The organism is Streptomyces sp. NPDC101776, from assembly GCF_044766845.1.
GTDB lineage: Bacteria > Actinomycetota > Actinomycetes > Streptomycetales > Streptomycetaceae > Streptomyces.
This window is the reverse complement of sequence record NZ_JBIWMV010000002.1, coordinates 225,477-339,845: the sequence shown is the minus strand read 5'-3', so window position 1 is coordinate 339,845 and position 114,369 is coordinate 225,477. Positions and strand designations below refer to the sequence as shown.

100 protein-coding genes, 2 tRNA genes and 2 pseudogenes (1 of these 104 cut by a window edge) are annotated in these 114,369 nt (G+C 70.0%); 36 read left to right on the top strand and 68 right to left on the bottom strand.

The features are described 5' to 3' along the window. The 19 genes from ACIRRY_RS07300 to ACIRRY_RS07210 form a co-directional block, all read right to left on the bottom strand. Nucleotides 1-418: the start of a hypothetical protein gene (locus ACIRRY_RS07300; protein ID WP_403968886.1), read on the bottom strand. The gene continues 671 nt to the left of window position 1, outside the view; 418 of the gene's 1,089 nt are visible here — the first part of the coding sequence; its start codon is at nt 416-418; the stop codon falls past the left edge of the window. Nucleotides 419-507: 89 nt separating this feature from the next. Continuing rightward, nucleotides 508-1,116, bottom strand: a complete 609-nt coding sequence (locus ACIRRY_RS07295; RefSeq protein WP_403968884.1) for a hypothetical protein — start codon at nt 1,114-1,116, stop codon at nt 508-510. A 94-nt stretch (nt 1,117-1,210) separates the two neighbouring features. Continuing rightward, nucleotides 1,211-2,497: a glutamate-5-semialdehyde dehydrogenase gene (locus tag ACIRRY_RS07290; RefSeq protein ID WP_403968882.1), complete on the bottom strand. Its 1,287-nt coding sequence runs from the start codon at nt 2,495-2,497 to the stop codon at nt 1,211-1,213. Between the two features lie 94 nt (nt 2,498-2,591). After that, entirely contained in the window at nt 2,592-3,050 is a 459-nt protein-coding gene (locus ACIRRY_RS07285; RefSeq protein WP_403970827.1) for a hypothetical protein, read from the bottom strand. A 236-nt stretch (nt 3,051-3,286) separates the two neighbouring features. Next, nucleotides 3,287-4,393, bottom strand: coding sequence for a glutamate 5-kinase (proB, locus tag ACIRRY_RS07280; RefSeq protein ID WP_403970825.1), 1,107 nt, complete (start codon nt 4,391-4,393; stop codon nt 3,287-3,289). Between the two features lie 188 nt (nt 4,394-4,581). After that, complete coding sequence (locus tag ACIRRY_RS07275) at nt 4,582-5,793, bottom strand: glycosyltransferase family 2 protein (RefSeq protein WP_403968880.1); 1,212 nt, start codon at nt 5,791-5,793, stop codon at nt 4,582-4,584. Nucleotides 5,794-5,947: 154 nt separating this feature from the next. Further along, nucleotides 5,948-8,050, bottom strand: coding sequence for a hypothetical protein (locus ACIRRY_RS07270; RefSeq protein WP_403968879.1), 2,103 nt, complete (start codon nt 8,048-8,050; stop codon nt 5,948-5,950). A 59-nt stretch (nt 8,051-8,109) separates the two neighbouring features. Next, nucleotides 8,110-9,603 carry an SDR family NAD(P)-dependent oxidoreductase gene (locus ACIRRY_RS07265; RefSeq protein WP_403968877.1) on the bottom strand — a complete coding sequence of 498 codons (1,494 nt, stop codon included), beginning with the start codon at nt 9,601-9,603 and terminating at the stop codon, nt 8,110-8,112. Between the two features lie 150 nt (nt 9,604-9,753). Then, nucleotides 9,754-10,083: a hypothetical protein gene (locus ACIRRY_RS07260; protein WP_403968875.1), complete on the bottom strand. Its 330-nt coding sequence runs from the start codon at nt 10,081-10,083 to the stop codon at nt 9,754-9,756. A gap of 3 nt (nt 10,084-10,086) precedes the next feature. Continuing rightward, on the bottom strand, nt 10,087-10,917 hold the full coding sequence (locus ACIRRY_RS07255) for a hypothetical protein (protein ID WP_403968873.1): 831 nt from the start codon (nt 10,915-10,917) through the stop codon (nt 10,087-10,089). A 97-nt stretch (nt 10,918-11,014) separates the two neighbouring features. Next, complete coding sequence (locus ACIRRY_RS07250) at nt 11,015-12,565, bottom strand: alkaline phosphatase D family protein (RefSeq protein WP_403968871.1); 1,551 nt, start codon at nt 12,563-12,565, stop codon at nt 11,015-11,017. Between the two features lie 194 nt (nt 12,566-12,759). Then, complete coding sequence (gene obgE, locus ACIRRY_RS07245; RefSeq protein WP_403968869.1) at nt 12,760-14,196, bottom strand: GTPase ObgE; 1,437 nt, start codon at nt 14,194-14,196, stop codon at nt 12,760-12,762. Between the two features lie 107 nt (nt 14,197-14,303). Continuing rightward, the gene (gene rpmA / locus ACIRRY_RS07240) at nt 14,304-14,558 is read right to left on the bottom strand and encodes a 50S ribosomal protein L27 (RefSeq protein WP_019063244.1); all 255 of its coding nucleotides are present in this window, start codon (nt 14,556-14,558) and stop codon (nt 14,304-14,306) included. 14 nt (nt 14,559-14,572) lie between these two features. Further along, nucleotides 14,573-14,893 (bottom strand): 50S ribosomal protein L21, encoded by a 321-nt coding sequence (rplU, locus tag ACIRRY_RS07235; protein WP_006374708.1) that lies wholly within the window; start codon nt 14,891-14,893, stop codon nt 14,573-14,575. Nucleotides 14,894-15,123: 230 nt separating this feature from the next. After that, nucleotides 15,124-19,206, bottom strand: a complete 4,083-nt coding sequence (locus tag ACIRRY_RS07230) for a ribonuclease E/G (protein WP_403968867.1) — start codon at nt 19,204-19,206, stop codon at nt 15,124-15,126. Nucleotides 19,207-19,468: 262 nt separating this feature from the next. Next, a complete protein-coding gene (locus tag ACIRRY_RS07225; protein WP_403968865.1) occupies nt 19,469-20,248 on the bottom strand; it encodes a TIGR03936 family radical SAM-associated protein in 780 nt (259 codons plus the stop codon). A 46-nt stretch (nt 20,249-20,294) separates the two neighbouring features. Further along, entirely contained in the window at nt 20,295-21,374 is a 1,080-nt protein-coding gene (locus tag ACIRRY_RS07220; protein WP_403968863.1) for a hypothetical protein, read from the bottom strand. Between the two features lie 15 nt (nt 21,375-21,389). After that, a complete protein-coding gene (locus ACIRRY_RS07215) occupies nt 21,390-21,923 on the bottom strand; it encodes a GNAT family N-acetyltransferase (protein WP_403968861.1) in 534 nt (177 codons plus the stop codon). 296 nt (nt 21,924-22,219) lie between these two features. Next, a complete protein-coding gene (locus tag ACIRRY_RS07210; protein WP_403968859.1) occupies nt 22,220-22,858 on the bottom strand; it encodes a TetR/AcrR family transcriptional regulator in 639 nt (212 codons plus the stop codon). Between the two features lie 160 nt (nt 22,859-23,018). Here ACIRRY_RS07210 and ACIRRY_RS07205 point away from each other — a divergent pair, with 160 nt between their 5' ends. Beyond that, the gene (locus ACIRRY_RS07205; RefSeq protein WP_403968857.1) at nt 23,019-23,564 is read left to right on the top strand and encodes a cysteine hydrolase family protein; all 546 of its coding nucleotides are present in this window, start codon (nt 23,019-23,021) and stop codon (nt 23,562-23,564) included. A 9-nt stretch (nt 23,565-23,573) separates the two neighbouring features. Here ACIRRY_RS07205 and ACIRRY_RS07200 read toward each other — a convergent pair whose 3' ends face one another. Further along, entirely contained in the window at nt 23,574-24,326 is a 753-nt protein-coding gene (locus ACIRRY_RS07200; protein WP_403968855.1) for an SDR family oxidoreductase, read from the bottom strand. A gap of 157 nt (nt 24,327-24,483) precedes the next feature. Between ACIRRY_RS07200 and ACIRRY_RS07195 the strand changes: the two genes are divergently transcribed. After that, a complete protein-coding gene (locus tag ACIRRY_RS07195) occupies nt 24,484-25,332 on the top strand; it encodes a helix-turn-helix domain-containing protein (protein ID WP_403968853.1) in 849 nt (282 codons plus the stop codon). Nucleotides 25,333-25,378: 46 nt separating this feature from the next. Here the strand turns inward: ACIRRY_RS07195 and ACIRRY_RS07190 are convergent, their stop codons facing one another. The 12 genes from ACIRRY_RS07190 to ACIRRY_RS07135 all read right to left on the bottom strand — a co-directional run bounded on the left by ACIRRY_RS07190 (nt 25,379) and on the right by ACIRRY_RS07135 (nt 42,365). Continuing rightward, a complete protein-coding gene (locus ACIRRY_RS07190) occupies nt 25,379-27,346 on the bottom strand; it encodes a TIGR03960 family B12-binding radical SAM protein (RefSeq protein ID WP_403968851.1) in 1,968 nt (655 codons plus the stop codon). 140 nt (nt 27,347-27,486) lie between these two features. Further along, a complete protein-coding gene (locus tag ACIRRY_RS07185) occupies nt 27,487-29,007 on the bottom strand; it encodes a CHAD domain-containing protein (RefSeq protein WP_403968849.1) in 1,521 nt (506 codons plus the stop codon). 105 nt (nt 29,008-29,112) lie between these two features. Then, complete coding sequence (gene rodA / locus ACIRRY_RS07180) at nt 29,113-30,309, bottom strand: rod shape-determining protein RodA (protein WP_403968847.1); 1,197 nt, start codon at nt 30,307-30,309, stop codon at nt 29,113-29,115. Continuing rightward, on the bottom strand, nt 30,306-32,570 hold the full coding sequence (gene mrdA, locus ACIRRY_RS07175) for a penicillin-binding protein 2 (RefSeq protein WP_403968845.1): 2,265 nt from the start codon (nt 32,568-32,570) through the stop codon (nt 30,306-30,308). The genes rodA and mrdA overlap by 4 nt, the downstream gene beginning before the upstream one ends. 89 nt (nt 32,571-32,659) lie before the next feature. Beyond that, complete coding sequence (mreD, locus tag ACIRRY_RS07170) at nt 32,660-33,328, bottom strand: rod shape-determining protein MreD (protein ID WP_403968843.1); 669 nt, start codon at nt 33,326-33,328, stop codon at nt 32,660-32,662. A gap of 19 nt (nt 33,329-33,347) precedes the next feature. After that, nucleotides 33,348-34,289 (bottom strand): rod shape-determining protein MreC, encoded by a 942-nt coding sequence (gene mreC / locus ACIRRY_RS07165; protein ID WP_403968841.1) that lies wholly within the window; start codon nt 34,287-34,289, stop codon nt 33,348-33,350. A 180-nt stretch (nt 34,290-34,469) separates the two neighbouring features. Beyond that, on the bottom strand, nt 34,470-35,489 hold the full coding sequence (locus ACIRRY_RS07160; protein ID WP_019065566.1) for a rod shape-determining protein: 1,020 nt from the start codon (nt 35,487-35,489) through the stop codon (nt 34,470-34,472). A gap of 272 nt (nt 35,490-35,761) precedes the next feature. Continuing rightward, complete coding sequence (locus tag ACIRRY_RS07155; RefSeq protein ID WP_403968839.1) at nt 35,762-37,018, bottom strand: RNA-guided endonuclease InsQ/TnpB family protein; 1,257 nt, start codon at nt 37,016-37,018, stop codon at nt 35,762-35,764. A gap of 149 nt (nt 37,019-37,167) precedes the next feature. Continuing rightward, the gene (gene ndk / locus ACIRRY_RS07150) at nt 37,168-37,581 is read right to left on the bottom strand and encodes a nucleoside-diphosphate kinase (protein ID WP_403968837.1); all 414 of its coding nucleotides are present in this window, start codon (nt 37,579-37,581) and stop codon (nt 37,168-37,170) included. Nucleotides 37,582-37,705: 124 nt separating this feature from the next. Then, nucleotides 37,706-38,080, bottom strand: coding sequence for a DUF4233 domain-containing protein (locus ACIRRY_RS07145; protein ID WP_403968835.1), 375 nt, complete (start codon nt 38,078-38,080; stop codon nt 37,706-37,708). Nucleotides 38,081-38,086: 6 nt separating this feature from the next. Continuing rightward, a complete protein-coding gene (locus tag ACIRRY_RS07140; RefSeq protein ID WP_403968833.1) occupies nt 38,087-39,574 on the bottom strand; it encodes a bifunctional folylpolyglutamate synthase/dihydrofolate synthase in 1,488 nt (495 codons plus the stop codon). 166 nt (nt 39,575-39,740) lie between these two features. Beyond that, nucleotides 39,741-42,365 (bottom strand): valine--tRNA ligase, encoded by a 2,625-nt coding sequence (locus ACIRRY_RS07135; RefSeq protein ID WP_403968831.1) that lies wholly within the window; start codon nt 42,363-42,365, stop codon nt 39,741-39,743. Nucleotides 42,366-42,501: 136 nt separating this feature from the next. Here ACIRRY_RS07135 and ACIRRY_RS07130 point away from each other — a divergent pair, with 136 nt between their 5' ends. Continuing rightward, nucleotides 42,502-43,512: a hypothetical protein gene (locus tag ACIRRY_RS07130; RefSeq protein WP_403968829.1), complete on the top strand. Its 1,011-nt coding sequence runs from the start codon at nt 42,502-42,504 to the stop codon at nt 43,510-43,512. Nucleotides 43,513-43,603: 91 nt separating this feature from the next. Here ACIRRY_RS07130 and clpX read toward each other — a convergent pair whose 3' ends face one another. The 5 genes from clpX to ACIRRY_RS07105 all read right to left on the bottom strand — a co-directional run bounded on the left by clpX (nt 43,604) and on the right by ACIRRY_RS07105 (nt 48,433). Further along, nucleotides 43,604-44,890 carry an ATP-dependent Clp protease ATP-binding subunit ClpX gene (clpX, locus tag ACIRRY_RS07125; protein WP_328683355.1) on the bottom strand — a complete coding sequence of 429 codons (1,287 nt, stop codon included), beginning with the start codon at nt 44,888-44,890 and terminating at the stop codon, nt 43,604-43,606. Between the two features lie 160 nt (nt 44,891-45,050). Beyond that, nucleotides 45,051-45,731 carry an ATP-dependent Clp protease proteolytic subunit gene (locus ACIRRY_RS07120; protein ID WP_329249762.1) on the bottom strand — a complete coding sequence of 227 codons (681 nt, stop codon included), beginning with the start codon at nt 45,729-45,731 and terminating at the stop codon, nt 45,051-45,053. Nucleotides 45,732-45,782: 51 nt separating this feature from the next. Continuing rightward, on the bottom strand, nt 45,783-46,385 hold the full coding sequence (locus ACIRRY_RS07115; protein WP_329265356.1) for an ATP-dependent Clp protease proteolytic subunit: 603 nt from the start codon (nt 46,383-46,385) through the stop codon (nt 45,783-45,785). A gap of 367 nt (nt 46,386-46,752) precedes the next feature. After that, nucleotides 46,753-48,126, bottom strand: a complete 1,374-nt coding sequence (gene tig, locus ACIRRY_RS07110) for a trigger factor (RefSeq protein WP_403968826.1) — start codon at nt 48,124-48,126, stop codon at nt 46,753-46,755. Nucleotides 48,127-48,356: 230 nt separating this feature from the next. Next, a tRNA-Pro gene (locus ACIRRY_RS07105) sits at nt 48,357-48,433 on the bottom strand. Between the two features lie 164 nt (nt 48,434-48,597). Here ACIRRY_RS07105 and ACIRRY_RS07100 point away from each other — a divergent pair. Continuing rightward, nucleotides 48,598-48,671: transfer RNA gene (locus tag ACIRRY_RS07100), tRNA-Gly, on the top strand. Nucleotides 48,672-48,770: 99 nt separating this feature from the next. On the opposite strand, the gene ACIRRY_RS07095 is transcribed toward ACIRRY_RS07100, so the two are convergent. After that, the gene (locus ACIRRY_RS07095; RefSeq protein ID WP_026151384.1) at nt 48,771-48,965 is read right to left on the bottom strand and encodes a hypothetical protein; all 195 of its coding nucleotides are present in this window, start codon (nt 48,963-48,965) and stop codon (nt 48,771-48,773) included. Nucleotides 48,966-49,270: 305 nt separating this feature from the next. On the opposite strand from ACIRRY_RS07095, the gene ACIRRY_RS07090 reads away from it, so the two are divergent. After that, entirely contained in the window at nt 49,271-50,401 is a 1,131-nt protein-coding gene (locus tag ACIRRY_RS07090) for an acyltransferase family protein (protein WP_403968824.1), read from the top strand. On the opposite strand, the gene ACIRRY_RS07085 is transcribed toward ACIRRY_RS07090, so the two are convergent. Beyond that, a complete protein-coding gene (locus ACIRRY_RS07085; protein WP_403968822.1) occupies nt 50,398-50,853 on the bottom strand; it encodes an HD domain-containing protein in 456 nt (151 codons plus the stop codon). The genes ACIRRY_RS07090 and ACIRRY_RS07085 overlap by 4 nt on opposite strands. Beyond that, nucleotides 50,850-52,037: a PP2C family protein-serine/threonine phosphatase gene (locus tag ACIRRY_RS07080; RefSeq protein WP_403968820.1), complete on the bottom strand. Its 1,188-nt coding sequence runs from the start codon at nt 52,035-52,037 to the stop codon at nt 50,850-50,852. The genes ACIRRY_RS07085 and ACIRRY_RS07080 overlap by 4 nt, the downstream gene beginning before the upstream one ends. Nucleotides 52,038-52,199: 162 nt before the next feature. Here ACIRRY_RS07080 and ACIRRY_RS07075 point away from each other — a divergent pair, with 162 nt between their 5' ends. Beyond that, nucleotides 52,200-53,462: a GNAT family N-acetyltransferase gene (locus tag ACIRRY_RS07075; protein ID WP_403968818.1), complete on the top strand. Its 1,263-nt coding sequence runs from the start codon at nt 52,200-52,202 to the stop codon at nt 53,460-53,462. 20 nt (nt 53,463-53,482) lie between these two features. Here the strand turns inward: ACIRRY_RS07075 and ACIRRY_RS07070 are convergent, their stop codons facing one another. Together ACIRRY_RS07070 and ACIRRY_RS07065 are read right to left on the bottom strand one after the other, a co-directional pair. Continuing rightward, a complete protein-coding gene (locus ACIRRY_RS07070; protein ID WP_403968816.1) occupies nt 53,483-54,298 on the bottom strand; it encodes an Fpg/Nei family DNA glycosylase in 816 nt (271 codons plus the stop codon). A 73-nt stretch (nt 54,299-54,371) separates the two neighbouring features. Then, nucleotides 54,372-54,857: a ribose-5-phosphate isomerase gene (locus tag ACIRRY_RS07065; RefSeq protein WP_403968815.1), complete on the bottom strand. Its 486-nt coding sequence runs from the start codon at nt 54,855-54,857 to the stop codon at nt 54,372-54,374. A gap of 193 nt (nt 54,858-55,050) precedes the next feature. Here ACIRRY_RS07065 and ACIRRY_RS07060 point away from each other — a divergent pair, with 193 nt between their 5' ends. Further along, entirely contained in the window at nt 55,051-56,529 is a 1,479-nt protein-coding gene (locus tag ACIRRY_RS07060) for an amino acid permease (protein WP_403968813.1), read from the top strand. A gap of 6 nt (nt 56,530-56,535) precedes the next feature. On the opposite strand, the gene ACIRRY_RS07055 is transcribed toward ACIRRY_RS07060, so the two are convergent. After that, the gene (locus ACIRRY_RS07055; RefSeq protein ID WP_403968811.1) at nt 56,536-58,887 is read right to left on the bottom strand and encodes a protein kinase; all 2,352 of its coding nucleotides are present in this window, start codon (nt 58,885-58,887) and stop codon (nt 56,536-56,538) included. Nucleotides 58,888-59,146: 259 nt separating this feature from the next. On the opposite strand from ACIRRY_RS07055, the gene ACIRRY_RS07050 reads away from it, so the two are divergent. Then, a complete protein-coding gene (locus ACIRRY_RS07050; RefSeq protein WP_403968810.1) occupies nt 59,147-59,884 on the top strand; it encodes an LPXTG cell wall anchor domain-containing protein in 738 nt (245 codons plus the stop codon). Nucleotides 59,885-59,947: 63 nt separating this feature from the next. On the opposite strand, the gene ACIRRY_RS07045 is transcribed toward ACIRRY_RS07050, so the two are convergent. Then, nucleotides 59,948-60,529 (bottom strand): biotin transporter BioY, encoded by a 582-nt coding sequence (locus ACIRRY_RS07045; protein ID WP_403968808.1) that lies wholly within the window; start codon nt 60,527-60,529, stop codon nt 59,948-59,950. Nucleotides 60,530-60,973: 444 nt separating this feature from the next. Between ACIRRY_RS07045 and ACIRRY_RS07040 the strand changes: the two genes are divergently transcribed. The 7 genes from ACIRRY_RS07040 (at nt 60,974) to ACIRRY_RS07010 (ending at nt 68,213) form a co-directional block, all read left to right on the top strand. Beyond that, entirely contained in the window at nt 60,974-62,215 is a 1,242-nt protein-coding gene (locus ACIRRY_RS07040) for an ROK family protein (RefSeq protein ID WP_403968806.1), read from the top strand. Between the two features lie 214 nt (nt 62,216-62,429). Next, complete coding sequence (locus ACIRRY_RS07035) at nt 62,430-63,500, top strand: ABC transporter substrate-binding protein (RefSeq protein ID WP_403968804.1); 1,071 nt, start codon at nt 62,430-62,432, stop codon at nt 63,498-63,500. A 5-nt stretch (nt 63,501-63,505) separates the two neighbouring features. Beyond that, the gene (locus tag ACIRRY_RS07030) at nt 63,506-64,372 is read left to right on the top strand and encodes an ABC transporter permease (protein WP_403968802.1); all 867 of its coding nucleotides are present in this window, start codon (nt 63,506-63,508) and stop codon (nt 64,370-64,372) included. Next, a complete protein-coding gene (locus ACIRRY_RS07025; RefSeq protein ID WP_403968801.1) occupies nt 64,348-65,064 on the top strand; it encodes an ABC transporter ATP-binding protein in 717 nt (238 codons plus the stop codon). Before ACIRRY_RS07030 ends, ACIRRY_RS07025 begins: the two co-directional genes overlap by 25 nt. A gap of 186 nt (nt 65,065-65,250) precedes the next feature. Beyond that, nucleotides 65,251-66,585, top strand: a complete 1,335-nt coding sequence (locus ACIRRY_RS07020) for an LLM class flavin-dependent oxidoreductase (protein ID WP_403968799.1) — start codon at nt 65,251-65,253, stop codon at nt 66,583-66,585. Between the two features lie 12 nt (nt 66,586-66,597). Then, nucleotides 66,598-67,500: a TauD/TfdA dioxygenase family protein gene (locus tag ACIRRY_RS07015; protein ID WP_403968797.1), complete on the top strand. Its 903-nt coding sequence runs from the start codon at nt 66,598-66,600 to the stop codon at nt 67,498-67,500. 77 nt (nt 67,501-67,577) lie between these two features. Continuing rightward, complete coding sequence (locus tag ACIRRY_RS07010) at nt 67,578-68,213, top strand: superoxide dismutase (protein ID WP_403968795.1); 636 nt, start codon at nt 67,578-67,580, stop codon at nt 68,211-68,213. A gap of 116 nt (nt 68,214-68,329) precedes the next feature. Here the strand turns inward: ACIRRY_RS07010 and ACIRRY_RS07005 are convergent, their stop codons facing one another. Both ACIRRY_RS07005 and ACIRRY_RS07000 read right to left on the bottom strand, forming a co-directional pair. Beyond that, complete coding sequence (locus ACIRRY_RS07005) at nt 68,330-68,947, bottom strand: histidine phosphatase family protein (RefSeq protein ID WP_403968793.1); 618 nt, start codon at nt 68,945-68,947, stop codon at nt 68,330-68,332. Beyond that, on the bottom strand, nt 68,944-70,383 hold the full coding sequence (locus ACIRRY_RS07000; RefSeq protein ID WP_403968791.1) for an FGGY-family carbohydrate kinase: 1,440 nt from the start codon (nt 70,381-70,383) through the stop codon (nt 68,944-68,946). Before ACIRRY_RS07000 ends, ACIRRY_RS07005 begins: the two co-directional genes overlap by 4 nt. Before the next feature lie 71 nt (nt 70,384-70,454). Between ACIRRY_RS07000 and ACIRRY_RS06995 the strand changes: the two genes are divergently transcribed. The 3 genes from ACIRRY_RS06995 (at nt 70,455) to ACIRRY_RS06985 (ending at nt 73,248) form a co-directional block, all read left to right on the top strand. Then, the gene (locus ACIRRY_RS06995) at nt 70,455-71,495 is read left to right on the top strand and encodes a 2-hydroxyacid dehydrogenase (RefSeq protein ID WP_403968789.1); all 1,041 of its coding nucleotides are present in this window, start codon (nt 70,455-70,457) and stop codon (nt 71,493-71,495) included. Nucleotides 71,496-71,523: 28 nt separating this feature from the next. Next, nucleotides 71,524-72,945 carry an FGGY family carbohydrate kinase gene (locus ACIRRY_RS06990; protein WP_403968787.1) on the top strand — a complete coding sequence of 474 codons (1,422 nt, stop codon included), beginning with the start codon at nt 71,524-71,526 and terminating at the stop codon, nt 72,943-72,945. 69 nt (nt 72,946-73,014) lie between these two features. Next, on the top strand, nt 73,015-73,248 hold the full coding sequence (locus ACIRRY_RS06985) for a hypothetical protein (protein ID WP_403968785.1): 234 nt from the start codon (nt 73,015-73,017) through the stop codon (nt 73,246-73,248). 12 nt (nt 73,249-73,260) lie between these two features. On the opposite strand, the gene ACIRRY_RS06980 is transcribed toward ACIRRY_RS06985, so the two are convergent. Beyond that, nucleotides 73,261-73,914: a DsbA family protein gene (locus tag ACIRRY_RS06980; RefSeq protein WP_403968783.1), complete on the bottom strand. Its 654-nt coding sequence runs from the start codon at nt 73,912-73,914 to the stop codon at nt 73,261-73,263. A 150-nt stretch (nt 73,915-74,064) separates the two neighbouring features. Between ACIRRY_RS06980 and pepN (ACIRRY_RS06975) the strand changes: the two genes are divergently transcribed. Next, nucleotides 74,065-76,674: an aminopeptidase N gene (pepN, locus tag ACIRRY_RS06975; protein ID WP_403968782.1), complete on the top strand. Its 2,610-nt coding sequence runs from the start codon at nt 74,065-74,067 to the stop codon at nt 76,672-76,674. A 227-nt stretch (nt 76,675-76,901) separates the two neighbouring features. After that, nucleotides 76,902-77,951: a hypothetical protein gene (locus ACIRRY_RS06970; protein ID WP_403968780.1), complete on the top strand. Its 1,050-nt coding sequence runs from the start codon at nt 76,902-76,904 to the stop codon at nt 77,949-77,951. A gap of 75 nt (nt 77,952-78,026) precedes the next feature. On the opposite strand, the gene ACIRRY_RS06965 is transcribed toward ACIRRY_RS06970, so the two are convergent. Together ACIRRY_RS06965 and ACIRRY_RS06960 are read right to left on the bottom strand one after the other, a co-directional pair. Next, entirely contained in the window at nt 78,027-79,241 is a 1,215-nt protein-coding gene (locus ACIRRY_RS06965) for a glycosyltransferase (RefSeq protein ID WP_403970823.1), read from the bottom strand. 154 nt (nt 79,242-79,395) lie between these two features. Beyond that, nucleotides 79,396-79,791: an ATP-binding protein gene (locus ACIRRY_RS06960; protein ID WP_403968779.1), complete on the bottom strand. Its 396-nt coding sequence runs from the start codon at nt 79,789-79,791 to the stop codon at nt 79,396-79,398. A 202-nt stretch (nt 79,792-79,993) separates the two neighbouring features. On the opposite strand from ACIRRY_RS06960, the gene ACIRRY_RS06955 reads away from it, so the two are divergent. The 3 genes from ACIRRY_RS06955 (at nt 79,994) to ACIRRY_RS06945 (ending at nt 81,617) form a co-directional block, all read left to right on the top strand. Next, nucleotides 79,994-80,875: a helix-turn-helix domain-containing protein gene (locus tag ACIRRY_RS06955; protein ID WP_403968777.1), complete on the top strand. Its 882-nt coding sequence runs from the start codon at nt 79,994-79,996 to the stop codon at nt 80,873-80,875. Between the two features lie 4 nt (nt 80,876-80,879). Further along, nucleotides 80,880-81,176 carry a DUF397 domain-containing protein gene (locus ACIRRY_RS06950; RefSeq protein WP_403968775.1) on the top strand — a complete coding sequence of 99 codons (297 nt, stop codon included), beginning with the start codon at nt 80,880-80,882 and terminating at the stop codon, nt 81,174-81,176. A 219-nt stretch (nt 81,177-81,395) separates the two neighbouring features. Then, nucleotides 81,396-81,617, top strand: coding sequence for a DUF397 domain-containing protein (locus tag ACIRRY_RS06945; RefSeq protein ID WP_403968773.1), 222 nt, complete (start codon nt 81,396-81,398; stop codon nt 81,615-81,617). Nucleotides 81,618-81,658: 41 nt separating this feature from the next. Here the strand turns inward: ACIRRY_RS06945 and ACIRRY_RS06940 are convergent. After that, nucleotides 81,659-81,973, bottom strand: a pseudogene (locus ACIRRY_RS06940) (helix-turn-helix domain-containing protein); the annotation flags it as partial. A gap of 84 nt (nt 81,974-82,057) precedes the next feature. Further along, the gene (locus ACIRRY_RS06935) at nt 82,058-82,195 is read right to left on the bottom strand and encodes a hypothetical protein (protein WP_403968771.1); all 138 of its coding nucleotides are present in this window, start codon (nt 82,193-82,195) and stop codon (nt 82,058-82,060) included. 156 nt (nt 82,196-82,351) lie between these two features. On the opposite strand from ACIRRY_RS06935, the gene ACIRRY_RS06930 reads away from it, so the two are divergent. Beyond that, nucleotides 82,352-82,843, top strand: a complete 492-nt coding sequence (locus ACIRRY_RS06930; RefSeq protein ID WP_403968769.1) for a hypothetical protein — start codon at nt 82,352-82,354, stop codon at nt 82,841-82,843. Here ACIRRY_RS06930 and ACIRRY_RS06925 read toward each other — a convergent pair. From ACIRRY_RS06925 to ACIRRY_RS06905, 5 genes are all read right to left on the bottom strand, one after another. Further along, on the bottom strand, nt 82,782-83,918 hold the full coding sequence (locus ACIRRY_RS06925; protein ID WP_403968767.1) for a serine hydrolase domain-containing protein: 1,137 nt from the start codon (nt 83,916-83,918) through the stop codon (nt 82,782-82,784). The genes ACIRRY_RS06930 and ACIRRY_RS06925 overlap by 62 nt on opposite strands. A 125-nt stretch (nt 83,919-84,043) precedes the next feature. Next, the gene (locus tag ACIRRY_RS06920; protein ID WP_403968765.1) at nt 84,044-85,819 is read right to left on the bottom strand and encodes a TIGR03767 family metallophosphoesterase; all 1,776 of its coding nucleotides are present in this window, start codon (nt 85,817-85,819) and stop codon (nt 84,044-84,046) included. A gap of 252 nt (nt 85,820-86,071) precedes the next feature. Continuing rightward, a complete protein-coding gene (locus ACIRRY_RS06915; protein ID WP_403968763.1) occupies nt 86,072-86,530 on the bottom strand; it encodes an NUDIX hydrolase in 459 nt (152 codons plus the stop codon). A 127-nt stretch (nt 86,531-86,657) separates the two neighbouring features. Continuing rightward, nucleotides 86,658-87,548 (bottom strand): pyridoxamine 5'-phosphate oxidase family protein, encoded by an 891-nt coding sequence (locus tag ACIRRY_RS06910; protein WP_403970821.1) that lies wholly within the window; start codon nt 87,546-87,548, stop codon nt 86,658-86,660. 11 nt (nt 87,549-87,559) lie between these two features. After that, complete coding sequence (locus tag ACIRRY_RS06905; RefSeq protein WP_403968761.1) at nt 87,560-88,006, bottom strand: VOC family protein; 447 nt, start codon at nt 88,004-88,006, stop codon at nt 87,560-87,562. Between the two features lie 108 nt (nt 88,007-88,114). Here ACIRRY_RS06905 and ACIRRY_RS06900 point away from each other — a divergent pair, with 108 nt between their 5' ends. Both ACIRRY_RS06900 and ACIRRY_RS06895 read left to right on the top strand, forming a co-directional pair. Further along, a complete protein-coding gene (locus ACIRRY_RS06900; protein WP_403968759.1) occupies nt 88,115-88,657 on the top strand; it encodes a CGNR zinc finger domain-containing protein in 543 nt (180 codons plus the stop codon). Nucleotides 88,658-88,788: 131 nt separating this feature from the next. Then, entirely contained in the window at nt 88,789-92,088 is a 3,300-nt protein-coding gene (locus ACIRRY_RS06895) for a S8 family serine peptidase (protein ID WP_403968757.1), read from the top strand. Nucleotides 92,089-92,156: 68 nt separating this feature from the next. On the opposite strand, the gene ACIRRY_RS06890 is transcribed toward ACIRRY_RS06895, so the two are convergent. Further along, nucleotides 92,157-92,882, bottom strand: a complete 726-nt coding sequence (locus ACIRRY_RS06890; protein ID WP_403968756.1) for a hypothetical protein — start codon at nt 92,880-92,882, stop codon at nt 92,157-92,159. Nucleotide 92,883: 1 nt separating this feature from the next. After that, nucleotides 92,884-93,405 (bottom strand): RNA polymerase sigma factor, encoded by a 522-nt coding sequence (locus ACIRRY_RS06885; RefSeq protein WP_403968754.1) that lies wholly within the window; start codon nt 93,403-93,405, stop codon nt 92,884-92,886. Between the two features lie 318 nt (nt 93,406-93,723). On the opposite strand from ACIRRY_RS06885, the gene ACIRRY_RS06880 reads away from it, so the two are divergent. Further along, on the top strand, nt 93,724-94,755 hold the full coding sequence (locus ACIRRY_RS06880; RefSeq protein WP_403968753.1) for an aspartate-semialdehyde dehydrogenase: 1,032 nt from the start codon (nt 93,724-93,726) through the stop codon (nt 94,753-94,755). 119 nt (nt 94,756-94,874) lie between these two features. Here the strand turns inward: ACIRRY_RS06880 and ACIRRY_RS06875 are convergent, their stop codons facing one another. Then, nucleotides 94,875-95,336, bottom strand: coding sequence for a DUF1203 domain-containing protein (locus ACIRRY_RS06875; RefSeq protein ID WP_403968751.1), 462 nt, complete (start codon nt 95,334-95,336; stop codon nt 94,875-94,877). 112 nt (nt 95,337-95,448) lie between these two features. Here ACIRRY_RS06875 and pepN (ACIRRY_RS06870) point away from each other — a divergent pair, with 112 nt between their 5' ends. After that, nucleotides 95,449-98,022 carry an aminopeptidase N gene (gene pepN, locus ACIRRY_RS06870; RefSeq protein WP_403968750.1) on the top strand — a complete coding sequence of 858 codons (2,574 nt, stop codon included), beginning with the start codon at nt 95,449-95,451 and terminating at the stop codon, nt 98,020-98,022. Between the two features lie 45 nt (nt 98,023-98,067). On the opposite strand, the gene ACIRRY_RS06865 is transcribed toward pepN (ACIRRY_RS06870), so the two are convergent. After that, nucleotides 98,068-98,994: an EamA family transporter gene (locus tag ACIRRY_RS06865; protein ID WP_403970819.1), complete on the bottom strand. Its 927-nt coding sequence runs from the start codon at nt 98,992-98,994 to the stop codon at nt 98,068-98,070. 43 nt (nt 98,995-99,037) lie between these two features. Between ACIRRY_RS06865 and ACIRRY_RS06860 the strand changes: the two genes are divergently transcribed. Continuing rightward, complete coding sequence (locus ACIRRY_RS06860; RefSeq protein ID WP_403968748.1) at nt 99,038-99,574, top strand: MarR family winged helix-turn-helix transcriptional regulator; 537 nt, start codon at nt 99,038-99,040, stop codon at nt 99,572-99,574. Nucleotides 99,575-99,624: 50 nt separating this feature from the next. Here ACIRRY_RS06860 and ACIRRY_RS06855 read toward each other — a convergent pair whose 3' ends face one another. The 3 genes from ACIRRY_RS06855 to ACIRRY_RS06845 all read right to left on the bottom strand — a co-directional run bounded on the left by ACIRRY_RS06855 (nt 99,625) and on the right by ACIRRY_RS06845 (nt 102,721). Further along, nucleotides 99,625-100,398, bottom strand: a complete 774-nt coding sequence (locus tag ACIRRY_RS06855) for an SDR family NAD(P)-dependent oxidoreductase (protein ID WP_403968746.1) — start codon at nt 100,396-100,398, stop codon at nt 99,625-99,627. Nucleotides 100,399-100,484: 86 nt separating this feature from the next. Further along, nucleotides 100,485-101,657 (bottom strand): sigma-70 family RNA polymerase sigma factor, encoded by a 1,173-nt coding sequence (locus tag ACIRRY_RS06850; protein WP_403970817.1) that lies wholly within the window; start codon nt 101,655-101,657, stop codon nt 100,485-100,487. Next, complete coding sequence (locus ACIRRY_RS06845; RefSeq protein WP_403968744.1) at nt 101,654-102,721, bottom strand: EamA family transporter; 1,068 nt, start codon at nt 102,719-102,721, stop codon at nt 101,654-101,656. Before ACIRRY_RS06845 ends, ACIRRY_RS06850 begins: the two co-directional genes overlap by 4 nt. Nucleotides 102,722-102,827: 106 nt before the next feature. On the opposite strand from ACIRRY_RS06845, the gene ACIRRY_RS06840 reads away from it, so the two are divergent. After that, nucleotides 102,828-103,337, top strand: a complete 510-nt coding sequence (locus ACIRRY_RS06840; RefSeq protein WP_403968742.1) for a MarR family winged helix-turn-helix transcriptional regulator — start codon at nt 102,828-102,830, stop codon at nt 103,335-103,337. A gap of 52 nt (nt 103,338-103,389) precedes the next feature. On the opposite strand, the gene ACIRRY_RS06835 is transcribed toward ACIRRY_RS06840, so the two are convergent. Then, complete coding sequence (locus tag ACIRRY_RS06835) at nt 103,390-104,823, bottom strand: FAD-dependent monooxygenase (protein WP_403968741.1); 1,434 nt, start codon at nt 104,821-104,823, stop codon at nt 103,390-103,392. Between the two features lie 99 nt (nt 104,824-104,922). Here ACIRRY_RS06835 and ACIRRY_RS06830 point away from each other — a divergent pair, with 99 nt between their 5' ends. Then, nucleotides 104,923-105,504, top strand: a complete 582-nt coding sequence (locus tag ACIRRY_RS06830) for a TetR family transcriptional regulator (RefSeq protein ID WP_403968739.1) — start codon at nt 104,923-104,925, stop codon at nt 105,502-105,504. Nucleotides 105,505-105,644: 140 nt separating this feature from the next. On the opposite strand, the gene ACIRRY_RS06825 is transcribed toward ACIRRY_RS06830, so the two are convergent. The 3 genes and pseudogenes from ACIRRY_RS06825 to ACIRRY_RS06815 all read right to left on the bottom strand — a co-directional run. Then, nucleotides 105,645-105,932 (bottom strand): hypothetical protein, encoded by a 288-nt coding sequence (locus ACIRRY_RS06825; RefSeq protein WP_403968737.1) that lies wholly within the window; start codon nt 105,930-105,932, stop codon nt 105,645-105,647. 100 nt (nt 105,933-106,032) lie between these two features. Then, on the bottom strand, nt 106,033-108,219 hold the full coding sequence (gene malQ, locus ACIRRY_RS06820; RefSeq protein WP_403968736.1) for a 4-alpha-glucanotransferase: 2,187 nt from the start codon (nt 108,217-108,219) through the stop codon (nt 106,033-106,035). A gap of 126 nt (nt 108,220-108,345) precedes the next feature. Further along, a pseudogene (locus ACIRRY_RS06815) lies at nt 108,346-108,594 on the bottom strand (hypothetical protein); the annotation flags it as partial. A gap of 182 nt (nt 108,595-108,776) precedes the next feature. Here ACIRRY_RS06815 and ACIRRY_RS06810 point away from each other — a divergent pair. The 3 genes from ACIRRY_RS06810 to ACIRRY_RS06800 are packed head-to-tail and all read left to right on the top strand — an operon-like array spanning nt 108,777 to nt 111,360. Next, entirely contained in the window at nt 108,777-109,310 is a 534-nt protein-coding gene (locus tag ACIRRY_RS06810; protein ID WP_403968734.1) for a PadR family transcriptional regulator, read from the top strand. After that, nucleotides 109,307-110,014 carry an ABC transporter ATP-binding protein gene (locus ACIRRY_RS06805; RefSeq protein WP_403968732.1) on the top strand — a complete coding sequence of 236 codons (708 nt, stop codon included), beginning with the start codon at nt 109,307-109,309 and terminating at the stop codon, nt 110,012-110,014. Before ACIRRY_RS06810 ends, ACIRRY_RS06805 begins: the two co-directional genes overlap by 4 nt. Further along, nucleotides 110,011-111,360, top strand: a complete 1,350-nt coding sequence (locus ACIRRY_RS06800; RefSeq protein ID WP_403968730.1) for an ABC transporter permease — start codon at nt 110,011-110,013, stop codon at nt 111,358-111,360. Before ACIRRY_RS06805 ends, ACIRRY_RS06800 begins: the two co-directional genes overlap by 4 nt. Nucleotides 111,361-111,474: 114 nt before the next feature. Here the strand turns inward: ACIRRY_RS06800 and ACIRRY_RS06795 are convergent, their stop codons facing one another. Further along, a complete protein-coding gene (locus ACIRRY_RS06795) occupies nt 111,475-112,011 on the bottom strand; it encodes an HNH endonuclease (protein WP_019063156.1) in 537 nt (178 codons plus the stop codon). A 324-nt stretch (nt 112,012-112,335) separates the two neighbouring features. Between ACIRRY_RS06795 and ACIRRY_RS06790 the strand changes: the two genes are divergently transcribed. Both ACIRRY_RS06790 and ACIRRY_RS06785 read left to right on the top strand, forming a co-directional pair. Then, nucleotides 112,336-113,427, top strand: a complete 1,092-nt coding sequence (locus ACIRRY_RS06790) for a mechanosensitive ion channel family protein (RefSeq protein WP_403968728.1) — start codon at nt 112,336-112,338, stop codon at nt 113,425-113,427. Between the two features lie 190 nt (nt 113,428-113,617). Further along, the gene (locus ACIRRY_RS06785) at nt 113,618-114,244 is read left to right on the top strand and encodes a Uma2 family endonuclease (RefSeq protein ID WP_403968727.1); all 627 of its coding nucleotides are present in this window, start codon (nt 113,618-113,620) and stop codon (nt 114,242-114,244) included. Nucleotides 114,245-114,369: the final 125 nt, after the last annotated feature.

Sequence of the window (114,369 nt, the reverse complement as noted above, 5' to 3'; positions counted from 1 at the left end):
CCTCGCCGCCGATGCCGAACTGCGCGGCGGGACTGTGCGCGTACAGGGACTCGGCGTCGGCCGCCCCCGGCACCTTGCCCTGCGGGGACAGCGGGATCACGGTCATCCGCAGCGGCTCGACGGGCTGCTGGGCCGTGGGGGTCGTGTACGGGTGCCGTACGCCCATGTAGATCGCGGTGCCGAAGGCGACGGCGATCAGCATGACCAGGATGAGCGCCTGGCGGGAGAGGCCGCGGCGCAGGGCCGGGCGGCGGCGGACGGCGGGGGCGTGGTCTGCCATGCGCTCCTGCGCGGAGAACTCCTGGAGCCGGGCAGCGCGGACGAACGACTCGTCGAAGACGACGGATCGGTACTCGTCCTCACCACCACCGGGAGCGCCCTCGGGCGTCCCCTGGGGTGGGTCTCCTGGACCGCCCATACTTTCAGAGTAGGTCTCTGGAGCCTCAGGTAAACGCCCTGGTACACGACAAGTTCTGACAGGTTCTCACCGAGCCCGTCACAGCCCGGTCAGGGCGTTCGCGGGACCGCGGACAGTGGTGGCTGGGAGTTGTCGGCGGAAGCGGAGGGTGCCGCCGCCGTGCCCTGCTCCACGCCGGTGGAGGCCGGGGGCGGGACGCGGTCCCTGCTGCCCGAGGACGCGCCGCGGTAGACCGCCGAGAAAGCCAGGGCGACCATGCCGATGCCCATCACGAGGGCGAGCAGCCAGGCGACGGGGCGGTGCCAGCGGACCTGTTTGCCGTAGGTCCCCGGGGCGCCGTAGCGGCCCTCGACGACATCGGGGTCGTCCAGGTCGTCGAGTTCCGGATCATGGCCGAATTCACGGCCGTAGGCGTCCTCGAAGGGGTCGTCGTCGCCTCGGGCCCGTCTGCCGTACTGGGCGCGGCGGGCTTCGGCCTCGGAGGCCTCGGCTCTTGCCTGCGCGGCGGCTAGGAGGCGCTCGACGGCGGTCGGCTCGTGTACTACGGCCGCCCGCACGAAGGCCTCGTCGAAGACCACGGATGCGAACTCTTCGTCCGACATTCCGCGGTCGTGGTCGTCGTCGGGCTCCCAGCCGTCAGGGAACGGCGTGCCCCCCACGTCCTCCGGCACCTCTCCAGAGTAGACCTGGGGGGTCAATTTGGGCAGGCGGTAGGGAAATTCATCCGCTGGGTGAGACGTCCGCCTCAGGACGTGGCCTTATGTCCGACGCATATGCCGGACGCCCACCGGATCAGCGGCGGATGTGGCCGTCGCCCGTGACGATGTACTTGGTGCTGGTCAGTTCCGGCAGGCCCATCGGGCCCCGGGCGTGCAGTTTCTGGGTGGAGATGCCGATCTCCGCGCCGAAGCCGAACTGGCTGCCGTCCGTGAAGCGCGTGGAGGCGTTGACGGCGACGGTGGTGGAGTCGACCAGCTGGGTGAAGCGGCGGGCGGCCTGCTGGGAGGAGGTGACGATCGCCTCGGTGTGGCCGGAGCTCCAGAGCCGGATGTGCTGGACGGCCTTGTCCAGCGAGTCGACGACGGCGGCGGCGATGTCGTAGGAGAGGTACTCGGTGTCCCAGTCCTCCAGCGTGGCCTCGACGACGGTGGCGTCGGAGTCCTTGGCGTAGGCGAGGACGCGCTCGTCGGCGTGGACGGTGACGCCGGCCTCGGCGAGGGCGTTCAGGGCGCGCGGCAGGAACTCGGGGGCGATGTCCTGGTGGACGAGCAGGGTCTCGGCCGCGTTGCAGACGCTGGGCCGCTGGGCCTTGGAGTTGATCAGGATGTCGATCGCCATGTCGAGGTCGGCGTCGGCGTCCACGTAGACGTGGCAGTTGCCGACGCCGGTCTCGATCACGGGGACCGTGGACTCGGAGACGACGGTCTGGATCAGGGAGGCGCCGCCGCGCGGGATCAGGACGTCGACCAGGCCCCGGGCACGCATCAGTTCGCGGACGCTCTCGCGGCTCTCGCCGGGCACCAACTGCACGGCGTCGGCGGGCAGTCCGGCGCCGCCGACGGCGTCGCGCAGCACGCGCACGAGGGCGGTGTTCGACTCGTAGGCGGAGGACGAGCCGCGCAGCAGGACCGCGTTGCCGGACTTGAGGCAGAGGGCGGCGGCGTCGACCGTCACGTTCGGGCGGGCCTCGTAGATGATGCCGACGACGCCGAGGGGGACACGGACCTGGCGCAGGTCGATGCCGTTCGGCAGGGTCGAGCCGCGGACGACCTCGCCGACCGGGTCGGGCAGCGCGACGACGTCCCGTACGTCCGAGGCGATGGCCCGCACGCGCTCGGGGGTGAGCGTCAGCCGGTCGATGACCGTCTCGCTGGTGCCGGCCTCGCGGGCCTTGGCGATGTCCTTGGCGTTGGCCTCGACGATCTCGCTCGTACGGACTTCCAGCGCGTCCGCGATGGCGAGCAGCGCGTCGTCCTTCTCGGCGCGCGGCAGCGGCGCGAGGTCGGCGGCGGCGGACTTGGCGCGGTACGCGGCCTGCGTGACCGGGGACAGGGAGTCGTACGGCGAGAGCGTGGTCATGAGGGAAGGGTAGTGCGCCGGGCGGAGGCGTCCACCGGCTGTACCAAACCGCGAGACAGGCCCAGAAGGGCCCGAAGCGGACTCACCACGGATCTCAGAAGGGGTGTACGCCGACCGGGGTCGCGGGCAGCGGGCCGTAGCCCTCGGAGATGCGCTGGTGGTAGGTCTCGCGGTCGATGACCTCCAGGCCGACGATCTCCCACGGCGGCAGCTTCGCGGTCTGACGGTGCTCGCCCCACAGGCGCAGGGCCACGGCGGCGGCGTCGTGCAGGTCGCGGGCCTCTTCCCAGTAGCGGATCTCCGCGTGGTCGTTGGCGTAGCGGCTGGTCAGCAGAAAGGGGTGGTCGTGCGCGAGCTGTTCCAGACCGCGCCGTACCTCCTTCAGCGGGGCCTCGCCGCCGGAGACGCTGAGGGTGACATGCCACAGCCGGGGGAGGTCCTTGGGTTCCCCGCCCTCGTACCGGGCGCCGGTCGCGACGCTGGTCAGCGTGCGCTCCTCGCCGGGCGCGCGGGAGGCGGCACCACCGCGGGACGCCGCCGCCCCAGAGCGCACTCGTCTCACGACGGCCTCCTTACGCAAGGGGCGAGCTGCTGGGCTCGCGCGGATGTGTCCCTGAGCAAAGTTGAGCAGGCCGAAGGCGTCCGCGTGGCGCTTTTACGGAAGGTCCACCTCTCGGCTGTTGTCCGGGGCGGGCGTTCCCACTCTTTTCGACCGGGGGCCCGGGATGTGTCCCCCGGGTGGGCACAGCACGGAAGGTCCGCCCTGGGGAGACGGACGTTTCGGTTGTTCTACGGGTGCAGGATCACCAGGTCGTCCCTGTGCACGACTTCCCTCTCGTACGACGGTCCCAGCTCCCGTGCCAGTTCCCGGGTGGAGCGGCCGATCAGCTGGGGGATCTCCTTGGCGTCGAAGTTGACGAGCCCCCGGGCGACCGCGTGCCCGGCGCCGTCCCGGAGTTCGACGGGGTCGCCCGCGCTGAACTCGCCCTCCACGGCGGCGATCCCGGCCGGGAGCAGCGACATCCGGCGCTGCACGACCGCGCGGACGGCGCCGTCGTCGAGGGTCAGCGAGCCCTGCGGGGTGGACGCGTGCTGGAGCCAGAGCAGCCGGTCCGCGGAGCGTTTCCCGGTGGCGTGGAAGTACGTGCCCGTGTCGCCGCCGGTCAGCGCGTCGGTCGCGTGGACCGTGCTGGTGAGCACGACGGGGATGCCCGCGGCGGCGGCGATACGGGCCGCCTCGACCTTGGTGACCATGCCGCCGGTGCCGACGCCGGCCTTGCCCGTGCTGCCGATCTCGACGTGCGCGAGGTCCTGCGGTCCCCGGACTTCCGCGATCCGCGAGCTGCCCGGCCTGCTGGGGTCGCCGTCGTAGACGCCGTCGATGTCGGAGAGCAGGACCAGCAGGTCGGCGTGGACGAGGTGGGCGACGAGGGCGGCGAGCCGGTCGTTGTCGCCGAAGCGGATCTCGTCCGTGGCGACGGTGTCGTTCTCGTTGACGATCGGCAGGGCACCCATGGCGAGGAGTTTGTCGAGGGTGCGGGACGCGTTGCGGTGGTGGGAGCGGCGGCTCATGTCGTCGGAGGTGAGCAGCACCTGGCCGACGCGGATGCCGTAGCGGGCGAAGGAGGCGGTGTAGCGGGCGACGAGGAGTCCCTGGCCGACGCTGGCGGCGGCCTGCTGGCGGGCGAGGTCCTTGGGGCGGCGGCGCAGTCCGAGGGGCGCGAGGCCGGCGGCGATGGCGCCGGAGGAGACGAGGACGACCTCTTTCTCGCCTCCGCTGCGGCTCTTGGCGAGGACGTCGACGAGGGCGTCCACGCGGTCGGCGTCCAGGCCGCCGGCCGCGGTGGTCAGGGAGGAGGAACCCACCTTGACGACGATCCTGCGGGCCTCGGTCACGGCCTGCCTTACCCCTGCCACGTGCGCGTTCCCCTCGGGTAGGTACGGCTGGCAATCTACGCGAGCCGGGTCGCCCTGTGCACGTTGGTCCAGGTTGCGGACAGGAGGGTCGAGTTCACAGTGCGGCCCGGTGGGGGCTGGTCGCGCAGTTCCCCGCGCCCCTCAAAGGCCTGCACTGGTCCGGTCTTTCAGGGGCGCGGGGAACTGCGCGACCAGCCACGACGAACCTGCACCCGACGCACTCTCCGCGCCACCCTTCGCAAGAACACCCCCGCTCCCCCCTCCCGATACCCCTTCACCCCACGCGCCTCACGAGGCTCGGCCAGATAGAGGGAGTCCGGCAAACCCGCGGAGCGGAAGTGCGGATACGCCAGGTAAACCCGCCGCCCCCGCCCCTCCACCACCGCGTCCGGCCGCTTCTTCGACTTCACGAACTCGACTACGTCCAGCAGGAGTTCGGGGCGTTCCTCGGCCACCAGATGCAGCCGCAGACGCTCGTCGACCTTGAGGCGCACGGCGACCTCGGGCGTCCAGTGCGCGGCCATCAACGGCTTGGCCAGCTCGAACTTGTGGCGTCTGACCTGCTCGCTGTCCCCCGCGTACTTGGGCCCGAACTGCGGGAGCATCGTGACCAGGAACGGCCGGAGCATCAGCTTGTCCCGCTCCACCCCCGGCGGGACCATCTCCGCGATGAGGTTCATCAACGCGCGCGCGGAGTCGAAGCGCAGGGTGTAACTCCCGCTCTTCGTCACGTGTTTGCCGTCGTCGCGGCCCACCAGGTAGTAGCAGGTGTGGTCGGCGATCACCGAGACCCCGTCGGCCCGCAGATACGCCTCCATCGTGAACAGCGCGTCCTCGCCGGTGAACAGCGACTCGTCGAACCGCATCCCGTTCCGCTCCAACAACGCCCGCCGGAACAGCTTCTGCGCGCTCAGCGTGAACTTGATGTTGGAGTGGAAGACGTCGGTGCGCTCCAGCGTCTCGACCCACGCGGCCTTGGGCGGGACCCGGTTGATGCCCTCGACCTTGCCGAGCACCACGTCCGTGCCGTTGCGGTCGGCCATCGCGACCATCCGCTCCAGCGCCTCGGGGGCGAGCCGGTCGTCCGCGTCGAGGAAGAAGACGTAGCGCCCGCTCGCCTTGCCGAGGCCGACGTTGCGCGGGGAGCTGGGGCCGCCGGAGTTCTCCTGGCGGATCACGGTGACGTGGGTCGCGGCGCGGGCCGCGAACGCCTCCAGGTACTCCCCCGTGCCGTCGGTCGAGCCGTCGTCGACGGCGATGACCTCGATGCGGGCCGCGTCCAGGGTCTGCGCCTCGACCGAGCGCAGGCACTCGACGAGGTACGGCATCGCCTCGTACGCGCCGATGACCACGGTCACATCAGGCTGCGTCACGGTCACGCGCCCCCCTTTGTCCATTGAATCGCCGTCTGCAAGACAGCCGACCGAGTGGATCGGTTGTCTTCCGTCAGCAGGGGATACGCAAAAGAGCCCGGTTTTCGAGGATCACTCCCCAAAACCGGGCTCTTCTTGACCAAGTACTGACGCGTGCAGGTCAGCCGACCGTGGGATCGGCCGACAGCTGGGCCTCCGGCGGACTCGCCGCGTCGCCGGTCGCCGTCGCCCGCTCCTGACCCACGTTGCGCGCCTCGGACTTCAGCGCGAGGTTCTCCACCGCGGTGTTGAACTGCTCGATGGACGTGGGCTCGTCCGGGCCGAGCAGGTACTCCTTGAGTTCCCTGCGGTCCTCGGCCATCGGGTCGGTGTCCGGGGCGCGGACCGCCGCCAGCAACTCACCCAGTTCCGAAGCCTTGTTGGACAGGATCACGGCGGCGCGCACCGCGGTGTTCTGCCGCTTGAACTCCTCGACGCCCAGCTTCGCGGAGTCCGTGACCGCGTACGGCTTGCCGCTCGCGATGAAGTCGGAGACCACGCTGGAGATGTCGGAGACCATCGCGTCGGACACGTTGAAGCAGTCGTACAGGCGCGGCTCGGAGCCCGAGATGACCCGGTGCTCGAAGGTGCCGACCGAGGTCCAGTACGCGTCGTTCCACTCGGCGCGCAGCCGGGCGATCTCCTCGTACTTGGCCAGGTCGACCACGCCGTCACGGGTGAGCTCGGCCTCGTCGCCCTTGTCGGCCGGGCCGCCGGAGAGTTCGGTGATCCGGGCCTCGATGCGGGCCAGGTCGGCCCTGGCCTTGGTCCGCGCGGCGGCGTCGGCCGTGAAGCGCGGGTCGGTCGCGCGCTCGGCGGCGGCCTTCTCGATCAGCGCGGTGACCTTGCGGTGCGCGGAGCCGGCCGCGGAGCTGACGGTGCCGGTGAAGGGGTGCGGCTTGTACAGGACGCGGACCGGGGGGTCGGCCTTGAGCAGCTTCTTCACGATGTTCTCGCCGGCGAGGAGCAGGGAGGTGTTGCCGGGGTCGTTGTCCCAGCCCTCCCAGGTCGGCGCGTAGAGAACGGTGGGGCAGCGTCCATCAGCGGCTCCGCCGCGGGGGCCCTCGGGCACGCCCTGCAAGCTCTGGATCGGGGCGAGTTGGGGGCGGCCGACCTCGACGATGTCGTCGTCGCGGACGCCGACGTCGGCGATGGCGTAGCGGTCGCGGCCCGCGCGGCCGGCGGTCCACACCTCGTCGTAGACCTTGCTGAACGGGTTGACGCTGGCCAGCTTGTCGCTGTCGCCGTGGCCGATGAAGACGTGCTTCATGGTGGGGACGCGCAGCAGGTGGATGTTCTTGCCGACGTTCGCCGCGTACAGCGCGACGCGCACGCTCGACAGGTCCATGTTCATCAGGTGCACACCGCCGGGCACGCAGATGACGGGTGCCTTGGTGGGGGCGAGGTTCTGCAGTATCACGCGCTCACGGAGCAGGACCAGCGGCCGGGTCTCCAGCTGTTCCATGGTCTCCAGCCACATGTTGACCTGGTAGGCCGAGTCCTTGGAGCCGGAGAAGCAGAGCACCGTCTGCGGCTTGTACTCGCGCAGCCAGTCGTCGACGGCCTTGAGGATGACCTCGGGCGTCGGCGGGATCTTCGTACCCCTTATGTACGGCAGGAGCGCGGCGACGTAGAGGGTGCCCAGGAACAGGGTGACGCCGATGCCGACGAAGGCGGCGCCGGCCGAGTCCAGTTGCGCGGAGATCAGCAGGCCGACGACGGCGAACAGGTCGAGGTGGAGCATCTTCTCGGCGGAGCGCTCCAGCAGGCCGAACCTCGGGGCGTCCGGGATGTGGATGCGCGAGCCCAGGTCGACGTTGCGGGTGGCGACCGGCATCCGGCGGCGGTTGCGGATCAGCGTGACGACCGCGCCGTGCGGGGCCTGGAGGCCGTAGAAGGCGATGAAGCAGGCGATCGCGCCGTAGAAGATCAGGTGGTCGGAGAGGTCCATGCGGGCCAGCAGCAGGATCAGCAGGAGCTGGCGGATCAGGAAGCGGATGGAGAGGCCCGCCCTGACCTTGCTGAGGCGGTTGACCAGGTAGCTGGCCTGGCGGTGCAGATAGTGGTCCGCGACGTAGGTCACGACGGCCGCGGCGGCGAAGGCGGGGACACTCGGGATGAGGGCGGCCAGCATGAGGGCCGGGAATCCCAGCATCATGAGGACGGCGGCGGCGAGCTCGGCCGCGCTGCCCACCCGGGCCACGCGAATAGCGGTGGAAATCACTGATAAACCTGCTCTTGGGGGTTTCGAGTAATTTACCGGGAACTCAGAGTCAGGCTTGATTAAACGCCGTCCTGGACGTCCAGGACCGAGGCGAGGGCGGCCTCGAAGCCGGAGGCCCTGGCCGCGCCGGCCGTCGGGTCCTGCTGGCGGACGTCGATGACATGGCCGGTCAGCTCGGACAGCAGTACGTCGAGCGAGGTGCGGGCCACGGCCTCGGAGGAGAGCAGCGTGCCCGTGGGCTCCTGGCCGAACGCCTTGGTGCGCATCGGGGTGGCGGTGCGCTCCGGGTTGATGCAGTTGACGCGGATGCCGTCGCCGGCCCACTCGTCGGCCAGGGCCTGCGTGAGGTTCACCATCGCGGCCTTGGTCGAGGAGTACAGGCTGTACTCGGCGCGGCCCCGGGTGTAGCTGCTGGAGGTGTAGAGCAGCAACTGGCCCTTGGTCTCGGCCAGGTACTTGTACGCGGAACGGGCGATCTGCACGGGCGCCAGGTAGTTGACCTTCAGCGCCTCCTCGATCGTCGCGTTGTCCGTCTCGGCCAGCTTGCCGATGCGCAGCACGCCCGCGGTGTTGATGACGTAGTCGATGCGCCCGGTCTCGGCGTACGCCTTGGACAGCGCGTCGTCGACCTCCTCGGGGTTCTCGACGTGCGTGCCGGTGGTCGAGCGGCCCAGCGCGTACACGGTCGCGCCGTAGCCCTCGGCGACCTCGGCGATGTCCTTGCCGATGCCGTACGAGCCGCCGAAGACGACCAGCGTCCTGCCGGTGAGCAGCTGACGGTAGGCGTCCTCGTCGACCTGCTCGGGCGCGGCCGTGGAGGCGAGCTGGAAGAGCTTGTCGGCGATGAAGACGTCGACGGGCTGGGTGACCTTCATGTTGTACTCGTCGCCCGCGACGACGTGGATCGGCACGTCCGGCAGGTACTTGAGCACGACCGAACAGTCGTCCGTGGCCTGGAAGTTGGGGTCCCCGGCGGCGACCTCGTAGGCGCGGCGGATCGTGGACAGCTTGAACGCCTGGGGCGTCTGGCCGCGGCGCAGCCGGGAGCGGTCGGGGATCTCGGTGATGAACTCGCCGTCGTCGCCGTGCGTGCGGGTCACGATGATGGTGTCGGCGGACGGGATGGCCACGTCCACGGCCTGGAAGCGCTCCAGGGCGATCACACAGTCGTCGATCACGCGCTGCGAGAGCAGGGGGCGCACGGCGTCGTGGAAGAGGACGTTGCGGTCCTCGCCCTCGGCCAGGCCCTCACCGAGGGCGGCGATGGCGCGCTCGGTCGTCTCGTTGCGCGTGGAGCCGCCCTCGATGATCCGGGTGACCTTCTGGAAGCCGGCCTTGGCGACGATCTTCTCGATGTCGGGGACGTAGCCCGGCGCCATCAGAACGATGATGTCGTCGATCGAGTCGGCGTTCTCGAAGGTGGTCAGGGTGTGCTCGATGACTGCCTTGCCGGCGATCTTCAGCAGCTGCTTGGGGATCGAGAGACCCACCCGCTGACCGGTACCGCCGGCCAGGATCACTGCGGTGGTGCGGGGCTTGGCTATGTGCGACACAGGTGACCTTGACCTACCTCGGGACAATGGGGGAACGCGCAAATGGTCCCACTCACGGTTACCGCAGTGCAAGGCGAGTGACCTCCGCCGCATAGGCGCGCGACATCTGTCATTCATCTTGTACTGCTGGTGACCGGGCGATGACACCACTCAGCGGCGGCGCAGCCTCTTCAGACAACGGTGACCGAGAACGCGCACGAGTTCCTTCGACGAGGTCTGGTGAACCGTCCGCGCCTTCGCCGGCGCACTGTGCCGGACAGGCGCCGAGGCGACCGCCGCGAGCGCCCCGTACAGCGCCTGCGCGGCCACCTCGGGGGCGATCCGCGGCGCCGCGGGCACCTTCTCGACCGCCTCCGGTACGGCCGACAGCAGCGCCGTGTCCCCTACGACCCGTACGCCCGTGGCGGCGATGGTGCCGGCCATCTCGGCACCGATCGCGCCGGCCGCCTCCAGTGCCCAGCGGGGAGTGGTGATCTTCACGTCCTACGGGGTCGGGCTGCACGCATTCTTCATATGCATGACCGCGCCGTTGCGCACGAGCTTGGAATACAGCTCGTCGGGGAGCCCATTCCCGCGGAATTCGACGTTGAGCTTCCGCAGCATTTCGGTCTCGGCGAGGGTGAGAGAACGGTTCGCCGCGTCCGGAACCGGTCGCAGGAGATTCGCGGGCAGCCCGAGCAGGGTCTCGAAGGTGCGCAGCAACCCGTCCCGGTCGCTGTCGTCGACCACGACGACGGTGACCCGCTCGGGACCCACGACCCGGGTCCAGCGCTCGACCAGCCGGTCGTGCCGGTGCCGCCGCCAGAAGCTGGGGTTGGGCTGCTCGTACGGCGCCTTGCGGAGCATGTGCTCCAGCCAGTTGTCGTAGCCCATGCGCAGACCGTTCTGCACGTACTGCTGCCACTGCGAGGGCATGATCCTCGCCAGCGGGCGCAGGGTGATCAGGATGTGCACGCGCTCGCCGCCGAGCTGCTCCACGATCCTGGCGAGCGTCTCGTCGTCCTGGGCGTCGGCGAAGAACTCGCTGCTGATCACCGAGGTGCGGTCGCCGGTGGCGCGCACGGCGTCGAGGAGGCGTGTCCAGTGCTTGTCGGTGGGCACGGTGTCGCCCATCATCGCGGGCCGGGCGCAGGCGGCGAGGGCCGCTTCCATCGGGTGTCTGCTGTGCGCGGGGAAGTCGACGCCGTGCGCGGGCATCGTGTCCTTCGCGGCGAACAGCGCGCCCTGGATGGCGGTGGTCCCGGTCTTGTGCGGGCCGATGTGCAGCAGCCGGGTCCCGACAGGCAGCGCTTCCTTAATACAATCCGTCTCCATGGTTAACGGACGGTAAGAGTTGTTCCTGAGTTTGCCCTGAGAGGAGCCTGGGACACAGATGAGTCCCAGGCTCCGGTTACACAGGCTTCACAGCCGCCTAGACGACACGGACGCCGGGATCGCCCGACTCCACCCGGAGTGCGGCGTACGTGCTCGGTGCGGCCGTCGGCTTCAGCACGGTGTCCACGACCCTCACCTTCGCGTCGATGCCGTCCTTGCGGATGTCGAACAGGTGGTAGCCGCGGTGCGCGTCGATCACCTTCCAGTGCGGGTTGTCCGCCATCAGCGGGTCCCACTGGGCGTGGAAGGCGGCCTGGTCCTGGTCGCCGTTGCTGGAGATGGACGTACCGACGAACTCGGCGCCGACGACGGCGGAGCCGGGATCGGCGAAGTCCTCCTTCAGGTCGCTGATCATCGTCAGGTGCCGGTCGCCGCTGAGCACCACGGGGTTGCGGACGCTCTTGAAGTCCTCCAGCAGGGCGTTGCGTTCGACCTGGTAGCCGTCCCAGGCGTCGTAGAACCACTGCTTGCCCGCGCCGAGCAGGGTGTCCGTCTCGGCCATCATGATCTGCGAGGCGATGACGTTCCAGCGGGCGGGCGAGTGGCGCAGCCCGTGCAGCAGCCACGCCTTCTGCTCGGCGCCCATCATGGTCATCGACGGGTCCTCGGCGCCGGCCTGCGTGGTCGTCTGGTCACTGCGGAACTGCCGGGTGTCCAGGACGTTCAGGCGCATCAGACGGCCGAACTCGAGCCGCCGGTACATCTGGATGTGCGGCCCGTTCGGTACGGCGCTCGCGCGCACCGGCATGTGCTCGTAGTACGCCTGGAAGGCCGCGGTCAGCCGCGCCACGAACGCGTCGTGCGACTGCTGGGCGGGGTCCTGCGGGATCTCCCCCGCCCAGTCGTTGTCGACCTCGTGGTCGTCGAAGGTCACCACCCAGGGGGCGTTGGCGTGCATCGCCGCGAGATCCGGGTCGCTGCGGTACTGCGCGTACCGGTTGCGGTACTGGACCAGGCTGTACGGCTCCCCCGTCCCCTCGTGCCGGCGCGGGCCCGCGTTCGACGGCGCCGACTCGTAGATGTAGTCGCCGACGAAGAGCACGAAGTCGGGGTCCTGGGCCAGCATGTCGGCGTACGGCGTGAAGTAGCCGTTCTGCCAGTTCTGACAGGAGGCGAGCGCGACGCGGAGCTGGCCGCCCGAGCTGTCCGCGTGCGGCGCGGTGCGGGTGCGGCCGGTGGCGGAGAGCTGCCCGCCGGTGCGGAAGCGGTACCAGTAGTCACGGCCCGGGCGCAGTCCCCGTACATCCACGTGAACGCTGTGCCCGTACTCGGGCCGGGCGGGCGCGGTTCCGCGGCGCACGTGCTTTCTGAAGCGGGCGTCCTCGGCGATCTCCCACTCCACCGGGACCACCTGGTCCGGCATCCCGCCGCCGTGCAGCGGGTCCGGGGCGAGCCGCGTCCACAGCACGATGCCGTCGGGCAGCGGGTCGCCGGAGGCGATGCCGAGGCTGAACACACCGTCGGGCAGCGGGATTTCGGCAGCCCGGGCGGAGGTCGGCAGCCACAACTGGGCGGAGGCGGCGGCCCCGAGCACCGCCGCGCCGGCCGCGAGAAAACGTCGTCGATCGGGTGATACGGCTCCGGTCATCGTGAACTCCCTTGCGACGGTGGCCTCTTGGGTCACTTGGAAGCCTCACAGTGCGCGGAGTCCCGCCCGTTGAACAGTACGTATCGCGTCCATGACAAATAGGCACACAGCAAGAGACCCGTTGCTTCGAGAGCAACGGGTCTCAGCCGGTCCGGGTTACGCCTGACGGGCCGTCAGAGTGCCACGCCGGTGGTTCAGAAGGGCTTGAAGTCCTCGAACTCCTGCGTCGCGTCGTCCCGCTCGGCCTGCTTGTCCCGGCGTCGCTGGGTCGCCGGCCGCGGCTCGTCGAGCCGGTGGTCCTCGCCACGCCTGCCCAGCATCTCCGCACCGGCCATGACGGTCGGCTCCCAGTCGAAGACGACCGCGTTGTCCTCGGGGCCGATCGCGACACCGTCGCCGGAGCGGGCGCCCGACTTCATCAACTCCGCCTCCACACCGAGGCGGTTGAGCCGGTCGGCGAGATAGCCGACGGCCTCGTCGTTGCTGAAGTCGGTCTGGCGGACCCAGCGTTCGGGCTTCTCGCCGCGCACGCGGAAGAGGCCGTCCTCCTCCTGTACGACGGTGAAGCCGCTGTCGTCGACCGCCTTCGGGCGGATGACGATCCGGGTCGCCTCCTCCTTCGGCTTCGCGGCACGCGACGCGGCGATCACCTCCGCGATCGCGAACGACAGTTCACGCAGTCCGGTGTGCGCGACCGCCGACACCTCGTACACGCTGTAGCCGCGCGCCTCCAGGTCCGGCCGCACCATCTCGGCCAGGTCCTTGCCGTCCGGTACGTCGATCTTGTTCAGGACGACCATGCGCGGCCGGTTGCCGAGACCGCCGTACTGCTTCAGCTCCTCCTCGATCATGTCGAGGTCGGAGATCGGGTCGCGCTCGGACTCCAGGGTCGCGGTGTCCAGGATGTGCACGAGGACGCTGCACCGCTCGACGTGGCGCAGGAACTCCAGGCCGAGGCCCTTGCCCTGGCTGGCGCCGGGGATGAGGCCGGGGACGTCGGCGATCGTGTAGACCGTCTCGCCGGCCGTGACCACGCCCAGGTTCGGGACCAGGGTCGTGAACGGGTAGTCGGCGATCTTCGGCTTGGCCGCGCTCAGCACGGAGATCAGCGAGGACTTGCCGGCGCTCGGGTAGCCCACGAGGGCCACGTCGGCGACCGTCTTCAGCTCCAGGCCGATGTCCTGGACGTCACCGGGAACGCCGAGCAGCGCGAAGCCGGGGGCCTTGCGGCGGGCCGAGGACAGCGCCGCGTTGCCGAGGCCGCCCCGGCCGCCCTGCGCGGCGACGTACGAGGTGCCGTGGCCGACGAGGTCGGCGAGCACGTTGCCCGCGCCGTCGAGCACGACCGTGCCGTCCGGGACCGGCAGGATCAGGTCCTGGCCGTCCTTGCCGGAGCGGTTGCCGCCCTCGCCGGGCTTGCCGTTGGTGGCCTTGCGGTGCGGGGAGTGGTGGTAGTCGAGCAACGTGGTCACGGACTGGTCGACGATGAGGATGACGTCACCGCCCCTTCCGCCGTTGCCGCCGTCCGGGCCGCCGAGCGGCTTGAACTTCTCACGGTGGACGGAGGCACAGCCGTGGCCTCCGTTACCCGCGGCGACATGCAGCTCGACGCGGTCCACGAAGGTGGTCATGGGATGTGCCTCCAGTTACTTACGGGGTGTCTTTCTTTCAACAACACGCGAAAGGCGGACCCGCTTCCCACCAGGGGAAGTGAGGTCCGCCTCGCGCAAGCTTCCGATCAGGCGACCGGAACGATGTTCACGACCTTGCGGCCACGGTGGGTACCGAACTCCACCGCACCGGCGTTCAGCGCGAACAGCGTGTCGTCGCCGCCACGGCCGACGCCCGAACCGGGGTGGAAGTGGGTGCCGCGCTGGCGGACCAGGATCTCACCAGCGTTGACGACCTGACCGCCGAAGCGCTTCACGCCGAGCCGCTGGGCATTGGAGTCGCGACCGTTCCGGGTGGACGATGCGCCCTTCTTGTGTGCCATCTCTCCTCAGTCCCTTACTTCGCAGCCGCGGGGATCTCAGTGACCTTGATCGCCGTGTACTGCTGGCGGTGGCCCTGACGACGGCGGTAACCGGTCTTGTTCTTGTACCGAAGGATGTCGATCTTGACGCCCTTGTGGTGGTCCACGATCTCGGCCTGGACCTTGATGCCGGCCAGCACCCACGGGTCGCTGGTCACAGCGTCGCCGTCGACAACGAGCAGGGTCGAGAGCTCGACCGTGTCGCCAACCTTGGCAGTGGAAATCTTGTCAACCTCAACGATGTCGCCGACAGCAACCTTGTGCTGGCGACCACCGCTGCGCACGATGGCGTACACGCGGATCTCACTCTCTAGCTCAGGGACGGCACCCCCGCAGTCCAGCCGCCCTGCGAGAGCAGGCGGCCTCTCCCGGTGGAACACACCCGGGAGGAAGAGGTTTACGGGGATGTGGCGTGTCACCAGTGGACACGCCGACATTCAAAGTTACCGGGCCGCAGCCGAACGGGTCAAACCGGGCCCGTGGGGAGTGCGACCGGTCACAGGGACCGGCCGCACCCGCCCGGGGTTCAGCCCTCGTCGGTGGAGGCGGTGACGGCGGACGGGCTCGTCTGCTCCGCCGCCGCGGTCTTCTTCGACGTGGTCTTGGCGGCCTTCTTGGCCGTCGTCTTCTTGGCGACCGTCTTCTTGGCCGCGGTCTTGGTGGCCGCCGCCTTCTTGGCGACCGCCTTCTTCGCCGGGGCCTTCTTGGCGGCCTTGCGAGCGGCCGTCCTCTTGGCCGGAGCGTCAGCCTCGACCTCGGCACCGGCATCGGCCTCAGCACCAGTCGCGACCTCGACGACCGGCGCCTCCTCCACCACGGCCGACGGTACGACCGTGACGGCCGCCTCCTCGGACGCGGTGGGCGCGGTGGCCTTGCGCACGGCACGACGCCTCGGGCGGGCCGGAGCCGCGCTCTCGGCGGGCGCCTCGGGCTGCTCGGCCTCGGCCGCCGGTGCGGGTGCCTCGACGACGACCGGCGCGGCGGCCTCGGTGACCGTCACGACGGCAGCCTCCTCGGACCCTGCCGGAGACCCGGCGGGCGCGGTCGCCTTACGGGTCGCACGACGGCGCGTACGCCCCTTGGGAGCGGCGTCGTCGACAACCGGCGCCTCGACCGCGGGAGCCTCGACCACGGGGGCCGGGGTCTCCTGAACCGCGGGCGCCTCGACGACCGGGTCCTCCACGGCGACCGGCGCGGCCTGCGCGACGGACACCGGCTCGGCCTCCTCGCGCACCTCGTGGACCTCACGCGGCTGCCGCGACTCACGGGACTCCGCCCTCGGCGCACCGGCCGGAGCCGACGCCCGCCGGCTCGTCCGGCGCCGCGAACGCCCGCCACGGGTGGCCGCGGCCTCCGCCTCGGCGGCACTGCTGTACAGATCCTCGTCGGGCCTGAACTCTGACTCCGCGAACGGCACCGGCATCGCGACCTCGGCGGCGACCTCCGCCTCGGTCTCGACCTCGTCGGACTCGTGGTCGTGCTCGTGCGTCTCGTGACCGTCGTGCGTGTCGTGGGCGTCCTGCCCGCCGTCACCGCCACGCCCGCGCCGCTTGCGCTTGCCGCCGCCACCGACCGAGGTCGGCTGCTCCATGTGCACGATGACACCGCGGCCGTTGCAGTGGACGCAGGTCTCGGAGAAGGACTCCAACAGGCCCTGTCCGACGCGCTTGCGGGTCATCTGGACCAGGCCCAGCGAGGTGACCTCGGCGACCTGGTGCTTCGTACGGTCGCGGCCCAGGCACTCCAGGAGCCGTCGCAGGACGAGGTCCCGGTTGGACTCCAGGACCATGTCGATGAAGTCGATGACGACGATGCCGCCCAGGTCGCGCAGCCGCAGCTGGCGCACGATCTCCTCGGCCGCCTCCAGGTTGTTCCTGGTCACGGTCTCTTCGAGGTTGCCGCCCTGACCGGTGAACTTGCCGGTGTTGACGTCGATCACGATCATCGCTTCGGTCTTGTCGATGACCAGCGAACCGCCGCTCGGCAGCCAGACCTTGCGGTCCAGCGCCTTCATCAGCTGCTCGTCGATGCGGTACGTCGCGAAGACGTCGACCTCGGAGGTCCACCGGGACAGCCGGTCGGCGAGGTCGGGGGCGACGTGCGAGACATAGCCGTGGATGGTGTCCCACGCCTCGTCACCGCTGACGATGACCTTGGTGAAGTCCTCGTTGAAGATGTCGCGCACGACGCGGACGGTCATGTCCGGCTCGCCGTACAGCAGGGTCGGCGCGTTCGAACCGCCGCTGCCCTTCGACTTCTTCTGGATGTCCTCCCACTGCGCCTGGAGCCGCTCGACGTCACGGCTCAGCTCGTCCTCACTCGCGCCCTCGGCGGCGGTGCGCACGATGACGCCCGCGTCCTCGGGGACGATCTTCTTGAGGATGGTCTTCAGCCGGGCGCGCTCGGTGTCGGGCAGCTTGCGGCTGATGCCGGTCATCGAGCCCTCGGGGACGTACACGAGGTAGCGCCCCGGGAGGGAGACCTGGCTGGTCAGACGGGCACCCTTGTGGCCGATCGGGTCCTTGGTGACCTGCACGAGGACCGACTGGCCGGACTTGAGGGCGGACTCGATGCGGCGCGGCCCGTTGGCCATGCCGAGCGCCTCGAAGTTGACCTCGCCGGCGTACAGGACGGCGTTGCGTCCCTTGCCGATGTCGATGAACGCGGCCTCCATGGAGGGCAGCACGTTCTGGACCTTGCCCAGGTAGACGTTGCCGACGTACGAGGTCGACTGCTCCTTGTTGACGTAGTGCTCGACGAGCACGCCGTCCTCCAGGACGCCGATCTGCGTGCGCTCACCGCTCTGCCGCACGACCATCACACGCTCGACGGCCTCGCGCCGGGCCAGGAACTCGGCCTCGGTGATGATCGGGACGCGCCGGCGCCCCTGCTCGCGGCCTTCGCGGCGACGCTGCTTCTTGGCTTCGAGGCGCGTCGAGCCCTTGATGGACTGCACCTCGTCGCTCGGGTGCTCGTCCTTCTTGGCGCGCGGCTCGCGGACCTTGACGACGGTGCGCTCGGGGTCGTCGGTCGACGAGGGCGACTCGCTCTCGCCGCCCGAGTCACCGGCACGACGGCGCCGACGACGCCGACGACGGCTGCTGCTCGACCCGGAACCGCCCTGGTCCTCGTCGGCGTCCTCAGCGTCCTCCTCGATCTGCTCGGCGGTGTCCTCCGCGTCCTGATCGGCCTGGGCGGCCTGCTCGGCGGCGTACTCGTCGCCGTCCTCGCCCTCGTCCTCACCGGTGGCGGACTCGCCACGGCGACGACGCCGGCCGCCACGGCGACGGCGGCGGCGCGAACCGGTCTCCTCGGCCTCGTCACCGTCGGCGGAGTCCTCGGCCTCTTCAGGCTCGTCCGACTCCTCCTCGACAACGGCCTCGACCACGACGGGAGCCTCGGGCTCCGCCTCGAAGGCGGCCCCCCGGCGCCGACGCCGACGACGCCCACCGGTCTCTTCCTCGACAGCCTCCACCACGACGGGCACGGGCTCCGCCACGACGACGATCTCGTCCTCGTCCTCGTCCTCGTCGTCAGCGGCCTCGGCGGCAGCGGCCGCGGCGGCGCGCTCCGGCGTCTGGAACATCGGCTCGGTGAAGACGGGCGCCTGGAACACGGCCACCGCGGGCCGCCTCGGCCGACGCGGTCCGTCCTCGTCCTCGGCGGCGTTCCCGCTCTTGGGCGCGGGCGCGGAGAAGCCTCCGGCAGCGGTCCGTACGGCCCGACGCCGACGGCGCGGCCCGGAGTCCTCCACGGGAGCCTCGGCGGGGGTACTGGTCTCCGCGGTGTCCGCGGGGGTCTCGTCGTTCACAGGGGCCTCCTCGCCCACGGGCGTCCCGGCAGGCGCGGACACACGGCGCGTGGCGCGACGACGGCTCCGACGCGGCCCGGCATCCTCTTCGGACCCGGCAGCCGCGGAACCTTCGGTCACTTCTTCGGTCACGGAGGTGGCTTCGACACTCTCGACGGCCTCGGGCACGTCACTGGCCTCGGGCGCACCGGCAGGCGTGGACACCCGCCGAGTGGCACGCCGACGCGTACGCCCGACAGGCGCGACCTCTTCGGCCACGGCCTCTTCTTCCACGTCTTCTACGACGGCGGGCGCCTCGGCGACGACAGCCACCTCGGGCACCTCAGCCACCTCGGCCTCGGGCGCGGTCACCCGGCGCGTGGCCCGACGGCGGGTACGCGGCGGAGCCGCGTCCTCGACGGGCTCGGCGGTCGGCGCGGCCTCCTCGACGGCGGCGGGCGCGGCGGCGGCAACGGCCGGCACCACGATCCCGGCCGCCTCGGGCACCTCATTCGCCTCGGGCGCACCGGCAGGCGCGGACACCCGGCGAGTGGCACGCCGACGCGTACGCCCAGCGGGCGCTGCCTCTTCGGCAACGGCACCTTCTACGACGGCGGGCGCCTCGACGGCCGCCACCTCGTCGTTCTTCTCGTCGCTCACGTCGGCCGGTATGGCCGGAGCGCTGTTCTCGACCGCGCCCTCGGCGGCGGTCGGCGGTCCCGCTGGGCGAGACGCGGCGCGGCGCCTGCGGCGCGGCGGCAACGTGTCGCTCGGGGTGTTCGGTTCGGAACCCTCGATGGGTTCGGTCGGTTCGAGCATGCGGGCGTTTCTCCCGTCAGGCTCCCGGGCGCCGCGCCTGGTCCGGCATGGATGCCGGTGACGTCCGCGGCTCGCGCGTTGCGCGGTGCCGCCGTCCGGGGCGCGGGCGCCGCACGGGAGCTCTCTGTGTCCTGTCTCGCCGGTTCCGTACGCCCATTTGCGGACGGCCTGGCGAAAGTCTTGTGGTCGGTGCGCTGCCCGACCCAGGTGGCTCCCGAGTCCGAGGGCGACGCTACGACGTCCGTCCTACGCGGAACCTTCCCTACGCCGGCACCTTCGCGGCGGCAGCTTCGGCGACCGTGGTGTTCCCGGTCACTACTGCCTCGCGGTCGGGCGCGAGCGGGTCGGTCACCGTGCCGGTCTCTTCATCGAACAGCCCCTGCGCCAGCCTGGTCACCGCTGCGGCGACCGGCGGCGCCAGGTCGGCCACGGCGCGAAGACCGGACAGGACGTCGTCGGGTCGAACGGCAGGCGTCACGTGCCGAACAACCAGCCGCAGTATCGCACAGGCCTGGTCGGTAGGCCTATCAGCCTGTGGACTGAGCGTCTCGGAAACAGCCTCAAGGCTCGCTACGGCCGAACGGGCGTCGAACGTGCGCATGCCGTTCTTGGCCATGCGCTGGACCTCGACGCTCTCGGCCGCGTTGAACGCGGCCACCGCGCGCTCGGCGTCCTCGGGAGCCACCCCGTCCAGCCGCAGCTCCCACACGGAAGCCGTCAGCCGGTCGGCGAGCCCGGAGGTCCGGGCCACGACCGCGTCGACGATGTCGAGCCCGACGGGCATCGACTCGTCGAGCAGCTCGCGCAGCTTGCCGGGGTCGCGCTCGGCGGTGAGCGCGATCTCCAGGTACTCCGCCTCGCTGCCCGTGCCGGTGGGTGCGGCATTGGCGTACGACACCTTCGGATGCGGCGTGAACCCCGCCGAGTACGCCATCGGCACCTCGGCGCGGCGCAGCGCACGCTCGAAGGCGCGCTGGAAGTCACGGTGGCTGGTGAACCGGAGGCGGCCGCGCTTGGTGTAGCGCAGTCGGATGCGCTGCACCGCGGGTGCGGGCGGCGGGCCTTCGGGCTGTCGCTTGCCCAGTGTCCTAGTCCTTCGTGAGAACGGTCGTACTTCTACCAAGAGTACGTGTGTCGTCGTCCATCGGTTCCCGCCGCTCCACCGGCTGCGGCTGTCGCGGCTCGCCGAAGACCATCCGCCGGAAGTCGGCACGCGCCTGCCGGGCGGACTCGCGCACGGCGCCCAGCACCTGCCGGGTGACCCGCCCCACACCGCGCGCGGCCTCGGCGGCGGGCCGCAGCACCAGATCCCGTACGACGTGTCCGACCGGGGTGAGGACGGTCCGGTACACCCAGGTCACCGGCTCCACGAAGATCCACCGGAAGAGGGTCCCCAGCACCCGCCCCACGGCGCGCGAGATGTGCCCCGCGATCCGCCAGGCATGCCCGAGGGCGTCCCACACCTCCCGCCCGACGACGGCGAGCACCCGCCCGACGGGCGTCAGGACCCAGCGCCACAAGCCGATCGCGGGCAGCACCAGCAGAATCCGCGCCACCCAGTACAGGACGACCCCGACCCCCGTACCGACGGCCTTCACGAGCCACAGCAATCCCCGCCCGCACCAGGAGACCGCGCGCCCGATCGGCGTGAGGATCCAGGCGTACAGCCACCCGGCGGGCACGACGAGCAGGTACCGCCCGAGCCAGGCCACTCCGGCGGCCACCCCGGCGACGACCCACGCGCACGCGTACCCGACGGGAGTGAGCACGCGCGCGTACACCCACGCCAGCCCGTCCCCGATCTGCCGGGCGACCCAGGCGAGGGCGTGCCCGAGCGGGGTGAACAGACGGCGGTACAGCCAGACCAGGGGCACCAGGACGAGCACGTTGACGAGCCATCCGAGCGCCTTGGCGAGCGGCACGACGACGTACCGCCACAGCGCCACCCACGGCCACACGAACACCGCGCGCGCCACCGGCCGCAGCACGGTCCGGTACAGGAACCGCCCACTGACCACCAGCGCGTCCCACACCAGCCGTACCGGCACGACGAGCACGAGCACGACGATCCGCACCGGGACGCGGATCGCGACGGCGAGACATCCCTCGGGCGGCTGCGGCGACGGCCGCGCGGCGGGCGGCTTCTCGAATTTCCTGGGGGCGTCCATACCGGGCAAGACGCCTCAGCCCCCCGTCCGGATCCAGTACCGCAGCTTCCCGTCCCGCTCGTCCTCGAACTCCCCGCCACCGGCCTCGATCACCTTGCGGGAACCGATGTTGGTCGAGTCACAGGTCACGAGGACCCGGTCCAGGTCGAGCGCCTGAGCGTACGGCAGGACGTCACGGAGCATCGCGGTCGCGTGGCCCCGGCGACGATGGGCCGGCCGGACGCCGTACCCGATGTGGCCGCCGTAGTCGAGGAGGTACGGGGTGAGCCGGTGCCGTATCTGGATCCGGCCGAGGTAGGTGTCGCCGTCGACGTACCAGTACCAGGTGTTCGGCACGAAGCCCTCGGGCCGGTGACCCGCCTCCGACTCCTCCTCGCGCACCGCCTCGACGTACCGCGCGAACCCGGCCGGCTGCCGCCAGGTGCCGCCGTGCTCCCGCAGTTCACGCGCGAGGGTGCCGCCGAAGAAGTCGTCCTCGACGATGTGCTCGTGCACCGCGTCCAGAAAGGAGACCCGGAACCGGGCGTCGGGCGTGATCAGTTCAGGCATCGGTCAAGGGTAGGGGTCGGCACGGCCGACACGGCCGACACGGGCATGGAGAAGCCGGGGCGAGGACACGAAGCCGCGGCGGGCGTAGGCGGGGATCACGTACACGCACTACAGATCACCCCACGTTCACCGCCGCCCAGTTGACGATCTGCCGTACGAACTACTCGCGAGCGGTGATGAGTTGGTGGTGACGGGTTGGTGGTGACGGGTTGGTGGTGACGAGTTGGTGTCCGCTCTCGAGAATCCAGCGCCACCGAAGCCCCGTGATGTCGTCCACCCGTGCATTGTGCGGCAGTTCAGCGCTCGTCGGCAGGGGGCGCCAGGAGCGCGTCGACGATCTCCCGCAGAGGCGCGGCCAGTTGGGCGGCGGTCGCGTCGCGCAGGGGGCGCAGACCCACGGCGGACCGTACGACCGCGACGCCGACGCCGAGCGCGACGAGGAGTTCCGCGCGCAGCAGCCGTTCGTCGTCCTCCCCCGCCGGGCCCTCGCCGGACGCTTCGAGGATCTGGCGGCTGTACTCGTCCAGCGCCTTTCGGCGCAGGGCGTCCACGCGTTCGTCGCCGGAACCGCGCAGCAGCATCAGTACGGGATGTTCGCCGAACTCCGGCCAGGCACCGGCGGACAGTTGGTGACTGAGCGCCTCGGCGAGACCGGCCCGGTCCGAGGGGAACTCCTCGTCCCGGCCCAGGAAGCGGGGAGTCGAGGCCAGGGCCGCCTTGAACAGCCCTTCCTTCGAGTCGAAGTACCGCTTGATGAGAGCCAAGTTGACCCCGACGTCGGCGGCGACGTCCCGCAAGGTCGTGCGGTCGTACCCGAGTCGGGTGAACCGGCTGCTGGCGGCTTCGAGCAGCGCCTGCCGGGTCGCCGCGGCATCACGCCGACGGGGCGCGTCGACTTCACCCGTCTCATCCGTCTCATCCGTCTCACTCGTCACCACCGGCGACCTCCCATAACCAAGCCCAGCCCAAGTTCAAGCTCAAGTCCAAGTAATCACTCGTTGACATGACTACAGGGCATGGTTACGTTAAGCAAGTAATCACCTGATGACTTAGCCCGCCCTTCTCCCTCCCCCTCCCCCGTACGAAAGGACAGCGGTGTCCCACCAGGCCCTCCTCGTCATGGACGTCCAGCGCGTGATCGTGGACCGTTACCCCGACCCGGCCTATCTGCCGCGCCTGCGCAAGGCGATCGACACGGCCCGTGCGAACGACGTCCGCGTGATCTACGTGACCGTCGGATTCCGCCCCGGCGCCCCGGAGATCAGCCCCCGCAACAAGCTGTTCGGCAGGCTCGCGGGTGTCACCCTGCCGGCCGCCGCAGCCCAGGCCAACGAGATCCACCCGGACGTGGCCCCCGGACCCGACGACATCCAGGTCACCAAGCGCCGCGTCAGCGCGTTCGCCGGCAGCGACCTCGACATGGTCCTGCGGGCGAACGGGATCGACCACCTGGTCCTGACGGGCATCGCCACCAGCGGCGTCGTCCTGTCCACCCTGCGCCAGGCCGCCGACCTGGACTTCACCCTCACCGTCCTGTCCGACGGCTGCCTCGACAACGACCCGGAGGTGCACCGCGTCCTCACCGACAAGGTGTTCCCGATGCAGGCCGAGGTGACGACGGTGGCGAACTGGACGCCCTGAACCGGGAGTTCAGCCCTGCGCCGTCGGCCTGATGACGATCTCATTGACGTCGACGTCCGCGGGCTGACCGACGGCGTAGACGATCGCCTCCCCGATCGCCGTCGCCGGGATCGCGATGTCCATCATGTTCTCGGAGACCGCGCGCATGCCCAAGTCGCTGATGCCGTCGGTCAGTTCACTCCGGGTGAAGCCGGGACTGACCACGGTGACGCGCAGGTCGCGGCTCTCCTGCCGCAGTCCCTCGGAGATGGCGCGGACCGCGAACTTGGTGGCGCAGTAGACGGCCGCGGTGGGATCGACACGGTGCCCGGCGACGGAGGCGACGTTCACGATGTGTCCCGCGCCCTGCTCGCGCATGACGGGCAGCACCGCGGCGATGCCGTGCAGCACCCCGCGGATGTTGACGTCGATCATGCGATTCCACTCGTCGACCGTCAGCGCCTCCAGCATCGCCAGCGGCATCACGCCCGCGTTGTTGACGAGCACGTCGACCCGTCCGTACGACTCCTGCGCGGCCCGGACGAACGCCCGCACGCTCTCCAGGCTGGTCACGTCCAGCTCGCGGTGGTCGGCGGTCCCCCCGTCGGCCTGAATGTCCTTGGCCACGGCGGCGATCCGGTCGGCGCGCCGGGCGCCGAGCAGCACCCGGTGCCCCGCCGCGGCCAGCAACCGGGCCGTGGCCTCGCCGATACCGCTGCTCGCGCCGGTGACCAGGACGACCTTGCCGGTACGGGAGGTGGAGTGGACGGTGGTGGCAGTCATGAGGAGCCTTCCGGGAACGCCGATCCGCGCGGCGGTGATCCACCGCACGGATCGAGCATCGACGGGATCGGCCCGATGAGGCAGGACGGGACTTCCTGGGTGCGCCACTCCTAGGAAGCGGGAAGGTCGGCAGGGGGGGGCGCCGTAGGCTTTTGGAATGGACGGCACGCACGGTACGGACGGCACGCACGGCTACCCGCTCGGTGATTTCCTGCGGGCGCGGCGTTCCCGGCTGACGCCCGCCGAGGTGGGTTTTCCCCGTTCCGGGGCGCGCCGGGTGGCCGGGCTGCGGCGGGAGGAGGTCGCCGTGCTGGCCGGGGTCAGCGCCGACTACTACGCGCGGCTGGAACAAGGCCGCGAACGCAGCCCCTCCGGCCAGGTGGTCGACGCCATCGCCCGCGCCCTGCGCCTCGACACGGACGCCCGCTGGCACGCGTACCGGCTGGCCGGCCTGGTCCCGAGGCCCGTCCCCGCCGAACCGTCCGACGAGGTGGACCCGGCGCTGCTCCAGTTGATGCACGCGTTCCCGACGGCGGCGGCGTACGTCATCAACCGGCGCCTGGAGGTCCTCGCGTCGAACCCACTGGCCGCCGCGCTCCTCGCTCCCCTGGGCGACCGTAAGCACATGGTCCGCACGCTCTTCCTGGACCCCGCCGCCAAGAACCTCTTCGCCGACTGGCACCACGTAGCCCGCTGCTCGGCCGGGGCACTGCGCCTGGCGACGGGCCACGACCGGGACGACCGCGAACTCGCCTCCCTGATCGCCGAACTCCTCGACAACAGCGAGGAGTTCGTCACCCTCTGGCAACACCACAGCGTCAGCCGCCCCGGCCGCCAGTCCAAGACCTTCAACCACCCGGCCGTGGGCCGCATCACGCTCACGTACCAGACCTTCGACGTCCAGAGCGCCCCCGGCCAGTGCCTCCTGGTCGGCACGGCGGAGCCGGACACGGAGGACGCGGCGTCACTGGCCCGACTGGGTTCCCTGCACACGACAAAGCCCTGAGCAGACCCAGGCCGGGGTCCGATGAGCACTGCTCAGGACGCCGATCTCAGTGCGCGTGCCCACTCCCCGCAGGCTGCTTGACTGTCAACGGCAGCAACTTCTTGCCCGTAGGCCCGATCTGGATGGACGTGTCCATCTGCGGACACACCCCGCAGTCGAAGCACGGCGTCCACCGGCAGTCCTCGACCTCTGTCTCGTCGAGGGCGTCCTGCCAGTCCTCCCAGAGCCAGTCCTTGTCGAGGCCCGAGTCGAGGTGGTCCCAGGGCAGGACCTCCTCGTACGTCTTCTCGCGGGTCGTGTACCAGTCGACGTCGACGCCGAACGCGGGCAGGGTCTTCTCCGCGCAGCGCATCCAGCGGTCGTAGGAGAAGTGCTCGCGCCAGCCGTCGAAGCGGCCGCCGTCCTCGTAGACCGCGCGGATGACCGCGCCGATACGGCGGTCGCCTCGGGAGAGCAGGCCCTCTACGATGCCCGGCTTGCCGTCGTGGTAGCGGAAGCCGATCGAGCGGCCGTACTTCTTGTCGGCGCGGATCTTGTCGCGGAGCTTCGTGAGGCGGGCGTCCGTCTCCGTCGCCGAGAGCTGCGGGGCCCACTGGAAGGGGGTGTGGGGCTTGGGGACGAAGCCGCCGATCGAGACCGTGCAGCGGATGTCGTTCTGGCCGGAGACCTTGCGGCCCTCGGCGATCACCTTCATGGCCATGTCGGCGATCTGGAGGACGTCCTCGTCGGTCTCCGTCGGCAGGCCGCACATGAAGTACAGCTTCACCTGGCGCCAGCCGTTGCCGTACGCCGTGGAGACCGTGCGGATGAGGTCTTCCTCCGACACCATCTTGTTGATGACCTTGCGGAGGCGTTCCGAGCCGCCCTCGGGGGCGAAGGTGAGGCCGGAGCGGCGGCCGTTGCGGGTCAGTTCGTTCGCCAGGTCCACGTTGAACGCGTCCACGCGGGTCGACGGGAGGGACAGGCCGACCTTGTCCTCCGTGTACCGGTCCGCCAGGCCCTTCGCGATCTCGCCGATCTCCGAGTGGTCCGCGGAGGACAGGGAGAGGAGGCCCACCTCCTCGAAGCCCGTCGCCTTCAGGCCCTTCTCGACCATCTCGCCGATGCCCGTGATCGACCGCTCCCGCACCGGGCGCGTGATCATGCCCGCCTGGCAGAAACGGCAGCCGCGTGTGCAGCCGCGGAAGATCTCGACCGACATGCGCTCATGGACCGTCTCGGCCAGCGGCACCAACGGCTGCTTCGGGTACGGCCATTCGTCGAGGTCCATCACCGTGTGCTTCGAGACACGCCACGGGACGCCCGACTTGTTGGGGACCACGCGCGCGATGCGGGCGTCCGGCAGGTACTCGACGTCGTAGAAGGCCGGGACGTAGACCGAACCCGTCTTGGCGAGGCGGAAGAGCACCTCCTCGCGACCGCCGGGGCGGCCCTCCGCCTTCCAGTTGCGGATGATCTTCGTCATGTCGAGGACGGCCTGTTCGCCGTCGCCGATGATCGCCGCGTCGATGAACTCCGCGATCGGCTCGGGGTTGAAGGCCGCGTGGCCGCCCGCCAGCACGATCGGGTCGTCCAGCGTCCGGTTCTTCGACTCCAGCGGGATGCCCGCCAGGTCCAGGGCCGTCAGCATGTTCGTGTAGCCGAGTTCGGTGGAGAAGGAGAGACCGAACACGTCGAAGGCGCCCACCGGGCGGTGGCTGTCGACCGTGAACTGCGGGACGCGGTGCTCCCGCATCAGCGCCTCCAGGTCCGGCCACACGCTGTACGTGCGCTCGGCGAGGACGCCCTCCTGCTCGTTCAGCACCTCGTAGAGGATCATGACGCCCTGGTTGGGCAGGCCGACCTCGTACGCGTCCGGGTACATCAGCGCCCAGCGGACATCGCACGACTCCCACGGCTTGACCGTGGAGTTGAGCTCACCGCCCACGTACTGGATCGGCTTCTGCACATGCGGGAGCAGGGCTTCGAGCTGCGGAAAAACGGACTCTGCGGCCGCAGCGACTTCGGCAGGCATCTCGCGAACCTTCGTGAGCGGGACTGAACGGACGGGTGACCATCCAGACTAACGCGATCCCGGACCTCACCCGTAACCCGTACGCCCCGGACCTCCGTGCCTGAGCCCCGGCCGTCACCCCCGGGACGGACCCCCCGCCGTCACCCCTGCACGGCCCCCTCGGCCACGATCTCCGCCCACGCCCCCGGCAATGCCCTCTCCACCCCGGCCGCCCGCTGCTCCTCCCGCCCGTACAGCACCCCGTACGTGAACGAGCTCTCCCCCGCCGCGTGCGCCACCGCGGACAGCTCCCGCAGGGTCACCCGGACCATCACGCTGTCCTGGTGCTCGCCGAGCAGGCTGGTCAGCGACTTCATGGACTTGGCCAGCGCGCGGGCCGGGCCGCCGAGCGCGGGCGTCGCCGCCTCCGCCGCGTACCGGGTCCGCTTGGCCTTCTTGCGCGCCTCGTGCAGCGCGAGGTCCCGGTCCGCGCCGGGCGGCGCCCCGATCGCCTCCTCGACGAGCGCGGACACCTTCCCGAAGTCCTTGCGTACGGCCTTGGCGATCACCTTCTCCGGCGTGCCGGCCGCGTCCTTCAGGAGGGGCGGCTCGGCGACCAGCGCGTCCAGGGTGTCGAGCAGCGCGAGATGGCGACCGGAATCCAGGACGCCGATCAGCCTGCTCCGCGATCCGCCGCGCCGGGCGCCCGCCCAGGTGTCGAGCCGGGTGCGGATCGGGCCGGAGACCAGGGTGCCGGGTAGTTCGGCGAGGACCGTCGTGAGGCGCTCGGTCAGCACCTCGCGGTCGCGGTCCACGCCCAACTCGCTTGCCAGCCACTTCAGTTCCTCGCCGATCGGGTCGGTGACCGTGCGGTCGAGCACCTTGCCGTACGACCGGAACGTGCTGCGCAAGCGGCGGGTGGCGACCCGCATACGGTGCACGGAGTCGTACGCGTCCTGCCGTACGGCCGGGTCGAGTTCGAGGATCGCGTCGCGCTGGGCACGGACATAGGCGAGGACGTGATCACCGGCGGACTGCGGCTCCTGCGGCGGCGACACGGGCGCCCTGCGCTTCTTCGACTTCTTCGGTGCCGTCTCCGCCAGCGCCCGCGCCAGCTTCGACGCGGACGACGACGGCCGTACGCCCGCCTTGCGCAGCCGTTTCTCCACCTTGTCGAGGAAGACCGGGTCGCCGCCGTCGGCGAGTTCGACCTCGATCTCGGTCCACTGGGCGGTGCCGCCGCCGTCGGTCAGGCGCTCCGCGCGCACGGCGTCCACGCTGACCTCGGCGAGCAGCGCGCCGTCCGCGTCCACGAGGTGCCGGATGTCGCGGTCGGAGCGCAGGCGGACGACGGGGAGCAGTTCGGCCTCGCGCACCCGGGCGCGGACCAGGCCGGCCAGGGTGTGCGGCACGGTGTCGGAGAGCGGTTCCCGGATCTCGTCGCGGACCCCGGGCGCGACCGGCACCTTCAGGTGCCAGCCCGCGTCGGAACCGCCGGTGCGGCGGCGCAGGGTGAGTGAGGCGGCGGCGAGGCGCTCGTCGGCCGTGTCGTAGTACACGGCGTCCAGGTGCGCGACGCCCTTGTCGATGACGGCCTCGACACCGGCGACGCCGGTCAGGTCGGGCAGACCGCTCTCGTCGGACTCGTACTTACGCTCGATCTCGCGCTGGGTGTCCGCCATGAACCGAATCTAGTTGCTGACGAGCCGGGATGGCAGGGGGCGTCCCAAATGAACCCGCGGGAAACCCGGGTGAATGCGCAGGTGGCGACCACGCGAACGTGGCGCCTATGCGGACATCGGCCGCTGCACGCGGATCGACTGCAACAGCCCCACCGCCACCCACACCGCGAACATCGATGTGCCGCCGTACGACACAAAGGGCAGTGGCAGACCGGTGACCGGCATGATGCCGAGGGTCATGCCGACGTTCTCGAAGGCCTGGAAGGCGAACCAGGCGACGATCCCGGCGGCGACGATCGTGCCGTAGAGCTCGGTCGAGTCGCGGGCGATGCGGCAGGCGCGCCACAGGACCACGCCCAGGAGGACGAGGATCAGGCCCGCGCCGACGAAGCCCAACTCCTCGCCCGCGACCGTGAAGACGAAGTCCGTCTGTTGTTCGGGGACGAACTGGCCGGTCGTCTGGGAGCCGTGGAACAGGCCCTCGCCGGTGAGGCCGCCGGAGCCGATCGCGATGCGGGCCTGGTTGGTGTTGTAGCCGACGCCGGCCGGGTCGAGGCTCGGGTTGGCGAAGGCGGCGAAGCGGGCGATCTGGTACTCGTCCAGGATGTGCAGCTGCCACACGGCGACCGCGCCCAGGGCGCCCGCGCCGAGCAGGCCGAAGATCCAGCGATTGGGAGCACCGGAGGCCAGCAGCACGCCGAGCACGATGATGACCATGACCATGACCGAGCCGAGGTCGGGCATCAGCATGACGATCATCATCGGGACGGAGGCCAGGCCCAGGGCCTGGAGGACCGTGCGGTGGTCGGGGTAGGGCTTGTCGCCCGCGTCGACCCGGGCGGCGAGCACCATCGCCATGCCCAGGATGATCGTGATCTTCACGAACTCCGAGGGCTGGAGCGAGAAGCCGCCGCCGAGCACGATCCAGGAGTGCGCGCCGTTGACCGTGGAGCCGAGCGGGGTGAGCACCAGCAGGATGCCGAGCACCGAGGCGCCGTACAGGAAGGGGACGATGACGCGCAGGGTGCGGTGGCCGACCCAGACGACGGCGATCATCAGGCCGATGCCGATGCCGGTGTTCATCAGGTGCCGGAGCAGGAAGTAGTACTGGTCGCCCTGGTTGATCTCGGTGCGGTTGCGGGTCGCCGAGAAGACCAGCAGCGAGCCGATCAGGGACAGGCCGATCGCGGAGAGCAGTATCGGCCAGTCCAGTCGGCGGGCCAGCGAGTCACGGGAGAAGACCCGGGTCCAGCCGGCCCGGTCGGGACCGTATCCGGAGACGGAGAAGCTGTTGCCGGTCATGTGAGCATCCTCCGGTTTCCCCTTCTGCGCGGGCGCCTTCGGGTGTTGCTGTTGGTGGTGGACGGTGAGGGCGCGACGGCCGGCTGCTGGGTGTCGTCCGCGGCCGTGACCCCGCCCTGGGTCGCCTGCTCCTGCTGCTTCTCCAGCTCCTTGGCCGGGTCTGCGGTGATCTTCGGGGAGGCGATCGTGCCGTCGGCGCGGACCTTCGGAAGGCTCGTCTGCGGCGTGGGCAGCATCGCCTTCTTCTTGTCGATGGAGCCGTCGGCCTGGACGCCGTACATCGCGTTGTAGATGTTGCGCACGGCCTCACCGGAGGCGCCCGAACCCGTACCGGCCTGGGCGATCGTCATGACGACCGTGTAGTCCTTGGTGTACGTCGCGAACCACGAGGTGGTCTGCTTGCCGTAGACCTCGGCGGTACCCGTCTTGGCGTGCAGCTCGATCTTGTCCTGCGGCCAGCCCTGGAACTTCCAGGCGGCGGTACCGCTGGTGACCACGCCCGCGAGGGCCTTGTCGATGCCCTTGTGCGTGGCCGCGCTGATCGGCAGCTTGGCCTTGACCTTCGGCTTGATCTCCGTGACGGTCTTGCCGTCGGCGCTGACGATCGCCTTGCCGATGGTCGGGACGTACTCGGTGCCGCCGTTGGCGAGGGCACCGTAGATCATGGCCTCCTGGATCGGCGTGACGAGGGTGTCGCCCTGGCCGATGGAGTAGTTGATCGAGTCGCCCTCGCGCATCTTGTTGCCTTCGAGGCAGTTCTCGTACGCGATCTGCTGGACGTACGTGCCGCCCTTCTTGCCGGTCTTGCACCAGTAGGCCTTGTTGGCCTGCCAGGTCTCCTGCTTCCACTTGCGGTCCGGGATGCGGCCGGTGACCTCGTTCGGGAGGTCGACGCCGGTGGTCTTGCCGAGACCGAACTGGTGGGCCGCCTTGTAGAAGTAGTCCTTGGGCTCACCCTTCTTCGGGTTGATGCCGCCGTCCTTCTTCCACTGGGCGTCCGCGAGGCCGTAGAAGACGGTGTCGCAGGAGACCTCGAGCGCGCGGCCCAGCGAGATGGGGCCGAAGTTCTCGCCCTCGAAGTTCTTGAAGACCTGGCCGCCCACCGAGTACGAACTCGTGCAGGGGTAGCCGCCGTCCCACTCGTAGCCGGCCTCGACCGCGGCGGCCGTGGAGACCACCTTGAACGTCGAACCGGGCGCCGACTGACCCTGTATGGCCCGGTTCAGCAGCGGGTAGTCGGAGTTCTTGCCGGTGAGCTGCTTGTAGTCCTTGGCGGAGATGCCGCCGACCCAGACGTTCGGGTCGTACGTCGGCGCGGACGCCATCGCGACGATCCGGCCGGTCTTGGCCTCCATCACGACGACGGCACCGGAGTCGGCCTTGTAGTTCTCGCCGGTGATCTTGTCGAACTGCTGGCGGGCCGTCTTCATCGCCTTGTCGAGCTGGTACTCGGCGACGCGCTGCACACGGGCGTCGATGCTCGTGACGAGGTTCGAACCGGGCTCCGGGGCATCGGACTTGGCCTTGCCGATCACGCGCCCGAGGTTGTCGACCTCGTAGCGGGTGACGCCGGCCTTGCCGCGCAACTCCTTGTCGTACTCGCGCTCAAGACCCGAGCGGCCGACCTGGTCGGAGCGCAGATACGGCGAGTCGGAGTCCTTGGCCTGGGTGATCTCGTCGTCGGTGACCGGGGAGAGATAGCCGAGGACCTGCGCCGCGTTGGCGTCGCCGGGGGCCGCGTAGCGCCGTACGGCCTCGGGCTCGGCGGTGATGCCGGGGAAGTCCTCGGCGCGCTCGCGGATCTGGAGGGCCTGCTTGGCGGTGGCCTCGTCGGTGATCGGGATGGGCTGGTAGGGGGAGCCGTTCCAGCAGGGCTGCGGGGTCTTCGCGTCGCACAGCCGGACCTTCAGGATGACGTCCTCGGGCTTCAGGCCCAGCACACCGGCCAGCTTGGTGAGGACGGCCTTGCCGTCGTCGGCCTGCTTCAGCAGGTCGGTGCGGGAGGCGGAGACCACCAGCCGGGTCTCGTTGTCGGCGAGGGGCACACCGCGCGCGTCCAGTATCGAACCGCGCACCGCGGGCTCGACGACCTGCTGCACATGGTTGCCGGACGCTTCCTTCTGGTACGCGGCGCCCTCACGGATCTGGAGGTACCAGAGGCGCCCGCCGAGGGTGCCGAGGAGGGAGAGGACCAGAATCTGGATGACGACGAGCCTGATCTGGACCCGTGGAGTCCGTCCGGTCTCCGGGATGTTGGTCATTGGTGCTGCCTCCCCCTCTCAGTGCGGGTACGTGCGTGTATGAGTCATATACGACGGACCTGTGTGCCGGTACGCCAACTCCCCTGCCCTCAAAGCCGCTTGACCCCCTTGATACGGCCGGCCCGGGCCACCCGCGCGCGAGCCGTCCTCATCCGCAGGCCGCCACGCTGGCCGCCGATCTTGAGGCCGGTGCCCGAGGAGAGCCAACCCGAGGAGATGTCGGCCGACTTGGCGGCGTTGGTCTCCGCGAGCGGGTCGTTCTCCGCGCGCCGGGCCAGCGCCATCACACCGGGGACGACGAACGGGGCGAGCAACAGGTCGTACAGCGCGGCCGTGAACAGCAGGCTGCCGAGGCCCACATGGCGGGCGGCGGTGTCGCCGACGAGGGCGCCGACACCGGCGTAGAGCACGGTGGCGCCGATCGCGGCGGCGACCACGACGGCCATCGGGCCGGTGGCCGACTTGAGCCGGCCGTTCTCCGGTTTCGCCAGGCCCGCGAGGTAGCCGATCACGCACAGGACGAGGGCGTACCGGCCGGCCGCGTGGTCGGCGGGCGGGGCCAGGTCGGCGAGGAGACCCGCGCCGAAGCCGATGAGGGAGCCCGCGACATGGCCGTAGACCATGGCCAGGCCGAGGACCGTGAGGAGGAGCAGGTCGGGGACGGCGCCCGGGAGATGGAGGCGGGCGAGGACGCTCACCTGGATCACGAGGGCGACGACGACCAGCGGGACGGAGAGCAGGATCCGGTTGACACGCATGGGGAAGGGCTCCTAGCTCCTACTGCTGTTGCTGGCCGTCGACCGGCGCGTTCGCGGACGGGGTGACCGTGACGGTCACCGTCGGGATCGGGGTCGGCCTGGGCTTCGCCGGCAGGACCGTGTCGCGCGGGTCCTTCTTCGGGGCCTCGACGACCACGCCGACGATGTCGAGTTTGGTGAAGTTGACGTACGGCGTGACGTACAGCGTGCGGGTCAGGCCGCCGCCGGAGGGGTCGACGCGGGAGACGACACCGACCGGGACACCGGGCACGAACGGCTTGTCGGCCTCCGAGCCGAAGGTGACCAGACGGTCGCCCTTTTGCACCTCCGCCTTGCCGTTGAGGAGTTCGACGCGCAGCGGGCCGTCGCCCTCACCGGAGGCGAAGCCGAGTTCGTCGCTGCCCTCCATGCGGGTGCCGACCGTGAAGTCGGGGTCGTTGGCGAGGAGGACGGTCGCGGAGTCGGGGCCGACGGTGGTGACACGGCCGACCAGTCCGTTGCCGTTCAGGACGGTCATGTCGCGCTTGATGCCGTCGCCCGCGCCGACGTCGATGGTGATCGTCCAGGAGAAGCTCTGGGCGGCTCCTATGGCGATGACCTGGGCGCCCTTGATGCCGTACTGGCCCTCACCGGCCACCTTCAGCAACTTGTCGAGCTGGGTCAGGCGGCTGCGGTTGCGGTCGTCGCTGCCGAGCTTCGCCTTGAGGGCCGCGTTCTCCTTCTCCAGGACGGCGAGCCGGTCGTGCCGCTCACCGGAGTCGCGGACCGCGGAGACCGCGTCACCGACCGGGTTGACGGCGGACGACACACCGTTCTCGATCGGGCCGAACACGGTGGCCGCGGCCCGGCGGGCACCGTCGACCGGCGAGTCCTGCCCTCCCCGGATGTCCACCGTGATCAACGCGAACGCTACGGCGATCAGCAGCACCAGGAGCAGCCGGCTCTCTCGTGTGTCCCTCACGTGCGGCGGCCGTGCCTTCCTCATAGAGATGTACGGAGGTTCAGATATGCAGGTGTTGTACGTGCGGATGAATGATGAATGCAGACGGAAACGAAGGCGTATGTCGGAGCCTATGCCTCCGTATCAACGATCCGCCGCACGAGAGGGGATCATCCCGTACGGCGGAATCGAAGCGTTACGTCATCTGCGCGGCTGGGCGTCCAGCACCTGCTGGAGCGCCTCGAATTCCTCGACGCACTTGCCCGAGCCGAGCGCCACGCTGTCGAGCGGGTCCTCGGCGATGTGGATCGGCATTCCGGTCTCCCGGCGCAGCCGCTCGTCGAGACCCTTCAGCAGGGCTCCACCGCCGGTCAGAACGATTCCGCGGTCCATGATGTCGCCGGACAGCTCCGGCGGGCACTTGTCGAGGGTCGTCTTCACCGCGTCGACGATCGCGTTGACGGGCTCTTCGATCGCCTTGCGGACTTCGCCGGCGGAGATGACGACGGTCTTGGGCAGGCCGGAGACCAGGTCCCGGCCGCGGATTTCGGTGTGCTGGTCGTCGTCGAGGTCGTACGCGGAACCAATCGTGATCTTGATCTGCTCAGCCGTCCGCTCACCCAGAAGGAGCGAGTACTCCTTCTTGATGTGCTGGATGATCGCGTTGTCCAACTCGTCGCCCGCGACGCGGATGGACTGGGCGGTGACGATGCCACCGAGCGAGATGACCGCGACCTCCGTGGTGCCGCCGCCGATGTCCACCACCATGTTGCCCGTGGCCTCGTGGACCGGCAGGCCGGAACCGATGGCCGCGGCCATGGGCTCCTCGATGATGTGCACCTGGCGCGCCCCGGCCTGGGACGACGCCTCGATGACGGCACGGCGCTCGACGCCCGTGATGCCCGAGGGCACACAGACGACGACACGGGGACGGGCCAGATAGCGCCGCTTGTGGATCTTCAGGATGAAGTAGCGGAGCATGCGCTCGGTGATCTCGAAGTCGGCGATGACACCGTCCTTCAGCGGACGTACGGCGACGATGTTGCCGGGTGTCCGCCCGATCATCTTCTTGGCTTCCGAGCCGACCGCGAGAATGCCACCGGTGTTGGTGTTGATCGCGACGACGGACGGCTCGTTGAGTACGATCCCGCGACCCCTGACGTACACCAGCGTGTTGGCGGTCCCGAGGTCGACAGCCATGTCACGGCCGATGAACGACATTGAGTTCCCCATCAGGATTCGTCTGGCCTTCCTGGGAGCTTTTGAGGGCTTTTCAGGTCGGCGAAGTGGGTGCAGTGACGTGAAGGCTTCCATCGTAGACGCGCCTGCACGAACACTGCGCGAGGGTCTTCGCCATTGTCAGCATGTGAGGCGTCGCCTCGCTTGTGGAGACGGCCCAACGGGGGCACTCGTTCCCCCGATCGGCACGCATATGCCAAGAGACGGCCGGAAAATCGCGGCCGTCCCTGGTCAGGGTCGGTCAGGCATGTGGGTTACTGGTGACTCCTCCACCCCGTGACCGGGGCGGCTTCTCGCTGTGCCGGGTTGGCGTTGCGACGGACCAGCCCGGCCCGTAGAACGTTGAGTGCTCCGACCTCGTCGGCGTGCGCGGTGTGGCCGCAGCTGACGCAGTGGAACTTTTCCTGTGTGGGCCGGTTCTCCTTCACGGTGTGCCCGCATTCGGGACACTCGCGGGAGGTGTTGCGGGGGTCCACAGCGATCACATCCCGTCCGGCGCTTTCAGCCTTGGCGTGCAGGATCGTCAGGAACACCCCCCATCCGGCATCAGCTATCGAACGATTGAGCCCGGTCTTGGCGGTGGCCCCGTTGGGCAGGAACGCACCCGGCTTGTCGGGGTCGGGGCTGGGTGCGGGGGTCCTGCTCATGTTGCGGATCCTGAGGTCTTCGTGCGCGATGAAGTCGTAAGCGCGGACCAGGCCGAGCGCGGTCTTGTGTGCATGATCCAGGCGTTGGCGTCGCACCCTGCCGTGAAGCTGGGCAACCTTCTCCACGGCCCGCTGGTGGTTGCGGGTACGGTCCTTGGCCCTGCGGTGCGGGAACCGGCTCAGCGCCTGCTGCGCCGCTTCGAGCTTCGCGGCGGCCTCGCGGGCGTAGCGCGGGTTGGCGGCGTGCTCACCGTCGGAGGTGGTGAGGAACGAGGTGATCCCGAGGTCGATGCCGACCACAGAGCCAGCCACAGGCAGCGGTTCGGGCTGCTCCTGCTCGGCGGTCAGCACGACGAACCACTTGCGGCCTTCACGCTTCACCGACACGGTCTTGACCTTGCCGACCACCGCGCGATGCTGGTTGATCTTGATGTGCCCCACGCTTTGCAGGCGAACGCGGGTGACGGGATCGTGCGGTGTGGAGTCCCACCGGCAGCCGTCCCCGTCCTTCGGGAAGTCCACCGTGTCGAACCGGTTCACCCCGCGAAAGCGCGGATATCCCGACGTGCCCCCGGCTTTCACCCGCCGGAAAAAGCCGGCGAACGCCTTGTCCAAACGGCGAAGCGTGGCCTGTTGCGAGGAGAACGACCAACGCCCTTGGCGCTCCGGGTCGAACGCCCGGATCTCCTTGAGCTGCGCAGATTGCTGCCCGTACTTCACGCTCGTCTTCGAGACATGCCGGTAGGCGTCACGGCGCTCCTGCAACGCCCCGTTGTAGAGGGAGCAGTGATCCCGCAGCATCTCGCCCAGAGCCTGCTCCTGGCGCACGGTGGGCCGCATGAGGAACTTGTACGCACGGATCATCCAACCCACCCCCTACGGTTTCCGTCATCAACCTACCGGCCGCCACTGACAACGAAGTGATCTCCAGCGCTCCGCACCTCCGGGCCGGGGGGTCGCATTCCCGCCCGGCCCGAAGGCCTGGATTCCCTGCGAAGATCGGGGATGGAGATTCAGGAACGCCCCGGGAAGAAGATCTTCACCTCGCGGTCGGCGGACTCCTCCGAGTCCGAGGCGTGGATCAGGTTCTCGCGCACGATGACACCGAAGTCGCCGCGGATCGAGCCCGGCGCGGCGGCGATCGGGTCGGTCGGACCGGCCAGCGCGCGGACGCCCTCGATGACCCGGTCGCCCTCGACGATCAGGGCGAGCACCGGCCCGGAGGCCATGAACTCCATCAGCGGCTCGTAGAAGGGCTTGCCCTTGTGCTCGCCGTAGTGCTGCTCCAGGGTGTCCTGGTCCAGGGTGCGCAGCTCCAGCGCGGTGATCTGCCAGCCGGCCTTGCGCTCGATGCGGCTGATGATCTCGCCGGTCAGGCCACGACGGACGGCGTCGGGCTTGAGCAGGACGAGGGTGCGCTGGGTCACGACAGGACTCCTTCTGATCATGATGGTGCGGGTCGGCTCATGGTCGTGTCACGGTCGTCTCACGACAAGGCCGAGGCTACAGGGCGTGTCCATGCGGCCATTACGCAACGTCAGGTGTATGGAGTCACGCCGCGCCGGGAGTGGTGGAGTCGGCCTGCGCGGCCTGTGCCGCTTGTGCCGCGAACCGCGCCTTCGCCTCGTCGATCTTCCGGCCGTAGTGCACCGACGCCCACCACAGGGCCGCGAAGATCGCCCCGAGGAAGAACATCGACGGGACGACGAAGCCGGACGCGATCAGCGCGATCTGGAGCGCCCAGCCGAGCGCGATGCCGCCCGGCCGGGTCACCACGGCGCACAGCGCGACGGACAGGAACATCGCGATCCCGCTGACCGTCCACACCGTGGCCGTGGTCAGATCGGGGTCCTTCATGGCGACCAGACCGGCGAAACCGATCACGAAGAACTCGCCGATGAGTGTCGAAGAACAGAGCGTACGCACGGAAAGTCAGCCCCTCCCCAGGAGCAGTCGGGCCTCACCCACGGTGATGACGGAACCGGTGACGAGCACACCGCCGCCCGCGAACTCGCCGTCCTCCTCGGCCAGCGTGATCGCGGCCTCCAGAGCGTCCGGCAGCCGCGGCTCGACCTGTACCCGCTCGTCGCCGAACACCTCGACGGCGATCGCGGCCAGGTCGTCCGCGTCCATCGCGCGGTGACTGGAGTTCTGCGTGACGACGACCTCGGCGAACATCGGCTCGAAGGCTTCGAGCAGCCCGCGCACGTTCTTGTCGCCGCTGGCCCCCACCACCCCGATCAGCCGGCTGAAGTCGAAGGCCTCGGCCACGGCTTCGGCGGTTGCACGGGCGCCCGCCGGGTTGTGCGCCGCGTCGAGCACCACCGTCGGCGACCGCCGCACCACCTCCAGCCGCCCCGGCGAGGTGACGGACGCGAAGGCCTTCCGCACGGTGTCGATCGCGAGCGGATCGGGCCGCTGCGCCCCCACCCCGAAGAACGCTTCTACGGCGGCCAGGGCGACGGCCGCGTTGTGCGCCTGGTACGGCCCGTGCAGCGGGAGATAGATCTCCTCGTACTCCCCGCCGAGCCCGCGCAGGTTGACGACCTGCCCGCCGACGGCGACCTGCCGGGACACGACCCCGAATTCGAGCCCCTCCCGGGCCACGGTCGCGTCCACCTCGACAGCCTTCTTCAGCAGCACCTGCGCCGCGTCCACCGGCTGCTGCGCCAGGATCACGGTCGCGTCCTGCTTGACGATGCCGGCCTTCTCGGTGGCGATCTCACCGGTCGTCCCGCCGAGGCGGTCGGTGTGGTCGAGATCGATGGGGGTGACCACGGCGACGTCCGCGTCGATGACGTTGGTGGCGTCCCAGGTCCCGCCCATCCCGACTTCCACGACGGCCACATCGACGGGCGCGTCCGCGAACGCGGCGTACGCCATGCCCGTCAGCACCTCGAAGAACGACAGCCTGAACTCCTGCTGCGCGTCCACCATTTCGATGTACGGCTTGATGTCGTTGTACGTCTCGATGAAGCGCTCGGCGGAGATCGGGGCGCCGTCGAGGCTGATGCGTTCGGTGATCGACTGGACGTGGGGCGAGGTGTAGCGGCCGGTGCGGAGTTCGAAGGCGCCGAGGAGGGCCTCGATCATGCGGGCCGTGGACGTCTTGCCGTTCGTCCCCGTGATGTGGATCGAGGGGTACGAGCGCTGGGGGTCGCCCAGGACGTCCATCAGCGCGGCGATACGGGTGACCGAGGGCTCCAGCTTGGTCTCGCCCCAGCGGGTGGCCAGCTCTGCCTCCACCTCGCGCAGGGCCTTGTCCAACGCGGGGTCCTCGGGGCGGCCGGGGACGTCTGCCTCGGGGGCGCCGGTGCCCTGGGTGCGGAGGGTGCGGCTGCCGGCCTCGATGACCGCGAGGTCGGGGTCGCGGTCGGTCTCGGCCTCGATGATCTCGTCGAACGGGTCGCTGTCAGTCACGTGGGTCAGTCTACGGAGGTCGGGGTCGCCTTTCGTCTGCGGGCCCGTGGGGGCCGGTCGCGCCCACGCGGCGGAGCCGCATATCGATACAGCCCCGCGCCCCTTCAGGTACGGCAAGGCGCCCGGTGCTCGCAAGCACCGGGCGCCTTCACCGCCCTGAAAACCCTTACGCCTGCGGCAAGCCGTCCAGCTGGGCCTTGATCCGCTCGATGTCCTCGTCCGCCTTGGACAGGCGGCCCCTGATCTTGTCGACCACGTTGTCCGGGGCCTTGGCCAGGAACGCCTCGTTGCCGAGCTTGGCCGTCGCCTGGGCCTTCTCCTTCTCGGCGGCGGCCAAGTCCTTCGCGAGGCGCTTCCGTTCCGCCGCCACGTCGATCGTGCCGGACAGGTCGAGGGCGACCGTGGCACCCCCGACCGGCAGGGTGGCCGTCGCCGCGAAGGCGTCGCCCTCCGGCTGGAGGCGGAGGAGCTGGCGGATGGCGGCCTCGTGGGGAGCGAGGGCCGTGCCGGTCAGGGTGAGGCGGGCCGGGACGCGCTGGCCGGGCTGGAGGCCCTGGTCGGCGCGGAAACGGCGGACCTCGGTGATGACCTGCTGGAGCGTCTCGATCTCCTTCTCGGCGGCGGTGTCCCGGAAGCCGCTGTCCTTCGGCCAGTCCGCGATGACGATCGACTCGCCGCCCGTCAGCGTCGTCCAGAGCGTCTCCGTGACGAACGGGACGATCGGGTGCAGCAACTTGAGGGTGACGTCGAGGACTTCGCCCAGGACGCGGCCGGAGACCTTCGCGGGCTCGCCGCCCGCCATGAACGTGGTCTTCGACAACTCGACGTACCAGTCGAAGACTTCGTCCCACGCGAAGTGGTACAGCGCGTCGGAGAGCTTGGCGAACTGGAAGTCGTCGTAGAGCGCGTCGACTTGGGAGACCGTCTTGTTGAGACGGGAGAGGATCCAACGGTCCGTGGCCGACAGCCGCTCGGCGGGCGGGAGTTCGCCCTCGATCGTCGCGCCGTTCATCAGCGCGAAGCGCGTCGCGTTCCAGATCTTGTTGGCGAAGTTCCGGGACGCCTGGACCCAGTCCTCGCCGATCGGCACGTCCGTACCGGGGTTGGCGCCGCGGGCCAGGGTGAAGCGGACGGCGTCGGAGCCGTACGCGTTCATCCAGTCCAGCGGATCGACCGCCGTGCCCGAGGACTTGGACATCTTCTTGCCGAACTGGTCGCGGACCAGACCCGTCAACGCGATGGTCTTGAAGGGGACTTCACCGTCCATCGCGTACAGGCCGAACATCATCATCCGGGCGACCCAGAAGAAGATGATGTCGTGGCCGGTGAGCAGGACGTCGGTCGGATAGAACTTCTTGAGATCCGGGGTCTGTTCGGGCCAGCCGAGGGTCGAGAAGGGCCACAGGCCGGAGGAGAACCAGGTGTCCAGGACGTCGGAGTCCTGGGTCCAGCCCTCACCGGTGGGCGGCTCGTCGTCGGGGCCGACGCAGACGACCTCGCCGTCCGGGCCGTACCAGACCGGAATGCGGTGTCCCCACCACAACTGCCGTGAGATGCACCAGTCGTGGAGGTTGTCGACCCAGTCGAAGTAGCGCTTCTCCATCTCCTGGGGGTGGATCTTGACGCGGCCGTCGCGGACCGCGTCGCCTGCCGCCTTCGCGAGCGGGGCGACCTTGACCCACCACTGCATGGAGAGGCGCGGCTCGATGGTCGTCTTGCAGCGGGAGCAGTGGCCGACGGAGTGGACGTAGGGCCGCTTCTCGGCGACGATCCGGCCGTCGGCGCGCAGCGCGGCGACGATCGCGGAACGGGCCTCGAAACGGTCCAGGCCCTCGAAGGGGCCGTGGACGGTGATGACACCGCGCTCGTCCATGACGGTGAGCGCTTCGAGGTCGTGGCGCTGGCCGATCGCGAAGTCGTTCGGGTCGTGCGCCGGGGTCACCTTGACCGCGCCCGTGCCGAACTCGGGGTCGACGTGGGTGTCCGCGACGACCGGGATGGTGCGGTCGGTGAGCGGCAGCTTGATGCGCCGGCCGACGAGGTGCTTGTACCGCTCGTCGTCGGGGTGGACGGCGACGGCGGTGTCGCCGAGCATCGTCTCGGCACGGGTCGTGGCGACGACGATGGTGTCGTCCCCCTCGCCGTACTTCATGGAGACGAGCTCGCCGTCGTCGTCCTGGTACTCGACCTCGATGTCCGAGATCGCGGTGAGACAGCGCGGGCACCAGTTGATGATGCGCTCGGCGCGGTAGATCAACTCGTCGTCGTAGAGCCGCTTGAAGATGGTCTGGACGGCCTGCGAGAGGCCCTCGTCCATGGTGAAGCGCTCGCGGGTCCAGTCGACGCCGTCGCCGAGGCGGCGCATCTGGCCGAGGATCTTGCCGCCGTACTCGTCCTTCCACTGCCAGACGCGCTCGACGAAGGCCTCGCGGCCCAGGTCGTGGCGGGACTTGCCCTCCTTGCCGAGCTCGCGCTCGACGACGTTCTGGGTGGCGATGCCCGCGTGGTCCATGCCCGGCAGCCACAGCGACTCGAAGCCCTGCATGCGCTTACGGCGGGTCAGGGCGTCCATCAGCGTGTGCTGGAAGGCATGCCCGAGGTGCAGGCTGCCCGTGACGTTCGGCGGCGGGATGACGATCGTGTACGGCGGCTTCTCGCTCTTCGCGTCCGCTTCGAAGTACCCCCGCTCGACCCAGCGCTCGTACAGCGGCCCCTCTACCTCGGCCGGCGCGTACTGGGTCGGCAGTTCGGAGTCGGGCGCTGGTGGCTGCTGCTGAGCGTTCTCGGTCACGGGCCCAGTTTAGGGGTGTCGCGGGGGTGTCCCGAAACGCGTTTGTTCTGTAACGGTGCGGCCCCCGATGCCATGCGGTTCCTGTGACTGGGCCAGGATGTCGGGATCACATAAGTATCTGGAGGGGAACCCAGAAATGAGCTACAACCAGCCGGGCCCGTACGGCGGGCAGCCCCAGCAGCCCGGTCCGTACGGACAGCCGGGTCCCTACGGCCAGCCGCCCCAGCAGGCGCCGCAGGGCGCCCCCCAGCCCGGCTACGGCTACCCCCAGCAGGCTCCCCCCGCACAGCCCGGTTACGGCTACCCGCAGCAGCCCCCGCCCCCGCAGGGCGTCCCGCCGCAGGGTCCCTACGGCCAGCCGCAGCCGCCGTACGGTCAGCAGGCGCCCTATGGCCAACCGCCGTACGGGCAGCCCCCGTACGGCGTTCCGCAGCCGCCGCCCGGCGGGAAGAAGAAGACCGGGCTCATCATCGGCGCGGTGGCGGTCGTGGCGGCCATCGGTGTGGGTGTGTACTTCGTCCTCGGCTACACCGGGTCCTCCGGCCTGGCCGACGACGGCCCGCACAAGCTGACGACACCGGCGAAGGTGCTCGGCGACTACAACCGGGCGACCAAGGACGGCGACACCAGCGACAGCGGTTCCTCGACCGTGAAGGACCTGGAGAAGAGCGGCATCAAAAACGGCACCGCGGTCTTCGGCGCCTACACGACGGCCGACCTGAGCGGGTACGACCCGGACGATCCCTCCACCGCGCCGGGCCAGACCGAACTCCTCACGGCCAAGGGCATCTCGCTCATCGGCGCCTACGGCAAGATCGCCGATCCCCAGGCGGCCCTGGACGCGTTCTTCGCGGACATCCAGAAGGACGTCAAGGAGAGCAACTCCTCCAACAGCAGCACGACGGGCAAGAGCGAGCTGGTCGGAGAGCCCGAGTCGGTCGACGTCGACGGCGCGGTGATGAAGTGCCAGGCGGCCAGGGCGACCAACCAGTTGACCAAGAAGACGCAGACCGACTGGTTCTGCGCCTGGGCCGACTACAGCACGATCGCGATGGTCTCCCCCGGTGACAACACGGGCGATGTGTCGAAGGACACCGCCGTCAGCATGACCACCAAGCTGCGCAAGGAAGTTCGGGTGACGCGCTGACGCCCCGACCGTCAACTACGAAGGGCGCCCGGTCAGTTGATGACCGGGCGCCCTTCGTGTCGTAGAAGAAGCTGGTTCCTGGCGGAAGCCGCTACGCCGTCTTCTGCTCGCCCGGGCCGCGGCCCCGCGCGTCGCGCGGGATCAGGGTCGGGTTGACGTTCGAGAGGACGACGTCCGCGGTGATGACGACGCGGGCCACGTCCTTGCGGGACGGCACCTCGTACATGACGCCCTGGAGGACTTCCTCCATGATGGCGCGCAGGCCGCGGGCGCCGGTCTGGCGGAGGATGGCCTGGTCGGCGATGGCTTCGAGGGCCTCGCGCTCGAAGTCCAGCTCCACGCCGTCGAGTTCGAAGAGGCGCTCGTACTGCTTGACGAGTGCGTTGCGCGGCTCGATGAGGATCTGGAGCAGGGCCTCGCGGTCCAGGTTGTGGACCGAGGTGATGACGGGCAGACGGCCGATGAACTCGGGGATCATGCCGAACTTGACCAGGTCCTCGGGCATGACGTCCTCGAACTGGTCCTTGGCCTGGAGCTCCCGCTTCGAGCGGATCGTCGCCCCGAAGCCGATGCCCTTGGCGCCGGCCCTGGACTCGATGAGCTTCTCCAGGCCCGAGAAGGCGCCGCCCACGATGAACAGCACGTTCGTCGTGTCGATCTGGATGAACTCCTGGTGGGGGTGTTTACGGCCGCCCTGCGGCGGGACCGAGGCCGTCGTGCCCTCCAGGATCTTCAGCAGGGCCTGCTGGACGCCCTCGCCGGAGACGTCGCGGGTGATCGAGGGGTTCTCGCTCTTCCGCGCGACCTTGTCGATCTCGTCGATGTAGATGATGCCCGTCTCGGCCTTCTTGACGTCGTAGTCAGCGGCCTGGATGAGCTTCAGCAGGATGTTCTCGACGTCCTCGCCGACGTAGCCCGCCTCCGTGAGCGCGGTCGCGTCGGCGATCGCGAACGGCACGTTCAGCATGCGGGCCAGGGTCTGGGCGAGGAGGGTCTTGCCCGAGCCCGTGGGGCCGAGCAGGAGGATGTTGGACTTCGCCAGCTCGATGGCGTCCTCGCGGTTCTGGCCGCCGCCGTGCTCACCGGCCTGGACGCGCTTGTAGTGGTTGTACACCGCGACCGAGAGGGCCTTCTTCGCCGACTCCTGGCCGACGACGTAGCCCTCCAGGAACTCGTAGATCTCGCGAGGCTTGGGGAGTTCCTCCCAGCGCACCTCGCTCGTCTCCGCGAGTTCTTCCTCGATGATCTCGTTGCAGAGGTCGATGCACTCGTCGCAGATGTACACACCGGGCCCTGCGATGAGCTTCTTGACCTGCTTCTGGCTCTTGCCGCAGAACGAGCACTTGAGCAGATCGCCGCCGTCACCGATGCGTGCCACGGTGTGCTTCCCCTTCGCCTGGGAGTCGCCTGGGTCCAGCGGCTCCTGGTGCTGCCTTATGTCCGACGGTACCTTGCCGGGCCCCCCGTTCGGGCCCCCCTTGGCACGGTTCACTTCCACGTGGACCGTGCCGAGGGGTGGTGGACGATACAGGTCCGGGTCAGCGGACGTCGGCGTTGTTCATCTTCCGGGTGGAGATGATCTGGTCGATGAGGCCGTACGCCAGGGCGTCCTCGGCCGTGAGGATCTTGTCGCGCTCGATGTCCTCGCGGATCTTCTCCAGCGGGGTCGTCGAGTGCTTGGCCAGCATGTCCTCGAGCTGGGCACGCATGCGGAGGATCTCGTTGGCCGCGATCTCGAGGTCGGAGACCTGGCCCCGGCCCGTCTCGCTGTAGGGCTGGTGGATCAGCACGCGCGCGTTCGGCAGCGCCATGCGCTTGCCCGGCGTACCGGCGGCCAGCAGGACGGCGGCGGCGGACGCGGCCTGGCCCATGCAGACCGTCTGAACGTCCGGCTTCACGAACTGCATCGTGTCGTAGATCGCAGTCAGGGCCGTGAAGGAGCCGCCCGGGCTGTTGATGTAGATCGAGATGTCGCGGTCGGGGTCCATCGACTCCAGGCACAGCAGCTGCGCCATGACGTCGTTGGCCGACGCGTCGTCGATCTGGACACCGAGGAAGATCACGCGCTCCTCGAAGAGCTTCGCGTACGGGTCGTACTCACGCACGCCCTGCGAGGTGCGCTCCACGAACCGCGGGATCACATAGCGGGATTCGGCGGCGGGAGCCGTGTATTCGGCGCGTGCGTGCTCGTACAGGCCGTTGCCGGGGAAGTCGTTCACTGTCTCTCTCCTGGGGGCTGTGGCGGTCGGCTGGGGGCTGTCCTGGGGCACTCAGGCCCCGGTGCCGCCGCCGCCCGGCATACCGGCGGCCGTGGGCATGATGTCGTCGATGAGGCCGTACTCCTTGGCCTCGATCGGGTCGAACCAGCGGTCACGGTCCGAGTCGCGGGTGACCTGCTCCACCGTCTGGCCGGTGTGGAAGGAGGTCAGCTCCGCCATCCGCTTCTTGGTGTGCAGCAGCCGCTCGGCGTGGATCTTGATGTCCGACGCGGAACCGGCGAGGCCGGCCGAGGGCTGGTGGATCAGGATCTCGGCGTTCGGCAGCGCGAAGCGCTTGCCGGGGGTGCCCGCGCTGAGCAGGAACTGGCCCATCGAGGCCGCCATGCCCATGGCGATGGTCACCACGTCGTTCTTGATGTACTGCATGGTGTCGTAGATCGCCATGCCCGCGGTGATCGAACCACCGGGGCTGTTGATGTACAGAAAGATGTCCTTCTCCGGGTCGGAGGCAAGGAGCAGCAGCTGCGCGGTGATCTTGTTGGCGATGTCGTCGTCGACCGCCTGGCCGAGGAAGATGATCCGCTCACCGAGCAGTCGGTTGTAGACCTGGTCGCCGAGGCCACCGATAGAGGGCTCGCCGGCGGCTGTAGGCATCAGATTCGTCACGTATCCACCTGCTCGTCTTTACGACGGCGCCGGGCCGTCTCACCGTGTACTGCCGGGGGCAATGGGGACTCCCCTGCCCTCGTATTCATGGACCCTAACGCGCGGGTCCCTTCGGAGAATCCCGCAAAGGGAACTGTTCGCTGTCAGCACATCGCGCTGCGCTGGCCTGAGCGGAATCCCCTGCGGTGGGGTGGGTGCGGTCCGTGGCGGGGCTGCGGGTCGGTGGGGGCTGAGCGCGCCCACGCGGCGGAGCCGCGAATCGATACAGCCCCGCGCCCCTTCAGGGCGCGCCAGTGGACGGTACGACAAAGGGCCCCGGGGCTTGATGCAAACCCCGGGGCCCCTCGTGCGCTGCTTACGCCTCAGCGGGCTCCTCGGCGGCGGCCTCGACCGTCTCGGTGGCCGTCTCGGCCTCCTCCTCGTCCTCGAGGTCGACGATCTCGCCGTTGGTGTCCTTGACCGTGGCCGCCTCTACGACGACCGCCAGGGCCTTGCCGCGGGCCACCTCGCCGACCAGGAGCGGAACCTGGCCGCCTTCGACGACCGCCTGGGCGAACTGGTCGGGGGACATGCCGGAGGAAGCCGCGCGGCGCATGAGGTGCTCGGTGAGCTCCTCCTGGTTGACGTTCAGCTTCTCCTTGTTGACGAGCTCGTCGAGGACGAACTGCGTCTTGATGCCCTTGACCGCGGCGTCCTTGGTCTCGGCGTCGAACTCCTCGGCCGTCTTGCCCTGGATCTCGAGGTACTTCTCGAGGTCGAGGCCCATCTGACCGAGCTGGTGGTGCTCCAGGTTGTGCTTACGGGTGTTGATCTCGTCCTCGAGCAGCTTCTCGGGGACGGGCACCTCGACGAGCTCCAGCAGCTTCTCCAGGACGCGCTCCTGGGCCTGCGTGGCCTGGTCGTACTGCTTCATGTTCTCGAGGCGCTTGCGGCTGTCCGCGCGCAGCTCCTCCAGGGTGTCGAACTCGGAGGCGAGCTGTGCGAACTCGTCGTCCAGCGCGGGCAGTTCGCGGGCGGCGACCTGGGTGACCTTGACGGTGACCTGGGCCTCCTGGCCGGCCGCGGAGCCGCCCTTGAGCTCGGAGGCGAAGGTGGCCTCGCCACCGGCCTCCAGGCCCGTCACGGCCTCGTCGATGCCTTCGAGCAGCTCGCCGGAACCGATGGTGTAGGAGACGCCCTCGGCGACACCGTCCTCCAGGACCTCTCCGTCGACCTTGGCCTCCAGGTCGAGGGTGACGACGTCACCGTCGACGGCGGCGCGCTCGACCGGGGAGGTCGCCGCGAAGCGCTCGCGGAGCTGCTCGACCGACTCGTCGATGTCCGCTTCGCTGACCTCGACGGCGTCGACCTCGACCTCGATGCCCGAGTAGTCCGGGATCTCGATGGTCGGGCGGATGTCGACCTCGGCGGTGAAGTTCAGCGTCTCGCCGTCCTTCAGCTCCGTGATGTCGACCTCGGGCTGGCCGAGCGGGTTGAGCTCCGCCTCGTTGACCGCCTCGGTGTAGAACTTCGGAAGCGCGTCGTTGACCGCTTCCTCCAGGACCGCACCGCGGCCGAACCGCTGGTCGATGACGCGCGCCGGGATCTTGCCCTTCCGGAAGCCCTTCACCGTGACCTGCTGGTTGATCTTCTTGTACGCCGCGTCGAGGCTGTCCTTGAGCTCCTCGAAGGGCACCTCGATGCTGAGCCGAACCCGGGTCGGGTTCAGGGTCTCCACGGCGCTCTTCACGGTTCGGTCTCCTTGGGGGCTGACTTCTTGGGTTGCGGACCCAGACAGGTCCGGCGGTTTCTGGTCGCCCGGAGGACTTCAAAGTGTGAGAGACACACGGGCGCGCAGCTTGCATAGTAGCCGCAGCGGCTGGACGCCCCAAAAGGCGATCTCGCGAGGTCCTCGTGTGGTATCGATCCTGCTGCCGGTCCGGCTACCGGTCCTGTCGCCGGTCCCGAAGGTCCGGCATGTGGTCGGGGTGGCGGGATTTGAACCCACGGCCTTCCGCTCCCAAAGCGGACGCGCTACCAAGCTGCGCCACACCCCGTCTGGTGCGACACGAAGGCTACATGCCCGCAGACGGTGAGGCCTCCGCATTTCACGAGCACCGGAGTGCCGGGCGGGGCATGGAGAAGGCGGTGTGCGCGGAGGGCACCCGACCCGCTACGATGCCTTGTGTGCCGCGGTCTTCTCACCTGCGGCGCGTCGTGTGCGGGCGTAGCTCAATGGTAGAGCACTAGTCTTCCAAACTAGCTACGCGGGTTCGATTCCCGTCGCCCGCTCCAGGCATCTCAGGGCCAGGTCGGAGGGTCGTTTCCTCTCACCTGGCCCTGAGTCGTTCCCGGGGTCTTCCCCGGTCATGACTCAGAAACCGGGTCCGGGACTCAGAAGCTGATCGAGTTGATGGTCTCCGCCAGCGAGTTTATGAACCGGTTGATGGACGGGGCCATACCGGTCGAGGCGAGGAAGAAACCGAAGAGGATCGCGACTATGGCTGGGCCAGCCTTGATCGATCCCCCTCGGATCAACACCACCAGGATGATCGCCAACAGCAGCACCACAGACAGTGAAATGGCCACAACTGATCACACCCTCGGTCGGTCCGCTCTGCCGGCCCTGGGACGCAGTACCGCGCACCCCCGCCAGAACCATCGTGCCACCAACGCGGCCCACCTATGCGGCGGGTGACGCATCGTTGGTCGCAAAGGTTCGGAAGGGACGCGTTCGCAGTTCCTTCGCACTCTTGGCACCGGCACACGAACAGGCCTTTCCGGTGTGCCGGTTTGCGCCTTTTGATCGGGATGAATCGTGACATCGTGAGCAGATTCCGGACGCGAGCCCGATGGTTTCCGCGATTTCCACAGGCAACGCTAGGGTGCCTCAGATGTTCCACGCCGACACGCCCGCGGGCCAGAACGAACAGAGCAAACAGAACGAAAAGAGCGAACTGACCAAACCGCGCGACGCGTTCTTCGACAACGCGAAGTACCTGGCGATCCTGCTGGTCGCCATCGGGCACTCCTGGGAGCCCCTCAAGGGCGGCGACCGAGTGCTGCAGGGGCTGTACCTCGTCGTGTACAGCTTCCACATGCCGGCCTTCATCGTCATCTCCGGCTATTTCTCCCGCAGTTTCGACATGAGCCCCGCCCGGCTGAAGCGGCTGCTGACCGGTGTCGCGCTGCCGTACATCCTCTTCGAGATCGCCTACTCGCTCTTCGGCCGCTACGCCAACGACGACCCGCACCAGCGGATCACCCTCCTCGATCCGCTGTATCTGACCTGGTTCCTCTGCGCGTTGTTCATCTGGCGGCTGACCACCCCGATCTGGAAACTGGTCCGCCATCCGCTGCCGATCGCCCTCGGCATCGCCATGCTCGCCTCCTGCACCCCGGACATGACCGACGACTTCGATCTGCAGCGGCTGGCGCAGTTCCTGCCGTACTTCGTGCTCGGTCTGGTCCTGAAGCCCGAGCACTTCGTGTGGGTGCGCCGGCGCGCGGCGCGGGTCCTGTCCGTGCCGGTGTTCGTGAGCGCGCTGGCCGTCGGCTACTGGGCGGTGCCGCGGATGAACGCCGGCTGGGTCTACCACCACGACTCCGCGCAGGAGTTCGGCGCGCCCTGGTGGGCCGGGCCGGTGATGATGCTGCTGATGTTCGGCTGCTCGCTGCTGCTGACGGCCGGCTTCTACTCCTGGGTGCCGGGCCGCACGACGTGGTTCACGGCGCTCGGCGCGGGCACGCTCTACGGCTATCTGCTGCACGGCTTCCTGATCAAGGGCGCCGGTTACGCCGGCCTGTACGACCACGCCTGGCTGCACCGGCCCTACGGCGTCGCCCTGGTGACCGCCCTCGCGGCCACCGCCGTCACACTGCTGTGCACCCCGCCCGTGCGGCGGGTGTTCCGCTCGATGATCGAGCCGGACATGGAGTGGGCGTTCAAGCGCGACGCGGCCGAACCGGCCCGCGACCGCACGCGGTTGGAGCGGCCTGTCGTACGCGAGAAGGTCGGCGTCTAGTCCGAGGGCCCCAGGCCGAGAAGTGCGCGCATGCGTGCGTACTTCTGGGTCAGCCGGGTCCGGGTCGCCCCGTCGAGGACCGCGAGACGGGCCGGGTCCGCGTTGTGCGCCAGGTCCGCCTCCTTCACGAGGAGCGCGCCGGGGGTCGCGAGAATGCGCCCGGCGTACGCCTCCGGGAGCTCGCCCACCTGCTTGGTGACCGCGAGCACGATGTCCTTCGTACGACGGGACAGCGCGGCCTCCTCCAGCCATCGCCCGGTGAAGGCGTCGTCCTCCACGGAGTCGTGCAGCCAGGCCGCCGCGACCTGGTCCGGATCCCCGCCCCGCGCGCGTACACCCTCCGCCACGGCCTGGAGGTGCTCGGCGTAGGGGCGCCCCGCCTTGTCGGTCTGGCCCTCGTGGGCGGTGCGGGCGAGGGTCTCGACCTCGGTCACCGTGAGGAGTGCGGTCATCGCGGCAGCGCCTGGGCCGCCGCCGTGGGGCCTTCGCGGCAGACCAGCAGCAGGGCACGGTCGTCGTTGACGTCCTTGGCGACCGCCTCGATCAGATGCCAGGCGGCGCCGTGGAAGCCGCCGGCCACATAGCGGTCGGCCTCGCCAGTGAGGCGGTCGATGCCCTCGACGATGTCGCGGTCGGAGGTCTCCACCAACCCGTCCGTGAACAGCATCAACACGTCCCCGGGCCGCAGCGTCCCCTTCACAGGGTCGAACTGCGCGCCGTCGTACACACCCAGCAGCGGCCCCTCGGCCGCCTTCTCCTCCCAGCGGCCGCTGCCCGCGCTGAGCTGGAGGCCCGGCGGATGGCCGGCGGAGAAGAGTTCGTAGTCGCCGGAGTCGAGGTCCAGGACGAGGTGGATCGAGGTCGCGAAGCCCTCGTCCCAGTCCTGGCGGAGCAGATAGCCGTTGGCGGCGGGCAGGAACGCGTGCGGGGGCAGCGAGCCGAGCAGGCCGCCGAAGGCGCCCGACAGCAGCAGGGCGCGGGAGCCCGCGTCCATGCCCTTGCCGGAGACGTCGGTGAGGACGACCTCCATGGTCCGGCCGCCGTTCGTCCGGGCCGCGACGACGAAGTCACCGGAGAACGACTGCCCGCCCGCCGGCCGCAGCGCCATCTCCCGGTGCCAGCCCTGCGGCAGTTGCGGGAGCTTGCTCTGCACCCGGATCCGCTCGCGCAGGTCGAAGAGCATGGTGCCGCCGCGCCGCCAGGGCACACCCACCCGGCTGCGGAACTGCGCGATCAGCAGCCCGAAGAAACCGCACGCGGCCACCACGAGCACCACACCCGGGGTCACCCGCGCCGGGCCCTCGGTGTACGGGCCGAGCTTCACCGACTCCACGATCAGGCCGGTGGCCGCCGCCGCGTACAGCCCGAGCAGGCTCGCGGGGCGCAGCAGCAGGCCGCCCGCGACGATCGGGAGGACCAGCGCGTTCGGCGAGCACCACACCGGGTTGGCGAGGGTCATGACCACGATCACCGGGATCGTGATCAGCAGCCCGGCCAGCGCGACCCAGTCCGAACCGTCCCCGCGGAAGTAGTCCACGGCACTTCTGCGCAGGCCGGTGCGGACCCGGTGAACCAGCTTCCTCAACCGGGCCATGAACGTGTCGGCCTCCGCGCGCCGCTCTCGTCCTGCTGCCATTAGTTCGGGACCCTATCCATCCGACCAGCCGCTTGGCACGGGAGGTCCCACTTGTCCCCCCTGCGAGGTTCAACTTCACAGTGAACTTCACCAGAGGCTCCTGTGCGGGCCCCCGGCGGAAATTCCCTGGCTCGTCCCGCAATGCGCTGATAGGCATGGGTCATGGGCACAGTTGCGAAGAACACACCGACCGGGCGGACCGAGCTGCGGGTACTGCGCCAGGACGAGTGGGACACCTGGTACGACAACCTTGTCAGCGCCTTCGGTGCCGTCCCGGAGTCGGCCGAGGAGCGTGAGCTGACGCGCGGGCTCACCGAGTTCGACCGCTCCCTCGGCGTCTGGGACGGGGACGCGTGCGTGGGGACGGCGGGCGCGTTCGGTTTCCGGCTCACCGTGCCCGGTGGCGCCTCGGTGCCCGCCGCGGGCGTCACGATGGTCAGCGTGGCCGCCACGCACCGGCGCCGCGGCATCCTCACCTCGATGATGCGCCGGCAGTTGGACGACGTACGGTCCTGGGGTGAGCCGCTGGCCGTGCTGACGGCCTCCGAGCCGGTGATCTACGGCCGGTTCGGGTACGGCATCGCGACGATGGCCATGGCCGCCGAGATCGACACCGACCGCGTCCGGCTCTCGGTGCCGCCGGGCACGGACGACGTAAGGCTCCGGTTCGCCGACCCCGTCGCCGCACGCGACCGGTGCGAGGCGGTGTACGCGCGGCAGGTTTCCGGACGCCCAGGGATGCTCGCGCGGCGGCCCGGGTGGGAGAACGAGCCGCTGCTGGACCCGGAGAGCGAGCGGCAGGGTTCGTCGCCGCTCCAGTGCGTGCTCGCCGAGCGGGACGGTGAAGTCGTCGGCTACACGCGGTACTTCGTCAAACCCGAGTGGGACCTGCAGGGCCCCAAGGGGACCGTACGGCTGCGGGATCTGGAGGCGCTGGACCCGGCGTCGTACGCGGCGCTGTGGCGGTTCCTCTGTGAGATCGACCTGACGGGGAAGGTGGCGATGTACAGCCGGCCCGTCGACGACGCCTGGCAGCATCTCGTCTCCGACATCCGCCGGTGCGCGATCCGGCAGCGGGACTCACTGCACGTACGGCTGGTGGACCTGGGGGCCGCGCTGGAGGCGCGCACGTACCAGGCGCCCGTGGACGTCGTGTTCGAGGTCGCGGACGCCTTCTGCCCCTGGAACGAGGGGCGTTGGCGGCTCACCAGCGACGCGAAGGGCGCGGCCTCCTGCAAGCGCACCGAGGAGGAGGCGGATCTCGCCCTGTCCGTACGGGAGTTGGGGGCCGCGTATCTCGGCGGGGTGTCCCTCGTCTCGCTCGCGGGCGCCGGGCGGGTGCGGGAGCTGCGGGCCGGGGCGCTGGCGGAGGCGTCACTGGCGTTCGGGTCGACGGTCGCGCCCTGGCTGCCGCACGGGTTCTAGCACCGCCTACGTCAACTGCCCTACTTCTTCTGGCAGTCGGGGCACCAGAACAGGTTGCGGGCGGCGAGGTCGGCGGTGCGGATCTCGCCGCCGCAGATGTGGCAGGGGCGGTTGGCCCGGCGGTAGACGTAGACCTCGCCGCCGTGGTCGTCGACGCGGGGCGGGCGGCCCATCGCCTCAGGGGTGTGTTCGGGGCGGACGGTGTCGATGCGGTTGTTGCGGACGCCCTCGCGCATCAGGTCGACGAGGTCGGTCCAGATCGCGTCCCACTCGGCGGGGGTGAGGTCCTTGCCCGCGCGGTACGGGTCGATGCCGTGCCGGAAGAGGACCTCCGCGCGGTAGACGTTGCCGACGCCCGCGATGACCTTCTGGTCCATGAGGAGTGCGGCGATCGTCGTACGGCTGCGGGAGATACGGCGGTACGCGGCACCCGGGTCGGTGTCCTTCGGCGGGCGCAGCGGGTCGGGGCCGAGGCGGTCGTGTATCGCCTGCTTCTCGGTGTCCGTGATCAGGGCGCAGGTCGTGGGGCCGCGGAGATCGACGTACGACGTGTCGTTCACGAGGCGTAGGCGGACGGTGTCCGTGGGCGGGGGTGCGGGGGCTCCGCCGAGGTTCACCTTGCCGAAGAGGCCGAGGTGGATGTGGATCCAGTCGGCGTCCCGGAAACCCAGGAAGAGATGCTTGCCGTGGGCTTCGGTGCGGGTGAGTTCCGTACCGTTCAGCAGTGCGGCGGCGTCGCTGAACTTGCCCTGGGGACTGGTGACTTGCACTGCTCGGCCGCTGAAGTGACCGCCGTAGTCCAGCGCAAGCCGATGAATCGTGTGCCCCTCTGGCACCTGCCGAACTCCCTTTCCCACCCGCCCACCCACCCGTCTCGATTCCTCGACGGGTGGGCCTTGAAAAGACTTCCTACTGCTGCGGGTGGTGCGCCGGAATCTCCGGCAGCTTCCCCGTCGCCTCGTACTCCACCAGCATCTCGATCCGCCGAATGTGCCGCGGATCCTCGGAGAACGGCGTCCCCACGAACGTCTCGACGAACTTCGTCGCCTCCTCGCGCGAGTGCATCCGCGCACCGACCGCGACGACGTTCGCGTTGTTGTGCTGCCGCCCGAGCGACGCGGTCTCCTCGCTCCAGGCGAGGGCCGCCCGCACGCCCTTCACCTTGTTCGCCGCGATCTGCTCGCCGTTGCCCGAGCCGCCGATGACGATGCCGAGGGCATCGGGGTCGGCGGCCGTGCGCTCGGCGGCGCGGAGGCAGAAGGGCGGGTAGTCGTCCTGGGCGTCGAAGATGTGGGGCCCGCAGTCGACGGGCTCATGACCCGCCTCCTTGAGCCACTCGACGAGGTGGTTCTTGAGTTCGAAGCCCGCATGGTCGGAGCCGAGATACACGCGCATGGGTCGAGTGTGACATGCCTGTTTCGGGGCAGCAGCGCGGGGGGCTGATCCAGAAAACGGGCGGCAACACTACAGCCACCCGAAGGAACCTCAAGAAAACCTCAAGTAACGATCAGGAATCAAAGGTTCACTAATCACTTTGCCTCCGATTCACTGGACCGTCTTGTTCAACGGCGCAAAGGAATTTCCCCCCATGACTGCCCCCAAGACTGATGGTTCCGGCACTGACGGTTCCGGCCCTGGCGGTTCCGGCCTCCAGGCAGGACTCAAGAACCGGCATCTGTCGATGATCGCGATCGGCGGCGTCATCGGCGCCGGTCTGTTCGTCGGTTCCAGTTCCGGCATCGCGACCGCGGGACCCGGCATCCTTCTCTCCTACGCGCTCGTCGGCACGCTCGTGGTGCTGGTGATGCGCATGCTCGGTGAAATGTCGGCCGCGAACCCCACTTCCGGCTCGTTCTCCGCGCACGCCGACCGCGCGCTCGGCCGCTGGGCAGGTTTCTCGATCGGCTGGCTGTACTGGTTCTTCTGGGTCGTCGTGCTCGCCGTGGAGGCGACCGCCGGCGCCAAGATCCTCGAAGGGTGGATCCCCGCCGTACCGCAGTGGGGGTGGGCACTCATCGTGATGGTGGTGCTGACCGCCACGAACCTCGTATCGGTCGGCTCCTACGGCGAGTTCGAGTTCTGGTTCGCCGGGATCAAGGTCGTCGCGATCGGCGCGTTCATCGTCGTCGGCGCGCTGGCGGTCTTCGGCGTGCTGCCCGGCGCCCACACCGACAAGGCCGGCCTCGGCAACCTCACCGACCACGGCGGTTTCCTGCCGAACGGTCCCGGCGCGATCCTGACCGGCGTCCTGCTGGTCGTCTTCTCCTTCATGGGCAGCGAGATCGCGACGCTGGCCGCCGGTGAGTCGGAGGACCCGCAGCGCGCGGTCACCAAGTCGACCAACAGCATCATCTGGCGGATCGGCGTCTTCTACCTCGGCTCGATCTTCATCGTCGTCTGTCTGCTGCCCTGGAACGACCCGTCGATCAAGGAGCAGGGCTCGTACGTCGCCGCCCTCGACTCCCTCGGCATCGCGCACGCCGGCCAGATCATGAACTTCATCGTGCTGACGTCGGTACTGTCCTGCCTCAACTCCGGTCTGTACACGGCCTCCCGCATGGCGTTCTCGCTCGGCGGCCGGGGTGACGCGCCGGCCGCGTTCGCCCGCACCACCTCGCGCGGTGTGCCGATGGCGGCGATCATCGCCTCGGTCGTCTTCGGCTTCGTCGCGGTCTTCTTCAACTACGCCTTCCCGGACACCGTCTTCCTCTTCCTCGTCAACTCCTCAGGCGCGGTGGCCCTGTTCGTGTGGCTGGTCATCTGCGCGTCGCAGCTCCGCCTGCGCCGGATCATCGAACGCGAGTCGCCGGAGAAGCTCGTCGTACGGATGTGGCTGTTCCCGTATCTGACCTGGGCGACGATCGCCCTGATCGTGTTCGTCCTCGGCTACATGCTCACCGACACGGAGGGCGAGAGCAGCGGCCGTACGACCGTTCTGCTGTCCCTGATGGTCGCGCTGGCCGTGGTGGCGGTCTCGGTGATCAAGGAGCGGGTGCGGGTGCGGGGCGGGGACGCGGTCACGGCCGCCGACCCGGATCCGAACACGGACAAGGTGTCTGTGGGCTGAGGCCGTTCACAGCACGACGAAGCTGTTCCTGACCTTGTCGTAGGTCTTCAGGGCCCGGGTCTCCACGTCCGGCTGGTACCAGGTGTTGATCTGGTACGACTTCCCGTCCTCGTCGAAGCCGAGCAGCCGGGCGTGCCAGGCGATGCCCTTGAGCGTGAACGTGTACTCCCAGATCACCGCCGGGTGACCCCTGAACGTCGTCCTGTCGAGGCGGATCTTCCGGTAGTCCGCCCCCTGTTGAGCGTTCCGCTCCGAGGCCTCCCACGTCTCCATCAACTCGCCCCGGGCGAGGGACGACTTGCCGACGAGCTCCTGACTGCCGTCCGGGGAGGTGTAGTGCACCTCGGCCCCCGTCTTCAGATCCCGCCGCCACCCGGCGGGCGTGGCCCACGCGAACCCGCCCGCCTCACGGTGCGTGCCAGGGGGGAGGGTCTGGGGGCGGGAGGTGCCTTCGACTGTGGGCGGCGGGGAGGTGGCTGTCGGGGACGCGGACGGTTCGGTCGAAGCCGATGAAGTCGCCGAGGCCGATGACGTTGATGAGCTTGACGAACCTGATGAAGTGCTGGACGAGCCACCGGAGTTGGCGAGGATCGTTCCGACGACCGCGCCTACGACCACCATGGCAGCGGCGGCGATCAGTCCGACACGGCGGCGCGTACGAGTACGGGTGCCGCGTGGGGTGAACGGCTCGGCGGAGTCCGGGAGTTCGCTGCCTGTCGGCGGTGGCGCCGGGCGGGGCAGGCGGGCGGGGTGCGGGCCCAGGGCGGGGCGCCGCGACGCCGAGCGGGGAGTGCGCGGGCGCCCCGGGTCGGGGTGCGGTGGCGCCGGGCGCGGGGCCGGTGGGTGGTCCGGGAGGGGGATGGGCTTCCGCTCGGTCAACGCTTCGGCTGGTTCGGCTGGTTCGGCTGGTTCGGCTGGTTCGGCTGGTTCGGCTGGTTCGGCTGGTTCGGCTGGTTCGGCTGGTTCGGCTGGTTCGGCTGGTTGAGCATGCCCGCCGGGCTCGGCTTGCTCGGCGAGTTGAGCCGGTACGACGCGCTCGGCGGGTTTCGCGACTTGGGGCTGGTCGACGCGTCCGGCCTGCTCGGCGGGTTGGGCCTGTTCAACACGCCCGGTCTGCTCGGCGAGTTGAGCCAGTGCGGCCCACTCGGCCGGATTCGCGACCTGAGGCTGTTCAAGACGTCCGGCCTGCTCTGCGAGTCGGACCTGATCAACACGTGCGCCCTGCCCGGCGAGTTGAGCCGGTGCGGCCGGTTCGGCGGCGGGTTCGGCTTGCTCGGGGTGTTCGGCGCGCTCGGGCTGCTCGGTGCGGGCGAGGGAGACACCCGCCCTGCGGGGAGCGGACGGCCGGGAGTTGTGCTCAGCGGCGGGACGCTGCGTCGGTATCGCGTCCTCAACGGGGTCGGGATCAGGGTCGTACAGCCGGGGATCGCGTGCCGCGCGGACGAGCGACGGCTCCAGGAAAGTCAGGGTGGGCGACTCTCGATAGGCCTCGGGAGCCTCGGGCTCCGCCGCCGACTCCAAGTCCAAGTCCAAGTCCAAGTTCGGGTCCGGGTCCAGTTCCGCCGAACCGGATTCCTCAGCCCCCTGAACCGCCTCCTCCCCCTCCCCCTCCTCCCTCGGAAACGCGACCGGCGTCAGCGCCCCCTCCACCTCCTCCAACCCCGGCCGAACCACAGGGTCCTTCTCCAGCAGCTCGGCCAGCACTCCCCTCAACGGACCCGCCGCCGAGGGGAGTTCGGGCTCCTCGTACAGAACCGCGTGCAAGGTCGCCATCGTGGTGTCGCGGGTGAACGGTGAGCGGCCGCCGAGCGCCGCGCAGAGGGTCGCGCCCAGCGACCAGAGGTCCGAGGGCGGTCCCTGGGGACGGCCGGAGATCCGCTCGGGGGCCATGTAGTCGGGCGAGCCGACGAGCATGCCGACCATGGTGAGCGCCTTGGCGTCCTGGATCGCGGCGATGCCGAAGTCGGTGAGCACGACCCGTCGGCCGCCGCTCTCGACGAGGACGTTGCCGGGTTTGATGTCACGGTGCAGGACGCCTCCCGCGTGCACCTGGCGCAGCGCGGCCACCAGACCGAGCCCGATCCGGGCGACCTCGCGCGGACCGAGCGCGCCGTCGTCCGCGAGGATGCGCTCCAGGGAGCGCCCGACGACCAACTCCATGACGATCCACAGGCGTTCGCCCTCGTCCACGACGTCGTAGACCCGCACGACGTTGGGGTGGTCGATGCGGGCCGTCGCCCTCGCCTCGCGCAGGGTGCGCTCGCGGCGGGTGCGGGTGTCCTCCGCGTCGAGGCCGTCTATCCGCATTTCCTTGACCGCGACCTGCCGGTGCAGCATTTCGTCGGCGGCTCGCCACACCCGCCCCATTCCCCCCTGACCGATACTTTCGACCAGCCGATAACGCCCGGTCACCCATAGCCCCGGAGTTCCGCCGCCCCTCAAGTTCCCCGTATTACCCGCATTCCCCGGCAATCCGCTGCACCCCCACAATGGTCACACTTCATGCCGTACCAGCATAGTGCGGAGAAATCTTGTGGTACCTCTTCAAGTACTGCGAATTCAGGCGCAGCCCCAGGGGGACACAGGGGAATGCAAGGGGAACACAAGGGGGACGAACATGAGTTCTCGTCGCGCTGCGGGCATGGCCACAGCCGTCACAGGTTCGCTGCTCACGGCATCTTTCTCGGCGGTGATGATCCTTTCCTTCACCGCCTCGGCGGATGACCAGGGACCGGGGAGCAGCAAAGGCGGAAAGGCGATGGACGCGGCTCCGGCGGGTGTGAAACTGACCACGACCCTGCCGGAAAAGATCTCGGTCGACAACAGTTCGAAAGAGACGGCGATCACCGCCACGGTAAAGAACGAGGGGATCAAGGAGAGCGGCGATCTCAATCTCCTGGTCGTCGGCTTCGACGGCCTCAAGGTCACGAATGTGCAGGGCTGTTCGGCGATCGGTGAAAAGGATCTGCCGCCCGGTTCGAACAGCGGATTCAAGTGCTCCGTCGGCGCGCTCGACGCGGGCAAGTCGAAGTCGTACGCCGTCGACGCGACGTACGACCTGAGCAAGGCCGGGAAGATCTGTCTGCCGGTGGTGTCCGCCGACGGCAAGAAGACCTTCTGGCAGCAGGGCCCGGTCCCGTTCGGTACGACGAACCCGGCACCGAACGCGCCGGCCACCCCATTGCTGCTCGGCACCGACAACAAGCCGGTGGCACCGGGCGGCGACACGCTGCCCAAGACGGGAGTCGGCAGCGACGTCCTGCCCCTGGGCGCGGCCGGTGCGGCACTGATCGCGGCGGGCGCGGCGGGCCTGTACTGGTCGCGGCGACGGCCGAGCCGCCCCCTGGAGAGCTGAGGGCACGAAAAGGGGGAGGGCCGGGATGCTCGCGCACCCCGGCCCTCCCCCTCAACTGACTCGTCAGCGCTGCTTGTTGACGAACTTCCAGGCCGTCGGCGTCGCGCCCATCGCCAGGGCCGCCTTCAGCGCGTCGCCGAGGAGGAACGGGGTGAGGCCCGCGGCGATCGCGGCGCTCGTCGAGAGGTCGAGGGACAGCGCCAGGTACGGGACGCCGATCGCGTAGATGATCGCCTCGCCCAGCAGCATCGTGCCGGCCATGCGCAGGACCGAGCGGTCGGCGCCGCGGCGGGCCAGCGCGCCGACGGCGGCGGAGGCGAGCAGCATGCCGACGATGTAACCGAAGGAGGCGCCGCCCCCGGAGGTGCCCTCGGCGAACCACGGCACGCCGGCGAGGCCGAGCAGGGCGTACAGGGCGAGCGAGAGGAAGCCGCGGCCGGCGCCGAGGGACGTGCCGACGAGCAGCGCGGCGAAGGTCTGACCGGTGACCGGGACCGGGGAGCCCGGCACGGGCACGGCGATCTGCGCGGCGAGGCCGGTGAGCGCGGCGCCGCCGATGACGAGGGCGAGATCCCGGACGCGGGAGGCGGGCAGCAGGTCGGCGAGGACCAGTCCGGGGCGGGCGGTGGCGACGGCGGTACTCAAGGGGGACTCCGCAGGTAGACGGGGGTACGGCGGGGGACTCCGTGACGCTATCCCAGGGTCCTTCGGCCGATCACCGTCAGCGCTCGACAAAGGCTTCGGCGCGGACTTGGTGGGCTCCGCACAAAGGATGCCCGCTACACACGCCCGGGCGTGATGCCCATCACGCGGACCCCGTGCCGTCTCGCACACCGGTCACCGTCTGGGCAGCGGTGGCCCGTTTTGCTAGCTTCGACCGCATGGTTGCCCAGGCCCGGAACTTCGCGTCGCGTCGCTATGTCGACCTGCGACGCCAAGCCGCGGCGACCTGTTACCGCCCCTGAGGCGGGCGGAGCGGATCCGGTGCGCCTCGATGCGTCTCATTCGGCTGATGCGGCTGATGCGGCTGATGTGTGAGACGTACAAGACGACGGCGCACTGTCGGACCCGTTCCTGAGGAAGATCCCCATGCCCCGTACCGCGGCACCCCTTCGTACGTCCCCGTCCCTCTCCCCCTCCCTCAAGTCCCCCGTGCCCCGCGCCGCCGACAGCGACCGGCGGCGCACCAACGCGAGTGTCATCCTGCGCTCGGTGCTGGAGCACGGGCCGGTGGCCCGCTCCAGCATCGCCCGGCTGACCGGTCTGTCCCCCGCGTCGGTGACCGACTACTGCGCCCGCTTCACCGAACTGGGGCTGATCCACGAGTCCGCCACACCTCAACGGTCGAACGGTGTGGGCCGCCCCCATGTGCCCGTCGACCTGGACGCATCGCGGTTCGTAGTGGGCGGAGTCCATGTGGCCGTCCCCTATACGACGGTCGCCCTGCTCGATCTGCGGGGCCGGGTGGTGGCCGAGCGGCGGATCGGGCACGACAGCACCGATCCGTCCCGGGTGCTGATGCGGGCCGCCGACATGCTGGACGCACTGCTCACGGAGGCGGCCGGAACGACACCGCTCGGCGTCGGCGTGGCCGCCGGCGGCTGGGTCGACCGGGACTCCGGGGCCATCGTCGAACATCCGCTGCTCGGCTGGCGGGACGTGCCGGTGCGCGAGATCCTCGGCGCCCGCACCGGACTCCCGGTCCATGTCGACGGCCACGCACGGGCGTTGGTGAACGCGGAGCGCCTGTTCGGGCGGGCGGCCCGCGGCAGCCGTAGCGTGCTGCATCTCTTCGTCGGCAATGTGGTCGACGCGGCCTTCGCCACCAACGACGAGGTGCACCACGGGCCTCGGTCCCAGGCCGGGGCGATCGCGCATCTGCCCTTGCGCGGCGGTACGGAACCGTGCGGCTGCGGACGCGTCGGCTGCCTCCAAGTGGAGCTGAGCGAACGGACGTTGTGCCGTCGGGCCCGGGAGGCGGGGCTCATCGACGGGGTGAACCCGACCCATGTCGTGGCCGTGGCCGAGGGCGGAAACCCGCTCGCCGTACGGCTGTTGACGCAGCGGGCGCGGATGGTCGGGCGGGCGGCCGGGCTGCTGCTCGACATCCTCAACCCGGAGACGGTGGTCGTCACCGAGCTGGGGGTGATGCGGCGGGAGGACTGCCTGCGCGCGCTGCGCGAAGAGGTCGGTGACGAGCGGGCGTCGGCCGTCGTGCCGACGAGTTTCCCGGATTCCGTGCTGGCCGTGGCGGGCGGTTCGGTGCTGCTGGACGTGCTGTACCGGGATCCGCTGGCCGTTTCACCAAGCGCCTCACCGGGGCGTATTTAATTCAGAAACTCGGAATGTTGACATGGGGTGCGCATGGCCGGGAACATCCTGGTCATGAGCCTGCAGATGAGTTGTCGCACTTCTTGTTGCTGACCCGTTGACGCGCCCCTGGCGCCGGTCTCATCCTGCCTGCATTTCTTTTTCCGGCTTTCCTCTGCCGTGAATTCCGCGCGCATTCCCGCGTTCCCGCGACTTTTGATCAGGGAGTACTCCCATGCCTCATTCCCGTGCGCCCGGCGTCGACCGGCGGCTCTTCCTCACCTCGGTGCTCGGTGCCGCCGCGGGCATCGCCGGCCTCAGCGGCTGCGCCACGAGCAGTGCCGCGACCGCCAAGTCGGGGGCCGGTCTGTCCGCCCCGCTCGCCGAGAAGGTCCCGTCCGGCACGAGCCTGAAGATCTCCTCGTATCTCAACACCCAGCAACTCCAGTTCAAACTGGCGAAGTTGCCCAAGTTGCCGTTCACCGTGTCGAGTTGGGTGAACATCGGGGCCGGTCCCGATGTCATCAACGCGTTCCGCGCCAAGTCCCTGGACCTCGGCAACAACGCGGGCATCCCGCCGATCCAGGCGCACTACCAGGGCTTCGACGCCAAGATCGTCGCGATCAACATCACTCGTAAGCCCAACTACCTCTTCGCCACCAAGCCCGGCAGCGACATCCACAGCGTCGCCGACTTCAAGGGCAAGAAGCTGGCGTTCTCGCAGGGGCAGGCCCAAGGCGTCGTCCTGCTGCGGGCGTTGAAGGAAGCGGGCCTGAAGTACGACGAGGTGAAGCTGGTCCCGCTGACCAGCAACCAGTTCTTCACGGCCCTTCAGTCGGGCCAGGTCGACATCGCCCCGCTCGCCAACAGCCAGGCACCGGCGTACCTCAAGCAGTACGAGGCGAAGGGCGCCCGCGCCATCACGACGGACGTCGTGGATCTGCTGAACCTGTTGTGGGCGCCGGCCGCCGTGCTGGCCGACTCGGCGAAGGCCGCCGCGATCGCCGCGTACATCCCGCAGTGGGCGCAGGGGCAGGTCTGGCAGTACGAGAACCCCGACACCTGGAACGAGGAGTTCTACGTCAAGACGCAGAACCTGACCCTCGCGCAGGCGAAGGCGGTCACCGCGCTGGCCAACAAGCCGTTGTTCCCGCCGAGTTGGGACGAGGCCGTGAAGTGGGAGCAGGAGACCGCCGATCTGCTCGCGGAGGGCGGCTTCGTGAAGGAGTTCAAGGTGGACTCGCTCTTCGACCGGCGCTTCGAGGGCATCGCGGCGAAGGCCGTGGCGGCGGAGTACCGGAAGTGACGGCCATGACGACCTCGACGTCCCAGACCACCGACACAACCGCCTTGGCGGTGACGGCCGTTGAGGAGAAGTCGGCCGTACGGCGGCGCGGGCGGCGGCGCGGCCTCGCCCCCGGCAAACGTCTCCCCGCCTCCCGGGTCATCGGCCCCGCGCTCTTCTTCGCCCTGTGGGCCATTGCCTCCGCCGCCGGGCAGTTGGACCCGGCCGCGATCCCGGCGCCCTGGACGGTACTGCGGACCGCCGGCCGGCTGTGGACGTCCGGCACGCTGCCCACGGACGTGCTGACTTCGCTGGAACGCGCCGCCTACGGCTTCGCCCTCGGCCTCACCGCCGGTGTCGTCCTCGCGCTGGCCGCCGGGCTGAGCCGGGTCGGCGAGGCGCTGATCGACGGGACCGTGCAGCTCAACCGGGCGATCCCGACCCTCGGCCTCATCCCGCTGTTCATCCTCTGGCTGGGCATCGGCGAGACCTTCAAGATCGCCATCATCGCGATCGTCGTCTACATCCCGATCTATCTCAACCTGCACGCCGCGCTGTCCGGCATCGACCACCGCTATGTCGAACTGGCCGAGGTCCAGGGCCTGTCGAGGCTCCAGTTCATCCGGCAGATCGTCATCCCCGGCGCCCTGCCCGGCTTCTTCGTGGGCCTGCGCCTCGGGGTGACCGGCTCCTGGCTGAGCCTGGTGGTCCTGGAGCAGATCAACGCCACCAGCGGCCTCGGCTACATGATGTTCCAGGCCCAGAACTACGGCCAGTCGGACGTCATCCTCGTCGGCCTGCTGATCTACGGCGTGTTCGGTCTGGTCTCCGACAGCGCGGTCCGTCTCGTCGAACGGAGGGTGCTGTCATGGCGCCGCACACTCAGCAGCTGACCGTCGCCCCCACCGTCCGACTCCGGGGCCTCACGCGGTCGTTCGACGGACGTACGGTGCTCGACCACGTCGACCTCGACCTGCCCGCCGGACAGTTCACCGCTCTGCTCGGGCACAGCGGGTCCGGCAAGAGCACGCTGCTGCGGGCCATCGCCGGGCTCGACCACGAGGTGGTGGGGAGTGGTGAACTCAGCGCGCCCGAACGGGTGTCGGTGGTGTTCCAGGACTCCCGGCTGCTGCCTTGGCGGCGAGTGCTGGACAACGTACTGCTGGGGACGGAGGGCAAGGAGGCCGCCGCGAAGGGGCGCGCGGCCCTTGCCGAGGTAGGCCTTGCCGGCCGTGAGCGGGCCTGGCCCAACGAGCTGTCCGGCGGTGAGGCACAGCGGGCGGCGCTTGCTCGGTCGCTGGTCCGTGAGCCCGAACTCCTGCTGGCCGACGAGCCGTTCGGGGCGTTGGATGCCCTGACCCGCATTCGGATGCACGTGCTGCTGCGCGAGCTGTGGGAGCGGCATCGGCCCTCGGTGTTGCTGGTCACCCATGACGTGGACGAGGCGATCGTCCTCGCGGATCGGGTGCTGGTGCTGGAGGAGGGGCGGATCGGGCTCGACTTGGCGATCGATCCTGAGGTGCCGCGGGCGGAGTACCGGGAGCGGTTGCTGGCGGCGCTCGGGGTGACGTCGGACTCCCGCTGACCGTCGGCTGCGCAGTGACCGTCCGCTGCTCGTGCCGCCTGGGGGCTGCGCCCCAGACCCCTCATCGGCCCTGAAGGGGCCTCGTCCTCAAACGCCGGACGGGCTGGATAAAAGGCGGCCCGCGTCGAAAAGTCGCCGGACGGGCTGGCTGTACGCACCCCGGAACTCCCACCTAAGGAACCTGGCATGCCCCGCCACCTCCACCTCAACGCCTTCCTCATGAACACCGGTCACCACGAGGCCTCTTGGCGTCTCCCGGAGAGCAACCCCTACGCCCACGTCGAGCTGGACCACTACATCCACCTCGCCCGGATCGCGGAGCGCGGCACCTTCGACTCCCTCTTCCTGGCCGACGGACCGCAGTTGTGGAGCAACCTGGCCCAACGCCCGGCCGGCGCCCTGGAACCGCTCACCCTGCTCACCGCACTGGCGACAGCGACCGAGCACATAGGCCTGATCGCCACCGCCTCGACCTCCTACAACTCCCCCTACAACCTGGCCCGCAAGTTCGCCTCGCTCGACATCATCAGCGGCGGCCGGGCCGGCTGGAACATCGTGACGACCGCCGGTGCCGAAGCCGCCCGTAACTTCGGTCTGGAGCACGAGCCCGCGCACGCCGAACGGTACGCACGGGCCGCCGAGTTCCTTGATGTGGCGCTGAAGCTCTGGGACAGCTGGGAGGACGACGCGATCGTCGCCGACAAGGCGGCCGGGGTGTGGGGCGACGACGCGAAGATCCACCCGCCGCACCACCAGGGGACGTACTTCAGCGTCGAGGGCGCCCTCAACGTGCCCCGCTCGCCGCAGGGTTACCCGCTGCTCGTGCAGGCCGGTTCGAGCGAGGACGGCAAGGCGTTCGCGGCCCGGTACGCGGAGGCGGTGTTCACCGCGCAGCAGACCCTCGCCGACGCGCAGGACTTCTACCGGGACCTCAAGTCCCGTACGACGGCGGCCGGTCGGGACCCCGAACACATCAAGGTGCTGCCCGGCATCGTCCCGGTGCTCGGCGGGACGGAGGCCGAAGCCCTCGCGAACGAGCGGCTGCTGGAGGACCACATCGTCTACACGCACGGCGTGGACCGCCTGGAGCAGCTGCTCCAACTGCCGTCCGGCGTCCTGGAATTGGACGCCCCGCTCCCCGCCGACCTGCCGCCCGAGGACGCCATCGAGGGCGCAAAGAGCCGCTACACCCTCGTCGTCGAACTCGCCCGCCGGGACCGGCTCACCGTACGGCAGTTGATCGGCCGGCTCGGTGGCGGACGCGGGCATCTCACCTTCACCGGTACGCCGGAACAGGTCGCCGACGAGATCGAGACCTGGTTCACGCAGGGCGCGGCCGACGGCTTCAACATCATGCCGGCCGTCCTCCCCTCCGGCCTCGATTCCTTCGTCGACCACGTCGTCCCACTCCTCCGCACCCGCGGTCTGCTCCGCACGGAGTACGGCCCGCGCACCACCCTCCGGGAGCGCTACGGCCTCCCCCGCCCCGCCAACCAGTACGCCCAACCCGCCCTAGTCTGAAAGGACTTCACCATGTCCAGCGAGACCGAGATCGAGATCCAGAAGGTCACCGCGCACATCGGCGCCCGCGTGTCCGGCGTCGACATCAACAAGCCCCTCGACGACGAGCAGGTCGCGGCGGTCCGCGAGGCCCTCAACGTCCACAAGGCGCTGGTCTTCGACGACGTCCACCTCGACGACGAGGGCCAGGAGGCCTTCGCCCGCCACTTCGGCGACCTCACCACCGCCCACCCCACCGTGCCCGCCGTCGACGGCGCCCCGAACGTGCTGCCCGTCGACAGCGAACGCGGCCGGGCCAACCACTGGCACACGGACGTGACCTTCGTCCTCAACCCGCCCCAGGCCAGCACCCTGCGCAGCATCACCGTCCCGCCGTACGGCGGCGAGACCCTGATCGCCAGTTCGGCGGCGGCCTACCGCGACCTGCCCGAACCGCTCCGCGCCCTCGCGGACACCCTGTGGGCGGAGCACACCAACGACTACGACTACGCCGTACCGGACGAGGAGATCGACGACGAACAGGCGGCCCAGCGCGCCCAGTTCACGTCGATCAAGTTCCGCACGGTCCACCCGGTCGTCCGCGTCCACCCGCTGACCGGTGAACGCGGCCTGTTCATCGGCGGGTTCGCGCAACGGATCGTAGGCCTGTCGACGGGCGAGTCCCGCAAGATTCTCGACATCCTCCAGGCGTACGTCACCCGCCCCGAGAACATCCTGCGCCACCGCTGGTCCCCGAACCAGCTCGTCCTGTTCGACAACCGCATCACCCAGCACTACGCCATCGACAACTACGACAGCCAGCCCCGCCGCCTCAACCGCGTCACCGTCGCCGGCGACATCCCGACCGGCATCGAGGGCAAGGAGAGTTACTCGATCGAGGGCGACGCGTCGCACTACACGTCGGTCGCGGAGTAGCCACACGAATCCTTTTCGCTGCTAAGTTGTAGTTGCAAGTGATGTGCAACAAGAGGTCCGGAGGGGATCGATCCGCCATGCCCGTCTACACGCTGCCCGACCTGCCCTACGACTACTCCGCGCTCGCCCCCGTGATCAGCCCCGAGATCATCGAGCTGCACCACGACAAGCACCACGCGGCCTACGTCAAGGGAGCCAACGACTCGCTGGAGCAGTTGGCGGAGGCTCGCGACAAGGAGCAATGGGGGTCGGTCAACGGGCTGGAGAAGAACCTGGCGTTCCACCTCTCCGGACACATCCTGCACAGCGTCTACTGGCACAACATGACCGGCGACGGCGGCGGCGAGCCTCTGGAGGCCGACGGCGTGGGCGAGTTGGCGGACGCTATCACCGAGTCCTTCGGTTCCTTCGCCGGCTTCAAGGCCCAGCTCACCAAGGCCGCCGCGACGACACAGGGTTCGGGCTGGGGCGTGCTCGCGCACGAGCCCCTGAGCGGCCGGCTCATCGTCGAGCAGGTCTACGACCACCAGGGCAACGTCGGCCAGGGCTCCACCCCGCTCCTCGTCTTCGACGCCTGGGAGCACGCCTTCTACCTCCAGTACCGGAACCAGAAGGTCGACTTCATCGACGCGATGTGGGCGGTCGTCAACTGGCAGGACGTGGCGCGACGTTACGAGGCGGCGAGGTCCCGGCAGACGATCCTGCCGGCCTGACCTCCACCGACCTCCGGAGAACGTCCTGCCTCGTGATCGTCTTCTCACCGTTCACTCAGGCAGGCGATGGAAGAGGAGGGCCCCCGCGGGGACGTGACTCGCGGGGGCCTTCCTCGTCAATTCTCCTCCGCACAGGGCACGTTGAGCGACAGCAGAGCCATCTCCCCGCCCTGCGACCTGAGTTCGCTGACGGCCGCGTTCCGCAGCCGTGGAAACACCCGCCGGTACTCGCTGAGCGGAATCCCCAGCAACCGGCACAGCACCAGCCGCAGCAGGCTGTTGTGGGCGACGACCAGGACGCGTTGGCCGGGGTGGGTGGCGGCGATGTGGCGCAGGGCCGCCGTGCCGCGTGTCGCCGCCGCCGTCGGGTCCTCGGCCTCCGGGAAGGGGTTCGCCACCGGGTCGGCACGGAAGGCCTGTGCCGCTGCCGGGTTCTCCGCCTCGAACTCCGCGAGCGTACGGCCCTCCACCACCCCGAAGTCGCATTCGGTCAGGGCGGGTTCGGTGTGCGGGGTGAGGTCCAGGGCGCGGGCGGCGGGGGCCGCCGTGCGGACGGCTCGGGACAGGGGGGACGTCCAGATCGCGTCGACCGGGTGCGCCGCCGCCCAGCGGCCCAGGGCCTCCGCCTGTGCGACGCCCGTGTCCGTCAGGGCGACGTCGCTGATGCCGGCGTAGCGGTTCTCGGCGTGCCAGACGGTCTGGCCGTGGCGGGCCAGGAGGAGAGTCGTGCTCATGAGTCGGCGGCTTTCTCGTTCAGGCGCGTGCGGGTGTGGGTCGCGAGCGGGGTCGGCAGCCAGCCCCGGTTCTCCAGTTCGTCCACCAGGCGAGCGTACGGCTCGACGAAGCGTGCCGTGCGGGACGCGCGGGGTTGGAGGACCGTGCGGATACGGACCATGCGGTCGGCCGCGTCGACGAGTGAGCCGGCGGCCCCCGTGCCGTACGCCGCCAACACCGCCATTCCCAGGGCCGGTTCGATCTGTTCCGGTACCCGGGCCGGGCGGCCGAGGACGTCCGCTCGGAGCTGGTTCCAGTACGCGCTGCGGGCCGCGCCGCCCGTGAAGGTGAGCGGGCCGTCTATCGGGGCGCCGAGCTGGTGCAGATAGTCGAGGCACAGGCGCTCGGTGAACGCGACGCCCTGGAGTACCGCCGCCCAGCGGTCCGCCTCGGAGGCCGGGGTGCCGAGCGTGAAGGCCGTGGCGTCCGGGGCCAGGAAGGGGAAGCGTTCGCCGGGTGAGGAGAGGGGGTAGGTGAGAACGCCCGACGGTTCGTGCTCGGCCGCGAGCAGGTCCATCTCCGCCGGGTCCACCCCCGCCGACGGCAGCGCGCCCGCCCCCACGCTCGACGCCCCGCCCGGCAGCCAACTGCCGTCCGGCGCGCGGTGGTTGTAGACCACCCCGGCGTCGTCCCGGACGGGCTTCGCGGACGCGCCCTTGAGGACCAGGGTGGTGCCGAGCACCGAGTTCCACGCGCCGACGCGCAGCGCGCCGGACGCGATCTGGGCAGCGCAGCCGTCCGTCATCCCGGCGACGACCGGCGTACCGACGGGGATGCCGGTCGCTTCGGCGGCGGCCCGGCACACCTCCCCGAGCCGGGTCCCGGGCCGGACCACCTCCGGCAACACATCACCCAGGCAGGCCACTTGGGATGGCCAAGCCTCGCGCTCCACGTCGTAGCCCGTCTTCAGCGCATGGCTGGAGTCGGTCGGAATCGCCGTCCCGCCCGTCAACCGGGCCGTGATCACGTCGGGTTGATGAGTGACCCGCCCCCTCCCGTACGTCTCCACCAACCACAGCGCCTTCGGCAGCGCCCAGCTCGGCTGTGTCCCGACCCGCGCCGCCTCCGCGACCGCGCGCCCGTCGTCGTACATCAACGCCGGTGTGAGCGGGCGCCCTTCGGGGTCCGTCAGCAGGACGGTCCCGGAGGTGCCGCACACCGCGAGCCCGCCGAGCCGTAGGGACCGCTGTCCCGTCAGGGCGGCCCGGGACGCGGCGCACACCGCCTTCCACCACTCCCCCGGGTCCTGTTCGTGCCGCGTGCCGTCCCGGTGGCCGGTCAGCGGGGCGGCACCGGCGCCGAGGACCCGGCCGTCGCCGGTGACCAGCAGCGCGCGGACGCTCTGCGTGCCCAGGTCGATGCCCAGCCACGCCCCGCCGTCACCCTCGAACACCATCCGGACCTCCCACAGGGGTTACGCATTCGGCATTCCCCGTTCATCGTGGCAAAGAGGGAGGGAGTCCCACGATGACCGAGACCCTGCGTGTCGTCGCCGCCGGTGACCATTTCGTCCTGCCGTCGCTGATCACTTCCGCGATCGCCGAGGAACTGCGTGAACACCCTTTCGCCGTAAGCGAGTTGACGCTCGGCTGGCCCCTGGAGCCCTTCGGGGCCGTGGCCGAGGTGGAGGAGGCGAGCGATGCCGAGGACGAGGTGATCGACGCCCTGCGCGGCACCGGTGCGCCGGTGCTGGTCACCCAGATGGGCCCGGTCACCGAGCGCGTGCTGGACGCCTGCCCGGAACTGCGGCTGGTCGTCGTGTGCCGGGGCGGACCCGTCAACGTCAACCTCGACGCGGCGAAGACCCACAACGTACGGGTGTGCTTCGCCCCCGGCCGCAACGCCGCCGCGACCGCCGAGTTCACCGTGGGGATGATGCTGGCCGCACTCCGCCGCATCCCGCAGGCGCATGAACTCCTTGCCGGGCAGGGCGGTTGGGAGGCGGGCGCCGCCTACTACACGTACGAACGGAGCGGTCTGGAGCTGGAGGACCTGCCGGTCGGGCTCGTCGGGTACGGGGCCGTCGGCAGCCGGGTCGCCCGCGTCCTCTGCGCCTTCGGCGCCCGCGTGATGGTGTACGACCCCTATGTGCACGGCGAGATCCACGGGCTGCGCGTCACGGCGCTGGACGAACTCCTCCGCCGCTCCCAAGTCATCACCCTGCACGCCCGGTTGACCCCCGAGACACGTGGCCTGATCGGCACCCGCGAGCTGGCGCTGCTGCGGCCCGGGGCGGTGGTGGTGAACGTGGCGCGGGGCCCGTTGCTGGACGAGGACGCGCTGTGCGAGGCGTTGGAGAGCGGTCGGGTGTCGGCGGCGGCCCTGGACACGTACGCGCGCGAGCCGTTGCCCGCCGGTTCACGCATTTTCGGGCTCGCGGACCGGGTCGTCCTCACCCCTCACCTGGGCGGTGCCTCCCGAGCCGTGGCCGAGAAGGCGGCGCGTATCGCGGCGGCGGAGGTGGGACGTTGGGCGCGCCGGGAGTCGCTCGCGCACAGCCTGACCTGAGGATCGTCACCAACTCCGAGGAGATGTTATGTACATCGGCATCGACGTAGGCACCTCCGCCGTGAAAGCCGCCGCCTTCGACGCCTCCGGTCGCCAACTCGCCGTAGCCGCCCGCCCGGTGGAGCTGTCGATGCACGGTGGGTTCGTCGAGCAGGACATGGACGAGGTCTACGCCGCGGTGGTCGCCGTACTCGACGAGGTCACGGCAGGCGTGGCCGAGCCGGTCGAGCTCGCCGGGCTCACCGGGCAGGGCGACGGCGTATGGCTGGTGGACAAGGACGGCCGGCCGGTACGCGCCGCGGCGTCCTGGATGGACGGGCGGGCGTATGAACTGCTCGACCGGTGGCTGGCGGACGGGACGTTCGAGACGGTGTTCCGGCGGACGGGGAGCGCGATGTTCCCCGGGTGTCCGGGGCCGTTGCTGGCCTGGTTCGAGGCGCACGAGCCGAAGGCGCTGGACGCGGCGAGGCACGCCCTGTACTGCAAGGACATGGTCTTCCGGCGGCTCACGGGGGCACCGGCGACCACCGATGTCTCGGACGCGTCGATGCCGTTCCTCGACCCCCGGACGCGGTCGTACGACAACGGTGTCGTCGAGCTTCTCGGTCTGACCCGGCGCCGCGGGCTGCTGGCCCCGGTCAGTGACCCGGTCGCGACGGCCGGGACGCGCGGCGAGGGGCTGCCGGCGGGCACCCGGATCGCGAACGGGCCGTACGACCTGCCCGCCTGCGCGCTCGGCGCGGGGGTGACGGAACCGGGGGACGGGCTGCTGATCGTCGGGACGTGTCTCGCCAGTCTGGTCGCGACCACCGAGCTGGACCTGAGCGGCGAGCCGGCCGGGCTGTACATCTCGCTCGACCGGCCGGGGCACTGGCTGCGGGCCATGCCGGCGATGGTCGGTACGGCGGCCCTGGACTGGGTGCTGTCGACGACGGGCGTCCGGCACGAGGAGGTGGACGCGCTGCTCGCCGCGACCCCGGCCGGGGCGAACGGGGTGCGGGTGCTGCCGTACTTCGCGCCGTCCGGCGAGCGCGCGCCCTTCGTCGAACCCCGGCTCCGCGCCGAACTGACCGGTGTCTCCCTGGAGTCGACGCCCGCCGACCTGATCCGCGCGACCTGCGAGGGCATCGGTTACGCGGCCCGGCACTGTCTGGAGGCGGCCGGGCTGACGGGTTCGCTGGCCGTGTGCGGCGGGGGGACGCGCAGCCGCGCCTGGATGCGGCTGCTCGCGGATGTGCTGGGACGGCCGTTGCGGGTGGTCGAGGGTGAGGTGGGTGCGCGGGGCGCGGTCCTCGCGGCGGCCGAGCGCTACGGGGTCGCGCTGGACACGGCGGCCTGGACCCGGCCGACGGAGGTCGTCGAGCCGGACGCGGGGCGGGCCGCGTACTACGCGAAGGGGTTCGAGGACCATCTGGCGCGGCTGGCGGCGGCGCGCGACCGGAGCCGGTGATTTCGGGGGCGGGCGCCCGCGATTCGCGGTGTACTACCGGCCTGGCCCGTGCGTGGCGAGGAGGAGTTCATGACGGTGCTTCGACGGTGGTGCCCGAACTGCCTCGGGTGGCAGGACTTCCAGAAGATGGCCGACGCCGAGAAGGCCGCCGTCCGCGAGGAGCGGGGGCCCCGGCACTACGTGGGGGATCTGTGGCGCTGCGTCGTCAAAGGCTGTGTGCGGTACCAGCCGGCGTACAACGCACGGGGCGGCGGTGATCTCCCCGAGAAGTTCCGCGAGGAGAAGACCGCCGCCCAGGAGTGAGTGCCGCCGTGCTTACACCAGGTTGCTGAAGTCCGGGCCCTTGGTACGCGAGCGCTTGATCTCGTAGAACCCGGGGACCGAGGCGACCGCGACGGTGCCGTCCCACAGGCGGGCGGCCTCCTCGCCCTTGGGGGCGGGGGTGACGACCGGGCCGAAGAAGGCGATCTGCTCGCCGTCGGGGCCGGGGACGGCGATGACGGGGGTGCCGACGTCCTGGCCGACCTTGTCGATGCCCTCCTTGTGGGAGGCGCGCAGCTCGGCGTCGAACTCGAAGTCCTCCTGATCGGCGTAGTCGATCAGGTCGGCGGGCAGGCCGACCTCCGCGAGCGCGCCGGCGATCGCCTCGACGGTCGGGCCCTCGCCGTTGTTGTGGATGCGGGTGCCGAGCGCGGTGTAGAGCGGGCCGAGGACATCCGAGCCGTGCTTCTGCCAGGCGGCGGTGACCACGCGGATCGGCTTCCAGGCCTTGGTGGCGAGCAGCTCGCGGTACTCCTCGGGCAGCTCGTCCAGCTTGGGCTCGTTGAGCACCGCCAGGCTCATGATGTGCCAGCGGACCTCGATGTCCCGGACCTTCTCCACTTCGAGCACCCAGCGGGACGTCATCCAGGCCCACGGGCACAGCGGGTCGAACCAGAAGTCCACGGGGGTCTTGGCGGTCTCAGACATGACGCTCCTCGGAATACGGCCGTTTCCCAACCGCAACACCGCCTCTCGCCACCTCATTCCCGGGTACCCGCGGTCAGGGGCGCATGGCAGGATCGGCCCTGACCACACAGCTATGACCACCAAGCGATGACCATCCGAGGGAGTGCCTCCGTGCCCGGTGAGAATCTGTCCCGCGACGAGGCCCGGGAGCGGGCCGCACTGCTGTCCGTCGACGGGTACGACGTGTCCCTCGACCTGCGCTCGGCGGTGGGTGACGATGCCGGGGAGGGGCCGCGGACGTTCCGGTCCGTGACCACGATCCGGTTCCGCTGTGCCGAGCCGGGCGCGGCGAGCTTCGCGGACCTGATCGCGCCGGGCGTCACCGCCGTGTCGCTCAACGGCAGGGACCTCGACCCGGGCGCGGTCTTCGACGGCTCGCGCATCCAGCTGGAGGACCTGGCCGCCGAGAACGAGCTGATCGTCGACGCGCGGTGCGCGTACTCCCGTACCGGCGAGGGCATGCACCGCTTCGTCGACCCAGAGGACGGCGAGATCTACCTCTACACCCAGTACGAGCCGGCCGACTCGCGCCGGGTCTTCGCCAACTTCGAGCAGCCGGACCTCAAGGCGCCGTTCCGCGCCGAGGTGCGGGCCCCCGAGGGCTGGACGGTGTGGAGCAACGGTGTCGGCGAACTGACCGACGGCGTATGGAAGTTCGCGGAGACGAAGCCGATCTCGACGTACATCACGGCGTTCCTCGCGGGCCCGTACCACTACGTCACGGACTCCTACTCACGCACCTTCGCCGACGGTACGACGCTGGAGATCCCGCTCGGCGCGATGTGCCGCAAGGGCCTGGCTCCGTACTTCGACTCCGACGACGTGTTCCTGGTGACGAAGCAGGGGCTGGACTTCTTCCACGAGCACTTCGACTACCCGTACCCGTTCGGGAAGTACGACCAGGCGTTCGTGCCGGAGTACAACCTCGGCGCGATGGAGAACCCGGGGCTTGTCACCTTCCGCGAGGAGTACATCTTCCGGGGGAAGGTGACGCAGGCCTCGTACTCGGCGCGGGCGAACACGATCCTGCACGAGATGGCGCACATGTGGTTCGGCGACCTCGTCACCATGGAGTGGTGGGACGACCTGTGGTTGAAGGAGTCCTTCGCGGACTTCATGGGGGTGTTCGCGAGCGTCGGCGCGACCCGCTTCACCGATGCCTGGATCAGCTTCGCCAACCGCCGCAAGGCGTGGGCCTACCGCGCGGACCAGCTCCCCTCCACGCACCCCATCACCGCCGACATCCGCGACCTCCAGGACGCGAAGCTCAACTTCGACGGCATCACGTACGCCAAGGGGGCGTCCGTACTGAAGCAGTTGGTGGCGTACGTCGGCCAGGACGCGTTCCTGGAGGGCGCGCGCCGCTACTTCAAGCGGAACGCCTACGGCAACACTCGGCTGGGTGATCTGCTGTCGGTCCTTGAGGAGACGAGCGGCCGGGACATGGCGTCCTGGGCGCGGTCGTGGCTCCAGACGGCCGGGGTCAACTCCCTCACCCCGCAAGTGGTGTTGGACGTGGAGGGCGGCAGGATCGCCGAGCTGACGGTGCTTCAGGACGCGACTCCCATTGCCCCGGCGGACCACCCCGAGCTCCGCCCGCACCGAGTGGTCGTCGGCCTCTACCGGACGGAGGACAGGCGTCTCGTCCGGTACGAGCGGGTCGAGGTGGACATCGACGGCCCGCGCACGGTCGTAGTGGAACTGGCCGGTGCGGACGCGCCGGAGCTGGTGCTCGTCAACGACGAGGACCTCACCTACGCCAAGACCCGTTTCGACGCTACGTCGTTGGAGACCCTGCGGGACCGGCTCGGCGCGCTCACCGATCCGATGGCGCGGGCGCTGTGCTGGTCGGCGCTGTGGAACATGACCCGGGACGCACTGCTGCTCGGGCCCGACTTCATCGACCTGGTGATGCAGTTCGGGCGCCGGGAGACCGACATCGGCGTCCTCCAGATGCTGCACGCGTGGGCGAACTCGGCGTTGGTCAACTACTCGCCGCCGTGGTGGCGCGAGATCGGCGCGGAGATGCTGACGGACATCGCGGAACGGGATCTGCGGGGGGCCAAGCCCGGCAGTGAGCAGCAGCTGGCCTGGGCGCGTTTCTACGCGTCGGTGGCGTCGGCGCCGGAGGAACTGGCGCTGTTGCGGGGCCTGTTGGACGGTACGGAGAAGATCGAGGGCCTGGTCGTGGACCAGGAGCTGCGCTGGGCGTTCCTGGAGCCGCTGACCTCGCACGGCGTCGCCGACGCGGCCGTGGTGGCCGCCGAACTGGCCCGCGACGACACCGCGTCCGGCAAGCGGCACCAGGTCCGCACGCTCGCCGCCCGTCCCTCGGCGGCCGTCAAGGCGCAGGCGTGGGCGCAGGTCGTGGAGTCGGAGGTGCTGTCCAACGCGCTGGTCGAGGCGACGATCGCGGGCTTCGTGCAGCCCTCGCAGCGGGAGTTGCTCGCGCCGTACACGGAGAAGTACTTCGCGGCGATCGAGCGCGTGTGGGAGGAGCGGTCGATCCAGATCGGCATGGATGTGGTGCGGGGTCTGTTCCCGGCGTTCCCGACGGCGGAGGACGGGCAGGCGACGCTGGCCGCGACGGACGCGTGGCTGAGCGCGCACGAGGGTTCGGCCCCCGCCCTGCGGCGGCTGGTGCTGGAGTCGCGGGACGATCTGGCGCGGGCGCTGCGGGCGCAGGCGGCGGACAACGAGGGGCGCGGCGATCAGGGGTGACGGCGCGGGGCCGAGGGCGGACCCTTGGCCTGTGATTGATCCCTCCGTCACCGTTACCGAATACAGGTAATCGCAACCGTAACCCCTGGTCCACCCCATCCGGACCAGGGGTTTTCGGCGTCTACTCGGCATCCGAACGCCTGTCCTTTAGTACCGCGTTGTCCGGATTTGTCGACGACCGTGTAACAGCGGTTAGGGAGCGGATCCGGCGCGGGAAACCCCGTTGCATGAACCACAACACCCCGCTCTCCCCCCGCCCCCTCAGCCACCTCTCCGAGGTGCACCGCCGGGTTCTGACGACGGCTCAGCTCCGTGCGCACGGCGTCCCGGCCGCCGAGGTGAACGAGCAGTGCCGCCCAGGCGGCCCCTGGCAGCAGCTCCTCCCCGGCGTCGTCCTGCTGCACTCCGGCCCGCCCACCGGCGAGGAGCGGCTGCACGCGGTGCTGATGTTCGCGGCGCGGGAGCGGACGGCGGGGGTCCCGGTCCAGCCGGGCGCGGAGGGTCCGCACCGGCCGACGTACACGGAGACGATGGTCACGGGCCTGGCCGCGCTGACCCTGCACGGTTTCACCGCGGCCGGGCCGCTGCCCTCCCTCGACCACATCGACGTCCTGGTCCCCCGGATGCGCCGGCTCCGCTCCACGGGCTGCGCCCGCATCGTCCGTACGTCGGCGCTGCCCACCCCGGAGCAGGTGAAGGGCGTACCGGTGGCCCCGGTGCCGCGGGCCCTCGCGGACGCGGTGGCCGAGCTGTCGGACGCGGACGCGGTACGCCGGCTGCTCACCGAGGCCGTCCGCGGCGGCCACTGCGAACCGGCGGCGGTGGTACGGGAGTTGAACAACGCGAAGCTGCTGGGCCGCCCGCATGTGGTGGACGCGGTGGACTCCCTCCTGGCGGAGGGCAGGTCGATCGCCGAGGACCGCCTCTACCGGATGGTGAGCGAGCACGGCCTTCCCGACCCGGTCTGGAACGTCGACCTGCGCCTGCCGGGCGGCCCGCACCTGGGCGGCCTGGACGCGTACTGGCCGGAGCAGTCGGTCGCCGTGGAACTGGACACCCGCGCGCCCCGCCAAGGCCATCGGCAGGACGATGCCGCCCTGTGGTCGGAGTACGCCCGCAAGCGCGAGCACCTGGAGCGGCTGGGCATCACGGTCGTCCACATCACCCCCAAGAAGCTCCGGGACGCGATGGAGCAGCAGGCGGCGGTGGTCCGTACGGCACTGATGGCGGCGGCGGACCGTGATCCGGCCGCGTATGTCGTGGTGCTGCCCCGGTAGTGACGGACCGGGGCGGGATCAGGAGGGGAGAGGAGGGGCCACCGGGGGGTCGGTGGTCCCTCCTCGTACGTTCGTCTAGAAGGGTTCGGGCAGGGGCGGCGGGGCAGCGGCGGCGCTCGTGTGTCCCGCGTGGAGGCCGTCGATGAGGGCGGCGTAGGAGGCGATCATGCGCGTACGGCTGAAGCGTTCGCGGCTGCGGGCGTGGGCCTGGGCGAACTCCGCGCGGCCGATGACCGCCTCGGTCCAGGCCGACGCGATGGCGTCCGGGTCGGGGGGTGTGACGATGCCGTGGCCGGTGACGATGGACGCGCTGTCGCCGACGTCGGTGGAGACGGGTACGGCCCCGCACATCATGCCCTCGATGAGGCAGAGGGGCGCGGCCTCGCCGAACGAGGACGTGAGCGCGACGACGTCGGATCCGGCGTAGACGGTCTCCATGTCCCGCCGTACGCCGAGGAGATGGAGCCGATGGCCGAGTCGCTCCCTGTCCTCCCCGAAGGCGGTGTCGATGTCGGCGGAGAGGGCGGGCTGGGTGTCGGTCATGCCCGTGCCGCACATGAGGACGTGGCCGGCGGGTTCGCGCCGTAGCCACTCGTGGGCGGCGCGGAGGAAGAGCGGGATGTTCTTCATGGTGGCGTAGCGGGCGGCGAAGACGACGACGGGGGCGGTGTCCGGAATGCCGAGGGAGGCACGGAGGGCGAGCCGCCGGGCGGGGTCGGGCCGGAAGCGGAACAGATCCACGCCGTTGGGGATGACGTGGAGGACCTCGGGCGGGATGCCGGCGGCCCGGTAGGCGTCGCGGGTGGACTCCGCGCAGCAGACGCAGGCGACGACCTTGCCGTCGGCGATGGCGGCCTTCAGTTCGTCGAGGGCGGCGCCCTGGTGTTCGGGGTCCGAACGGTGCAGGCACACGACGACGGGGCGGCGGGGCAGGCCCGCCTGGTTGAGCAGCGAGAGCGGCTGTTCCTTGAGCGACAGGACGACGTCCGCGTCGGCCAGGGCGCGGGCCGCGTCGGCCAGCTCGGGGCCGGTGAAGCCGTCGCTGACGGTGCCGTCCGGGTCCCGGTCGCCGCCGAAGCTGCGGCCGAGGGTGGAGACGCCGACGCCGGCCGCGGTCAGTTGTTGGTAGCAGGCGTCGTTCTCCATGGCCTGCCGGGTTGCTTCTCGGTGGACCTCGCCGTGGATGCTGAGCACCGAATGGTGCTGGCCGCCCTCCACCAGTCCCAGTACAACGTCGCTGTGGACGATTCGGGCTCCTCCGGAGAAGAAGCCCTCGTAGACCGACAGCACGTGCAGCTCGTGTCTAGCGCGCACACGACCACCCGCCTTGCGTATGAATCGAGCCATCCCCGTGAACAGCGGGTTAGCCGTTATGAGGCGGCACGGACATTTCGCATGAATGAACTGGGCGTCTCGTATCCGAGTCCGGTTGGTTATCCCGGGGTCAATTGGTGGCGAGGCGGGCGCGGACGGTCTTGCCGACGTCGCTCCGCGGAAACCAGTCAAGAGACGCGGACACCCCGGAAACGACCAAAAGCCCACGCCCGCTCTCCCCACCGGGCGCCTGACTCACCACGGGGAACTCCAGCACCGGGTCCGATACGTCGATCGTCAGCGCGGAGTCCTTTTCTTCGTCTACGGCGACCCGCAGCCAGACCTCGTGTCCGGGGAGGCGGCCGTGTCGTACCGCGTTGGCGACGAGCTCGGAGGTGACGAGGACGGCGTCGTCGATGTCGCCGGGCCAGTTCCAGAGGGTGAGGCGGCGGCGGGTGTGGGTGCGGGCGAGGCGGACGCTGCGGAGGGTCATGGGGTAGCTCATGGACCAGTCGGGGGTGGGCATGGGGGGTCCTTTCGGGTGGGGGTGCCCAACTACGGTGGCGGGATTGCCGGTTGACCTGCAATCGAAACCCGCTCGAATATTCAACGAGGATGAAAATGGACTATGCCGAGTTCTGCACAACCGACTGCATGCGCCGCACTCGTGATGCAAGACTCGGCACACAGCACGGAGGAACACTCACAGAGGCACGAGGGTGGTGCACATGGCGGCCAAACGCGGGCGCACAGGTCAACGGCTCGAACTCGGATTACAACTGCGCCAGTTGCGCGAGAACTGCGGACTCGGCGACCGGGGCAGCGGGCTCACCCGTAAGCAGGCCATCCAGGGAACACGCATCTCGGAAGCTGCCCTGCAGCGGATCGAAACCGGCTCCCTCAACTTTCGGAACGTAGGCGATCTCCGCAAGCTGCTGGCCAGATACGGCGTGGCAGACGAGACGGTCGTCGAGTCGCTCATCAACCTCAACCGGGAGTCGGCGACCCAGGACTGGCTGACCCAGTTCCGGGGCATCATGCCCGCCGGAATGCCGGGCTTCGTCGGGCTCGAACCGGAAGCGCGAAGCATGCGGGCATACCACCCGACGCTGGTCTACGGCCTGCTCCAGACGAAGCGTTACGCGCAGGCGCTGCTCGAACTCCACAAGCCGGTCGAGGAGACCACCTCGGAGTTCATCCGCAGTAGCGTGGAGCTGAGGGTGAAGCGTCAGGAGGTGCTCACCCGGGAGGATCCGGTCAGGCTCCGCGTCATCCTCGGCGAGGCCGCCCTACGGTATCCGGTGGGAGGCCCCGAGGTGATGCACGAGCAGTTCGAGAGACTGGTGACGCTGAACTCCCGGGACCACATCACCATCCAGGTGTTGCCATTCAGGACCGGCTATCGCTCCACGCACGACTTCGCGATCCTTGAGTTCGGTGATCAACTGCCGTCGAGAGTCCAGATCGACAACGCCTGGGGAGCCCTCTCCACCTCCGACAAACCCCGTGAAGTGGACCGGTTTGTACGCCGATTCGACTCCATGGTGGCGTCGGCGTTGCCGCCCGAGGACACCCCCGACTTCCTTCACCGACTGACACGAGAGCTGTAGGTCCATGCCCACTGCCCCCACTGCCGCCACCGCCTCCCAACTCGCCCCCGAAACGGCCTGGCGCAAGTCCTCCTACAGCGACGGCACCGGAAACAACTGCGTCGAACTGGCCCCGGAACAGAGCTGGTTCAAGTCCTCCTACAGCGACTCGGGCGGCCAGAACTGCATAGAGGCCGCCCGACTGAACCCCGGCATCGCCATCCGCGACTCCAAGAACCCCACCGGCCCGGCACTGCTCCTCCCCGCGACGGCATGGGCCCCCTTCCTCTCCCATCTTCGCGAGACGGACTCACGCGGCTAGCGAAGGGGCCGGTGCATGGGGCGATCGCGAGCTGCCGCTCCGAGAACGGCGAAGTTGAGCGACGCCCTCCTCCACCTCCCCCCGCCACCGGCACCCACTTCGTGGAAGTGTGACACTTCGGCGCTAACTGTCACACTTCCACGGCCCCCCTCCCTGAGTGCTGACCGTCCACGCGCACCCCGCACCGCCGAAGGCACACCAAACGAGAGCCACAGGCCCATGCCCACACACCCCACCGTCGCCGAACCCGCCCCCGAACACGCCTGGTTCAAGTCGTCCTACAGCGACGCGGGCCAGAACTGCATCGAAGCCGCCCACCTCACCCCCACCGGCATAGCGATCCGCGACTCCAAGAACGCCGCCGGCCCCACGCTGCTCCTCCCCGTAACGGCATGGGCCCCTTTCCTCACCCACCTCCGCGAGACGAACTCACGCGACTGACGAACGCCCGCCCCGCTGCCCGCCCCCGGCTCGCCCCCGTCATGCGCGGTGAAGACGAACGCCGACGTATCGCCATCAAGGTCAATGGTCAGCGAGGCGTCCAGCGCGCTGGCCAGCCGGGTGAGCAGGGGCAAAGTGGGTACGGAGTCGCCACCCTCGATGTTGGAGATCTGCGGCTGAGTCATCCCCGCCCCGCGAGCCAGCTCGGCCTGCGACAGGCCGAGCTGGGTACGCCGGTCGTGGACCGCCTGCCCCAGAGCGAACGCATACCCGGCCTCCACATAAGCCGGCGACTCCTCAACGGACTCGCACAGAAGCTTCCTGGTCCGCCGGGTCTTCCATTCGGAGTGGTTCACGGCCCCTCCTCCTCGATCCGCTCGTAACTGTGCTCAGCGACCCCATGCTCCGCCTCGCAGACCTGTTGCACCTGCTGGGCGCGTTCAACCCTCGCCAAGTGTGGTCGGCTGAGCCACGAGCAGGTCGACAGCTCGCTCGGCCTTGGCGTAGTGCGCATCCGAGAGGAGCTCCAGCCACTGCCGGACCTCGGGCTCGATCTCGTTCCGCCAGAGGTCACTCACACACGCGGGTATACAGAGATCTGTATATCGAGGCAGATAGCTGATCGCCCCTGACAGTTCGGACGAGAGCTGCCGGCCAACTCCCCTGGAGTCACAGCCCAGTTCACCGGTCTGGCGAAATCACCCTGCCCCCGCCCCCGACGTACCGTCACCCACATGGTGTCCCTGTTCGCGATCTTCGGTCCGCCCCTGATCACGGTCTTCGTCTTTGCCGTCGGGGCGGTTCCGTACGCGCTGTGGGTGACGAGGAAGACGCCCCCGCGGGCGGCCCGTTGGGCGGTGATGGGGGCGGGGACCGCGATCGGCGCCTACGGGGCCGGGACCGTGTACGGGCTTGCCTTCACGAACCCGTTGGACGTGTGCGGGGACAGGACCGGCGACGGCGTGTACATGGACGCCGGGCGGGACTCCAGCCTGACGTCCGTGCACGTGAACGGCTTCCCTCCGTCCATCACCTGCCGCTGGGCCGGCGGGCACAGCACCGAGGCGGTGTGGTTCTGGGTCTCGCCCCTGTTGTACGCGGGGCTGGCCTGCTCCCTCGTGTGCTGTGTGCTGCTTCTTCGCGACCGCTATCCGCGCGGAGGCGTCACTTCCCGCAGTACTCCCCCACCACCACCGCCCCCGCGTCCCCCGACCAGTCCCCGTTGAAGTTGAACGCCAGGGAGTGGCGGCCGTCCGGCGTCGTCACCACCGCCGATGACGAGCCGTGGATGCCGCCGTCGTGGCCCCAGATGTGGACGCCGCAGGGCAGCTTGATGTCGGAGATACCGAGGCCGTAGCGCGTGGTCGGGCTGTCGCCCGCCGGTACCGTCGTCTTCATCTCCCGCAGTTGCCTCGACGGGAGGAGTCGTCCGCCCAGCAGGGCGCCGTAGAAGCGGTCCAGGTCGGCGGAGTCGGAGATCATCTCGCCCGCCGAGGAGGCCAAGGACGGATTCAGTTTCGTGACGTCGTACGTCGGGCCCGTCGTCTCCTCCGCCAGCTTGCCGTAGGCGCGGCTGCTCGGGCTCGGGAGAGTCGCCTTCGTGCCGGGGAGTGAAGTCGCCTTCAGGTGGAGGGGGTTGATGATGCGGTTGCGGATCTCGGTCGCGTACGAGTGGCCGGTGACCTTCTGGATGACCATCCCGGCGAGGACGTAGTTCGTGTTGGAGTAGTTCCACGACGTGCCGGGCGCGAAGTCCGGCTTGTGGGACATGGCGATCGCCACCAGGTCGGCCGGGGTCCTCGTGTCGTAACGGTGCTGGAAGAAGCCGTCCTTGAGGAAGTACGTGCGGCCGAAGTCGTCGTCCGCCGTGTAGTTGAAGATGCCGCTGGTGTGGTTCATGAGCTGGCGGACGGTGACTTTCGTGCCGTCGTTGCCGTGGCCCTCGACCACGCCCGGCAGCCACTTCGCCACCGTGTCGTCCAGTGACAGGCGTCCCTCCGCCTCCAGTTGGAGCAGCACCGTCGACACGAACGTCTTGGTGATGCTGCCGATCCGGTAGCGGTCGTCGGCCGAACGCGGCGCCCCGGTACGGAGGTTGCCCACGCCGGCCGTCGTCGACCAGGTGGTGCCGCTGTCGCGGACCGTGGCCGTCACGCCGGGTACTCCGTCCTTCACGGCCGCCTCGATCGCCTGCCGGGTCGCCGTGTGATCCCCTCCGGCGGGCGCCGCCAGCGCGGGACCCGCCAGCGCCGCCGACAACGCCACCGCCGTCGCACCCATCACTACCGCGCGAACTGCCATGTCTTCCCCCTCTGTTGAGCCCGGTTCGGCTCGGTTCAGCTCGGTCGGGGGGATGGACACGGCCTTCCGGTACGAAGGTTGCTCCGCCGTGCGCCAGTTGAGTGAGTTTCGGCCGTTCTGGAAGGTCAGCCCTTCTTCAGGATCAGCTCGGTGTTGCGGTCCTTCGCGTCGCCGCCCAGCACCGTGCTGGATCCCGGCGCGTTGTACGACAGTTCGCGGTACAGGGCCGCGAGGCCGGTCTGGGTGAGGTCGGAGAAGTCCGTGCGGTGCGGGGCCGCGGACTCGATCAGCGTGGTGAAGAGGGACAGCGTGCCGTCCTTGTTGTCCACCAGCTCGATGACACGGGCGAGTTGGGGATAGTCGACGTGCGAGGCGGTGGAGATCTCCCAGAAGCTGCGGCCGTCGGGCGCCGAGTGCGGGGTGATGACGTTGCGGTGGATGTGACCGTTCACCCAGGCCAGCACGTTGGGGTGGCTGCCGAGGAGCGCGATGACCGCGTTGCCCTCGTAGCGGCGCTCGGTGGGGTGCGCCGGGTCGGGGCGGGTGTTGTCCATCGTCTTGCTGGTGTGGTGGCTGAAGATCACCGCGTACGAGTCCTTGTTGTCGCGGAGCGTCTTGTCCAGCCACCTCAACTGCGTTGCCCCGATGGACCCTTCGTAGTGGCCGCCCGCGTCCGTGGTGTCGAGGCTGATGCCGATCACGTCGTCGGCGATCCGGAACGCGTAGTACTGCGTGCCCGCGTCGACGTTCGCGGAGGAGTAGCCGTGCCCGACCGGGCCGTAGCCCTGGTAGGCCGGGTCCAGGTGGGCCTTGAGGTACTCGGCGGAGGTGTACGGCGCGCGCTGCTCGTCCGGCGTGACCGAGCGCGCGGAGCGGGCGTGCGCCTTCAGGAAGTCGCGGTAGCCGGTGCCCTTGGGGTCCTTGGCGTCCCGGATCGTGTTCTGCAGCTTCTTCGCCTCGGCGGCCGTCGCCGTCATCAACTTCTTGCCGCCGATGGCGAGTTCGGTGAGGTACGGGTCGGCGTGCGAGCCGAAGCAGCCGAGCGGGAGCGCGTCGTGGTTGCCGACCGTCGAGTACCAGGGCAGGTTGAGGCCGGGGCTGCGGACCTCGCGGATCGCGGCGGCCAGGAAGCCCTTGAGGTGCGGGAAGCCGACCTGCTTGTCGCCGTCGCGCAGCGTGGAGTCGGGCTGCCAGTACAGCTTGAGGCCGCTGTTCATGACGCCCTCGTAGTGGCGCGGGTCACCGGTGTTGGGGGTGAACCGGCCGCCGCTCATGATCTTCATGAACCATTCCAGCTCGGACTTGGCGTTGTTGTCCGTGTTGTCGCCGGTGGTCATCACGAAGTGCAGCGGGGAGCCGGTCACCGGGGCGCCGCGCAGCGCGTTGACCCGCTCGACCAGCGAGATCCCGCCCTGCACGGTCAGCGCCTCGTGCGGGCGCCAGGCGTGCTTGTCGGTGGAGCGCAAGTACTCCAGGCGCAGGGGGTGTTGAGTGTCCATCAGGTGCAGGTCGGTGAACTGCACGAACGACGCGAGTGCCGTACGGCGGCCCGCGCGCCCGGACTTGGCGGCGGCGAGGTCGGCGCGCACGACGCGCTTCCAGCCGGCGCCGTCGCCGAGGCGGCGGTAGCCGGAGTGGGTGCGCGGGGCGGCGACCGTGGCGAGGGTGGTGCCCTTGGTGTACGGGGCCAGGGGTGCGGCCGGCGCCTTGCGGGACTCCGCCACGGGCGCCTCGGCGGCGGCGTTGGAGGCGTTGGTGGCGTCGGCGGTGGCGGCCTGGCTGTCGGTGGGCCGTAGGGCGTAACCGACACCTGCGGAGACGGACACGGCCGCGGTGGCGGCGAGGACGGTACGGCGGTTGACCCCCAGCACGGAGCTGGCGACAGAGCGTGTGCGCGACATGGCGCGATCTCCCCGAGTACGAACTGCGTCGGCAGTGGTCGCGGGGATTCGCGTCGATCGGTTTTCGATCGCGGTCGCGAACTTCCCGCTCGTACTGGATGCTTGGCATCGGGGATGACCTGCGCGTAAACGAGGCAGCAACGCGTGGCGCCGATCACCGTACGTGGATCTTGGCGCCCCCTGTGCGTTCGTGAACGCTCGTCGAGCCGCCGGGAAGTGGCTACTCCGCGTTCATCTGCCGGGGTACTGAAGCTATTCCGGGACCCGTTCGACCCGCCCTACGGCCGGCTTCTCGCGCCACAGTCTCAGTGCGACGTCGATCAACGGGACGCGGCGCAGGGCCGACACCTCGTCCAGTGGATGCCAGGCCGCCATGTCGGTGGAGCCGCCGATCTCGTTGCGGAGCTCGCCTCCGACGATTCTGGCCTCGTAGACGATTCGGAGGCCGTGGTGGTCCACCTTGCGTCGGTAGCTCCACGGGATGACGTGGTGGGTCGTGTCCATACCGAGGAAGCCGGTGACCTCGATGTGGTAGCCGGTCTCCTCTTCCAGCTCGCGTACGACTGTGTCGTTGGGGTGCTCGCCGTGGTCCATGCCGCCGCCGGGTAGGACCCACTCGTGTCCTCCGCGCTCGGCGGGGGAACGGGCTAGCAGGAGTTGGCCGTCGCGGACGCAGACGGCGTAGGCGGCGACCCTCAGTTTCTTGCGCACGTCGGTGAAGCTAGGCGCTTCGATAGGGGTGGCGCATGTGGATTTTCGGCTGACGCGCCGTCGTGGCTGGTCGCGCCCACGCGGCGGAGCCGCATATAGATACAGCCCCGCGCCCCTTTAGGGGTGCTCAGCGCGTCGGGGTTGGGTTGGCAGGGGAGTATTCGGGGGCGGACCAGCGCAGCGGGAGTGCGGCTGCACTCTCGATGACCTCATCGAGTAGGAAACGGACCCTGCGCTCCCCGTCCTCCCCGAACTCCGTCCTTGCCTCGCCGGTGAGTTGGAGGGTTGTGCCCGTGTTCCAGTCCAGGAAGAGGAGGCCTGCGCGTGGGTCGGTGAGGAGGTTGCCCAGGCTCAGGAACATGGCGTTGCCGGAGTAGTCCGGCCAGGTCAGTTCGTGGGGTGACGTCGCTCGTACGAAGCCGGGGTTGCCGCCCCGGTGGCTGGCGTCGGCGCCGTGGTCGTGGACGGTGGCGAGGAAGAAGGTGTCGGCCGCCGCGATGAACTCGGCCTGGGTGGGGGTGAGTTCGCCGCTGTGCCGGGCGGGCGCCGGCTCACGGTCCGCGACCGTCTCGTAGGACTCTCTCCGCTGGATGTATTTCGGGCAGTTGGCGAACACCCGCTCCGCCTCGATCGCGAATCCCCTTGTCGTGGTGCGGAGTTGGCCGTCGACTCGCATACGGCGGCGGGTGCGGGGGTCCAGGGCGATCGTGCCGACCGGGAGGTCCCGTGCGGAGGAGAGGGCCGGGGTCAGGGGGTCGGCCGGGCGCGGGCCGCCGGTGAGCGAGATCTGGTGCGGGCCCGTCGCCCGTACGAAACCGGGTGGGCCGGTGAGCGGTGAGGCCCACACCTTTCCCGTCGTCGGGTCGGCGGCGCCCAGGATCAGGAGGGGCTGGAGTTCCAGGAAGGCGGCGGCCACGGGTTTGATGCCCTGGCCGATGATCTGGCCGACGTGATCGGCGAGGTCACGCACCCCTGCCCGGTCCTGCACGGCGCGGGAGCCGGCGTGGTAGGTCTCCATGGCGGTCACTGCTAGAAGAATCCGCAGGTGGGGGCTTCGGTGTGCGGGGCCGGGGCGTGTTCGGCGCCGGTCGGTATCGAGATCTCCAGGCGGGTGCCGTCCGGGTCGTGGAAGAAGATGCCGCCCGAGGCCGCGCCCTCGCGATGGGCGACCACTCCCTCGTACGCGAACTCGGCGCCGTAGGCCTTGAGTGCCTCCTCGTAGCGGCCGACCTGCTCGATCGAGTCGGCGGCGAAGGCCAGGTGGTGCAGGCCCGCGCGGTCGCCGCCGTACGGCCCCTGCGCCTGCTGCCAGAGGGTGAGCACGGGGTGGTCGCCGCCGTCGCCGAGGAACGCGAACCGGCGGTCGTCCTCCTTGCCCTCGGCGAGTACCGCGAAACCGAGGACGTCGCGGTAGAAGGCGAGCGAGCGGTCGAGGTCGGTGACGTTCAGTCCGGCGTGGCCGACATGCAGGGTCATGAAAAGCCCTCCTTCGATATAACCGTTGTCGATGATGTTAGTGGTTAGAATCGAGAGGGTCAACCGCTCACGTACTCTTGACCGGTTAGATCAGAAGGGAGCTTCTCCATGACCACCGACCCCGACCCCCGGCCGCTCCTCGGCGAACCGCTCGCCCTCGACCTGCTCAACACGCGGTGGATGCGGGACGGGACGGTGCAGGACCTGCTCTCCAGTCCCGGCGGGCTCGGCGTATGGCTCGGCTCGAACGGGCTCGACGAGCGGTTCGAGGCGAATCCGATCACCCTGCTGCACACCAAAATCGCGCGCAAGGCACTCCACGCGGTGGTGGACGGTTCGCTCGCACAAGGCGCCGAGGACCTCGATCTCGTCCTCGACCAGGGCCGGATCCGGGCCACGCTCACCGCCGAGGGCCCCGGCGAGATCCCCGAGTTCGACGACCCCCGGTGGGGCCCCGGCTGGCTCGCGGCCCGCAACTACCTGGAGTTGCTCGGCGCCGCCCCCGACCGCATCCGCCGCTGCGCCCACGAGGCGTGCGTCCTGCACTTCTTCGACACGTCACGCAACGGCACCCGCCGCTGGTGCTCGATGTCGGCCTGCGGCAACCGCGCCAAGGCGTCCCGCCACTACACGCGCTCGAAGGAGTTCTGAACCCCCTTGACCGGATAGGGGGTTTTCCCCATACATCCATATCGATTCGGTCAACACTTCCCAAACAACTGTCCCTTGGGTAAAGCTGTGCGCTCGTCCGGCACTGGATTCTTCACCTACAAGGGATGCCGATGACCCTCAACCCCAAGAGACGTGTGGCCCGGATATCCGTGGCCGCCGGTCTCGCCGCCGCCCTCTCCGCGGCCGGGCCGATACCCATGGCCTTCTCCGCCGACTCCCCCTCCGCCACCGCGCCCGCGGACGGGACCGTCAAGTCCGCCGCCGCCAAGCTCGGTTCGGACGACGCCGATCTGCTCGCCGCGGCCAAGGCCGACGGCGACAAGAACGTCACGATGATGATCGCCACCGCGCCGGGCTCGACCGAGCAGGTCGCCCAGCAGTTGGACGCGGTCAAGGGCGGCTCCGTGGGCCGTACGTACGACAAGCTCGGCTATGTCCGCGCCACCGTCCCGACCGGTAAGGCCGACTCGGCGATCGCCGCCGCCGCGAAGCTGTCCTCGGTGCACGCGATCGACCTGCGCCAGGAGATCGCCCTCGACGACCCGACGCCGAGCGCGGACACCGCGACCACCGCCAAGAGCGCCAACAAGGCCACGGCGAGCACCACTTACTCCGCGCCGAACAAGAACACCCCGGCCGTGAACCCGTACAACCCGTCCTTCGAGACGGGCGCCGTCGACTTCGTGAAGAAGAACCCGAAGGCGGACGGCCGCGGCATCACGATCGGCATCCTCGACTCCGGCGTCGACCTCGGCCACCCGGCGCTGCAGAAGACCACCACCGGCGAGCGCAAGATCGTCGACTGGGTCACCTCGACCGACCCGATCGTCGACGGCGACCAGACCTGGCGCCCGATGATCACGGCCGTCTCCGGCCCCAACTTCACTTACGGCGGCCTGAGTTGGACGGCGCCGACGGGGTCGTACGAGATCAGCACGTTCAAGGAGTCGTACACCACCGGCGGTGACGCGGCGGGCGACGCGAACCGTGACGGTGACACCACCGACTCGTGGGGCGTCCTGTACGACCCGGCGGCCGGCACGGTGACGGTCGACCTGAACAACAACCACGACTTCGGCGACGACGCGCCCATGAAGCCGTACAAGGACGGTTACCAGGTCGGCTACTTCGGTACCGACAACCCGGCGACGGACGTCGTCGAGCGGCAGCCGTTCGTGGTGCAGATCAGCAAGGACGTCCCGATGGACCCGTACGGCGGGTCCTGGGTCGGCAAGACCGCCGACTTCGTCAACATCGGTGTCATCGAGTCCGAGCACGGCACGCACGTCGCCGGCATCACCGCGGCGAACGGCCTGTTCGGCGGCAAGATGAACGGTGAGGCGCCCGGCGCCAAGCTGGTCTCCTCGCGCGCCTGCACCTGGTCCGGCGGCTGCACCAACGTCGCGCTCACCGAGGGCATGATCGACCTCGTCACCAACCGCGGTGTCGACATCGTCAACATGTCGATCGGCGGCCTGCCCGCGCTGAACGACGGCAACAACGCGCGCGCCGAGCTGTACACGCGCCTCATCGACACCTACGGCGTGCAGCTCGTGATCTCGGCCGGCAACTCCGGTCCGGGCGCCAACACGATCGGCGACCCCGGCCTGGCCGACAAGGTGATCTCGGTCGGCGCCTCGATCTCCAAGGAGACGTGGGCGGCCAACTACGGCTCGCAGGTGACGCGGAAGTACCAGCTGCTGCCCTTCTCCTCGCGCGGACCGCGTGAGGACGGCGGCTTCACGCCGACGCTCGTCGCGCCCGGCGCCGCGATCAACACGACCCAGACCTGGCTGCCGGGTTCCCCGGTCGCCGAGTCGGGCTACACGCTGCCGGCCGGCTACTCGATGCTCCAGGGCACCTCGATGGCCTCCCCGCAGGCCGCGGGCGCCTCGGCGCTGCTGCTGAGCGCCGCAAAGCAGAAGCACATCGCCCTCACCCCGGCGACCCTGCGCACGGCGCTGACCTCGACCGCCGATCACATCACGGGTGTTCAGGCGTACGAGGAGGGCGCGGGCCTCATCGACATCGTGGACGCGTGGAAGTCCATCAAGGACGGCGCGACCAGCCACGAGTACACCGTCAAGGCTCCCGTCGACACCGCGATCGACTTCGCGCTCAAGACCCCGGGCTTCGGCACGGGACTGTACGACCGTGAGGGCGGCCTCAAGGCCGGCGCGAAGAAGACGTACGACGTCGTCATCACCCGAACCACGGGCAGCAGCAAGGCCGTTCGGCACGAGCTGGACTTCGCGAACAACGCCGGTGGCACCTTCCGGATCGTCGGCTCGGACGAGGTCAAGCTCCCGCTGAACCAGCCGGTCACCGTCAAGGTGCAGGCGGCGCCCAAGAGTTCGGGCATCAAGAGCGCGATCCTGGAGGTCGACGACCCGAAGACCGAGGGCGTCGACAAGCAGATCCTCACGACGGTCGTGGTCTCCACCCCCGTCAACTACACCTACTCCAAGTCGAGTTCGGTGCAGCGCAACAGCACGCAGTCGTACTTCGTGACCGTCCCGGCGGGCGCCAAGGCCCTTGAGGTCGCGATCGGCGGGCTGAAGGACAAGAGCCAGACGCGGTTCATCTCGATCCACCCGTACGGCGTTCCGGTCGAGGACACCGGCACCCCGTACTGCTACAACAACTACCTCGACGGCAACGGCTGCAAGCCCGACGTGCGCTCGTACGCCGACCCGCAGGCCGGGGTCTGGGAGATCGAGGTCGAGGCGCGCCGCACCTCGCCGCTGCTCGACAACCCGTACAAGCTGGACGCCACCGTGCTCGGCGCGGCCTTCGACCCGGAGACCGTGACCGTGCCCGAGGCCAAGGTCGGCGTCCCGACCACCGCCTCGTGGAAGGTGACCAACAACTTCGCCGCTCTGGACGGCACGTTGAAGGGCGGCCCGCTCGGCTCCTCGCTGAGCGCGCGGCCCACCATCACCGAGGGCGTCACCCAGACCACCACGGTCGACGTGCCCGCCGGCGCCACCTCACTGGACGTGTCCATCGGCAACGTCTCGGACACGGCGGCGGACCTGGACCTGACGGTGAAGAACGCCGCCGGTACGGTCGTCGGGCAGTCCGCCGACGGCGACTCGGAGGAGGCGGTCTCGGTCGCCAACCCGGCCGCCGGGACGTACACCGTCGAGGTCGCGGGCTACTCGGTGCCGTCCGGCTCGACCGCGTACGACTACCTGGACGTGTTCTACTCGTCCGCGCTCGGCACGGTCGCCGTCGGCTCGACGCCGGTGAAGCTCGCCACGGGCGCCTCGACGAGCGTCTCCGGCAGCGTCACCGCGCTGGCGGCCGCTCCGGCGGGCCGTGAGTTCTTCGGTCAGGTCCAGCTGGTCAACGCGCGCGGCACGGTCGCGGGCCTGGGCAGCGTGAAGATCGAGAAGGTCACGTCGTAGCAGGAACGCAGTCCTGATACGGCGGTGAGGGGGGCGGGCGTCCGTGTGGGCGCCCGCCCTTCGCGCTGTCAGCCGGCCGGGCAGGTGACGGTACCGGCGCCGGTCAGGGCGTCGACGACCGCGGCACTGTCCGTGGCGACGGCGTCGTCGCCGACGGCCCAGAGGGTCGCCGTGTCGGAGCCCTTCGGGACCCCCACCAGTACGTGCTGCCCCTGGCGGGGCGCAGGACTCGCCCCGGCGGCCAGGACGACCGTGACATCGGCCGGGCCGTGAGCGGGCCGGTAGGACCGGGTGACGGCGATCGTGATCCGCTTCCGGGGGTCGGAGCCCGGCTGTACCTCGGTCACCGTCCCCTCGACGAGGAGGCGGGAGCAGGCCACGTACTGCTCGGGGTCGGACAGCGGGCCCGGGGTGACAGCCTCCTTGTCCTGGGCGGCTCCCGACCCGGAGTCCGCGCTGCTGCTCGTCGAGGCGTCCATGTCCCCGTTGTGCGCGACCAGCCAGGCCAGCCCGGTGATCATCGTGGCCGCGACCGCCGTGGCGAGGGTGCCGTAGGCGAGGACGCGCAGGGCGGGGCGGCGGCGCGGGCGTACCGGCCGGGCCGCGGGCACGGGTTCCGGAGGTGCCGACAGGGCCTCCCCGATGATCCCCAACTGCTCGCGCAGCAAGGCCACTTCGGCCGTGGCGACCCGGTGCTCGGCCATGAACTCGGCGTCCGCGTCGGCCCCCTGCGGCAACGGCTCGTCCGTGAGCGCGGCCATCAGCGCGTCCACGCCGTCGTACTGGGCAGCCACGTCACACCACCTCGTCCTCGTGCAGGCGGTCGCGCAGCGCGCGGACCGCGGAGTGCAGCCGGCTCTTGACCGTGCCTTCCGGGATGCCGAGTTCGGCGGCGATCCCGCGCACGGGCAGGTCGGCGAAGAACCGCAGGACGAGAACCTGGCGGTGCTGGTCCGGCAGTTCGTCCAGGCCCTGTGCCACCGCCACGGACAGGACGCTCGTGTCCTCGCCGGAGGGGTGCTCCAGCGGGCGCAGAGAGGCCAGCCGCTCCCCGAGCCGCTCCTGGCGGCGCTTGGCCCGGTGCCAGTCCATGGCGAGGTTCGAGGCGACGACCGCCGCCCACGCCGAGACGTCGCGCGGCGCCTCGTCGCCCTTCGCCGCGCGCTCCAGCAACCGCAGCCGTACCTGCTGGACGCCGTCCGGCAGATCCGCCTGCGGCACCCCGCCGAGCGCGAGCACCGCCCGTACCCGGCGTTCCTGGGCCGCGTCCAAGGGATCGTCCGCCCCCTCGGCCCGCCGAGCCTTTCTGCGCAGCACAGCCACCCCTCCCCTCCCCCGCGTTTCCCCTACGACGCGGGGGAGGGCCGAAACGTTCGTCCGACGCGGAGGAGTTTTCCCGACCGGCGGCCCGAGTCGTGGATCACACCGTCGGGCGGGACGGCTTGCGGCCCCGGGCGGGTGCGGGGCGGATTTCTTCGCAGCGCGCGGAGCCGTCGCCGCAGGATCGGGCCGGGCGCGGCCGCTCCCCGTGTCCCACTCCTCGGGCCGGGCGGCGAAAGGATTGGACACACCGCCACGGGTGAGACGCATCATGGAAGCGCTGGACCACGTAGAACGCACGCAGAGGGAGTCGTCGTGAAGGTCGGAATCGTCGGAGCCACCGGTCAGGTGGGCACGGTCATGCGCGGGATCCTCAAGGAGCGCGGCGGCTTGAACGGACACAGCCCCGTCACGGAGCTGCGGCTCTTCGCCTCGGCCCGTTCGGCGGGGACGGTCCTGGACGGCGTGACGGTGGAGGACGCGGCCATCGCCGACTACTCCGGCCTCGACATCGTGCTGTTCTCCGCGGGCGGCGCGACCTCCAAGGCGCTGGCCGAGAAGGTCGCCGCGCAGGGCGCGGTCGTCATCGACAACTCCTCCGCCTGGCGCAAGGACCCGCAGGTCCCGCTGGTCGTCTCGGAGGTCAACCCGCACGCGATCGTGGACCGCCCCAAGGGCATCATCGCCAACCCGAACTGCACGACGATGGCCGCGATGCCGGTCCTGAAGCCCTTGCACGCGGAGGCGGGCCTGGAGGCGCTGGTCGTCGCGACGTACCAGGCGGTGTCCGGTTCCGGGGTGGCCGGGGTGGCCGAGCTGCACGGGCAGGCGCTGAAGGTCGTCGCCGACGCGGACAAGCTCACGCACGACGGCAGCGCGGTCGACTTCCCCGAGCCGCAGGTCTACCAGCGCCCCATCGCCTTCAACGTGGTCCCCCTCGCGGGCTCGATCGTCGACGACGGCCTGCACGAGACCGACGAGGAGCAGAAGCTCCGCAACGAGTCCCGCAAGATCCTGGAGATCCCGGAGCTGAAGGTCTCCGGCACGTGTGTCCGCGTCCCGGTCTTCTCCGGCCACTCTCTCCAGGTCAACGCCCGGTTCGCCCGCCCGATCTCCGTGGCGCGCGCGACGGAGCTCCTCGGCGGCGCCCCGGGCGTGGCCCTCTCCGACATCCCGACCCCCCTCCAGGCGGCCGGCCAGGACCCGTCCTACGTCGGCCGCATCCGCGCGGACGAGACGGTCGAGCACGGTCTCGCGCTGTTCGTCTCCAACGACAACCTCCGCAAGGGCGCTGCGCTGAACGCGGTGCAGATCGCGGAGCTGGTGGCGGCGGAGCTGCGGGGCTGACCCGGTTTTTTCTCGCCCCCGCCGCCCCTACCTGTCCATCCGTCTGGGGCTCCGCCCCAGACCCCGCTCCTCAAACGCCGGAGGGGCTGAGATTTTCAGCCTGTCCTGCGTTTGAGGCGCTACGCCCGACGTACCTCGAAGTGGAAGCAGCCGTACTCCACCGCCCGGACGTGGACGAGAACCACGGACGGGTCGGTGAAGGCCCGCTGGAAGGCCTCGTCGTCGAGGGTGTCGACCAGCTCGCCCCCGAGGATGTGGCCCTCGGCGGAGTAGCGGCGGATCACCCGGTGCGCCTCCGCGAACGGATACCCGGAACCCGCCGCAGGCCCCCCGCACTCCTCCGCGTGGACGAACACCGGCCCCACCTCGTCGTACGCCCCCGGCTCGGTCGCCCAGCGCCGCAGCGGGGCGTAGGAGACGAGGGCGATCCGCTCACCGCGCTCGCTGCGGCGCAGGCAGCAGCGGAGCGGAGCGCCGCCCTCCTCATCGCGTGCGGGAACCATTCCGCTCCCCGCATCGTCAGCAGAGCGCAGCTCCTTCAGGACCGTGGGGTCGATGGGTCGTGCCGTGTACGTCGTCATGACTCCAGGCTCGCGCCCGTCCGCCCCGCTCACCGGCGGGATACGGACATCGCGTTCTCCGCAGGTCCCGTGGAAGGATGGCGCAACCCACACATAACGAGGAGATGACCGCGTGCCTGGCACAAACCTGACTCGCGAAGAGGCGCAGCAGCGGGCAACGCTGCTCACCGTTGACTCGTACGAGATCGATCTCGACCTCTCCGGCGCGCAGGAGGGCGGGACCTACAGGTCCGCGACGACGGTGCGCTTCGAAGTGACGGAGGGCGGCACCGAGTCCTTCATCGACCTGGTCGCCCCGGCCGTCCACGAGGTGACGCTGAACGGCGACCCGCTCGACCCGGACGAGGTCTTCAAGGACTCGCGGATCGCGCTGGCCGGGCTGCTGGAGGGGCCGAACATCCTCCGGGTGGTCGCGGACTGCGCGTACACCAACACCGGTGAGGGGCTTCACCGGTTCGTCGACCCCGTCGACCAACAGGCTTATCTGTACACCCAGTTCGAGGTCCCGGACGCGCGCCGCGTGTTCGCGAGCTTCGAGCAGCCGGACCTCAAGGCCACCTTCCAGTTCACCGTGAAGGCGCCGACGGGCTGGACCGTCGTCTCCAACTCCCCGACGCCCGAACCCCGGGACGACACCTGGGTGTTCGAGCCGACGCCGCGCATCTCGACGTACATCACCGCGCTGATCGTCGGGCCGTACCACTCCGTGCACAGCGTGTACGAGAAGGACGGGCAGAGCGTCCCGCTCGGCATCTACTGCCGGCCCTCGCTCGCCGAGTACCTCGACTCCGACGCGATCTTCGAGGTGACACGGCAGGGCTTCGCCTGGTTCCAGGAGAAGTTCGCCTACGCGTACCCCTTCAAGAAGTACGACCAGCTGTTCGTCCCGGAGTTCAACGCGGGCGCGATGGAGAACGCGGGCGCGGTGACCATCCGCGACCAGTACGTGTTCCGGTCCAAGGTGACCGACGCCGCGTACGAGGTGCGTGCGGAGACGATCCTGCACGAGCTGGCCCACATGTGGTTCGGCGACCTGGTCACCATGGAGTGGTGGAACGACCTGTGGCTGAACGAGTCGTTCGCCACCTACACCTCCATCGCCTGCCAGGCGTACGCGCCGGACTCGCGCTGGCCGCACTCGTGGACGACGTTCGCCAACTCGATGAAGACCTGGGCGTACCGGCAGGACCAACTGCCGTCCACACACCCGATCATGGCCGAGATCGGCGACCTGGACGACGTCCTCGTCAACTTCGACGGCATCACGTACGCCAAGGGCGCGAGCGTCCTCAAGCAGCTTGTCGCGTACGTCGGCATGGACGAGTTCTTCGCGGGCGTGCAGGCGTACTTCAAGCGCCACGCGTTCGGCAACACCCGCCTGTCCGACCTGCTGGGCGCGCTGGAGGAGACCTCCGGGCGTGACCTGAGCACCTGGTCGAAGGCATGGCTGCAGACGGCCGGCATCAACATCCTGCGCCCGGAGATCGAGACGGACGCGGACGGTGTCATCACCGCCTTCGCGATCCGCCAGCAGGCCCCGGCCCTCCCCGCCGGCGCGAAGGGCGAGCCGACGCTGCGCCCGCACCGCATCGCGGTCGGCCTGTACGAACTCGACGAGAACACCGGCAAGTTGGTCCGTGACGAGCGCGTCGAGCTGGACGTGGACGGCGAGTTGACCGCCGTACCGCAGCTCGTCGGCAAGCGCCGTCCGGACGTGGTGCTGCTCAACGACGACGACCTGTCGTACGCGAAGGTCCGCCTCGACGAGCAGTCGCTGGCCTTCGTCACCGAGCACCTGGGCGACTTCGAGTCCTCGCTGCCCCGCGCCCTGTGCTGGGCCTCGGCCTGGGACATGACCCGCGACGCCGAACTCGCCACCCGCGACTACCTCGCCCTCGTCCTCTCGGGCATCGGCAAGGAGTCCGACATCGGTGTCGTGCAGTCGCTGCAACGGCAGGTGAAGCTGGCGATCGAGCTGTACGCCGACCCGGCCGCCCGCGAGGCGCTGCTCACCCGCTGGACGGACGCCACGCTGGCGCACCTGCGCTCCGCGGAGGCCGCGAGCGACCACCAGCTGGCATGGGCCCGGGCGTTCGCGTCCACGGCCCGTACGCCGGAGCAACTCGACCTGCTGGACGCCCTGTTGGAGGGCACGCAGACCATCGAGGGGCTGGCCGTCGACACCGAGCTGCGCTGGGCGTTCGTCGAACGCCTCGCGTCCGTGGGCCGGTTCGACGAGGCGGAGATCGCCGGCGAGTACGAGCGGGACAAGACGGCCGCCGGTGAGCGCCACGCGGCGACCGCCCGTGCCGCCCGCCCGACCGAGGAGGCGAAGGCGGAGGCCTGGGCGCAGGTCGTCGAGTCCGACAAGCTTCCCAACGCCCTTCAGGAAGCGGTGATTTCGGGCTTCGTCCAGACCGACCAGCGTGAACTCCTGGCGCCGTACACGGAGAAGTACTTCGCGGCGGTCAAGGAGGTCTGGGACACCCGTTCGCACGAGATCGCCCAGCAGATCGCGGTCGGCCTCTACCCGTCGATCCAGGTCTCCCAGGACACCCTGGACCGCACGGACACCTGGCTGACCACCGCCGAGCCCAACGCGGCCCTGCGCCGCCTGGTCTCGGAGTCCCGCTCGGGCGTGGAGCGCGCGCTCAAGGCCCAGGCGGCGGACGCGGCGGCGTCGTAGTCCGGCCGTAGCGCATCCGTAGTACCTCCGGGGTTTCTCCTACGGTCACGAGGGCGCCCGGCATTCCGCCGGGCGCCCTTCGTCGTTCCTCGGGCGCCCTTCGCCGTCCGTCGTGCGGCTGCTGCCGGGCCGGGCCGCGCGGGTGGGGCGGCCCAGGACGACTCCGGCCAGGACGAGGGCCAGCCCGCACAGTTGCCGGCCGGTCAGCACCTCTCCGGCGACGGCCGTGCCGAGCAGCACGCCGGTGACGGGGTTGAGCAGTCCGACCAGGCCCACCGTGCCCGCGGGCAGGTGCCGCAGCCCGGTGAACCAGGCGACGAAGGCCAGCGCGGTGGCGACGAGGGTGACGTAGCCGAACGCGAGGAGCGCCGGGGTGGAGAGCGCGGGTGGCCGGCCCTCCACGACCGCGGCGACCGGCAGCAGGAACAGTCCCCCGGCCGTGAGCTGCCAGGCGGTCGAGGCGAGCACATCGGTACCGGTGTCGTTCCACCGTTTGGTCAGGATGTGGCCGAAGGCCGACACGAGCATGGCCGCGGCCGAGGCGAGGACTCCCGGCACGCTCACCCCGCCCGCCCCGGTGAGCAGCATGAGGCAGACCCCGCCGAGCCCGATCGCGGCGCCGGCCAGGTGCGTGCGGCCGGGCCGCTCGGAGACCAGGGCCCAGGCGATGAGCATCATCGCGAGCGGGGACACCGCCATGACGGTCGAGGCGATGCTCGTCGGGAGCAGTTGGGAGGCGGCGTAGACGAGGACGAAGAACACGCTCACGTTGAGCAGCCCGAGCACCGCGGACCGCCACCACCAGACACCACGCGGTCGCTGTCTGCACAGGCCCAGCAGGACGAGGCCGGCGGGCAGCGCGCGCAGGGCGGCCCCGTAGAGCGGGCTGTCGGGCGGCAGGAACTCGTGGGTGACGTAGTAGTTGGCTCCCCAGGCCACCGGCGCGACCGCCGTGAGCGCCACCCACCGCATATTGGCTTCCATGGAAGCCAATATAGCTTCCCGGGAAGCTACCATGGTGTGCATGGACGATCCGCAAGCGCTGGACCGCGTGGCCCGCATCCAGACCGACTGGCGCCGCGAGCGGCCCGACGTCGACATCACCCCGCAGGGCGTGATCGGCAGACTGCACCGCCTGGCCGACCGTCTCACCGAGGAGCTGTGCCTCGTCTACGGCCGATACGGCCTGAGCGAGGGGGAGTTCGACGTCCTGTGCGCACTGCGCCGCGCCGGCGAGCCCTTTGAGCGGGCACCCGGCGAACTCGCCGCGCACACCATGGTCACCACCGGCGCGATGACGAAGCGGATCGACCGCCTGGAACGAGCCGGACTCGTCACCCGCCGCCGTTCCGGCGACGACCAGCGCGGCCGGATCGTCGCCCTCACCCGGCCCGGACGCGAACTGATCGACCAGGCGTTCACCGACCACATGCGCAACGAACGCCGCCTGCTGGACCTGCTGACGCCCGCCGACTCCGTGGCGCTCGAAGGGCTCCTCACCACCTGGCTCGCCCGCGTGGAGACCCCGCGTCCGTCCTCCGACAGCGGGTGAGCCGCCGCCCTCGGGCCGCGCTCAACGCTCCGGAGGTCCAGGAACAGGGCTCAGCCCGGGAACATCCCGCCCGTGACGTTCACGAACGTGCCGGTGATGCTCGCCGCGTGGTCCGAGGCGAGGAACACGGCGGTCGCGGTGATCTCCGCGAGGGTGGGGTTGCGACGGGTCATGCGCAGGCTCGACAGGTGGTCGAGGATGCTCTGGATCGCCGCCTCGTTGAGGTCGGGGTTGACCTTGCCGAGCTTCTCGATCGTGAGGGTCTCGGGGATGCCGGCGGCCCACAGTCCTACGGCACGCACCCCGCGCGGACCCAGCTCCATCGCCAGGTTGCGCACCAGGCTGTCGGTAGCCGCGTCGGCGGGACCGGTGCCGCCCATCATCGGACTGCCGTGCGCGGAACCGCTGTTGAGGGTGAGGACGACACCGCTGCCCCGCTCGGCCATCCGGCGGGCGGCGGCGCGGGCGGTGATGAAGTTGGCGCGGGTGCCGTTGATCACCGGCGCCAGGAAGTCGTCGACGGGCATGTCGGTGATGGGCAGCCCCTGAACGTCGCCGCGCGAGACGAGGTTGAAGGACACGTCCAAGTCCCCGACGCGGGCGAGGTGTTCGGTGACGGCCGTCTCGTCGAGGGCGTCGACGACGGCTACCTCGGCCTCGTCGAGACCGGCGTCCTTGATGTCACCGGCCACGGCCTCCAGCGTCTCCCGGGTGCGTCCCACGAGGTGGACCCGGGCTCCCTCGGCGGCGAAGGCACGGGCGACCGCGCCGCCGATCGAGCCGCCGGCGCCGTAGACGACCGCGGTCTTGTCGGTGAGCAGCATGGTGAACTCCTTGTGGGTCGTGATGCGTGATGTACGTGTCGTTCGTGTCGGTCATACAGACGCACAGGGAGCCCGGCACTCATCGGTCACAGCCGCAGCGGCAGTCCGAAGGCCGGGAACAGGTGCGGCTCGAAGGACGTGATCTCGGCGATCCGGTCGTCGGCGTCGAAGCGGAGCACGTCGAGAACCTGCGCGCGGTAGACGGTCGTACCGGGCCGGCGGACGTAACCCCCCGCCGCGAGCTGCCCGTTGGCGCGGGCGGGCAGATGACGCCAATGCCCAAGGAACATGGGCGAGTTGACGTCGAGGCTGACGCTCAGGAACTCCACGAGCGCGTCACGGCCGGTGAACCAGAACGGGTTCGGCGGCATGGTGAGGGTGACGTCCTCGCTGAGCAGCGTGGCGACCTCGGACAGGTCGAGGCGTTCGGCGGCGGCCATGTACCGCTTGACCAGGGCGCGTTGATGCTCGGTGGGCCCGTCGGCCGTCCAGTCCGCACGCCGGCCGGGGAGCCGGTCGCGCAGGGTGGGGCGGGCGCGTTGCAGCGCGCTGTTGACCGAGGCCACGGTCATGTCGAGGGCCTCGCCGGTCTCTACGGCGGTCAGCCCGAGCACGTCCCGCAGCACCAACACCGCGCGCTGGCGCGGCGGGAGATGCTGGACGGCGGCCAGAAAGACCAGTTCGAGGGTCTCGCGGGAGACGGCGGCGGCCTCCGGCTGCTCCTCGGCGGAGGGCAACTCGTCGTCGGGGTAAGGCTGTAGCCAGGTGACCCGGGCGGGCGGCTCCCCACCACCGTGGTTCATCCCGGGCAACGGCTCGTACCGCTTGGGTCGACGGGCCGTACGGCGCTGGAAGTCCAGGCAGGTGTTGGTCGCGATGCGATACAGCCAGGTACGGGCACCGGCCCGCCCCTGAAACGTCTCCCGGGCCCGCCAGGCCCGCAGGAACGTCTCCTGCACCAGGTCCTCGGCGTCGTCGTACGACCCGGTCATGCGGTAGCAGTGGACCTGGATCTCGCGCCGGTGGGACTCGACGAGGGCGGCGAAGTCGCCTTCGTCGAGCGGGACTTGGAGTTCCGTGGCGGCGGGGCTTTCCGTAACGGCCGCGGGCGTGACGGATTCCCGAGCGGTGTCCCGCGCCGTGCGTGCCACTCGCCTCAGCCGCGCGACGGACGAGGACAGTTCCGTCACGCCGGAGTAGAAGACGGAAGGCGGCTGCGGCACCAGCTCCTCGACCTGCCGCCCGATCTCCTTGATCAGCCCGTCGACACCGACTCCGCCGCTCCCCTGCCGCTCCCGGTACGCCTTCTGGCGACAGGCGGCGGAGCAGTAGACGGAGCGGCGGCCGGTGCGGCCGGCCCGTGCGGTGAGCGGCTTGCCACAGCTGGGGCAGGATTCGTCGGCCACGGGCGCCTCCGGCGTTGCGTCACGGTGTTCCCGCGTGACGCTACCTCGCGAACGGAAACGGACGGGGGACGCGCCCCGATCTGCCCGGCCACCGTCGCCCCGAACGCCACCCCCATCCCCGCGAGTTGCAGCGGTGTCAGCGTCTGTCCCAGCGCCGCCCAGCCCACGATCGCCGCGGTCAGCGGGGACAGTGGGCCGAGGAAGGTGACCTGGGTCGCGGAGAGTCGGCCGATGCCGCGGAACCAGAGCCAGTACGCGATCGCCGTGTTGGCCAGGGCCAGGTAGAGGTAGCCGCCGATCGCCCGGGCGTCGAGCGCGGGCGGTGCTCCCTCGATCAGGAAGGCGACGGGGGCTATCAGCAGGCCGCCCGCGGTGAGTTGCCAGCCGGTGAGGGCGAGCGGGCCGACGCCGTCGGGGCGGCCCCAGCGCTTGGTCAGCACCGTGCCGGTGGACATCGACGCGGTGGAGGCGAGGGCCGCGAGCACGCCGACCGGGTCGAGCGCTCCGGCCGCCTTCAGTACGACGAGACTGACGCCGAAGGCCGCGACGGTGCCGGTGAGCACGCTCCGGGCCGTGGGCCGCTGCCCCAGCAGGACCGCCGAGAGGCCGACCACGATGAGCGGCCCGATCGAGCCGACGACCGCCGCCATACCGCCCGGGAGCCGGTACGCGGACAGGAACAGCAGCGGGAAGAACGCGCCGATGTTCAGGGCGCCGAGGACCGTCGCCTTCCACCACCAGGCCCCGCGCGGCAGCACCCGGGCCAGCGCGAGGAGCACGAGACCGGCGGGGAGCGCGCGCAGCAGGCCGGTGAAGAGGGGGCGGTCGGGCGGGAGGAACTGGGTGGTGACGGCGTAGGTGGTGCCCCAGGAGATGGGGGCGAGGGCGGTGAGGACGATGGTGCTGGAGCGGTTCATGCCATCCCCTTCAAAAGTCACTTGCCACTAATTAGCTTAGTCGCAAGCAACTTTCCGTCAAGTCACTTTCTTGCGGGCGACCCATGAACCGGCCGATACTCGGCACATGAGTGCACGCCCGGAGCAGCGCAAGGACCCCGTCGACGCGATCGTCGAGCAGTGGGCGGCGGTGCGGCCCGACCTCGACACCGCCGCGATGGAGGTCTTCGGGCGGATCTTCCGGCTCTCCCGGGCCATGGGCGACAGCATGGAGAAGGCGTACGCGTCGTACGGCATCTCGCGTGGCGAGTTCGACGTCCTCGCGACCCTGCGCCGCGCCGACCAGCCGTACACCCTCTCGCCGCGTCAGCTCTCCGCGACGCTGATGCTCACCACGGGCGGCATGACCGGCCGCCTCGACAAACTCGAACGGGCCGGCCTGCTCCGCCGCTCCCCCGACCCGCACGACCGGCGGGGGCTTCAAGTGACGCTGACGGAGAAAGGGTTGACGCTGATCGACGAGGCGGTAGGCGCCGGGCTCGCCACGCAGACGGCAGCGCTGTCGGGCCTCGACTCGGAACAGGCCGGCCAACTGGCCGGCCTGTTGCGGGAGTTGCTGTCCTCGACCGAGCGGTAGCAAGTCCCGCCGCCGGCACGCCCGTTGAGCCGGTTCCCTTCTTCGGCACCCGTCAGCCGACGTGCTCGGACAGCGCCGCCTCGACCTGGGCCGGGTCGGCGTCGTCGGCCGCCCAGGCCACGTATCCGTCGGGGCGGACCAGCAGTGCCGTACGACGGTCGCTCGCCCAGCGTTCCGCGGTCAGCCGGTCGTCGTGGGCGCCCTTCGTGTCGTATGCCTCCGGGGTGACCAGTACGAAACGGCCGCCGCGCAGCGCCTCGTAGAGGCGGGTGTTGTTCGCGAGGGAGAGGTCCGGGGCTCGGGTGCCGGTCAGACGGTGGGAGCCTCGGGGGGCCGGGTAGGCGTAGCCGATGCCGGTGAGTTGGCCAAGGGCCTTGCGGCGGGCCGGAGTTACGTGGTCGAGGACGGTGGTGAGGGCCGCGCGCAGGGCGAGGGTCCAGGGGCGTTTGGCCATCGCGAGGCGGACGATTCCGCCGCTGCTGCGCAGGACCGCCCTGCCGACGGGGTGGCGCTCGGACTGGTAGGTGTCGAGGAGGGTGCCGGGCGCGTGGCCGGCGAGCACCGCGGCCAGTTTCCAGCCGAGGTTGGCCGCGTCCTGGAGGCCGGTGTTCATGCCCTGGCCGCCGGCCGGGGTGTGCACGTGCGCGGCGTCGCCGGCCAGGAAGACACGGCCCACCCGGTAGGCGGGCGCCTGGCGTTCGTCGCTGTGGAAGCGGGACATCCAGCGGGCGTCGCGCATCCCGAAGTCCGTGCCGAGCGCGAGCCGGGTGATCTCCCTGACCTCGTCGAGGTCGAGGGGCTCGTCGTCGGCGGCGTCGCGGGCGCGGTTCCAGCCGATGACGCGGTGGTAGCCGTCGCCGAAGGGCGCGATGAAGGCGAAGGCGTCGCCGACGGTGGCCACGGTGAGCAGGGTGTCCGGCTTCTCGTCGAGCAGGACGTCGGCGAGCACCACGGAACGGATGACGGAGTGGCCCGGGAAGGGCAGCCCGATGGCGTTCCGGACCGCGCTGCGCATGCCGTCGGTGCCGACGGCGTACACGGCACGCAGCGACCCGGTCGCCCCGTCGGGTCCTCGCGTCTCGACGGTCACGCCGTCCGCGTCCTGCGTCAGCCCGGTCAGCTCGGTGTCGTAGCGGAAGTCCACGCCCGCCTCGACCGCGCGCCGCAGCAGCACCTTCTCGACCTCGTACTGCGGGAGGACGAGGAGGTGGTTGAAGCGGGAGGGGAGGGGCGTGAGGTCGATGGTCAGGCGGCCGAACAGGCGGAGCCGGTCGAGGGGTTGACCGATGGCTTCGAGTTCGTCGGCGAGGGCGCGGGCGTCCAGCTGCTCCAGGGTGCGGGCGTGCAGGACGAACGCGCGGGAGAGGTTGCTGATCTTCTCGGGGCGCTTCTCCAGCAGGGTGACCGGGATGCCGGCGGTGGCGAGGTCACCGGCCAGAAGCAGGCCGGTGGGACCGGAGCCGACGACGATGACGGTGTGGTTCATGGTGACCTCCTAGTGCCAACGCTTGTTTGCCAACGCTTGTTGACGAGACTAGAACCGGCTCCCTGGACTGTCAACATGTGTTGGCCTACGCTTGTTGGCATGAACGACAGCGCCAGCCCGGCCCCCCAACCCCGCCGCTCCGACGCCACCCGCGCCGCCATCCTCGAAGCCGCCCGCGAGCGCTTCGCGACCGACGGCTACGAGCGCGCCACCATCCGCGCCATCGCCAAGGACGCCCGTATCGACCCGTCGATGGTGATGCGCTACTACGGCAACAAGGAGGGGCTCTTCGCGGCGGCGGTCTCCTACGACCTGCGGCTGCCGGATCTGACCTCGGCCGCGCGGGGCGAGGTGGGCCACGCCCTGGTGACGCACTTCCTCGCCATGTGGGAGGAGAACGAGGAGCTGACGGCGATGCTCCGGGTCGGTGCCACGAACAAGGGCGGGGCCGAGCGGATGCAGGAGATCTTCCGGGAACAGTTGCTGCCGGTAGCGCGGCAGGCGTGTCCCGACCCGGAGCAGGCGCCGGCGCGGGCCGGGCTGGTCGCCTCCCAGCTCCTTGGGCTCGCGCTCACGCGCTATGTGCTGCGCTTTCCGCCGACCGTGGCGCTGGCCCGCGAGGAGATCGTGGCCTGGCTCGCGCCCACGGTGCAGCGTTACCTCACGGCGCCGAGCCCATGAGCGGACGTCGCATGAGCGGACGTCCCATGAACGGACGTCGCATGAGCGGATCTCCCGCGCGCGGACATGCCGAAGGCGCCCGCCTCACCGCTGTGGGTGATGTGGGCGCCTTCCGGAAGAGGTGAGCTCGGACCGGGGGGTCAGGCCTTCGCGTCGACGGTCGTACCCGTGCCGGTCTTCGTGCCGGACTTGGCCTTCGGCGCGCGGTCCTTGGACTTGTCCAGCGCCATGACGAGGCCCGCGATGATCGCGAACAGCGCGAGCGGGCACAGGACATAGAGCCCCAGCGTGTCGGCGACGCTCAGGCCGGAGCCCGGGTCGTCACCGTCGTCGCGGGTGAGCGCGAGCGCGGGGGACGTCATGAGCAGCATCATCAGCGTCGTACCGGCAGCCAGGGCGCCGGCGCGCAGGGCGTTCTTCTTGTCCACACCGCAAAAGTAGCGAACGCCCGAACGAGCCGCGCGCCCGGGGGTGCCGTATGGGGTGCAGGGGTGGGCGCGGAAGGGTGCAGGGGTGTGCGTACGGGTGTCACGGGCCCTCTTCCCCGCCGCCCTCCGAACCCGGCCCCGAACCCGAACCCGACCCGGTATCGGATGCCAACCCCACCCGCAGCACATCCACCAACGCGTGCAGCCGCGGCGACGCGGCCAGTTCCTCCAGCGTCACAGGACGTCCGTCCGCGTCGGCGACGGGAAGGCGCCAGTTCGGATACTGGTCCCACGTGCCGGGCAGGTTCTGCGGGCGCCGGTCGCCGACGGTGTCCGGGAGCCAGACGCCGATCATGCGGGCGGGGGTGCGGAGCAGGAAACGGTGGACGGCGTGGATCTCGGCCTCCTCCTCGGACGCGGGCCGGCCGCCGCCCGTGGCGTGTTCGTAGAGGCCGAGCCGGGACAGCAGCGCCAGCCACTCCCCCACGTCGGTGGCGGACTCGATCCGCTCCTCCTCCACCGGGCGGGTCAACAGGCCGAGCCGGTTGCGGAGTTCGACGTGTTCGCCGGTGAGCCGGGCCGCGGTGGGCGGCAGGTCGTGGGTGGTGGCGGTGGCCAGCGAGTCGGCGCGCCACTTCTCGGGGGCGAGGGGGCGGCCGTCACCGTCCCAGTCCCGTTCGAACCACAGCACCGACGTGCCGAGGACCCCGCGCTCCTGCAAGGTCTCGCGCACACCCGGTTCCACGGTCCCGAGGTCCTCGCCGATCACCACCGACCCGGCGCGCGAGGCCTCCAGCGCGAGGATCGCGAGCATGGCCTCGGCGTCGTAGCGGACATAGGTGCCCTCGGTGGGCGGCCGGCCCTGCGGGACCCACCAGAGGCGGAACAGGCCCATGACGTGGTCGATGCGCAGGGCGCCCGCGTAGCGGAAGAGCGCGCGGAGCAGGCGGCGGTAGGGGGCGTAGCCGGAGGCGGCGAGGCGGTCGGGGCGCCAGGGGGGCAACCCCCAGTCCTGGCCGAGGGAGTTGAAGGCGTCCGGGGGCGCGCCGACCGACATGCCGGCGGCGAAGTACTCCTGCTGCGCCCACGCGTCGGCACCATCCGGGTGCACCCCGACCGCGAGGTCGTGCACGACCCCGATCGGCATGCCCGCTTCCCGTGCGGTCCGCTGGGCGGTGGTGAGTTGGGTGTCGGTGAGCCAGGCGAGGCGGCAGTGGAAGTCGACGCGGTCCATCAACTCGGTGCGGGCGCGGGCGGTTTCGGGTGAGCGCGGGTCGCGCAGAGCGGCGGGCCAGTGGTGCCAGTCGGAACCGTGCGCCTCGGCCAGCGCGCACCACGTGGCGTGGTCCTCCAGCGCCTCGCCCTCACGGGCGAGGAAGTCGGCGTAGGCGGCCCGTCGTCCGGGGCCGAGGGGGACCCGGCGGACGCGTTCCAGCGCCTCGCGCTTCAGCTCCCATACGGCGTCGCGGTCGATCAACGCGTCCTTCTCCAGGACGGATCGACGCAGCCGCGCGGCCTGTTCGAGGAGTCCACGCAGTTCCTCCCGGTCCTCCTCCTCGACGTACGCGAACTCGGGGATGTCCTCGATCCGCAGATACACCGGGTCGGGGAAGCGGCGCGAGGAGGGCCGGTACGGCGAGGGGTCGGTGGGTGCGCCCGGCACGGCCGCGTGCAGGGGGTTGACCTGGACGAAGCCGGCGCCGAGCGATCGCCCTGCCCAGGCGGTGAGTTCACCCAGGTCACCGAGGTCGCCCATGCCCCAGGAGTGCCGGGAGAGGAGGGAGTAGACCTGCACCATCAGCCCGTACGAACGTCCCGCGGGCGTGGGCAACCGGTCCGGGGCGACGACGAGTTGGGCCTCGGCGGTGCGGCCGTCGGGTGCGGTGGCGGTCAAGTGGTGGACGCCGGGCGGGAGTTGCTCGGCGCTCGCCGGGATCCCGCCCTGCCCGGTCTCGATGCGCTCCGTCTCGCCCTGCTCGGTGTCGATGCGCAGCACGGTGCCCTCGGGCAGCGCGTCGAGCGCGGCGGGCGTACTGCCGTGGCGGCCCACGACGGTGGTCGGCAACAGCCGTTCGGCCAGCTCCTGTCGGCGGGCGGCGAGCGCGGCGGCGATGGCCTGCGGGGTGCTCGCGTCGATGCCGAGGGCGGCCAGTACGGCGACGACCGCGACGGCGGAGGCGGGGACCGCGTGGTCCGGGGAGGGGCGGTAGGCGGTGGCGACGCCGTGCAGTTCGGCGAGCCGGGACAGGTCCTCGCCGAGGGTGTCCACCGGCCGGGGTGCGGTCATCTAGGGCCTCGTGGAGTCCGGGTCGGCGAAGGCGGGCGATTCACCGCTCATCAGGTCGGCGAGGGCGGCGAATTCACCGCTCGTCGTCATCGGGTCGTCGAACGCGGCGACCTCGCTGGTGAGGGGCGCGTCCATCGTGGCGGACTCGCTGGTGAGCGGGGCGGTGTCGGCGAGCGGGGGCTCGCTGGTGAGCGGTTCGGCGTCGGTCAGCGGCGGTTCGCTGGTCAGCGGGGTCTCGGCCCAGGCGCCCTCGGAGTCGACGAAGAACAGGTCGGGCGCGAGGCCGGACGAGAGCTCGGGTGCGAGACGGTCGGACGGCTCCGCGGTGCGTTTGGAGCGGGCCGGGAGCGGAAGGGACGCCGATGCTGCGGCCACGGGGGCCTCCTTGTCGTGTCGGGCGTGCGGGCGGGTCACCGCAGCCCTACCCAGCGGGCGCGACGGCAGACCTCCAGGTTGGAGTACGGGTGGCACTGTGGCCACTCCCGCACCCCGCTGCCCGTACTTTTCCGGCTGATCACTATTCACTCAGTACATGTATCCGGTGCATACTGAGCGCCATGAGCACCCGCCACATCCTGTTGGGCCTGCTCGCCGGAGGACCGAGCCACGGCTACGACCTCAAGCGACGCCACGACGAGCGCTTCCCGCAGGCCCGCCCGCTGGCGTACGGGCAGGTCTACACGACCTTGCAGCGGCTGGTCCGGGACGGTCTCGCGGAGGTGGACGGCACCGGTTCGGACGGTGGTCCGGAGCGGACGGCGTACCGTTCGACGTCGGACGGTTCGCGTGAACTCGCCCGCTGGGCAGGGGAGATCGCGCCGCCCGCGCCCTTCGTGACGAACGAGATCTTCGCCAAGGTCGTCGTCTCGATCCTGGCCGACGGCGACCCGGAGGCGTATCTCCGGGCCCAACGCGCCGCCCATATGGAGCGGATGCGGGAACTCACGGCGGTCAAGACCGCCAAGGGCACCGACCTGGCGACCGTGCTCTCGGCGGACTACGCCCTCAACCACCTTGACGCGGACCTCCGTTGGATGGCGACGACGGCGGCCCGGCTGACCACTCTGACCGCGGAGGTCGACACAGCATGAGCAACCAGGGGGACCCCCAGGACACGGTGGCGGTGCTGCTCGCGGCCCGTGACCTCGCCAAGACGCACGGCAGGACGCGGGCGCTGAGCGGCGCCTCGGCCGACCTGTGCGCCGGCGAGATCCTCGCCGTCACGGGGACCAGCGGCAGCGGCAAGAGCACGCTGCTGCACTGCCTGGCCGGGATCGTCCGCCCCGACGCGGGGACGGTGACGTACGCGGGACAGCGGCTGGACAAGCTGCCCGAGAAGCGGCTCAGCGAGCTGCGGCGCACCGAGTTCGGAGTGGTCTTCCAGTTCGGGCAGCTGATACCCGAGCTGACGGCCGTCGACAACGTGGCGCTGCCGCTGCTGCTCGCGGGTGCCTCGCGTACGGACGCGCGGGCCGGGGCCGCCGAGTGGCTGGAGCGGTTCGGGGTGCGCGGGCAGGCGGAGCTGCGGCCGGGCGAGATGAGCGGCGGTCAGGCCCAACGGGTCGCGCTCGCCCGGGCGTTGATCACCGGCCCGAAGGTCGTCTTCGCGGACGAGCCGACGGGCGCGCTGGACTCCCTGGCGAGCGAGCAGGTGATGACGGCCCTGGTGACGGCGGCCCGCGAGTCCGGTACGGCGGTCCTGCTGATCACCCATGACGCGCAGGTCGCGGCGTACGCGGACCGCGAGATCCGGCTGGCGGACGGCATCGTGACGACGGCGGGGGTGATCGCATGAGGTCGTTGCTCACCGATCTGCGGCTGGCCTGGCTGCTCACCCGGGGTTCGGACCGGCGGGAGTGGTGGCGGGTCGGGCTCACGGCAGTCGGGGCCGCGCTGGCGACGGGGATCGGACTGGGCGTCGTAGCGCTGCTGTCGTTGGACGGGTTCTACGCCGTGTCGATCGGGTCGGGGTTGTTCGACTCGCCCGGTGACCGGCAGAACGTGAGTCTCGCGCTGGGGCTGCTGCTGATCCCGGTGCTCGGGTTTCTCGCGCAGTGCGCGCGGATCGGGGCGGTGCACCGGGACCGGCGGCTGGCCGCGCTGCGGCTGGCGGGGGCGGCGCCCGGGCAGGTGCGGCGGATCGCGGCGCTGGAGTCGGGGCTCGCCTGTCTGGCGGGCGCGGTGGCGGCGACGGCGGTCGTCGTACCGCTGCTGCCGTACGCCACGAACTGGGCCGGTGTCGTCCTGGTCGCCGGGGCCGTGCCGGTGCTGGGCGCGGTCGTGAGCGCGGTGGCGCTGCGCCGGGTGGTGGCCGATCCGCTGGGCCGGGTACGGCGGACGCGGCCGGCGCGGGGTCCGGGGCCCTTGTTCCGCGCCGCGACCCGGCTGCTCGCGGTCACGTCCGTGCTGATCGCGCTGACCCCGGTCTTCGGCAGTCCCGTCTCCTTCGGGCTGGCGCCGGTGACGGTGCTCGTCCTGGCCGTACTGATCAGCCTGGTCGCGATCTGGCTCTCCGGCGCCTCGTCCCGCCAACTGGGTGAGGGCTTCGCGGCCGGCACCGGGCGCCCCGCGCTGCTGATCGCGGCGGAACGGCTCCGCGAGGACCCCTGGTCGACCGCCCGCACCCATGCTGCGCTGCTGCTGGTGACGGTCGTCGGCTCGGGCTTCGCGGGCGTACGGCAGATCCTGCTCGCGGACCTGAACTCGTCGCGCCGCGCGGGCACCCTCGGGGCGCGCATGAGCTACTACACGACCGGCATCGACCTGACGGCCGCCGCGATCCTCGTCGCCCTCGCGCTGGTCCTGACGGCGCTGGCCGTCTCCACCGCCGAGTCCCTCGCCACCCGGCGCCGGGGCCTGGCCGCGCAGGTCGCCGCCGGGGTGCCGCACGCCGTACTGGCCCGCGCGCTCCTGCTGGAGACCGCGCTGCCGCTGTTCCCCGCGATCGCGGTGGCGGGCCTCGGCGGCACGGCGATCAGTTTCTGGTACGGCGCCGCCGTCTCGCGGTACGCGGACGTGCCGGTGCCGTACACCGCGCTGCTGGTCCCGGTCGGCGTGTACGCGGCCTGCGTGCTGGCGGCGGCCACGTCGCTGCCGCTACTGCGGCGGTCGGTGCGGCCGGGGGAGCTGCGGTACGCCTGACGGCCGCGGTACGCACGACGGCCGGCCCCGGGGAACGAGGGTTCCCGGGGCCGGACCGTGCCGCTGTGCCGCCGTACCCAGGGGGTGACCCTGGGTACACAAAAGCCCGGATCGTCAGGCGGAGATGCCGTCGATCCGGGCCATCGCGTCCTCCGCGCCGTACGGCTGCAAGTACGGCAGCCAGCGCGGGTCCCTATGCCCGGTCCCGATGATGCGCCAGGCCAGGCCGGTGGGTGGGGCGGGTTTGTGGCGCAGCCGCCAGCCGATCTCGAAGAGATGTCGGTCGGCCTTCGTGTGGTTGCAGCGGCGGCAGGACGCCACCACGTTGTCCCACACGTGCTTGCCCCCGCGGCTGCGCGGAATGACATGGTCGACGCTGGTTGCGACGCCACCGCAGTACATGCACCGGCCCCCGTCACGCGCGAACAGCGCCCGCCGGGTGAGAGGAACGGGCCCCCGATAGGGAACCCGTACGAATCGCTTGAGCCGGACCACGCTGGGTGCGGGGACAGTGACGGTTGCGCTGTGCATAAAGGCGCCGGATTCCTCAAGGGAGACTGCCTTGTTCTCCAGGACGAGGACGAGCGCGCGGCGGAGCGGTACGACGCCGAGTGGCTCGTACGACGCGTTGAGGACCAGGACATGCGGCACGGATGCCTCCTTGTGCGTCGGCGGCGCGTGGCTCGCGCCGGGACGATCTGTAGTCAGTCTCCCCTCATGCCTGGTGGAAGCGCCACCATGTCCCGGTAACGGGCTGGGAGTGTTTTCGACCACATGTGATTCATCCCCGGGACAGCCGTGGGTTCGTCCCACCTGTTCTTTCCCGGTCGGGAAGGGCCTCTCCCCCGAACACGGCAACAATCCTCGCGCGTTGCCCCGATAGTGTGGTGGGCCTGCCCTCTCGGTGACCTATTCGTGACCTTGCCCCTGTCGGACGACGCCGGAGGACAGACGCAGCACCTGGAGGTACCTGCCGTGTCCTTGTCCGCCGTCCTACTGGCCGCCACGCCGTCGCCGACTCCGAGCCCCTCGGAGACAGCGGTGACCGTGCCCTCGCTCCAGGACGCCCAGGAGAGCGCGACCAACGCAGCGAGCTGGGTCGAGCAGAACTGGTCCACATGGCTGGCGATCGGGCTCCGGGTGCTGCTGATCGTGGTGATCGCGGCGGTCCTGAGAATGACGGTGCGGCGGGCGATCACCAAGCTGATAGACCGGATGAACCGCACGGTCGAGTCGGTGGACGGCACGGCGCTGGGCGGACTGCTCGTGAACGCCGAGCGCCGCCGCCAGCGCTCCCAGGCGATCGGCTCGGTCCTCCGCTCGGTGGCGTCCTTCGTGATCCTGGGCACGGCCGCGCTGATGATCCTGGGCACCTTCGAGATCAACCTCGCCCCTTTGTTGGCGTCGGCCGGTGTGGCGGGCGTGGCGATCGGTTTCGGCGCCCGCAACCTCGTCACGGACTTCCTCTCCGGCGTCTTCATGATCCTTGAGGACCAGTACGGCGTCGGCGACCAGATCGACGCGGGGGTCGCCGCCGGCGAGGTCATCGAGGTCGGCCTGCGCGTGACCAAACTGCGCGGCGACAACGGCGAGATCTGGTACGTCCGCAACGGCGAGGTCAAGCGCATCGGCAACCTCTCCCAGGGCTGGGCCACGGCGGGCGTCGACGTCACCGTCCGCGCGTCGGAGAACCTGGACCGGGTGAAGGCGACGCTCGACGCGGTCACGGAGAAGATGAGCAAGGAAGAACCCTGGAACGAGCTGCTCTGGGGTCCGATCGAGGTCCTGGGCCTCGACAGCGTGTTGATCGACTCGATGGTCGTCCGCCTCTCCGCGAAGACCATGCCGGGCAAGTCGGTCACCGTCGAGCGAGAGCTGCGGTGGCGGGTGAAGCGGGCCTTCGACGAGGCGAACATCCGGATCGTGGGCGGGGCGACGGCGGATCCGGTGGACGACGTGGCGGACCCCACGGAGGCGGTGGCCGCGCCTTCGGTGTACTCGAATACGGACTCGCCTCAGGTGGCGGCCGCTTCGCCCATTTCTTCGGCGCGGCCTTCGACGCGGTAGGTGTGGCGGTAGGTGTACGGGGGCGTACGCGGGGCGCGGAACTCGGGGCGCGGGCGGAACGGTTCAGCACGCTCGTTCGAGTGAACGGGGGCGGAATCGCAGGTCGCGGCGTGTCCGGATGCCTCAGCGTTCTGCCGAGGCACCCGGCACGGGCGTAGCCTGGCATCAGCGTGACGAGGGAGAAGCATCGATGAGCGCCGAACCCATCATGGAGCCGGTCATGACGCAGACGCAGCAGGACCCCATCGATCTGCTGATCGCGATCGAGGAGGCGTCGACGACGCCGATTCGACCCGAGTACGTCGAGGGGATGGCCATCGTGCCGCCGGCACCGAACGACAATCACAACGACGGCGCGGGGGAACTGTTTTTCCAGTTCCGTGTCGCCGGACACCGCCTGGTGGGCATGGGCAACGGCTACCGAGCCGCCCACAAGGACGGCACCACGATGGCCCTGCTCATCCCGGACTTCTACGTCCGTCGACGCAGGCCGAGCGAGCTCGACGACTCATATCTGAAAGCCCACAGGGGCTGGTACCCCATCGACATGATCGCCCTGGTCGGTGAGGTCACCTCCACCAACCACGAGACGGACACCGGCCCGAAACTCCGTACCTACGCCGCCGCCGGAGTGCCGATCTACATCCTGATCAACCGGAACACGAAGACGGCCCACTGCTACACCGCCCCCGTTCTCCCCGGCGACGATCCCAAAGAGGCGTACTACGATGCCGAGTCCAAGGTCGGCCTGGGCAATCCCCTCGTCCTCCCGGCCCCGTACCCCACCCTGGACACGGCGCCCTTCCTGGACAACTGAGCCCGAGGCCGCGCGTACGCCTCAACTCCCCGTCCGCTCCGCCCCCGTGGCGAAGAACCGCCCCACATACTCGCCCGCAGGCAACCCGCTCTCCCGCATGAGGGAGAAGACCTCGGCGCCCTCTC

Excerpts from the sequence above, each read along its gene's own strand:
- ACIRRY_RS06840 (WP_403968742.1), top strand. The coding sequence starts at position 102,828 with ATGAGTGCACGCCCGGAGCAGCGCAAGGACCCCGTCGACGCGATCGTC.
- ACIRRY_RS07195 (WP_403968853.1), top strand. The coding sequence starts at position 24,484 with ATGGACGGCACGCACGGTACGGACGGCACGCACGGCTACCCGCTCGGT.
- ACIRRY_RS06930 (WP_403968769.1), top strand. The coding sequence starts at position 82,352 with ATGGTGTCCCTGTTCGCGATCTTCGGTCCGCCCCTGATCACGGTCTTC.
- ACIRRY_RS07075 (WP_403968818.1), top strand. The coding sequence starts at position 52,200 with ATGGGCACAGTTGCGAAGAACACACCGACCGGGCGGACCGAGCTGCGG.
- ACIRRY_RS06985 (WP_403968785.1), top strand. The coding sequence starts at position 73,015 with ATGACGGTGCTTCGACGGTGGTGCCCGAACTGCCTCGGGTGGCAGGAC.
- ACIRRY_RS07115 (WP_329265356.1), bottom strand. The coding sequence starts at position 46,385 with ATGCCTACAGCCGCCGGCGAGCCCTCTATCGGTGGCCTCGGCGACCAG.
- ACIRRY_RS06960 (WP_403968779.1), bottom strand. The coding sequence starts at position 79,791 with ATGCCCACCCCCGACTGGTCCATGAGCTACCCCATGACCCTCCGCAGC.
- ACIRRY_RS06800 (WP_403968730.1), top strand. The coding sequence starts at position 110,011 with ATGAGGTCGTTGCTCACCGATCTGCGGCTGGCCTGGCTGCTCACCCGG.
- ACIRRY_RS07220 (WP_403968863.1), bottom strand. The coding sequence starts at position 21,374 with ATGGACGCCCCCAGGAAATTCGAGAAGCCGCCCGCCGCGCGGCCGTCG.
- ACIRRY_RS07160 (WP_019065566.1), bottom strand. The coding sequence starts at position 35,489 with ATGTCGTTCATCGGCCGTGACATGGCTGTCGACCTCGGGACCGCCAAC.
- ACIRRY_RS06845 (WP_403968744.1), bottom strand. The coding sequence starts at position 102,721 with ATGAACCGCTCCAGCACCATCGTCCTCACCGCCCTCGCCCCCATCTCC.
- ACIRRY_RS06955 (WP_403968777.1), top strand. The coding sequence starts at position 79,994 with ATGGCGGCCAAACGCGGGCGCACAGGTCAACGGCTCGAACTCGGATTA.
- ACIRRY_RS06945 (WP_403968773.1), top strand. The coding sequence starts at position 81,396 with ATGCCCACACACCCCACCGTCGCCGAACCCGCCCCCGAACACGCCTGG.
- ACIRRY_RS07185 (WP_403968849.1), bottom strand. The coding sequence starts at position 29,007 with ATGGCGGACACCCAGCGCGAGATCGAGCGTAAGTACGAGTCCGACGAG.
- mrdA (WP_403968845.1), bottom strand. The coding sequence starts at position 32,570 with ATGACCAACATCCCGGAGACCGGACGGACTCCACGGGTCCAGATCAGG.
- ACIRRY_RS07255 (WP_403968873.1), bottom strand. The coding sequence starts at position 10,917 with ATGGAGACGGATTGTATTAAGGAAGCGCTGCCTGTCGGGACCCGGCTG.
- ACIRRY_RS06785 (WP_403968727.1), top strand. The coding sequence starts at position 113,618 with ATGAGCGCCGAACCCATCATGGAGCCGGTCATGACGCAGACGCAGCAG.
- ACIRRY_RS06900 (WP_403968759.1), top strand. The coding sequence starts at position 88,115 with ATGACCACCGACCCCGACCCCCGGCCGCTCCTCGGCGAACCGCTCGCC.
- ACIRRY_RS07030 (WP_403968802.1), top strand. The coding sequence starts at position 63,506 with ATGACGACCTCGACGTCCCAGACCACCGACACAACCGCCTTGGCGGTG.
- ACIRRY_RS07290 (WP_403968882.1), bottom strand. The coding sequence starts at position 2,497 with ATGACCACGCTCTCGCCGTACGACTCCCTGTCCCCGGTCACGCAGGCC.
- ACIRRY_RS06920 (WP_403968765.1), bottom strand. The coding sequence starts at position 85,819 with ATGTCGCGCACACGCTCTGTCGCCAGCTCCGTGCTGGGGGTCAACCGC.
- ACIRRY_RS06970 (WP_403968780.1), top strand. The coding sequence starts at position 76,902 with ATGAACCACAACACCCCGCTCTCCCCCCGCCCCCTCAGCCACCTCTCC.
- obgE (WP_403968869.1), bottom strand. The coding sequence starts at position 14,196 with ATGACCACCTTCGTGGACCGCGTCGAGCTGCATGTCGCCGCGGGTAAC.
- ACIRRY_RS07080 (WP_403968820.1), bottom strand. The coding sequence starts at position 52,037 with ATGGCAGCAGGACGAGAGCGGCGCGCGGAGGCCGACACGTTCATGGCC.
- ACIRRY_RS07130 (WP_403968829.1), top strand. The coding sequence starts at position 42,502 with ATGAGCTACAACCAGCCGGGCCCGTACGGCGGGCAGCCCCAGCAGCCC.
- ACIRRY_RS07050 (WP_403968810.1), top strand. The coding sequence starts at position 59,147 with ATGAGTTCTCGTCGCGCTGCGGGCATGGCCACAGCCGTCACAGGTTCG.
- ACIRRY_RS07215 (WP_403968861.1), bottom strand. The coding sequence starts at position 21,923 with ATGCCTGAACTGATCACGCCCGACGCCCGGTTCCGGGTCTCCTTTCTG.
- rodA (WP_403968847.1), bottom strand. The coding sequence starts at position 30,309 with ATGACCGGCAACAGCTTCTCCGTCTCCGGATACGGTCCCGACCGGGCC.
- ACIRRY_RS06830 (WP_403968739.1), top strand. The coding sequence starts at position 104,923 with ATGAACGACAGCGCCAGCCCGGCCCCCCAACCCCGCCGCTCCGACGCC.
- ACIRRY_RS07010 (WP_403968795.1), top strand. The coding sequence starts at position 67,578 with ATGCCCGTCTACACGCTGCCCGACCTGCCCTACGACTACTCCGCGCTC.
- ACIRRY_RS06990 (WP_403968787.1), top strand. The coding sequence starts at position 71,524 with ATGTACATCGGCATCGACGTAGGCACCTCCGCCGTGAAAGCCGCCGCC.
- ACIRRY_RS06835 (WP_403968741.1), bottom strand. The coding sequence starts at position 104,823 with ATGAACCACACCGTCATCGTCGTCGGCTCCGGTCCCACCGGCCTGCTT.
- ACIRRY_RS07005 (WP_403968793.1), bottom strand. The coding sequence starts at position 68,947 with ATGAGCACGACTCTCCTCCTGGCCCGCCACGGCCAGACCGTCTGGCAC.
- ACIRRY_RS07025 (WP_403968801.1), top strand. The coding sequence starts at position 64,348 with ATGGCGCCGCACACTCAGCAGCTGACCGTCGCCCCCACCGTCCGACTC.
- ACIRRY_RS06865 (WP_403970819.1), bottom strand. The coding sequence starts at position 98,994 with ATGCGGTGGGTGGCGCTCACGGCGGTCGCGCCGGTGGCCTGGGGAGCC.
- ACIRRY_RS06810 (WP_403968734.1), top strand. The coding sequence starts at position 108,777 with ATGAGCACCCGCCACATCCTGTTGGGCCTGCTCGCCGGAGGACCGAGC.
- ACIRRY_RS06925 (WP_403968767.1), bottom strand. The coding sequence starts at position 83,918 with ATGGCAGTTCGCGCGGTAGTGATGGGTGCGACGGCGGTGGCGTTGTCG.
- ACIRRY_RS06875 (WP_403968751.1), bottom strand. The coding sequence starts at position 95,336 with ATGACGACGTACACGGCACGACCCATCGACCCCACGGTCCTGAAGGAG.
- ACIRRY_RS07190 (WP_403968851.1), bottom strand. The coding sequence starts at position 27,346 with ATGCCTGCCGAAGTCGCTGCGGCCGCAGAGTCCGTTTTTCCGCAGCTC.
- rpmA (WP_019063244.1), bottom strand. The coding sequence starts at position 14,558 with ATGGCACACAAGAAGGGCGCATCGTCCACCCGGAACGGTCGCGACTCC.
- ACIRRY_RS07060 (WP_403968813.1), top strand. The coding sequence starts at position 55,051 with ATGACTGCCCCCAAGACTGATGGTTCCGGCACTGACGGTTCCGGCCCT.
- ACIRRY_RS06995 (WP_403968789.1), top strand. The coding sequence starts at position 70,455 with ATGACCGAGACCCTGCGTGTCGTCGCCGCCGGTGACCATTTCGTCCTG.
- mreD (WP_403968843.1), bottom strand. The coding sequence starts at position 33,328 with ATGCGTGTCAACCGGATCCTGCTCTCCGTCCCGCTGGTCGTCGTCGCC.
- ACIRRY_RS07155 (WP_403968839.1), bottom strand. The coding sequence starts at position 37,018 with ATGATCCGTGCGTACAAGTTCCTCATGCGGCCCACCGTGCGCCAGGAG.
- ACIRRY_RS07200 (WP_403968855.1), bottom strand. The coding sequence starts at position 24,326 with ATGACTGCCACCACCGTCCACTCCACCTCCCGTACCGGCAAGGTCGTC.
- ACIRRY_RS07085 (WP_403968822.1), bottom strand. The coding sequence starts at position 50,853 with ATGACCGCACTCCTCACGGTGACCGAGGTCGAGACCCTCGCCCGCACC.
- ACIRRY_RS06905 (WP_403968761.1), bottom strand. The coding sequence starts at position 88,006 with ATGACCCTGCATGTCGGCCACGCCGGACTGAACGTCACCGACCTCGAC.
- ACIRRY_RS06950 (WP_403968775.1), top strand. The coding sequence starts at position 80,880 with ATGCCCACTGCCCCCACTGCCGCCACCGCCTCCCAACTCGCCCCCGAA.
- ACIRRY_RS07065 (WP_403968815.1), bottom strand. The coding sequence starts at position 54,857 with ATGCGCGTGTATCTCGGCTCCGACCATGCGGGCTTCGAACTCAAGAAC.
- ACIRRY_RS07090 (WP_403968824.1), top strand. The coding sequence starts at position 49,271 with ATGTTCCACGCCGACACGCCCGCGGGCCAGAACGAACAGAGCAAACAG.
- ACIRRY_RS06980 (WP_403968783.1), bottom strand. The coding sequence starts at position 73,914 with ATGTCTGAGACCGCCAAGACCCCCGTGGACTTCTGGTTCGACCCGCTG.
- ACIRRY_RS07230 (WP_403968867.1), bottom strand. The coding sequence starts at position 19,206 with ATGCTCGAACCGACCGAACCCATCGAGGGTTCCGAACCGAACACCCCG.
- ACIRRY_RS07250 (WP_403968871.1), bottom strand. The coding sequence starts at position 12,565 with ATGACCGGAGCCGTATCACCCGATCGACGACGTTTTCTCGCGGCCGGC.
- ACIRRY_RS07015 (WP_403968797.1), top strand. The coding sequence starts at position 66,598 with ATGTCCAGCGAGACCGAGATCGAGATCCAGAAGGTCACCGCGCACATC.
- ACIRRY_RS06860 (WP_403968748.1), top strand. The coding sequence starts at position 99,038 with ATGGTGTGCATGGACGATCCGCAAGCGCTGGACCGCGTGGCCCGCATC.
- malQ (WP_403968736.1), bottom strand. The coding sequence starts at position 108,219 with ATGACCGCACCCCGGCCGGTGGACACCCTCGGCGAGGACCTGTCCCGG.
- ACIRRY_RS07040 (WP_403968806.1), top strand. The coding sequence starts at position 60,974 with ATGCCCCGTACCGCGGCACCCCTTCGTACGTCCCCGTCCCTCTCCCCC.
- ACIRRY_RS06910 (WP_403970821.1), bottom strand. The coding sequence starts at position 87,548 with ATGGAGACCTACCACGCCGGCTCCCGCGCCGTGCAGGACCGGGCAGGG.
- ACIRRY_RS06805 (WP_403968732.1), top strand. The coding sequence starts at position 109,307 with ATGAGCAACCAGGGGGACCCCCAGGACACGGTGGCGGTGCTGCTCGCG.
- ACIRRY_RS07000 (WP_403968791.1), bottom strand. The coding sequence starts at position 70,383 with ATGGTGTTCGAGGGTGACGGCGGGGCGTGGCTGGGCATCGACCTGGGC.
- ACIRRY_RS06855 (WP_403968746.1), bottom strand. The coding sequence starts at position 100,398 with ATGCTGCTCACCGACAAGACCGCGGTCGTCTACGGCGCCGGCGGCTCG.
- ACIRRY_RS07035 (WP_403968804.1), top strand. The coding sequence starts at position 62,430 with ATGCCTCATTCCCGTGCGCCCGGCGTCGACCGGCGGCTCTTCCTCACC.
- ACIRRY_RS07020 (WP_403968799.1), top strand. The coding sequence starts at position 65,251 with ATGCCCCGCCACCTCCACCTCAACGCCTTCCTCATGAACACCGGTCAC.
- ACIRRY_RS06895 (WP_403968757.1), top strand. The coding sequence starts at position 88,789 with ATGACCCTCAACCCCAAGAGACGTGTGGCCCGGATATCCGTGGCCGCC.